The organism is Luteitalea sp. TBR-22 (assembly GCF_016865485.1).
GTDB lineage: Bacteria > Acidobacteriota > Vicinamibacteria > Vicinamibacterales > Vicinamibacteraceae > Luteitalea.
Genome location: NZ_AP024452.1, coordinates 2197215 through 2311610, shown reverse-complemented (window position 1 = coordinate 2311610; position 114396 = coordinate 2197215). Strand labels below are relative to the sequence as shown.

Below are 114396 nucleotides of genomic sequence, written 5' to 3'. Positions count from 1 at the left end.
GGCAAGAACGGGGGGCAGTTCTACACGCCGTCCTACGTGGTGCGCCTGCTCGTGGAGATGCTCGCGCCGTACAGGGGCCGCGTGTACGACCCCTGCTGCGGCTCGGGCGGGATGTTCGTGCAGAGCGAGAAGTTCGTCGAAGCGCACAGCGGGCGCATCGGCGACATCTCCATCTACGGCCAGGAGTCGAACTACACCACCTGGCGGTTGGCGAAGATGAACCTCGCCATCCGAGGTATCGACGCGCAGATCAAGCATGGCGACACGTTCCACGCCGACCAGCACCCGGACCTGAAGGCCGACTTCGTCCTGGCCAACCCGCCCTTCAACGACAGCGACTGGCGCGGGGACCTGCTGAAGGACGACAAGCGGTGGGTGTACGGGGTGCCGCCGGCTGGGAATGCGAACTACGCCTGGATTCAGCACTTCCTCCACCACCTCTCGCCGACTGGCACCGCCGGCTTCGTCCTCGCGAACGGGTCCATGTCCTCGAACCAGTCAGGCGAGGCCGAGATCCGGAAGGCGCTCGTCGAGGCCGACCTGGTGGATTGCATGGTGGCCCTGCCTGGCCAGTTGTTCTACTCGACTCAGATTCCCGTGTGCCTCTGGTTCCTGACGCGGGACAAGAAGGGCGGAGGCAAGCGGGACCGGCGCGGCGAGACGCTGTTCATCGACGCGAGGAACATGGGGACGCTCGTTGATCGCACCCGGAAAGAACTGACCGCCGAGGACATCGCGAAGGTGGCGGGGGCGTACCACGCCTGGCGGGGGGAGAAGGCCGCGGATGCTTACGGGGATGTGGCGGGGTTCTGCAAGGCAGCGAGGCGCGAGACCATCGCGGCGCAGGGGCACGTCCTCACACCTGGCCGTTTCGTGGGCACTGTGGCCGACGACGAAGTCGAAGGTGCCTTTGGCGAGCGGATGTCGGAACTGACTTCGACGCTCATTGAACAGCGGCGAGATGCCGCACGGCTCGACCATGCCATCGACCTGGCACTAGCGGAGTGTGGGCATGGTCGGTGAAGAGTGGCTCTCTTGTCCGTTCGCGGACGTGATTGATTTCCAAGAAGGGCCCGGCATCCTCGCCAAGGACTTCCATGACTCGGGAGTGCCGCTCATTCGGCTTTCCGGCCTCGACAGAGGCGCCTCACTATTGTCGGGGTGCAACTTCCTCGACCCCGCCATGGTTCGAAAACGGTGGGCGCATTTCGCCCTGCAACAAGGAGACATCCTCCTGAGCACGTCTGCTTCCCTCGGGCGACTTGCCGTTGTTGGCGAGGAGGGAGTTGGTGCGATCGCCTATACGGGGCTGATTCGAATGCGCCCTAAGGACGGAAGGCTCGTCGCCTCCTTCATCAGGTACCTACTGGAAGGACCTGAGTTCCAGAAGCAAGTGGAGGCCATGGGTGCGGGAAGTGTCATCAGGCACTTCGGTCCGATGCACTTGAGACAGATGCACGTGACATTGCCTCCGGTTGTTGAGCAACAGGCGATCGTCTCGCTCCTTGCGGCACTCGACGGCAAGATCGACCTGAACCGCCGCATGAGCGAGACGCTGGAGGCGATGGCACTGACGATTTTCGCGGAGCGAGTTCAGGGTAGAGGGCAGACCCAAAAGGCGCGTGAACTCATCGCACGCGGGTTGTTGGAGATCGGCGACGGGTATCGCGCAAAGAACTCCGAGCTCGGATCGCCGGGCCTACCGTTCATCCGGGCTGGAAACCTGAACGGCGAGATCGACACCGTCAAGGCTGAGCGTCTGTGCGATGCCAGCGCTGCCCTCGCCGGTTCCAAGACCAGTAAGCCGGGCGATGTCGTATTCACGTCGAAAGGCACGGTTGGACGATTCGCGCGAGTAACCGACTACACGCCAGAGTGTGTGTACTCGCCTCAGGTGTGCTACTGGCGGTCGCTTGAGCCTCGGCTGATTCCTCCCTCTTTACTGTTCTTATGGATGAAGAGCGCCGACATGATGCGGCAGATCATGGCCGTTGCAGGGCAGACCGACATGGCTCCATACGTGTCTCTGCGGGATCAGCGCCAGATGGATGTACCGCTCTACTCAGGAGAGGCCTTGCGGACGGCAGAATTACTCGAACCGATGCTGCATCGCCAGGCGGTTCTGTTCGCTGAGAATCGAACGTTGGCGTCTCTTCGCGATCTTCTCCTCCCCAAGCTCATCTCCGGCGAACTGCGTATCAAGGTAGCCGAGAAGTTGGTGGAGGCTGCGCCGGCATGAGCTGGACGGAGGACATCCAGAAGTCGATGGCGGCGTTCGAGCAGGTGGCGGCGCTCGCGGGCCACCCGCTGGCTGCCGACCACATTGTCGTCGAGTACCTGGACGCGCCATACACGGCCATCACGCCTGCCGACCGGGACGATGGCCGTGTATGGCTTCTGGGGGCATGGACGCTGGCTCAAAGTCGGCATCGCCGGGCCGAAGAGTGGAGCGAGGTTCTGCAGCCAGCACTATCGGGCGGGCAGCGCGCCCAGTACGTTGGCGGCCTCGCTCGCAGCAGACCCCGAGATGGCAGCCATCGCGGGCTTCGACCCTGCGGATGCGGGAGCGTGGATCAAGTCGGCTACGCACCGGGTCAACATCCTGATGCCGACCTCCGAGCCGAGGGAATTGCTGGCGCTGCTCGAAGCGTTCCTGCACCTGCGCCTTCGGCCGCGCTACGAGCGGTGTTAGGTGACGGCAGTGACAGCAGTGACGGGAGAGTACGGAGTCTCTGAGGCGATGCGGGGTACGGAGAAGGTGATCTCCCTCTCCTGGCCGCCCGACCCCAACGTGTCCATCGAGTACTAGCCAGGGGTAGACTCCCGTCCAGCATCCAATGAGCCCATCGAACTTCGCGGAGTCGCAGGTCGAGGACGCCACTCTGGAGTGGCTGGAGGCGCTTGGCTATGCGCGCCTCTACGGCCCCGACATCCTCCCGAGTGGGGCATGTCCAGAGCGCACCTCGGACGACTGCCGCGACGTGCTGCTCCTGGGTAGGGTGCGTGCGGCACTGGCCAGGCTGAATCCCTCCCTTCCCAGCGAGGCCCTCGACGAGGCCCTCCGCAAGTTGCAGAGGGTCGCAGCCGCCACCCTCCTTGAGCGGAATCGCATCGTCCACCGATTCCTGGTGGATGGCATCCCCGTCGAGTACCGCAGGCAGGACGGGTCGATCGCCGGGGCGCAGGCCGCCCTCATCGACTTTACGAATCCAGCGAGGAACGACTTCCTCGCGGTAAACCAGTTCACCGTGGTGGAGGGGCACCACAACCGCCGCCCGGATGTCGTGGTGTTCGTGAACGGCCTCCCGCTGGCCGTCCTCGAGCTGAAGAACGCCGCCGACACCAAGGCCGACGTGTGGCAGGCCTTCAAGCAACTCCAGACGTACCAGCTCCAGATCCCGACCCTGTTCTCGACGAACGCGGTGATGGTGGCGTCGGACGGACACGAGGCCCGCATCGGGACGGTTGGCGCTGGCAAGGAGTGGTTCAAGCCCTGGAAGACCGTCGACGGCGTGGTGGATGGCCCAGCGGGCATCTCCCAGCTTCAAGTCCTACTCCAGGGCGTGTTCGAGCCCGCCCGCTTCCTCACCCTCGTCCGCCACTTCCTCGTGTTCGAGGATTCCGGCGCCGGGAAGCTGGTGAAGAAGATGGCAGGCTACCACCAGTTCCATGCGGTGAACACCGCGCTGGCGGAGACCCTCCGTGCAGTTGCCCCACCTGCCGTCACGCCCGTCACTGCTGTCACTGGCGTGGCCGAGGCGCGGGGCCGCTACGGGACGGCGCAGAGCGGGGGCGATGTCGGCGACCGCCGCGTCGGTGTCGTGTGGCACACGCAGGGCTCGGGCAAGTCCCTGACGATGGCGTTCTACGCGGGCCGGGTGATCGTCGAGAAGGCTATGGAGAACCCAACCCTCGTCGTCCTCACCGACCGCAACGACCTCGACGACCAGTTGTTCGGGACGTTCGCGGCGTGCCAGGAGTTGCTCCGGCAGCCGCCCGTGCAGGCCGCTGATCGCCGCGACCTACGCGAGAAGCTGAAGGTCGCGGGCGGTGGGGTCGTCTTCACCACCATCCAGAAGTTCCTCCCCGACGAGCGTGGCGACAAGCACCCCCTCCTCTCCGACCGCCGCAACATCGTCGTTATCGCCGACGAGGCCCACCGCTCCCAGTACGACTTCATCGACGGGTTCGCGGCGCACATGCGCCACGCGCTCCCGAACGCCTCCTTCATCGGCTTCACCGGCACGCCGATCGAGCAGACGGACGCCAACACGCGGGCCGTGTTCGGCGACTACATCTCCGTCTACGACATCCAGAAGGCCGTCGCCGATGGCGCGACCGTCCCCATCTATTACGAGAGCCGCCTGGCGAAGCTCGCCCTGCGCGAGGAAGAGAAGCCGCACCTCGACGCCAACTTCGAGGAGGTGGCCGAGGGCGAGGAGGTCGAGCGGAAGGAGAAGCTGAAGTCCCGGTGGGCGCAACTGGAGGCCCTGGCGGGCTCGGAGAGGCGGCTGAAGCTCATCGCCGCCGACCTCGTCGAGCACTTCGAGAAGCGCACCGAGGCGATGCAGGGCAAGGGCATGGTCGTGTGCATGAGCCGTCGGATCTGCGTGGCCCTGTACAACGAGATCGTCGCGCTCCGCCCCGAGTGGCACTCCGACGACGATGAGAAGGGGCAGCTCAAGGTGGTGATGACGGGTTCGGCCACCGACAGCCTGGAGTTCCAGCCGCATATCCGCAGCAAGGCCCGGCGCGAGGCGCTTGCCCTGCGCTTCCGCAACGCCGCCGACCCGTTCCGCCTGGTCATCGTGCGCGACATGTGGCTCACCGGCTTCGACTGCCCGAGCCTGCATACGCTCTACGCCGATAAGCCGATGCGCGGGCACGGCCTCATGCAGGCCATTGCCCGCGTGAACCGGGTTTTCAAGGACAAGCCGGGTGGGCTGGTGGTGGACTATCTGGGGCTCGCGGACGAGCTGAAGAAGGCACTGGCCACTTACACGCAGGGGGGAGGCGGGGGCGAGCCCACGATCGACAAGGCCCGCGCCGTCGCTCTCCTGCTGGAGAAGCACGAGGTGTGCGTCGCCATGTTCCACGGCTTCGACTGGAGCGTGTGGAAGACGGGCAAGCCGGCCGAGCGCCTCAACCTCCTGACCGCCGCGCAGGACCACATCCTCGGCCTGGAGAAGGGCAAGGAGCGCTACTTGCAGGCCGTGAAGGAGCTCTCGGTCGCATTCGCGCTGGCCGTGCCGGACGAGGCTGCCATCGCCATCCGCGAAGACGTGGACTTCTTCCAGTCCGTCCGCGCCGTCATCCTCAAGAAGGTCAAGGGCGAGCAGAAGTCCGACGAGGAACTCGACTCCGCCGTGCGCCAGATCGTCTCCCAGGCGCTGGTGGCCGACCAGGTCGTGGACATCTTCCAGGCCGCGGGATTGAAGAAGCCGGACATCTCCATCCTCTCCGATGAGTTCCTCGCGGATGTGCGCAAGATGCCGCACAAGAACGTTGCCGTGGAGCTACTGCGGAAGCTCCTGGCCGGGGAAATCAAGACGCGAGGCAAGCGCAACGTGGTGATGGGCCGCTCCTTCGCCGACATGCTGGAGGCGGCGATTCGTAAGTACCAGAACCGGGCCATCCACACCGCCGAAGTGATCGAGGAACTGATCCGCCTGGCCAAGGAGATGCGCGAGGCGACCGCGCGGGGAGAGCAGCTCGGGCTGAACGACGACGAGGTGGCGTTCTACGACGCCCTGGGCACGAGCGACAGCGCGGTGCAGGTGATGGGCGACGACGCGCTGAAGACCATCGCGCGGGAGCTGACCGACATCCTGCGGAAGAACGTCACCATCGACTGGACGCTGCGCGAGAACGTCCGCGCGAACCTCCGCGTGCTGGTGAAGCGGGTGCTCCGCAAGTACGGGTATCCCCCGGACAAGCAGGACGCGGCGGTGAAGACGGTGCTAGAGCAAGCCGAGACCCTCTCGGCGGAGTGGGTGACGGCATGACGGATGACAGGTGGACGCCGCCCTCGTGGCGCGATGAGGGGCCTGGTAGCGGACAGCACGACATCCCGCTGGTCGCGCATCCTTACTCAGAGTTGCAGACTCGGGAATTCTGGATCGCGTGCTGCACAGAGTGGCACGAGCGCGGGAGGACCGACGCCGAGATCCTGGGCGCCTGGAAGAGACTCGCAGACCCCGAAGAGCGGAAGTTCATCGTGCTTTGGGGAGACCAGCCCGAATACGGCTGGCCTGAAGCGACGGTCGCTATGGCCATGATCGACGAGGGCTTTACGTGCTGGACCGGCGTACAGTTCTTCCCCAGGAACGGAGGCATCGTCGGCTCCGAGCGTCAGGCACGCGTCACCGCCCAGGCGCTCGCCCTGTTCCATGACTCCGGCCATCGATTGCCGCCCGATTACTACCGACGCCTGAACGCGAAGCAGGAGATGCGCAACCCGGACCTCGTGTGCTTCAACCCAAAAACCCGCGAGTGGCGGTTCATCGAGTGCAAGCACAAGGACCGGATTGACCCGAAGCAGTTGAACGCACTCGCCTTCCTGCATGACCTCACCGGGGCGCGCGTGGAAGTGCGCCGTGTCGTTCGGCCGGGCGGCAAGGTGAAGAAGTCCGTTGCTGGGACGGGGCGCTATCGCCTGGCGCCATAGCCCTCTTCCGTTATGACAGCCTTACCCCTTGCGACCTTCCTGAGGGGCGCGTAGTCTCCCAATAGCATTCCGAGTGGAGTCGCGTCACCCGCGATTCCCGGCAACCTGGGACGGACAGCCCAAGGTGCCTGCTTCGCCAGCAACACGGCGAAGCGATGTGGCGGCGCTCCTAGCGCCTGCAACGAAACGGTCCGTGCGCGATGGACTCGCGTACTCCGGGATGCCTCAGGCACTGCGGTGCCAGAAGGGCGAGTCCCAGCAGTTCTAGGTTCCCATCAGTCACAGTTCAACACTCTTGCCGCCCCGCGGATGTCGTCGTGCGCCCACTCGGCAGCAGACGCGGATTCGCGAGGTCAAACACCGGCATTCGATGGAGTGCCGCTCGAAAGAGGGGGTAAGGACCATGGCAACCAACCGTCTAGGGGGTGAGTTCGAGAGCGCGATTCGAGCGATGCGCGTGCTGCGGAAACAGAAGCTCCAGGAGGTCTCGCAGATCGAGCAGAACATTGCCAACTTCGAGGGAATGCTCCAGGGGATGCCTGAGGTGCAGGCCAAGCTCGCGGCCCTAGGGAATACCGATAACCGCTATGAGGGCATGAGCATCCCCAAGGCGGCGGCCCAGTTTCTGCTCGAAGCCAAAGGAGAACCGGCCACGACCAAGGAGATCGCAGCGGCACTGCTCAGCGGCGGGATTCAGACTGGGAGCAAGAACTTCGACGCGACCTTCTATACGCTTTTGCGGGAGAGCACGCGGCCGAGGTTCCGGCGCACACCCGATGGCCGCGGCTGGTGGCTGAAGGACTCGGACCTGCCAAACGGGAACTGGGGGGCTTGAGGGAACGCCACCTCCGCCCCCCAAGACCCGCAGCAAGCCTCACTAAGCCAAGGGTGCGTAGGGGAGGCCGAGCGCAGCCACTCGGCCTCCTCAACTCGCCTCACCGCAGCCGGGTCGCGATTGCGTTGGTGCCGGCAGCTAGCGGCACTCCTTCTGCATCCGAGTACATGGCCCGCTCGACCACGATCTGGGGCACCGTCGCACCTTCCGTTGCGCCGAGCGCCTCTACTATGACTCCGAACCGCTTCCCTTCGACCTGTGTACCAAAGTCCGGGCCTATCGCGGCGTTCATGCGTGACTGCGGCAGCAGGGGATAAATCTTCTCCAGTTTTTGGCCGTTCTCAAAGCAGAGCGTCACCTTCGCCCTGCCGGCGTACGATGACGTGTTGGCCACAAGCACGTAGGTCTGAGTATTCCTCAGTCCTCCTACTTCCCCTTCAGCCAACGCCCAGGCGATGCCGGTTTCAATCGCGCCGCTCGAGTTGTGAGCCTCGTGCCATGTATTGCCGTCGCCGGGCCACCACATCGCCCTTTCGACAACCAGTCCGACGCCGTTGGTGGACTCCACGGTCGTCGAGAGCGCGACATTCTCCAACGGGTAGCCTGGTACTCCGGGGATCGTGTCGTAGTCGACCCAAATCCCTGAACGCGAATTGGCGGGCGCCGTCATCGTCTTCGCGTACGTCGTGCCGTTCGCAAGCAGGTATGTGACTCGCACGTCCGCCGCCGTGTCAGACGGATTCGCGATCAACACGAACTGATCGAAGAAGGGCCCGGTGTTGCCCTCTGCCAGGAACCACCGGATTGCTGGCGTAGTCACGCCCATGCTCTCGTGCCCGGCGTTGAACGTCCGCCCCTGGTTGGAACGGTACATGGCTCGCTCGACGATGATCGGAGTGCCGTCCTGAGTCTCGATGACGGCACTCACCTCTTCTGCCGCGAGGGCCCGGCCCAGTCCGGGGAACTCCTCCACATTCACCCAGATGTTCGTCCTGGAGAGCGCCGGCAACAGGTACACCTTTTCCAACGGCGGCCCGGAACCCCGCAGGTAGCGCACCCTGGCCGTTGTTGCGGTATTTCCTGGGTTCTGCAGCAGGTAGAACAGCGAAAAACCGCTATGGGTGGCGCCCTCGGCCAGGTACCAGGTACGAGACGGGTTTGCCGTGGCCGTCTCCGCGTGGGATCCGTATCCACCGCCCCATGACATCGTTCGATCCACCACGAGCGGTACCGTCGAACGCACCTGTGTCGAGAACTCCGCCGATTCGAGCCCGGGCACTTGCCTTGGCCAGAGCGTGGCTCGCGTCCCGGCAGCCAGGGTCATCGTCTGGGTGATGGGTGCCGCGCCACTGCGGAAGTACCCAATCGCGATCGTGGCTGTCGTCGTCCCCGGATTGAGGAGCGCCAACTGCGTATCGAAGAACGTACCCGTCGCCCCTTCGGCCAGGTAGCTGTCGTACGTGGGGGCAGCATCCTGGTTGACTACGATTGTACTTCCCGCCACGGTCAAGGTGCCGGACCTGGAAAGAACACCCTGATTGGGGTCTGCGGTGATCGTGAGCAGTTGCGAACCCGACCCTGCTGCTGGAGACACCGTCAACCATGACCGATTGCTGACGGCAGTCCACGAGGCGTCCGCATGTGATGCAGTCAGGAGAACTCGGGACACGGCGCCGTCTCCTCCGACTGACATCGAAGTGGAAGACAGCGAGTACGTTGCCGCCGCGCCCGGCTGTGTGACCAGAATCGATCGCCCGCCGACGGTGACGACGGCTGCCCTCTGAAGGGTACTGGCAGCATTCGAGCTGGCCGTGAGGCTCACCGAACCACTCCCAACGCCGTTCAATGGGGCGACGGATACCCATGGTGCACTGCTTACGGCACTCCATGCGGCATCAGTCCGGTTCGCTGCCACTGTGATCGACTGGGTGCCACCGTCCACGGGCGCCATCCAAGTGGACGGAGACACGGTGATCGACGGCGCTGGAAGCGGACAACTGTACAGGTCGACGTCATCGACCGTGAAATTGGAGAACCCGTTGGTGGTGCCCGTATACCTGAAGGCGACGTTGTGGACAGCGCCATCCGCGTACGGGGTGACGTCAACTTCCCAGGAGATGTACGTTGACGACGGCGTCGAGAGCTCCGTGATCGTCTGGACTACGGCACCGTCCACGAGCACCGTCAAGGTGTCGGTGTACGGGTCCGAGACAGAGCCATTGCGAAGGTAGAAGCGGAGGGACAGGCTGCTCGATCTCGGGAGCACCATGTTCTGTGAGACCGTTGACACCTCAGGCTGCGAGGCGCCGCCGAACCACGCCCATCCCCCGCCAGTCCTTGGCGGTGCGGTCCCCCCGCCGGTGCCGCACCCGCTTGTGGGGCCACACAACGGGGTCGTGAACACCTGAGACGATTGGGTCCATGCCGGCCAGGGCGCGCCCGCCTCGAACCCACCATCCGTGACACCGCCTGCGACTGTCGAGCAGGTCGCACTGGCAGCGCCATCTTGATTGATCGAAACCGCGGTGCCAGCCACCAGAAGCACACCTGCTCGAGCGGAGGTAGAGGCATTCGCAGGCGTTGAGAACGACACAGTGGCGCTTCCTGAACCGACGGACGCACTGGTCAAGGAAATCCAGTTGGCCTCCGAGGCGGCAGTCCATGCACAACCAGCCTGCGTGGTAACGAACACGCTGCCGGCACCTCCCGCTGCCGTTCCGTACAGACTCGTGGGCGACACCGAGTAGGTGCAAGTCGGCGGAGGTGGTGTGACCCCGCAACTCCATGCGCTAGCTTGGCTGTTCAGCGGAACCGGCTGGCCGGAGTAGAAGTCGAAGTAGTTGTCGTCAGTGTCTACGCACCCTCCGCCACGCCGAAAGGCGGCGCTGTAGCCCATGGATCGGGTGTAAGGGTCTCCCTCAGCGAACTCAGTCGAGAAGCCATACCCGAAGAGGTCGCTGACTTTATCGAGAGACGTCATCAAATAGAGCGAGCCCCCTGACGTTGAGAGGTCGATCGAGCCGGTAGCATCCGGTGTGGGAAGCGGCCGAGGCTGAGAGATCGAACCGTTCAACTTGATCAGGTAGTACTTGCCAGGACCGATAGAACCGGAAAGGCGAAGGGTGCTCGGAAAACTTGAGGAGAACCGAAAGTACCTAAGCTCCCAACCGGAAAGGCTGACAGACGAATACCCGTTGTTGTGCAGCTCGACGTAGTCGTTGCTCCATCCAGACCCTGTCAGCCATCCGCCATCGGCGTATACCTGGCTGATGACTACCTGAGCCCTCGAGTGAGACGCGAACGATACGAAAGAGGCGAGCAAGAAGGCAAGCCGGAGGACCTTGACAAGAACATCCTGAACTGTGCGGCTCACGTTGGTTCCTGTCAGATGTCGCCCTGAAGCAAACATCTGAATCGACATTGGCAGGTCGAAGAAGGATGCAGTGACGGCAGGGCCCACATGCACGGCTCCTCGACTGACTGGCGGTGACCTCGCGTAGAGCGCGAGTGCTCGATCGTGGAGAAAAACATGCTCACCGCGCGGATCTGTGTCCGCGCTCAGGAGGGAGCCTGAGCCTATCGAAATGTGTCTCGCCGTGCAACCGCTGCTCGTGGCATCGGGAAGGAGCATGTGACGGTGTCAGATCCAAACGCGCAGCCGCCGCGCTGTGCTATTGAGTTTGGAATAGCGGTACGCCCGTAAAGGCACTAAGGTTAGAAGCGATAGGAGATCGAGTGGCGGCGGCGCCCAACCGCCGCCCCTCTGTGCGACATCGTGTGACGGTAGCTACGACCAGCTCTAGTCGACGCCCTCGGTCGCCAACTGGCGGTAGCCGATCAGGACGAACCTGGTATTGCGGTTGCGGTCAAAGGTGACGTCGATGCCCTCCTCGGCGAGCGCCGGAACAAGCCTGCGCATCAGGTCACCAAGCCCACTCGGCGCGTTCGGCAGGCCACCAACCTCGGTCTTGACCAGGTAGGTGAGCAGGTCCGACATCGTGCCCTTCCACTCCTTACCACCCGCGCTGTGAGCGCTGTCCACGAGGCAGATGAGCGCCGCAAGCAAGCCGTCGTACTCGTGGAGGGCGCGGCGCGCTGCGTTCCGGCGCACCTCGGTCATGAGGTTGATGAAGGTTCCCGGCGGCCAGCCAAGCGAGGGCTCGGCGTTGTGAACCCACACCGCGGAGTCCGCGAGCCTCGGCAGCCCCGTCGGCTCGGGGAGGTGACGACGAGAGAGGGAGCAAGCCACAGCATCGTAGAGCGCACCGAGGATGAGAGGCCGCACGGCGCCGAAGTCGCGCCACAGTTCATCCTCGGACCTCCTGACCTTGATCGGCTGCAACTCGATCGGGATCGTGCGCTCCAGCAGGTCCGGCCGCCTGGCGAGGCTGATGATGCCGTTGAGAACCATGGGGCGGCTGTATTCCAGCACCATCTCCTTGGCGTCGTGATACAGGGCACGCCCGCTCCAGCCGCCGCCCGTCGAGATGCGGCAGAGGGCATCGGACATTTGAGGGCTGATCTGGCTCATGTTGTCGAACGACAACAGGTATGCGTTGTGCGCGGCAATTGCCAAGTCGCGGTCGTTGGACGGAGCCGAACGCGCCGTGGCGAGGCTGGGGTCGATCAGGGCACGAATCACGCGGGCGAGCGTCGTCTTGGAAGCGCCCTGGGGCCCGGTGATCTCCAGGATCGGATATGGGCCACTCGGCCGGCAGCACGCCACGAGGAAGCCCACCAGCCGCTGAAAGTGGTCGTGGCTGGCGTTGACGAAGGGACGAAGCAGTTCCAGCGACCCGCCCGGCGCAGGCGTCGGCAACGCGGCCATCGCCGAAGGCCGGCGGAACATCAGCGTCGCACTAGGCACCACCGTCCAGCCGGAGGCGGTGATCTGCACGGCGCGACCGACTTCGTCACCCAGATCCACCTCCACTACATGGCTGTTCTCCCGGGAGCCGAGGCGGAGGAACAGGTCCCTTTCCTCGCCACCGAACCTCGCCTTCCCGGAGAGCGCACGCACGGCCACGTCGAGCGCGTGCGCACTCGGCGGAACGCCGTACGTGGCGTAGAACCGCTGCCCCAGCCAGTCGCCCACCTCGTCCGAGGTGACGGCAAGCACCCTGCTGCCCTCGCCCACCGGGACCATGGCGTACGACTGCTTCCTGGTGCTGTGGAACAGCATCATCCCGCTCGTGTCCGCCAGTTCCATGAGACGCGCAAGCTGGTCCGGCCCGTCCCGGCCGTCACTGCCGTCACTTGCCCGCTGCAGCCCCACCATCTGGTGCGGCGTGCCCTGATTGGCTTCCGTCATTGTTCCCTTCGATGCGTTCGCGCGTGCCCGCTTTTGCACGCCGACGGCAAGGTTTACCTTGTCGCAATACCTAGTCTACAGCTAGTTCGCGAGACGAACACGATCAGAATCGATTAAGTTCAATTTTTTCTGACGCTTGGCTCCCTATTGACAGGCTGAGAACGCCGCATTTCAGCCCCTTCGACTAGGTTGACGCGGGGCTCAGCTTTCAGCTTGCCGGGGCAAGGGGAGAGCGGTCCGTGGGCATGGGGTTGGCGGCGGGTACGATCGATCGCCCGCAGCCTGGCAGCAGGACGACGCGGCGAGTCACCTCACCAACGCCTAGCCATAGCTAGTTTCTGGTGGCTGCCCGCTAGACACGATCGCCGGGCCGATGAAGACCCGCCCTCGCCTCACTCCGTGGACGGGGCGCAGCGATGGGTCCGCTGGAGAGATGCTGGTGGAGGGGCGGCTGCAAAGCGCCGTGGCGCGGGAGATGGGCCGGTCGCGGGTGACGGTCAAGAAGTGCCCCCCGCAAGTGGCTTGGCGTGCCGCCCAGCGGGCGCCGACGCCGCGCTTCGCGCCGCTCGTGTCGCGCTACCTTATTGGGCCGGGTTTCTGGCGGCCTGCCGTGCACGAGGACTAGGGCGGCGTGGCCCCGGGCAAGGCCGTGCGCCTGCAGCCGCTGACGTCGAACCCGCGGCCGACTCGTTTGAAGGCGATCAACACGGCGCCGCTGGCGAAGCTCGATGGCCGTGTCGACGCGCATCGTCTGCACCATCGCCATCGCGGAGCGCCTCGCCGAGGAAGCCGGCCAGCTATGGGCCATCGACGTGCCCGTTTGTCGCAGAGGCGCCGACGACGCTCAGCATCTCGCCGCGGTGGCGCTCGCGGACATGATTCTGCCGGCCACGTCCCGCGCCATTGGTGGCGCACACGCGCGCTGAAGCAGACGGGGATGGCGCGCCACTCTGAAGCCCTCGCGCGGCAGTCGCACGCGTCACCCATGTTTTCTGGCGTAAGGCCCACGCAGCTCTGCCCTCCAGGCGCGGACTGGAGCGACCTTGTCCCCGGCCACGGCGACCGTCACCAGGCGAAGGAGCATTCTTCGCGGCGAGTATCCCTACTGCCACGCTTGATTGGTTCGCATGCTAGATTCATTGCGTCTAGGGCCAGAGCTACAAGGCACCCACAGACTTGCTCTGTGTCGGTGTCCCTACTCACGAGGAGTGTTTAGCGATGCGGTTCATTTGGTCTCGTCTTGGGAGTTCCTTTGCCAGATGCCTGCCGTCGTCAGTTGGCTCTATCGCTCTGGGCCTTACGTTGGCCTCCCTGCCATCCATGGCGTCAGCATCTCCCCTGTCGCCGTGCGTTTACGACAAGTACAGACGCCCGACTTTTTGCACATTCCCAGTAACGCTCACGCTCTCGGCGGATGATGCACTCGCGGGCGTCGGGCTTTCGATCGAGCTAGCTCCCACGTTGGTCTTTCCCGCGCCCACACAGGTGTTTGCGCTCGGTCCGGTGACGGCGTACGGGTGGCTTAGAGGGCAGCCAACGCTGGGGACATTGGCACCTGGGCTCAATAGCCCCATCATGGTCTCGATCTTTCGGCCAAGCGACCCGACCGTCCGTGCCGAGTACCAGATTCCGCTGGATCCGGCGAACGCCCTGAAGTTTGCTCAGCTACGCGGTGCGGCCCATTTCCTGCTGACCAAGCCCGACGACTTCGGCTATCCGTACTTTGGCGGCCCCTTCTTGGCGCTTGACGCGAACGGCGACTACCAGCTGAGGGGAAACTTCCACATCACTGCATACGTAGCGGAGCCGGCGACAATCGCGTTACTTCTGCCAGCAGCGGCCGTTCTCTGGAGACGGCGACGCCGGATTGACCGATAGCGGACTGGTGCTTGAGTAGCTGGGCTGGTGGGCCGGCTCATGCCGCTGTGGAGCGTCCGTCGAGATGGCCGCAAACAAGGGCGTGGGTGGTGGACCAGGCACATAGGTCGGGCACGCTCGCGTCACTGCAGGGGTCACGCCCCTTCGCACCCCTGCGATTTTCCTGGCGGCAATTAACACCAGCCCGGGGTGGGGGTGCTGGCGGGGGGCGGGGGGGAGGAGTTGCGCATTCTGCGCCAACGGAGGATCTGTGGGCGAGCGTCCTGAAGCCAAGTCGGCATTGCTACATCAAGACTACTCGGCGCGGATACCTTTCAGGTTGCTGCAGGGCACAGAGATCGCGCTCGACACCGAGCACGTCTTCAGTTTCGATGGAAAGCCCGCAAGACTTGGCCGCCGTGGCGACTGGTACATCCTTCGCGTCGATGGGTGCCTTGGTCAGCCCGAGGGCGAGCGGCTACGCGAGAAGCTCACCGCCGTGTTGCAGGTTGCAGCAGCGAGTCTCCATTGGCCACTGCAGCTCGAACGCAGTGTAGGGCATATCGCCTGGTCACCTGATCCGGAACGGAGCGCAGAACATCTGGGCTTCACTGAACCCGTTCATGGACTCGGTGATGGATACCTACCATCGGTCTTTCCCACTGACCGGGAGCCGCGGTGGATCTACATGGGGGACGTGACCGCCACCGTTCGTCGCAACCCCGCCAGCCTCTCCGCGGAGATGGCGGCTCGATGCTCTCTAGCTAGTGTCGACCTGGAGCTACAGCTAGCACTCGACTTCTACTTCTCGCACTTCACCCTCGGCACAAGAACCGCTCGCCTGATTGCGCTGGTGATCTGCTTGGAGACGCTGCGAGACGAGTCGCCCAACCCGCCAGTGGTCGGCGAACTGGTCGAGCGTTGGCAGAGAGAGGCCAAGGCGAGCGCCGATTCGGCAGGCGAGCCGGAGGTAGTGCACGCACTGAACCAGCTTGCGCAGAGTGTTGGCTACCTGAAGCAGACCTCCCTGACCCGCCAGATCAAGTCCCTCGTAGGCAAGGCTTACGCGTCTGGGCCCAGCAGTGAACAGGAGGAGGCGGTCAGGGCGGCGGGAGACTGCTACCGAATCCGAAGCCTGATTGCGCATGGCAGCGCGGTCAGCGATGAGAGTGTGCGCCAGGCTGTGTCGGCACTAGAGGAGCTAGTCCCGCGCGTCCTTCTGCATCGCGCCACTGCCCCGTCTCAGTAATGGACTGTTTTCTGAGACGCTCCATTGACCGGGCCGACCGCGGGGATCGCCGTGCGTTTCCAGGCGAAAGTGAGCGGGTCGGCGGCAGGGTTTGTTGAGACACCTCGGTCCACGCGGTCTGCTAGGGTGGTAGGCGAGCACGGGCATCAATGCAGGGCGCCGCGCTAGCCCTCGCCGCTGCGGGCCTCGTGCCGGATTCGGAGGTCAGGTTGTTGCTCTTGCGGTTCCGCAGCATGGTGGCCGTTGCAGTCCCGCTTGTCTTGCTGGCCGTAGGTTGCCTAGCCGGGTCTGGCTGGATCGCGTGGGCCGCATCCGGGCCTGAGCGTTGGTCGGCCGTTGCTGGTCTTTTAGCCGTGACCACCGCTTCCATCGCCGCGCTGGTCACCATGGAGACCGTCGCCATACACCGTGACCAGATGCAGCCAGCGGTTCACGTCGTCCTGGACACCTACTCTAGGTATGGCCTTTCTGTTCTTCGGTTGGTGAACACGGGCGGCGGGGTGGCTCGCAACGTGAGAGTCGAGTGGCGGGTACCACTCGTGGTGGCAGGCAAACCAGCCGACCGACTGTTCTGCCAGCCTGTCCCGGCAATCCTTCCTGGCCGCGACACGCACGTTCTAGTCGGTGCAAGCCACAGCGTGGTTACTGGGAACAGCGACCGCGCGGTCAGCGGCACCACGTTCTGGGAGGACAGCTCGGGCCAGCAGCACGTCCAAACGTTCCAGATCGACACGGAGGTACTGCTAAGGGCGCTTTCGTACGACAACGAGGAGGTCAGGACAGGCTACGAACTCCAGAAGATCCCCGGCGTGCTGAAGAGCCTCAAGGTGGAACTCGTCAGGATTCGGCAAGTGCTGGAGGAACGCGAGGCAGCGGCCCCCAGCCGAGAACCCGATTCGCCCTAGGCAGCGACTAGCAGCCGATGAGCCGTCGCCGCCGACACCCCCAGTCGCTTGGCAGCATCGCGTACGCTCAGCCCCGCTAGCTCCGCCCGCTGGCTCTCAGTCAGCCGCTGCCTCTTCGGCCTCCCCAACCGCCTCCCCTGCGCCTTCGCCCTAGCTAGCCCCGCCTTCACCCTCTCCGCGATCCGCGCCCGCTCGAACTCGGCCATCGCCGAGAGGATGTGGAGTTGGAGACGTCCTGCTGGCGTCGAGGTGTCGATGCCCTCCCCCAGGGTGACGAAGGCGATGCCGAGGGCCTGCAGTTCATCGAGGAACAGGACGAGATGGCGGAGGTTGCGCCCGAGGCGATCGAGCCTCCACACCACCAGGACATCGAACCTCCGCCGCTTGGCGTCCTTCAGGAGCGCATCGAGGGAGGGGCGGGACTCCTTCGCCCCGCTGACCCCGTGATCGACGTACTCCCTCGCCTGCCACTGGCGGTGGGAGACGTAGGAGCGAAGCTCGCGCAGTTGGTTCTCGGGTTCCTGATCGAGGGTGGAGACACGGGCGTACAGGGCAGCGCGCATGGGGGATGGAGGTGGGAGGTGTGACCCGGAGGTCACGAGTGGGTGGTGACAGGGTGTGGTGACAGGGTGACGGCAGTGACGGCGCGGCCCTGGCTAGCAACCGCCCTCGCGAGAATCTTGGGAGTCCAGGACGTTCCTATCGAGGGCGGGAGGAAGGACGTGACTACCGCACTAGGGAGATGGAGAGAGGGAGGATGTCGCGGGAGCCGTGCGCATCACCCCCTTCCCTGCCGTCATCGCCGTCACGCCGTCACGTCCAAGGCGTCCATCCGGTCCACCTCGCCTGCCCTGCTCTCCCCTGCATCACTTCTTCCACAACAAGGTAAAAGGGCTGGACGAGACGGACGGCAAGGACTCCTGCACTTCACTGCAGCGAGGGCGCCCCCTCGTCCTCCTCGCGCTCGGCCAGCCTGGTCCGCGCAAGGCACGAGCGGCACGGGTCGTCCGGCTTGCACTCCGGCTGTCCCTCACAGGCGAACGAGGCGAACGTCTGCATCATGTCGTCCCACGTCGCGTCTTCGAGTTCCTCCCGTCGATCCTCCAGCCGACGACGAGCAAGGCGCAGGCGATGCTGGAGTCGTGCGATGACACGAGATGACGGCTTCTCCTTCTCCCGTTCATGGCGCAGGCTGGCGCGAAGTTCTCCAACGCGAAGTTCCGCCTCCATCACATCCGTCCGTGCCAGGTCGAATGCATACCCACCGGGGAGCGACTGGCCCGTGTGGGCTACGGCGGCCTGAGTTGCCGCGAGTCGAGCCCGAGCGACCTCGACCTTCTTCCACAGGCGCAGCAGGCGAACGTGTTCGCGGGTCAGACGGTACAACGCCGGGAAGGGCCGTACCCCGTTGGGCGCAGCCGCCTTCATCACGCCCGTGTTGGAGCGGATCCAGTGGTTCAGGTCGAAGAGGCGATCAGCGTAGGAGACGTGCGGGTCGAAGGCGTAGTGGGGCTTGCGAGGCTTCATGATCACTCCGGTGGAGAAGCCGAAATCCTTCTCCAAGATTTCTCCACGGACCCGCCGTTTCTGGGCCCGTGGAGCTGGTTGCCGTAGTGATGCAGGCAGCGAAAGAAGCCCGATTCTATTGGCCTCAACTCGCCACAAGTCGTTTGCCATCAACACTTTGACGCGGGTTCGACTCCCGCCGCCTCCACCATTCGACTCGCCCACCGTCTCGCCTCCGGCGAGCCGGCAGGCTCGCTCATGGCGAGCCACCGCGGGTCGAATGCCCTGAGCGAACGCACGGTGAGCCGCAGGCGAACCGGGCGTGAGTCGAAGGGCCCTTAGCACCCGAATCCAGTTCCATTCGACTCGCCCACCGTCTCGCCTCCGGCGAGCCGGCGACGCCCTGAGCGAGGACGCCCTGCGTCCGAGTCGAAGGGCAGGCTCGCTCATGGCGAGCCACCGCGGGTCGAATGCCCTGAGCGAGTGGACAGTGAGCCGCAGGCGAACTGGCCACGAGTCGAAGGGCTTCCCCTCTGCCCGACGACGATGCCATCGTCGTCCAACCGTGCACTACGTCTACATCCTGCGGTGTGCTGACGACTCGCTCTACGTCGGCGAGACGAGCGATGTGGTCGCGCGGGTCCTTACCCACCGGGCCGGCGAGGCCTCAGGCTTCACGAGTCAGCGCCTTCCGGTCACGCTCGTGTATGCCGAACAGCACACCGACAGGCTTCGAGCGCGGGCACGTGAACGGCAACTGAAGCGCTGGACGCGGGTCAAGAAGGAAGCGCTCATCGCCGGCGACCTGGCGCTGCTGAAGCGCCTGTGACCCTGTGATGCGCAGGTCAGCAAGGCACGTTCAAGGCGCGACATAGCCCGGACGCGCGACCACGGTTCCAGCGCGCTGGCGCAGGCGCACGTCCAGCCGGTGCCAGCCTCGCGGATTGTCCGCCCGCGGCGTGAACGACAGCAGGTAGCGCTGACGATACCGGTCGAGGATGCGGCCGAACGCGTCGGCGAGTGCCGCGTTGCGCTCGAGGCGCACGACTTCGCCGCCAGTCGCTTCGGCCAGCCTGTCCATCAACCGCACCAGGTCTCCAGGCGAGGCAGCCAACCAGGACCGCGTGCGGAAGTACGTCGCATCGCGTGGGCTCGGTGCCGCTGACGGCAGGCCCGCGGCGACGGGCACGACCGTGACCGACGCCTGGCGCAGCGCCTCGAGCACCCGCCCGGCCGTCGTCCAACTCGCCGTGTCGGCGCCATCGGTGAAGACCAGGAGGAGGGCGGGGCGCGTATCCGCTCGCGCCAATTGGCTGCCCACGAGCAGGGCGTCGAGCAGCGTCGTCGCTCCCAAGGCCGGGACGCGCGCGAGATCATCGAGGCGCACCATGGTCGGGACGTCGGAGACGTGATGGACGCGCACCCGGTCCGCGAACGTGAGGAGCGACACGCGGTCGCCCGCCGTGAGCCGGTCCAGCAGGCCGCGGACGGCCCCCTCGAGGCGCGACCGGACGTCACCGGCCACGCTGCCGCTCAGGTCGAGCGCCACGATGACGTGCGCGCTGTCGGTCGTCCCGAGCGCCCGCACCTCCTGCTCCACCCCGTTGTCGCGCACGAGGAAGTCGGCAGCGGTCAGCCCCATGATCGGGCGCCCCTCGTGGTGCACGAACGCGTCGATGGTGACGACGTCTACCCGCGCGCGCAGCGTCACCTCCTGCCCTCGTGTGACGACGCTTCCTACATTCACGAGCAAAGCGATCACCGTAGCCACCACGGTACGCGTCACGGGCGCAGCCCTCGCCGCAACGGCCCGAGCACGGCCTCCACATCATCGCGGCGGCCGCCGACGTACACGCTCCACGCGTCGGGGAGATCGTCTGTCGGTGCCGACGAGCCTGCCAGGGTACGGGCCAGCACGAGCCCCTGCTCCGCGTCATCAGGCAGCGACAGGCCCAGCAGGGCCAGCACCGCCGATTGCCGGGTGCGGGCATCGGCGCTGGCAGCCCGGTACGACTCGGCCGCGCGGCCAACCTTGCCGCGACGCTCGTACGCCTCGCCCGTGAAGAGCACGGCGAGGGCACAGACCGACGAGGCACAGGGCGGTGTCACGAGCGGTGCGAGCATCGTCAGCGCCCGGTCCGCCTCACCGCGATCCAGCCACGTGCGCGCCAGACGCAGACGTGCTTCGGGATGGGAAGGCCTGGCGTCGAGGACCCGCTCGTACCATCGGGCCGCTGACGCCCAGTACCGGCGGGCGAGCACGGCGCGATCCACACGCCCGGTGACGCCCCCCGCCGCGCTGCCGCTCCCGATCGCGCCTTGTGCGCCGACCGCCTCGGGCACCACGAACGTCTGCCCGCCGCTCGCCCCGCCGGTGACGATGCGCGCGGTGCGCTCGCGCACCACCCCGCGCAGCAGGTCATGCTCGGCCTGCAGATCCGGAAGCTGCCGCGGCAGGCGCATCCCCTGCCCCACCTGCTCCGCCTCCGCGACCCGGCCGGTGTTCAGGAGGAACTGCATGAGGCCAACCTGCGCCCATGCCCGGAACGCGCCCAGGGCGGGCTCGGTGGATCGTTCCACGGCGGCGACAGCGTCGATGCCCTGACGCAGCGCCTGTTCGAGGGGTATAAACCGCGGGTCATCCGCGACGCGTGCCGAAAGCGGCAGCAGCGATTCAAGCGGCACAAGCACCGCGCCCTGCAGTCGACGCACGGACTGCCGCCGCTCGTCGCTGCCGGCCCGCGACGCACCAAGGTCCTGGCGAATCCGCGCGAGCGCCGCCGAGACTTCGGGCTCTCGCCCCTGCTGCAAGGAACCATCAAGCGCCCGGGTCGCCGCGACGTAGTCACCGGCGAGGTAGAGATCGATCACCGCGAGCCACGCGTCAGGGACCGCGGCGCGGAGCCCGCCTCCCGCCAGCAGCCAGCAGCCTGCCAGAAGAGCCAGGCCAAGCCCTACACGTGAGGGAGGCGACGACCGCGACTGCACACGGACACGCATGCACAAGGGTGGCCGCGGCTACTGCTGGAGGTCGGCCTGCAGCATCTCGAGCACCTGGGGCAGGTCTCGGACGACGGTTTCCCAGATGATGGGGATACTCACGCCGAAGTACTCATGCGCGAGCAGGTTCCGGAGATCGCGCATGTCGCGCCACGGCACCGCTGCCAACCGGCGCACGGTGTCCTCGTCCACATGGCGCGCGGCTTCACCGATCACCTCGAGATTTCGCACCACGGCATCGACGGTCATGTCGTCTGCCGCAAACGACTCCCGGGTGTGCGTGGCCGTGTACCGGCGGATCCGTGTGATGGCCTCGATGATGTCCTGCAGGCGCAGTGACGAGTCCCTAGGCGGCACGCACGGCCTCATTGAGGATGCGTTCCCGCATCTGCGGCTTGAGCGCGTCGCGAGTGACGAGGTCGACGCGCCGTCCCAACAGGTGCTCCAGGCGCCGACGCAGGCGCGAGAACTCGAAGAGGGAGACGGGGCGGTCGAACTCCACCAAGACGTCGACATCGCTGTCGGGGCGAAGCTCCCCCCGCGCCGCCGAGCCGAACACCCAGAGTCCACTCACGGCATGCGTGTGCAGTTCTGGAAGATGACCAGCCAGGACGGCAAGGACCTCGGCGGGATTGGACATGGCGTCGCCGTGCTGATTGTACCGCTCGCCTCGGAGCCGAGCGTGCCGGCGCTCCATCTCCGGTCCGGCGGCGGGAACGGGCTCCCGCGGCCTCCCCTATTCCTCCACGACTGGGGGTGACTCGGGAGGACTGCGGTGAACTGGGGTGCACTCACGGAGAATGGGCTAACTGTGGCACTTGCAGGGGTTAACGCCAGAAGTCGCGCGCCTGCAATGACTTGCACGGCTGAGAGTCAACCGGTTCGACTCCCGCCGCCTCCACCAACCTAAGTGACTGACCATCAGTCACTTAGGAGCAACAGTTCAGTTCCGTTCCCGCCTCCCCTCCCGTATTTCTCCCCGGAGTGGGTCGATTCGCGCGTAGGCGCGGAAGCCAGTTCATCGAAATCCGGCGTGTTCTGTGCTCCGGCTAAGGCGGACACGGGCGCGGTTCCCGCCGCCTCCCCTCATCCGTGAGCGTCCCCGATCATCGCGCACCAGACGATGGTGGCGTCGTGCCTTCGCAGGTCTCCGTGGAGGTAGGGGCGCGATTCCGACCGGTACCGTTCTCGGAGTGCCGCTCCGTCAGCGTTCCACCAGTGGCAGTTCCACCGTGACGAGACGTCCCTCGACCACATCGACGACGCGTCCCTGCGCGGCCATCAACGCTCGCCGCTCCTCGTGACCGAGCCGGTCGTAAGCGCTGCGTGCCTTGGGCGAAAGCGCCACGAGCCGGTACCGCCCTGGCCGGAGAGCCCCTGCGGTGAAGCTGCCATCCGCCGTGACGGTCGCAATGCGGCCAGCGGACTGATGTCTGCGTGGGGCCTCGACACTGTTACCAGGCAGTACCAGCACGGACGATCCCCTCAGGGCGTCCGCGCTTCCCGCGACGCGCCCCGCACACCGGACGGACGCGACGAGACGAGCAGCACGACGCCGTCCACGGTGCCAGTGACCGGAAACTCGCGGCCCTCGAACACGTCCTCGCCATCGATCAGCACGGACTTGAGCCACCAGTCGGGCGGCAGTCCCTGCACGTGCAGTTGCTGGTGACCAAGCACGTCACGCAGGGTGAACGTCAGGTCGCTGATTGTCGACGAGGCCATCGATCCCGATTGCAGGAAGTGTCTCGCCGCCACCGACGACGTGACGACCTCGAGCGGTCGATCGTGCAGGGTCGTGACGTCGCCCCCCTCGACCTCGACGCGGCCACGCACGACCGCACCGAAGCCAATCGGCACCGCGACCTCGACGACCGGCTCGCCAGCCACGGCCATCTCCGCCCAGCCGGCGCGACGCCGGTTCATGCCCTGCGGAGTGACACCCATCAACTCTTCCGCGACCACGCGGTAGCGTCCGGGCGCGACATCGAGGAGCTCGAACAACCCGTCCGGCTGGGGCCTGGCCGACGCCATCGCAAACTGCACCCCAGGATCGATGAGGTGCAGGGAGACGCTCAGCTGCGTGCTCGTCGCCGCCTCACCCGGCACGACCACCCGCCCGACCACTCGCGACAGGCGTCCTGCGCCGAGTCGGACATCGAGGATCGCCGCCTCCCCGGCCCGCACATCGACGAACTCGGCGGCCGACAGCTCGGAGGTGCTGGTGGCGAATGCTGGCAGGGACTCGGGCTCGTTCCCCTGCAACCTGACGGCACCTCGACCCGAGGGGCCCGGCGGCACCACGCGCACGGTGTACGTCGCGGGCATCAGCCCATGCGCACGGTAGACACCACGGTCGTCGGTGACGGCGGTGCCGCCCAGAGGCATCAGGACCTCCTGCCCGGGAAGTCGCCCCAGTGCCGTGACCCTGCCGCCGACGACAGGTTCGCCGTGATGGTCGAGGACACGCCCCGTCAGGACACCCCCCGTCAGGAGGCGCACGTCGCCCAGGTCGATGGTGCCGCCTCCACGCAACGTCACCTGTCGCGGTGACTGGTTCGTGCCCGGCCCGTCGTAGAACCCCTGGCGCTGCACGTGCACGAAGTACACGCCGTCCGGCAGGCGCTCGATCGTGAACCCACCAAGGCCGTCGGTGCGGGTGGAGAACTGGGCCTGCCCCTCCCCTTCCGCGGCGCGCCAACTGGCCCAGATCGTGGCGCCGCGCAGCGGCTGCCCGTTCCCGCCCTCGACGACGCGACCGCGGAGGGTGCCGGTGCCGTCAGGCCGTGCCGCGGGCGGCGACGACACGCCCATCACGACCCCAGATCGCATCTGAGCGAAGAGGTGCGCGATGCCCGGCGAACCGAACGCCACGCCGGTCAATAGCACGGCCGCGGCCCACAGGCGACGCGACCTCACGGCACCTCCATCACGATCACGGCCTCCGGCGTTTCCCCTTCCGGGACGGAGACCACGCGGGCACGCGGAAGAAGCTCCCTGAGGTAGTCGGGATCCCCGAGGTCGTCGCCGCGAGCCGTCGCCGCCGGGACCGCCACGAGGCGATACGAGCCCGGGCGCAGCATGTCGATCGACCACGTGCCGTCCTCCACCGGTCTCACCATGAAGGTGTTGGCGACGACCGGCCGTCCCCACCTGCGCGCGTCGTCGTCGAAGCCGATGACGACGGCATCGGTCGCCGGTCCGCCAGCAGACGTGACGACGCGGCCGCGCAGTCCACTGGGCCTGGTGCTCACGACGAGCTCGACGTCAACGACGGTGCGGGCGACGCCGAAGTCGTGGCCGTCGGTGGCATCGACTCCCCCGACGCGCACAGCGCGGGTCCACCAACCGGCGGGTCCGTTGCCGATGCGCAGCACCGAAGGGCCGCGCACGCCGACGAGCTCGAACGTCAAGTCCGGCCTCACCTGCGCCCGCGCCTGTGGATTCCACGTGCGCGAGGCGCTGATCGACGTCGCCTGGACGCGCACGTCGCGGCCGCGCAGCTGAGAGGCGTCTCCCTCCACCACGAGTCGCCCTTGTACCGTGGTCCCCGGCTGCGTCCGCAGGATGAGGCCGCGCACGTCGCCGCTGACGTCGACGTCGAGCATCCCGACTTCGCTGCGTGCCAGTTGCGTCGCGCGTTCCTCCCGCGTCCCGGAGTCGATGCGTGGCGACACCGTGAGCGTGTAGGCGCCTGGCGCGACACCAAGGATCGTGAACGTGCCATTGCCGTTCACAGGCGTCGAGGTGCCCTGCGTCACCCGCCATCCTTCGCGAGGCTGAAGGCCGACGAACCCCTCGGTGACGAGCTTGCCGGCGCTGTCGATGACGCTCCCCGCCACCGTGGCGACCGTAGCTTCGACGAGGTGGATGTGCGCTTCGGCCTCGTCGCCCGGGCCAACGCGAATCGGCTGCGCCTCGTGCAGGGCGGTGGCCGACGGGGCAAAGGTGGGCACGAGCTCGCGTTCGGGTGTCTCGGCGAATGTGGCACGTGGTGCCGATGCCTGCGGCGGAATGGCCGACACGACATAGCGGCCTGGTGCGAGCCCGAAGACGCGGAACTCGCCGAGGTCGTTGGTAGTGGCCTGCGAGCCTGCCTGAAGGCGCGACACTCCGTCCACCGAGCGTAACTGCTCAGCCCGGACGGTGACGCGATCGGCCGGGTAGCCGTTCGCATCCAGTACGCGGCCGCTGATCACCGCACTCCGCACCAAGCCGAACTCGAGCGGGCCGGCGACGGCCCCCGGCCCGACGACGAGTTGCCGTGCAGGGGTGCTGGGCGAGGCCTGGCCGAGTTGCTGCTGCACGTAACCGGAGCGCCGCACGATGACCGCGTACTCGCCGGGGTCGAGCTCACCGAGCGAGAAGCGGCCATCGGCGTCCGTGCGCGTGGCTGCTGGTGGGCGCGAGTCCTGGCGTTCGGCGATCCGGGTCCCGTCCGGCAGGCGCTGCCGCACGGCGAGGACGAACGCGCCTCGCAGCGGACGCGAGGTCTCGGCGTCGATCACACGGCCGAACATTCGCGCATCACTCGCAGGCGACGCAGGCAGTGGCGCGGGGCGGCTATCGCGCGGTGGCGCCGTGGCGGAGGCAGGCGATGGCGGCTGCGCCGCGAGCAAGGCGGCGCCGCATGCGCACGGCAGGACGAGCACCGCACAACGCATCACCTGCGACCTCCTGCGCGCGGACCATCCAGTCACGCGCGGCTCCCGAGCTCTCGAGATGCGCGAGGTCGATGACGGCAACTGCAGCGACCACCGCGACGTGTTCACCTGCCAGGGAGGGCTGACGCGCCGCAGGGTACCACGAGGGCTGCTGCGTCAGGAGGGGCCCAGCGCAGGCCTTGGCTCAGCATCAAGCCTGTCGTCTCGCCGCGCTGGACAGGTGCCGGAGGCGGTGGTCGTAGCGTTGCTGCGCGCGAACCGATGGCATCTCCATGACGGCTGTGCGGACCCTGGGATGCGAGAGACCGCAGCAAGCGCGAGCCGGCGGCAACATTCCCTTGAACAACTATTCCTCTCAAGGCATACTGCAGCATGGCCTGGGAGGTCGAGGGCACCGACACGTTCGCGGATTGGTTCGTGCGGTTGTCCGAGGACGAACAGGTCGATGTGGGTCGTGTGGTCGAGTTGCTGGTCGAACACGGTCCGTCGCTGCCCTTCCCCTACTCGTCGGGCATCCACGGCTCACGCCATCGGCACATGCGCGAGTTGCGCATCCAGCACGCGGGGCGGCCGTACCGGGTGCTCTACGCCTTCGACCCGCGCCGCGCGGCGATCCTGTTGCTCGGCGGCGACAAGACCGGGCAGGACCGCTGGTACGAGCAGCACGTGCCGGTGGCCGACGACCTGTACGACGAATACCTCGCGGCCCTGGCGAAGGAAGGCCTGCTATGAAGCGACAGTCCTGGACGGACATCAAGACCCGCGTCACCCCGGCCACTCGGGCGCGCATCGAGTCGGAGGCGCGGAGCCTCAGCGACCAGCTCCACCTGTCGCAGCTGCGCAAGGCCAAGGGGCTGACGCAGGAAGCTATGGCCGAGCTCCTGGGCGTGACTCAGGCGGAAGTATCGAAGATGGAACGCCGCAGTGAGCTGTACATCGGCACGCTCAAGAAGTTCATCGAAGCGATGGACGGCGAACTCGTACTCGCCGCGCGCTTCCCGGACGGGACCGAGGTGCCGATCCGATTGGCCGAGCCTGAGCAGGTGACCTAGGACTGCCCCGCACGGCCCGGACGGTGTCGCTGGCGGCGGGAACCGGCTCCCGCGGCCTCCCCTATTCCTCCACGACCGGGGAGGATTCAGGAGTACTGGGGAGAATGGGAGTGTACTGGGGAGAACTGACCCAAATGCTGCCTACGCAGGGGTTAGCACCAGAAGCTGCGCGCCTGCAATGACTTGCACGGCTGAGAGTCAACCGGTTCGACTCCCGCCGCCTCCACCATTCGACTCGCCCACCGTCTCGCCTCCGGCGAGCCGGCAGGCTCGCTCATGGCGAGCCACCGCGGGTCGAATGCCCTGAGCGAACGCACGGTGAGCCGCAGGCGAACCGGGCGTGAGTCGAAGGGCCCTTAGCACCCGAATCCAGTTCCATTCGACTCGCCCACCGTCTCGCCTCCGGCGAGCCGGCGACGCCCTGAGCGAGGACGCCCTGCGTCCGAGTCGAAGGGCAGGCTCGCTCATGGCGAGCCACCGCGGGTCGAATGCCCTGAGCGAGTGGACAGTGAGCCGCAGGCGAACTGGCCACGAGTCGAAGGGCTTCCCCTCTGCCCGACGACGGTGCCATCGTCGTCCAACCGTGCACTACGTCTACATCCTGCGGTGTGCTGACGACTCGCTCTACGTCGGCGAGACGAGCGATGTGGTCGCGCGGGTCCTTACCCACCGGGCCGGCGAGGCCTCAGGCTTCACGAGTCAGCGCCTTCCGGTCACGCTCGTGTATGCCGAACAGCACACCGACAGGCTTCGAGCGCGGGCACGTGAACGGCAACTGAAGCGCTGGACGCGGGTCAAGAAGGAAGCGCTCATCGCCGGCGACCTGGCGCTGCTGAAGCGCCTGTGACCCTGTGATGCGCAGGTCAGCAAGGCACGTTCAAGGCGCGACATAGCCCGGACGCGCGACCACGGTTCCAGCGCGCTGGCGCAGGCGCACGTCCAGCCGGTGCCAGCCTCGCGGATTGTCCGCCCGCGGCGTGAACGACAGCAGGTAGCGCTGACGATACCGGTCGAGGATGCGGCCGAACGCGTCGGCGAGTGCCGCGTTGCGCTCGAGGCGCACGACTTCGCCGCCAGTCGCTTCGGCCAGCCTGTCCATCAACCGCACCAGGTCTCCAGGCGAGGCAGCCAACCAGGACCGCGTGCGGAAGTACGTCGCATCGCGTGGGCTCGGTGCCGCTGACGGCAGGCCCGCGGCGACGGGCACGACCGTGACCGACGCCTGGCGCAGCGCCTCGAGCACCCGCCCGGCCGTCGTCCAACTCGCCGTGTCGGCGCCATCGGTGAAGACCAGGAGGAGGGCGGGGCGCGTATCCGCTCGCGCCAATTGGCTGCCCACGAGCAGGGCGTCGAGCAGCGTCGTCGCTCCCAAGGCCGGGACGCGCGCGAGATCATCGAGGCGCACCATGGTCGGGACGTCGGAGACGTGATGGACGCGCACCCGGTCCGCGAACGTGAGGAGCGACACGCGGTCGCCCGCCGTGAGCCGGTCCAGCAGGCCGCGGACTGCCCCCTCGAGGCGCGACCGGACGTCACCGGCCACGCTGCCGCTCAGGTCGAGCGCCACGATGACGTGCGCGCTGTCGGTCGTCCCGAGCGCCCGCACCTCCTGCTCCACCCCGTTGTCGCGCACGAGGAAGTCGGCAGCGGTCAGCCCCATGATCGGGCGCCCCTCGTGGTGCACGAACGCGTCGATGGTGACGACGTCTACCCGCGCGCGCAGCGTCACCTCCTGCCCTCGTGTGACGACGCTTCCTACATTCACGAGCAAAGCGATCACCGTAGCCACCACGGTACGCGTCACGGGCGCAGCCCTCGCCGCAACGGCCCGAGCACGGCCTCCACATCATCGCGGCGGCCGCCGACGTACACGCTCCACGCGTCGGGGAGATCGTCTGTCGGTGCCGACGAGCCTGCCAGGGTACGGGCCAGCACGAGCCCCTGCTCCGCGTCATCAGGCAGCGACAGGCCCAGCAGGGCCAGCACCGCCGATTGCCGGGTGCGGGCATCGGCGCTGGCAGCCCGGTACGACTCGGCCGCGCGGCCAACCTCGCCGCGACGCTCGTACGCCTCGCCCGTGAAGAGCACGGCGAGGGCACAGACCGACGAGGCACAGGGCGGTGTCACGAGCGGTGCGAGCATCGTCAGCGCCCGGTCCGCCTCACCGCGATCCAGCCACGTGCGCGCCAGACGCAGACGTGCTTCGGGATGGGAAGGCCTGGCGTCGAGGACCCGCTCGTACCATCGGGCCGCTGACGCCCAGTACCGGCGGGCGAGCACGGCGCGATCCACACGCCCGGTGACGCCCCCCGCCGCGCTGCCGCTCCCGATCGCGCCTTGTGCGCCGACCGCCTCGGGCACCACGAACGTCTGCCCGCCGCTCGCCCCGCCGGTGACGATGCGCGCGGTGCGCTCGCGCACCACCCCGCGCAGCAGGTCATGCTCGGCCTGCAGATCCGGAAGCTGCCGCGGCAGGCGCATCCCCTGCCCCACCTGCTCCGCCTCCGCGACCCGGCCGGTGTTCAGGAGGAACTGCATGAGGCCAACCTGGGCCCATGCCCGGAACGCGCCCAGGGCGGGCTCGGTGGATCGTTCCACGGCGGCCACAGCGTCGATGCCCTGACGCAGCGCCTGTTCGAGGGGTGGAAACCGCGGGTCATCCGCGACGCGCACCGAAACCGGCAGCAGCGATTCAAGCGGCACGAGTACCGCGCCCTGCAGTCGACGCACGGACTGCCGTCGCTCGTCGCTGTCGGCCCGCGACGCGCCAAGGTCCTGGCGAATCCGCGCGAGCGCCGCCGAGACGTCGGGCTCGCGCTCCTGCTGGAGGGAGGCATCGATTGCGCGTGTCGCCACGGCGTAGTCGCCGGCGAGATAGAGATCGATCACCGCGAGCCACGCGTCAGGGACGGCGGCGCGGAGCCCTCCTCCCGCCAGCAGCCAGCAGCCTGCGAGAAGAGCCAGTCCAAGCCCTACACGTGAGGGATGCGACTGCCGCGACTGCACAGGGACACGCATGCACAAGGGTGGCCGCGGCTACTGCTGGTGGTCGGCCTGCAGCATCTCGAGCACCTGAGGCAGGTCTCGGACGACGGTCTCCCAGATGATGGGGATACTCACGCCGAAGTACTCATGCGCGAGCAGGTTCCGGAGATCGCGCATGTCGCGCCACGGCACCGCTGCCAACCGGCGCACGGTGTCCTCGTCCACATGGCGCGCGGCTTCACCGATCACCTCGAGATTTCGCACCACGGCATCGACGGTCATGTCGTCTGCCGCAAACGACTCCAGGGTGTGCGTGGCCGTGTACCGGCGGATCCGTGTGATGGCCTCGATGATGTCCTGCAGGCGCAGTGACGAGTCCCTAGGCGGCACGCACGGCCTCATTGAGGATGCGTTCCCGCATCTGCGGCTTGAGCGCGTCGCGAGTGACGAGGTCGACGCGCCGTCCCAACAGGTGCTCCAGGCGCCGACGCAGGCGCGAGAACTCGAAGAGGGAGACGGGCCGGTCGAACTCCACCAAAACGTCGACGTCGCTATCGGGGCGAAGCTCCCCGCGCGCCGCCGAGCCGAACACCCAGAGTCCACTCACGGCATGCGTGTGCAGTTCTGGAAGATGACCAGCCAGGACGGCAAGGACCTCGGCGGGATTGGACATGGCGTCGCCGTGCTGATTGTACCGCTCGCCTCGTGACCCGAGCGTGCCGCGCTCCACTCCGGTCCGGCGGCGGGAACGGGCTCCCGCGGCCTCCCCTATCCCTCCCCGACTGGGGGGGACTCGGGAGGACTGCGGTGAACTGGGGTGCACTCACGGAGAATGGGCTAACTGTGGCACTTGCAGGGGTTAGCACCAGAAGCTGCGCGCCTGCAATGACTTGCACGGCTGAGAGTCAACCGGTTCGACTCCCGCCGCCTCCACCAGTCGTCCAGAGCTGTCCGCAGGCGTCCATGGTGTTCCATGGACGTCCGGCTCTGCTTCACGAAAACCCCAACAATTCACGGGTTACTGGTCGGTCGGCTGCGCGTGTCGCTGCCATCGTCCGCGGCGCACCCGTGCGCCGCGGAGGTACTTCTGGGGGTATCCGACGATTTGGGGGTATCGATACCCTGGGGTATCGACCAGCCGACCTGCCCACGAGTCCAGTCGCTCACGCCCTGCCGATCCTCTAGGACCCGCCTCAGCGCCGATGTCTTACACGGCGTCAGCGTCCAGCGAAGCGAGCTCAAGAACGTACGCGACCTGCCACGTCAGTCAGCGTCACCAGCAGCGTCATCGGACTCACCGGGGCCTCCGTGAAACCCGCCTGCAGGTAGAACTGCTTGGCCGACGGCGAGAGGGCGTGGACAAGCACGGCGCGGATGCCCACAATCTCGGCCGCCTGCAGGGTGCGCAGCAGCGCGTCGCGCAACAACGCCCGCCCCAGCCCGCGGCCCTGGTAGGCCCGGTCCACCGCCAGCCGCGCGAGCACCATCACGGGGATCGGATCCGGCATGTTCCGCCGCACGCGCCCGGTCACGGCCTCGTGGGCCACGGCGCCGGTGGCCAGGGCATAGAAGCCGACCACGCGACCGGATGCGCAGACGACGTAGGTACGGGACGCGCCGAGCGCTTCGTTGGTCAACGCGCGCCGTTTCAACCAGAGGTCCAGATCGGGCGTGCCGGAATCGAACGCCGCGATGTCGTGATGTGCGTCCAGGTGCTCTGGAGCGCCCACGTCGGCGTCCCGATTCATCGCTCCCAAGGGGCTTTGGTAGCCAGCAGTTTCTTGAGCCGCGGGTTCGGCGTCGGCCGCGCATCCAGCAGGGCCGTGAACGTGGCCCACGCATCCGCGTCCAGCCGGAAATAGCGTTGATCGAGCAGCACGGTCGTCGCCTCGCGGGTCGCGGCGTCGAGCATGAACGCGGTGCGGTCCTTGCCGGACGCCTCAGCGGCGCGGTCGATCAGAGCGCGCTGGTCGTCGGGAATGCGGAGGCTGATGCTCGTGCGCGGGCAGGATGCGGCGTTCGCCATGGGATCTCCCGGGTGCAGTGACCACCCACCCTGACTCTAGCGGAGATGTATATACGTCGTCAATACAGCACGGACAGCACGGTCTGCGCAGGCGCGTTCACCGGCCCACGAACGCCACTGCCGAGGCGACGCCGGTGGCATACGAGGGTTGCGTGGTCGCCGTCCGCCAGTTGACGACCAAGGACTCCGCATCTCGTCGCACCCGTGGGCACGCGCTCCGCGGCCATGGCGAAGCGTGCGACGCCGACCTCCAACCACAGGGGCAGTGGATGCACCGCTCGGGGAAGCACGATGCGCGTCGTAGCGCTCCGCAGTGCCTCCCTTGTCGTCCGTGACGGGTTCACTTGACCAACGACGTAGACCCGCCACGGCCGCTCGTGAGTGACAGCCGCGCGGTCAGGGATTCCTGGCGATGTACCCCTCGCGCGCGACGACGGTCCCCGCTCGATTGCGCAGGCGGACATCGAGGCGATGCCACCCGCGCTTGCCGACACCGGTCGGGGTGAACGACAGCAGGTAACGCTGACGGTACCGAGCCAGGATGGAGGCGAACGTCTCCGCAAGACGAGCGTCCCGGCGAACACGGAGGAACTCGCCGCCCGTGATGTCGGCCAGCACCTGCAGCATCCGTAAGGAGTCGCCAGGCGTCGGGGCGACCCATGAAGGATGCTGGAAGTACACGGTGGTCGATGGGGTGATCATCGTCGTCGGCAACCCCGCCCCTACCGGATAGACCACGACATCGGTGCGCTGCAGGACCGCGGTCGCCCTGGTGACGGTGTTCCAGCTCGAGGTATCTGCGCCGTCGGTGAACAACAGGAAGGCCGCCGGCCGCTGGTCGATCCTGGCCAGCATGCTGCCCAGGACCACGGCGTCGTGCAATGTCGTCGAGCCCGTCGCGGCCATCCCCTCGAGCACGTGGTCGAGCTTGACATCGGGCACCTCGGCCCGGGCCAGCACGCGCAGCCGATCGTCAAAGGTGAACAGCGACAGTCGGTCCCGAGCCGTGAGCTGGCCCGTCACGGCCCGCACGGCATTGCGCAGTTGCCGTAGCACGTCTCCATCCACGCTGCCACTCAGGTCGAGGCCGATGATGACGTGCGCGCTGTCGGTCGTACCAATCGCGTTGATGCGTTGCTCGACGCCGTTGTCGCGCACGATGAAGTCTGCCGGAACGAGTCCGGCGAGCGGCTGGCCGTCCAGGTGCACGAAGGCGTCGATTGTCACCACTTCCACCACGGCACGAAATAGCGGGGCCGGTTCCTGCGCGGTCAGGCGCATCGCAGGCCCGCTCGTGGCCGCAATCAGGCTCGCGACGACGATGGTGGCAGTCGATGCCCGCTTCGGTCTCACGGCACCATCGCCTCGCGCAGCGGCCGCAGCACTGCGTTGACGTTCTGCCGACGCCCGCGCAGGTACACACTCCACGCGTCAGGCCCATCGAGCGCGGCGAGGGGTGTCCGCTCGGCGAAGTGTCCGATGAGTCGAGCGCCCGTGGCGACATCGCCCGCCCTTACCGCCAGTTGCATGAGGGCGACGAGAGCCGACTGCCGTACGTCGCTCAGGCTCGCGGCATGCGCATAGGCCATCGCGGCGTCGTCATTCGCGCGGAGCATCTCGTGCGCCTCACCCGCGAACAGCGATGCAAGCGCGCAATGGGTCGTGCCGTACGGGCTCGTGAGCAGCGGCTGCAACGTGCGGAGCGCCTCCTGTGGCTGCTTGAGGTCGACCAATACCCGGCCGAGGTGCAACGTCGCCTCTAGGTGGGCCGGCGCGTTCGCGAGGACACGTCGATACCAGCCCGCGGCGTCCTCGAGGGTTCGGGTCATGCGGCGCAGCCGCGACTCCGGCTCGATCTCCTCGTTGTCGCGACGCACGGCCTCCGCCGCCGGCAGGCGCGCGATCGACTCCTCGACCATCCCCCTCAGGAGAAAGACCTCGACGCGCGGGGCTACATCGCCCTCGGCCAGCCGGACCTGCTGCGCATGTGCCTTGAAGTCTCCGTAGCGAGCGTTGTTCATCAGGAACTGCAGGTACGCAATCTGCCACCACGTCCTGAATCGTCGCTGCCGCGCGCGTTCCTCGGCGCCTGATCGCAGCGGGTCGGTCAGGTCGTCATCACCGAGTTGCTTCCATGCCTCCATCGCAGCGGTCTCGTACGCCTTCATGGGTGGAAGCAGGCGCATGCGCGTCGACAGCAATGACAGGATTTCCAGTGGGAGCAGTGCCGCCGCCTGCACCCGGCGAATGGCAAGGCGCCGCTCGTCGTGCGCGTTCACGCCGACTTCGGCAGCTCGGGCCGACGCCATCCACGCGTCGAGCGCTTCGCGCGACTGGATCGTGACCTCCTCAGTCGACAGGCGCAAGACGGAGGGCACACTGTCCTCTGCACCCGCGAGGTAGGCGTCTACGGCGCGAGCCCACGCGGAATTCTTGCCAGAGACATCCTGTGCGCCAGCCCGCACGGCCGCTATCGCCAGCAGGATCCCCGCCAGATACACGCGCCGCCAGCCATCTTCCAGGGCATCGGCAAACATCATGGTCACCAGGGGCTACATCGCATTATAGGTCGTCCGTCGCGCTGCCCGCCGACGACTGTCGTGAAAGTGGGGCCTGACCACTTCGAGGGATCGATGAGGGTGTGGCATGCTGTGGCTACGAACCAGTAACGTCTGGGGCTGCCTTGCGTGTGTCCGTCGCCACCACGCTCACGGGTGTGCTCGCCCTTCCAGTCGGAGGCCACTCATAGGCGCTGTAGCGGCGTTCCGACCGTCGAGTTCACGCGCGCGGCTCATTTGGCCCGTCAGCCGACTGTCCGAAGGAGGTTTGCGATGGCACGACGACGTCACACGCTGTGGGCGTGCCTGGCCGTCACGGTCGGGCTTGGATGGCTTGCTCAAGCGCAGGGTGGAGACGGCGAGTCGATACTGAGGGCTCGTGAAGCGGCTCTTGCAGCGCGTGACGCGGGTGCGGTGATGGCGCTGTTTGCCGACGATGCCGTGGTGGGCACGTCGAGCGGTCGGGTGCTTGTCGGCAAGGAGCAGATTCGCGGGTGGGTCACCGATCAAATCGACCGGCAGCAGCGTGAGGAGGCAGCCACGCGGCAGGCACAGGGCAATAAGCTGGTTTGGTCTGGCACGGTCTATCGAGATGACTGGCAGAAGCTTGGCGTCTCACCGCTCGAAGTCAAGCAGGACGCCGTCATTCAAGATGGCAAGATCAAGTTCTTCAACACCACCTTCTCGCCGGAGTCGTGGACAAAGCTCCAGGCAGCGCGCAAGAAGAACTGAATCGCCGCGGACACGAGTGGCTCAATAAGGAGCTGAAGCTGGTCTGTTCCGCCTAATCGAAGCTCACGCGCAGCGTGAGCGAAGTCTGGATCGGTGTCAGGGCTTCGAGTTTTGCTCGATGTGTCATCGAAGCGTGAATGCAGTCGGCAACAACGAATGTCGTGGAAGTCTTTGGGACAAAGGCGTTGTGGGCGTCCCACCTACTGGCGGGACACATCAAGCCGAGTGTGGGGGTATTTCTGGGGGTACGTATCTCAGCAGCAATAACATGGAAGTCGTTGTGCGTCAGTGGCTTAACATCGCGTCATTCGACTCCCGCCGCCTCCACCATTCGACTCGCCCACCGTCTCGCCTCCGGCGAGCCGGCGACGCCCTGAGCGAGGACGCCCTGCGTCAGAGTCTAAGGGCTTCCCCTATCCCCGACGACGATGCCATTGTCGTCCCACCGTGCACTACGTCTACATCCTGCGCTGTGCTGACGACTCGCTCTACGTCGGCGAGACGAGCGATGTGGTCGCGCGTGTCCTTACCCACCAGGCCGGCGAGGCCTCAGGGCTTCACGAGTCAGCGCCTTCCGGTCACGCTCGTGTACGCCGAACGACACCCTGACACCCTTCGAGCGCGGGCACGTGAACGCCAACTGAAGCGCTGGACGCGGGCGAAGGAGGCGCTCATCGCCGGTGACCTGGCGCTGCTGAAGTGGCCCTGATGCAGTGCAGGTCGAAGGCCTCTTGCGCGGCAGCATCGATCGCCCGCAGGAACTCGCCGAACGGCGGTGACGGGCATTCGGGCGGCTGCGGTCGCACATCTCAGCCACTGGGGCGCAGGGTTCCCGAGGCTGCGCTCCGGTTATCCTGAGCCAACAATCCGCTCAGAGAGGGAGCCATGGGGCGAATCACACTCGTCGTCGTGTGCGTGTGGGCTTCGACGGTCGTCATGCCGTCAGCGCAGCAGCCGGCGCTGCGTAGCGCGACGACGACGATTCTTTTCGACGTGGTGGTCCGCGACGGCAAGGGTATACCCGTACGCGACCTCACCCCGACGGACTTCGAACTCAGTGAAGATGGGGCGCGCCAGACGATCACGGCGATCTTCGGCCCCGGCGGTCGTGCCCTCGATGCATCAACGGCGGGGACCAGTCCACGTGAGCCGGCAATCCCGAGCGCGGTGGCCGGAACTCCACTTGTCGCCAGCCCCGGAGCAGACGCCGGGGAGCCGCCGTCGGTCGTCGCCTTCGTCTTCGACCAGTTGTCTCCCGAGGCGCGCGCCATGGCCGCACGCGTCGCCGACGCCATGCTGGCCGGCATGCCGACGCGCGACTGGGTGGGGCTGTTCGCGCTCGAGCACCGCTTGCACATCGCGCAGGACTTCACGCAGGACCGGACCGCGGCCAGGACGGCGCTGTCGGCGCTGGCGCAGCGGCCCATGGTGGTCAAGGACGCGAGCGCGACGCAGTCGACGAGGACCGGCATCGATCTCGACCCGAGCGTCTCCCCTACTGTCGGCGCCGAGTCACGCGGAGGCGCACAGGACTTCGCGACCCGCCAGCGGCTGCTGAATGGCGCCGGGCCGGAGCGCCTGCTGTACGCGATGGAAATGCGCATGGCGGAGACCTACGAGCGGTACACGCGCGACGTGCAGGGGCAGATGGCGGCGGTGGGACTCCGTGCCATCGCCACCGGCATGTCAGGCCTGACGGGCCGCAAGGCGGTGGTCCTGTTCTCGGAAGGACTCCCGCTCTCGGACCAGGCGCGCACGCTGTTCGACACGATGGTCGCGGCCGCCAATCGCGCCGGCGTGACCTTCTATCCGGTGGACGCCGCAGGTCTCCGTGCTCACAGCGCCGTGGCGGCGACCGCGCGTGAGCAGGACTATGCCGGCCGGGTGGCGCTCGGCGACGAGGGGCGGTCACAGGGCGCGTGGACGCGTGACCTGGAGAAGCAGGCCGACCTCGTCCGCTCGGATGGCACCGCCTCGCTCGCGCGCCTCGCGAAGGAGACCGGCGGTCTGCTCCTCGAGAACACCAACAACGTCGAGCGGATCGCGAAGCGGATTGCCGGGGATCAGGCGTCGCACTACCTGCTCGCGTACACACCGGCGCGGGGTGAGATGGACGGCACGTACCGCCGCGTGACAGTCAAGGTGAAACGCAAGGGCGCCACCGCCACGCATCGGTCAGGCTACTGGGCCGTGGCAACCATGCCGTGACGCTGTGGACCGGTCTTGACATCACGGCGGCCGGACACCGGATCCCGCTGCCTCCCCTGTTCCTCCATGACTGGGGAGAAACCCGGTTCCGAAACCTGCAGAGGTCCCTCCGCCAGAGCGGGGTGCGTATGACCCGAACTCATGCCCGCAGGAATCACGGTGCCGCAAGCTGACCGACCGGCGACTGCGTCCTATTCGTGCAAGCACGGGGAGAGCTTCCATGTTCATGACTCGCAACCACCAGCGCCGTGTTGTCGGCGCCTTCGCCGCCTGCCTGGCAGGCCTCACGTTGACGATGGCTCAGCCCGAGGCCATCCAGGGGGTGCGCTTCACTGCCACGGCCTCGGGTCCGACCGGTGAGCTCGGCCCGGTCGAAATCGTCATCAACCGCTTCTCGACAACGGTGGAGAAGAACCGCTTCATGGACACCTTCGCCGAGCGCGGCCCGGCCGGCCTCCAGGAAGCGCTCCAGCAGGCGCCGTCGATAGGCCGCCTCGCCGCGCCAGGCGACCAGGGGTTCGAGCTTCGGTACGCGGCCGAGTTGCGCGGCGAGAACGGAGAGCGCCACGTCATCGTCGCCAGCGATCAGGGCATGTCCTTCCTCGAAGCCGCCGATCGTCCGCGCTCTGCCGACTATCCGTTCACGGTGATCCAGTTGCAGATCGACAGGAACGGCCAGGGCCGTGGCCTGGCCTCGGCGTACTCGACCATCACCCTGGACACGGTGCAGGGCTCGATCGTGCTCGAGAATCTCGGCGACCAGCCGGTGATGCTGACGAACCTGCAGTTGCAGCGGAAGGGCGGCCGCGAGTAGCGGCGGCCAGATCCATACGCCGGCGGTGCCGCGCCGCCGCGCTAAACCATGATGTCGACAACGAGCTTGCCGGTCGCAGAACCGTCTTCGATGGCCGCCAGTCCGACGTCCACCGTGTCCCATGTGAGCCGCCTCGGGTCGAGCACAGGCCTGAGGCGCCCGTCGTCGACCAAACGGGCGGCCATCCGCAGGATCTCACCGTGGTGCGCGCGCCCCTTTCCCGTGAGCAGGGGCAATAGCGTGAACACGCCAGAGTAGGTCGCGCCGCGGAACGACAAGGGCGCCAGCGAGTGGATGCCCCAGCCGAGCGCGCTGACCACGTGTCCGGTGTACGCCCGCACCGCTCCGAACGAGGCGTCGAGCGTCGCCCCGCCCACCGTGTCGAAGATGACGTCGAATCCTTCTCCGCCCGTGTACCGCTCGACGTACTGCTCCACCGACGTGGTCGTGTAGTCGATGGCGGTCGCACCGAGGCCTTCGATGAAGGCCTGCTGCGCCGCCTTGCCCGTGGCAAAGACTTCGGCGCCGTGTGCCCGGGCGATCTGGATGGCCACGGAACCGATGCCGCCAGCACCGCCGTGGACGAGCACGCGCTGCCCTGCACCGACGTGGGCTCGATCCACCAGCCCTTCCCAGGCCGTGATGACGACCAGCGGCAGGGCGGCTGCTTCTCGACTGGTGAGTGTCGTCGGCTTGCGCGCGAGCAGTTCGGCGTCGACCGATGCGAACTCCGCCAGGGAGCCCTGGTGACCGCCGACCCCGCCGGTCATGCCGTACACCTCATCGCCCGGGCCGAACTCGGCGACACCCGGTCCCACCGCCTCGACGACGCCGGCCATGTCGAGCCCGAGCACGGCGGGGAGCGGATGCCGCGCGTGGTCGGCGCGCCCGGCGCGGATCTTCGTGTCCAGCGGATTGAGGCCACTCGCGTGAATGCGTACGAGTGCTTCCCCGGGGCCCGGATCGGGCCGCTCGATGAGCGTCTGCCGGAGCGGCGCGCCGTAGGCGTCCAGTACCAACGCCCTCATCGAGGGTGGACTCTGTGGTGCGAACGTGAGTGCTTCGCGCATGAGAGGGTCCTGGCCTGAGGAGTGTAACCGCACGCGTGACAGGACGGGCCGCGCTGTGACGTCTCAAGGGACACGATGCCTGACCGGCACGAGCCGGAACTCCACCGTGCTCTGGTCGATGGTCGCGTGCACGGGAGACTCAGCCATCTCGGTCATGATCCCCGTCGCGCTTCGCCGTCCGTCCGCGACTGACGCCCACGCGACGATGTCGACGATCGTGCCGTCCTTGTCCTGGGCGATGCGTCGCCAGCGGAAGCCGGGCTGTCGTCGCAGGTAGTCATCGATGTCGGCATTCGCGGCGATGAAGTCGGCGCCAGTGAGACCGTCACGGAGCCGAAAGGTCGTGATCTCGAGTGCTTCGGGCATGCACGGATCCTCCGAGGTTGACGGCTCAGCCCTGCCCCGCCGCGCGCACGACGTCGGCGGCGTCGCCCATCGTGTCGCGGCCGATCAGGACGCCATCATGCGGGTCGTGCACGTCGACCACCTCGGTGCCGTGCGACGCGACCAGCGCGCCGTCGATGAGATGTGCCGCGGCAATGCGGACGGCGCGAGGGGAAGCGACGGGGGCGAGAGATGCGACGCTCGACATGACACACTCCGTGATCGAAGGGCCGTGATGTGACGAGGTTCAGCGACGGTCAGGCGGTCGGCAGCGGAAGAATAGACTGGCCAGCGTCGATGTCGATCGAGGCGCTGATCGCGCTCCATCGGTCGGCGTCGGCCGAGCGGGCGCGCTCCGCCTCACGGGCGAGCCGGAGCGCATCACTCCCCAGCAGGATGTGCGGCGGGAGGCGGTCGGCCGCGGCGAGGCGCAGGATGAGTCGTGCGACCCTGGCCGGGTCGCCCGGCTCGTTCCCCCAGTAGCCCGCGAGTTGGCGCACGGTTGCGCCAACCGAGGCTTCGTAGTCCGGGAGGACCGGCTCGTGCCGCGCGTTGGCCCGCGCGCCCCACCTCGTGCGCATCGCGCCCGGCTCCAGTGCGGTCACCACCACGCCGAACGCCGCGACCTCGAGTGCCACGCTCTCCGTGAAGCCGCCGACGGCCCACTTCGCCGCGTGGTAGGCCGCGTTTCCGGGCCAGGCGGTGCGTCCGCCGAGTGAAGAGATCTGGATGATGTGTCCGCGGCGCTGGCGGCGCATCACGGGGAGCGCCGCGCGCGTCATGTGCACGACCCCGAACAGCGACGTCTCGACAAGCCGGCGGAACTCGTCGGAAGGGACCTGCTCGAATGGCCGGAGGTCGCCGTAGCCGGCATTGTTGATCAGCACGTCGAGTCGGCCGAACGTGTCGACGGCGGACTCGACCGCCGCTCGCCCCTGCGCTTCGTCGGTCACGTCGAGCGGTGGCGTCAGCACCCGTTCGCCGTAGCGAGTACGGAGGTCGTCGACCTGCCTGGGGTCGCGCGCTGTCGCCACCACCTGGTGCCCGGCCTCGAGCGCCGCCTCGGCGATCGCGCGTCCCAATCCTCCTCCGCTCCCCGTGACGAGCCAGACGTGTGGCATGGTCCTTCTCCTGGATGATGGTCAGTTGGTCATCGCAACGGCGGCCCCTTGCACGTGGTCAGTGCAACGCGTGCCAGACCGTTTCCAGCCCGGTCCGGCAGAGGACCCTGGCGCGCTTCGGATCCCGGAGCATGAACTCGATCGTGGTGGCGGCACATGAGGAGACGAGGGCCCCGGCGTAACGAATCGGCGCGTCCTTCAGTGGCCCGGTGGCGCCGGCCCGACGGATGAGCGCGAAGACGGGTGCCGCATACGCGTACGCCGCGTCCCGGATTTCGGTGGTGACAAGGTCCGAGATATTGAGCTGCGCCTGCGCACGTCGCTTGTCAGGGTTCGAGGTGCCCCACCGGGTCCACGCGCTCCAGAGCTGTTCGAACTGCGTCCGCGTGTCGGCCTCCGGCGAGATCGCTGCGACCACGGCGTCGGTGAGTTCTGTGGTCAACTCCTGGTACAGCGCGTTGAACAGCCCGGCCTTGGTCTCGAAGTAGGTAAAGACCGAACCGTGCGGTATGCCCGCGCGAGCGGCGATCTCTGCTGTCGGTGCACCGAGGCCCTGCTCCGCAATGAGGGCGGTCGTCGCGCTGAGAATGGCCTTGCGTCGGTCCTCACTCTTCGGCCGTGCCATGCGGACTCTCCAGGAGGGTCGCGAACCTCACCGTCATGACTCGAATAATGAGTGCCTACTCACTCTTTGTCAAGGGCAATGGTGACTCCGACTTGCCGTGCCGAGAGCCCGATAAGCGCAGCACACCTCGCAGTGGCATCTGCGTGCGCGCCTGCTCGATGGCGAGAAGGACGCTGGCTCTGTCGGCAGGATGCGCTGGTGACCGATGGCATGGCTGCGTTGGCCGCCAGCGGCTGTGCCGCTACTCGCCTCGTGCCGGGACGGCACGTCCTGAAGAAGCACGCTGGCAGGCACTCGCCCCGGGCCGGGATGCGACGTCGGCCAGCGATCAGCGCTCGCCCGCCGTGGTGAAGGCGCGGCGCAGAAGGTGCACTGGATTGCGACCGCCCTGGCTCTGCCCGGGGATCACGTGACGGATACGCGGGCGCCCCGCCGGGTCGTCTGGTGCCGCCACGACCAGGTAGGCCGACTGCGCGGTCTGCGCGCCGCAGCGCCGGTCACCGCCTCGCAGCGCGCCGGCCTCGAGGGCCACCAGCAGACGCTCGGCGAGCGGACGTCCAGCACTCCGCGTGAACGCTTCCATGGTTGCAGTCAACACGTCCTGGCCGGCGAGAGTATTGCCCTGCACGCTCACCCCGGGCGCGAGCAGGTGTCCGGCTCCCGCGTGCGTGCGAGCGCCGGTAAATGCCGCCGGCCGATCGAAGAAGCCCAGCGCCACGACCCCGTACTGCTGCTCCTCGAACGTGTCGTCGAACGTCGGGTGGCTGATCGCGGCGACGATGGCGCTCGGGCTGCCACCATCGGCCAGCAATCGTACGCCACGCCGCCGGGCGGCCCCGTTGGACATCGCTTGCGCCACCATGGCCCCGCGTCCGGGCGCGAGTGCGACGATGCCGGCGACAAACGGTGTGCACGACGCCCCGGCGCTGCCGACCTCACGCGTCCGTGCATCGACCGCGACGAGCGACCAGGTGGCAGCCGCGGGCGTCACGCCCAGGTGGATCGACAGGGCCACGCCGATGCTGACGTACGCGAAACGCACCGAGCGGCGAATGATCATGCGGAGTGAATACGGAGTGGAACCCCACCGGTTCCTTCAGCACGCGCTCGACGCGACCGGCGCAAGGCCCTCACGTCACCTGAGCTCGGTCCGATCGGTCGGCGATGGCAATGAGGCCAACATCATGCGCGAAGTAGTGCCGGAGCTGCTCTACTCAGGCCTGCGAGGCGTCAGGCTTCACGAGTCTGCGCCTTCCGTTCACGCCCGTGGACGTCGAGCAGCACCCCGACAGGCTTTCGAGCGCGGGCACGTGAGCGTCAACTGAAGCGATGGACGCGTCAAGAAGGAAGCGCTCATCGCCGCCGACCTGGCGCTGCTCACGCGCGTGTGAAGCGAGCGCAAGCGCTGACCGCCACGGCTGTCGCTGCCACCGCGACGACGGTCATGCACGCCAGGCGATGGCGGATGGTCACGGCGTCACCGGCGGCGGCTGCGCCAGGACAGCGAGGCCGCGTTCCGCCGCGGCAGTGGCGAGCGCCTCGTACAGCGCCGCCGCGCGCGCCTGGGCATGACTGGAGCCGGCACGCCACGCGATGGTGACGGCCTTCGGGTACAGCACCAGGCGCTCGAGCAGGTCGTGCAGTGTATGGAAGGCCTGTCCATCGGCGCGATAGACGGTCTGCCCCGTCCACTCCTCGGACTCGACGACGACGAGGCGCACCGGCGGGCCGCCGACAAACGGCGAGAACTCCTGCCGGCAGGCCTGCGTGACGCAGGAGTCCCGCACACGCAGCCGGTCCTCGGCCGTGGTCAGCCAGCCGCGCCCACGCAGCAGCGCTTCGCGCAAGGCGCGCGCCAGTCCGAGTTCCTGTGACGCAGGATCGTCGACGCTGGGCATCGTGACGTGCAATTCGTCGGCACGGCCCTCCCACCGCTGGTGCCAGGCCTCCAGCCGACGCCAGAGGGCGACACGAGCGGAGGCCGTCCCGATGCGCGCCAGGGCACGCGCCGCACTGGCGGCCACACGGGAGCGCTCGTGCCACAAGGCCTCGACCAGCGCGCTTTCCGGCACGTGCTGCGGCCACACGCGCGCCAGCGTGTCTGGAAGCTCGTCTCGACAATAGGAGCGACTGTCGCTCAAGTGCTCGCGCAGCAAGCGCGGTCCCCCCTCGCCGTCGACGGCGAGGGCGCAAGCGACGACGCTCGCGCGGGCAGCGCAGGAGGCCGGTTCGCCATTTGGCCACTCCACGAGCGCGGCACACGTCCGCGGCGTTGCCAACCGGACGATCGTGGGCAGCAGTCCGCGCGCCATCGCGCCTTGCCCGTCCTGCAGATCCGAGAGTGGTGTCGACTGCGCGCGCGCATCGGCGAGGTGACGCTCCAGTGCCTGCGTCAGGGCCGGGGTGTCCGCCGACGCGAGACGCAGCGCCCTGGTGCTGAAGCGGAATCGACCCGCGACCACGTCCTCGCGCGACAGGCGCGCGGCCTCGTCTGGTGCCAGCTCCCCGAGGCGAACCAGCGCCGCGTCCCGCGCCTCGCGTTCGACGTCCGGCGCGGAGACCAGTTGCCGCAGGACGGGCAGCATGGATGGACCGGCGACGTGTCCCCACCGGTACGACAGCATGAGCCCCTGCTGCGCCGAATCGAGTCGATCGAACACGGCCGGGAGCACACCCGCGACGTTCACGGGCGGAGCAGGCGGACAGTGCGCCGGCGGCTCATCGGTGAACGAGACGCTGGCGCGGGCCACGTCCGCGGGGCCGCCGCGGAGCCCGGCGGCCAGAGCCTGTCCCTGCCAGTACGACACCTGACAGGCATACCGGCGCATGCGCTCGCGAGCGCGCAAGGCAGCACCCGTGCCCTGGTCCGGCTGGTCCTCTTGGGTGTCGCGCGGCATGGCGATCATGACGTCCAGAAATGCGGCGATGGCCGGAATGGCGTCATTGACCGCGCGCGAGGCAGTGGCCAGCCCCTCGCGCAGGACTTTCAGCGCCTCTGTCCGATGCTGCGTCCCATAGAGCCCGAAACGGAGCTCGTGCCCCTCGGTGCCCACTCGGTTCACCTCGCCCTCGAGCCTCAGGATGCGACGCGCGAGTTCCTCCGCCGCTCGAGGGCCTTCTGCGAACCGCAGTGCCCGCGAAGGCAGCATCGTGATGGCGCCCGCATCGAGCACGGGCGCCGTGATCTGCAGTGTCAGCAGATTCGACACGACCACCACCGGGTCACGGGGCGGCGTCACGTTCGCGTCGCGAAAGCGGTGCGACTCGACGTACAGCACGTACGTTCCCGGCCGCACGAAGCGGACGTGTTCGTTGACGTCCAGCGAGAGTGTCGTCAGCCCGTCGAGCGGCGCGGGAGGGGTCGCCATGCCTCCGCCAACGAAGCCGAACCCCATGGCACGGTAGTAGTCGCGCAGCGGGTCTTCCACGCCCGAGGCCGGGACGACAACGACCCGGTCGATGCCAAGGCGGCCGCTGCGGTCGTACGCGATGGCGTCGAAGAGGGGGCGCGCCCCCGAGTCGTCCCGAAACTCGAGGTCGAGGGTCAGGCGTTCACCTTGCGCAAACCGCAGTTTCCCGAGGGCCGTGCGGACCACGAGCGACAACCCAGGCGGGTTGGCGGCCAGCCGAGCCGCGTGCGCTGGGCGCGCCGGCGCCACGTCTGCCTGCTCGACGTCCTGAGCCCGGGCGCTGCACTCGCACAGAAGAGCCGCAATAGCGCTGAGCGCCAGCCGCACGAACACGCGCATGCCACCCGCTCCATCTACCCGCATGCGATCTTGGACACCGTTCTCGGGCAAACGGTCAGCGTGCGCCGTTCCAGCGAACACGGCGACTGAAGGAGCGTGACGCGTCGTGTCGGCGCGACGCGAGGGGAGCCCGTCGATGCGGTAGTGTAGGCGGATGCTCCAGAGACTCCTGTGCGTGATGGCCGCAATCCTCACGTTGGCTGGCGAGGCGACCGCCCAGACGGGTCCCCTCGGCGTCGGCCTGGCCGAGATCGAGATCACGCCGCCCCTCGGCTATCGGATGGACGGCTACTTCACAGAGCGCCTGAGCACCGGCACGAAGGATCCACTGAAGGCCAGGGCGATCGTCTTCACCCAGGGCACGACGAAGACGGCGCTGGTCGTCGCCGACCTGATTGGTGTCCCGCAGGGACTGACCACGGAGGTCCGCGCACTGGCGGCGCAGAAGACCGGGATCCCGGTCGCCAACATCGCGATCACGGCGACACACACCCATACCGGCCCGATGTTCTCGGGTCCGCGGGCCCGCCTGTTCAGTGAGCAGGCTGCCGCCAGGCTCGGGGCCGATCCACTGGCCTCGGTGAAGTATCCCGAGATGCTGCGCGATCGGCTCGTGGAGGTGATCGTGACCGCCAACGCCGGTGTGTCACCGGCGTCACTCGAGTTCGCGCTGGCCAACGAGGACCGAGTCTCCTTCAATCGCCGGTTCCACATGAAGGACGGCACCGTGCGCTTCAATCCCGGGACCCTGAATCCGGACATCGTGCGCGTCGCTGGTCCCACCGATCCTGACGTGCCCTTCGTGCTGATCACCAAGGGTGGCAGTCCGGTCGGTGCCCTGACGGTGTTCGCGCTGCACCTCGACACGATGGGCGGCGGCACGGCGTACTCCGCCGATTACCCCGGACACCTCGAACAGGAGCTGCGTCGCGAGTTCGGCGACGGGTTCATCTCGGTCTTCGGTCTCGGCACCTGCGGCGACATCAACCACCTCGACGTCAGTGGCCGGCGGCGGCTGAACTCGCACTCGATCGGACTCCAACTGGCCGCGGACGTGCTGTCGGCGCGCCCGCGTACGCCGATCACGACGCCGTCGCTCGGCGCGGCGTCCGCCGTGGTCACGCTGCCCCTGCGTCCGGTGTCGGACGCCAAGGTCGCCGCGGCGCGCGCCGACATGACCAAGGTGGGGACGGACGCGTTGCCGTTCCTGACGCAGGTGGACATCGTCTCCACGCTGGACCTCGCGAGCCGCGAGCCGAACCTGCAGGCCGAGGTGCAGGTCTTCCGCCTGGCGTCGGACCTGGCCATCGTGCTGCTCCCCGGCGAGGTGTTCGTCGACCTCGGTCTGGCCATCAAGCGCGCCTCGCCGTTCACGCACACGCTGGTCATCGAGTTGAGCAACGACAACCCCGCGTATATCCCGACCGAGAAGGCCTTCGCGGAGGGCAGCTACGAGACGGTGAACTCGCGCATCGCGCCCGGTGGTGGCGAACGGTTGGTGGCCGAAGCCATCCGGTTGCTGAAGAGCGCCGCGGCACGGTAGCCCTGCCCGCTGGTCGGGGCAAGAGGAATCCGCCGGCGCCTCACCGACTGGCGGGCGAGGTGGTGGCCCGCGAGGCCGGTCTCACATCCAGCGACCTGTTGTACCCGCCGAACAGCCGCACTGGCGACCAGGCCGGAAGGATGGGCTCCAGATCCGGGACCAGATGCGTGTACGCGCCCGCGGCATGCACGGCAATCCCGCCAGTGATGGTCAGCACGGACTCGATGTGCGGAATCTCGTCTTCGGGCACGGCGAAGTAGTCGCGGCTGAGCAGGGCCATGTCGGCGTACTGGCCGGGCGCGATGCGCCCCTTGAGGTGCCCTTCGCCACTGAACCAGGCGCTGCCAACCGTGAACAGCTCGAGGGCTCTGGCACGATCGAGCCGATTGGCCTTGGACAGCAGCGGTGTGCCGCCGACACTCCTGCCCGACACCAGCCAGTACAGCACCAGCCACGGGTTGTAACTGGCGACGCGCGTCCCATCAGTGCCCAGGCCAACCGGGATCCCTGCCGCCAGCAACTGCCTGACGGGCGGGGCGTGCGCGGCCGCCGCCGCACCATAGCGGGCGATGAAATCCTCTCCGGCAAACGCCATCCGTCCCTGGACCATCACGCCGCCGCCGAGCGCCTTGATCCGCGCGATGTTGGCTGGTCGGATCGTCTCGACGTGGTCGAGCGCCCAACGCAGGTCCGTCAGCCCCGGCCGGCCTTCGGCCTTCTCCTCGCGGTGGACCGTCTCGAGCACCGACAGGATCCGGTCGATGGTCTCGTCATACGTCGCATGGAGGCGAAGCGGCCAGCGATGCCGCACCAGCGTGCGGACGGCGGCGGTCAACTCCTCGCGCCAGGCCGGGTTCGCGTCGAGGTCGGGGCGGGCGGCGCGAAAGTTCTCGAAGTCTCCTGCCGACCAGACCAGCGTTTCACCGGCCCCTTCGAGCACCAGACCATTCTCGTGGTGGACGTCGAGGTTGGCGCCGAGTCGCTCGCTGCCCACCCAGCGCTGGATGTCTGCCAGTTCCTGCCCCGGAGTCTGGGCGAACAGGTAGTGCGAGATGCGCAGCGGCAGCCCGGTCGTGCGCGCGAGGTCGACGGTCGCCGCATACTGCGCCGGATAGGCATGCCCGCCGCCACCGGCGTCGATGGCCGACGTCACACCGAACCGGTTGATCTCGCGATAGAAGTGGCGCGCCGACGATGCCTGCGCTTCGGGGGACAGTTCTCCGAGGCGGGCCACGGCCTGATAGAGAATCGTCGGGCGGGGCGTCGCGAGGATGCGGCCGGTCGGCTGCCCATCGGCCCCCTTCTCGATCGTGCCGCCCTCGGGCGCGGACGTGTCGCGCAGTCGCGCCACCTCGATGCCCTTCCTGTTGTAGATGCCCCCACTGTACAGATGGAGCACGAAGACCGGCGTGTCGGGCGCTGCGCGTGTCAGGTCCTCGGGCGTTGGCATGCGCTTCTCGGCAAACTGGTAGGGCGACCATCCCCCGATGACGCGGACCCACTGCCCCTCTGGCGTGCGTTCTGCGGCACGACGCACCATGTCGAGCGCCTGCGCGAGCGTCGGCACACCGTCCCACCGCAACTCGGCCGCGTAGTAGCGGGCGGCTCGCGTCGGGTGCAGGTGCGAGTCGTTGAGACCCGGGATCAGGCGTCGACGCTGCGCATCGATGACCGTGGTGGACGGCGCACGCAGGGCCAGCATCGCCGCATCCGACCCGATGGCGATGATCTTTTCGCCCTTCACGGCCACCGCGGACGGCCCGACCGCGACGGGGGCCTGGGTCGCAATCCGTGCGTTGTGGATGATCAGGCTGGGCACGTCCTGTGCCCTGACAACGGCGGTCGTGGACAGCAGCACCGCCGCCAACGATGCTCGGGTCAGCCTCTTCATGCCTGCCTCCAATCAGAATCGGTACGTGGCCCACGCCGCGACGAAGCGGGTGGTGCGACCCGGGCCGGACTCGCGGATGAACGGGCCGGCGGTGAACAGCGATGCGTCACCGGTCAGTGACAGCCGCCTGGTGACCTGCCATTCCGCTTCGATGCCCGGCGAATGCCCGACGAACCGCGAACGGGTGCCTTCACCGGAGCGCAACACGTTGCCCGCCAGGTCATAGATCCCGTCGTCGACCTGCCGTCGCCAGAACATCAGCCAGCTCGCCGTGACGATGACGGTGCGGCGGAGCGTGATCGACACCTGTGGATGCAGGTCACTGTGATTGGACGGACCGGCGGAGGCGATCAGCCCGAAGTACGCGCCCTTCGGAAACAGCGGGTTGAATGTCCCGAGGCGGTCGTCGTCGCGATCGCGATCGCCGCTGGTCACGTCGGTTCGCATCCCGACCCTCACCCATCCGGGCGACGTGTCGAGGCGGTACCCGACATCCGACGCCAGGGTCCAGGCCCGGATGTCGGCACGCGCGAATCTCCCCGCCTGGACCACCCCCTCCACGTTGTAGTCGAGCGCCCCCCGACTGCCCCACGCGCGGGCGCCCACCGAGTGCCGCAGTTCGCGGCCGCTCCCTTGATCGAAAGTCGCGGCGGCCCGCCGGTACCCGAGGTAGTACAGGTCCACGCCTCGCTGCCTCCGGTCGTCGTATCTGACCGCGTAGAGCCCCCACAACGACCGTCCTGTGTCGGATGCGTCGTCGAACACGCCCGGCGCGGTGCCGACATAGCGGCCACCGAACGCGTCGAGGCGCCATCCGTGTCGCGTCACGATGATGCTGGCCGCGTCGAACGTCTGCCGCACGTTGGGTCCTTCACGTGCGCTGACGAGGCGCTGCGAACCGAAGGCCAGCTCCTGGCGACCGATGCGCCACGCGACCGAACCACGCGAGACCTCCACGAACGCCTGATGAAGGTCGAGCTGATCTTCGTCCGGGGGGCGCGGGCCTCCCGCACGCCCGATCTCGATCCCGCTCTTCAGCTCGCCGTACAGTCGCACCCGGCGCCAGATGCGCGCGTCGAGGCGCCACATGTAGCGCTGCAGCCAGTAACCGTCGTGATCTGGGGGCTCGGCGCCCCACTCCTCGTTGGCGAATCGCTCGAACTGCTGCCGCATCTGGCCACCCAGCCTGACCGACGGCCCTGGAGCCGTCTCGCCGGCGGCGATGGGCACCTGGGCGGCCGCACCGGTGGCCAGCACCAGCAGGCCGGCCACAGCACCGGTGACGCGAACCCCCTGTGCATGGGTCACGCAGCGCCGCCTACTTGCTCGAGTCCCTCGCGGACTCCTGCGCCCGCCTGTAGCTCTCGGCGACGGCGCGGTAGTTGGGCACGAGTTCCGCGTAGAGCGCGCCCCACTGTGCGGCATCCGGACGATTCCAGGTGCGGTGCGTCTCGCTGAGCATCGTGTTGGTCGTGAGGGGGACGATCCCGGCCTGCGTCATCCGGGCCAGCGTGGCGTCGACGGCCATGTCGCTGACATCGCCCGAGGCGTCCATCACGGCGTAGACCTTGTAGCCGTCAGCCTTGGCCTGCAGGGCAGGAAAGGCGACGCACACGCTGGTCCACACGCCAGCCATGACCAGCGTCTTGCGCCCGGTCGCCTCGACCGCCTTGACGAAGTCGGCGTTGTCCCAGGCGCTCACTTCGCCCTTGCGCGCGACATAGCGGGCACTCGGCGCCACGGCCGTCAGTTCCTCCATGATCGGGCCGTTGGTGCCGCCCGGCTCCGACGCCGTGTAGATGATCGGCATCCGGCCCAGCTCGGCGATCCTGGCCAGGGCGACGGTGTTGGCGCGCAGGTCCCGCACGGGCACGTCCTTGACGGTCTGGAACAGGCCGGTCTGGTGGTCGAGCAGCAGGACCACGGTGTCGTCCGGATCAAGGAGCGCGGCGCGGGCGGCAGCGGTGGGCTGCCTCGACAGGCCGGCGATCGGCGCGGCAGGCCTCGCCTCCCGCACCTGCGCTCGCGCCGGCGGCTCCATGGACTGGGCGATGAATGCGGCGAGGGCTGCCAGCACCAGGCAGCCGGCTGGCATCAGTATGTTGCGGTGCAGTGACGTCACGGCTCTCTCCTTGCGGGATGTCGGGAATTGACGAACCCGATGTTGTGTCGCCGTCGCCGATTGCACATCCCTCGATCCGGTAGCGGTGACCTACCACTCGCAGAGCTCCGAGCGGCGTAGGCACATTACCGCCAGGTCGCCTGGCGTATCGCGCCGCCGAGACGCCCGCATCCGCCGCGTCCCTGTGGACATTCACAGGTCCACTCTCCCTCCTTCGGGTGATGTGGCCCGCCTCACAGGTCCCTAAGCTGTCTTCAACTGCACACGCAGCGGCAGGTCTCAGGCCGAAGGTGCTGGTGACGAGGCGACTCGTCGTGGAGTGACCACCCTGGTGTGCTGATTCAGCGTGTGACGCGCACCGCGCGTCGTGAGGGACTCCAGATGACGAAGACGAATCGATTCGAACCATTCCTGGCGTCGGTTGGTGGGTCGCGGCGGCGGTTCCTGGTGACCCTGGGGGCGGTCGGCGCGCTCGCGCTGCGACCGCGGCAGCTCGAGGCCGAGGACGAGGGCGTCGTCGGCCTGGCACGGAGGTCGGCCATCGACGCGGACATCGTCACGCACCCGGTCTCCGAGCGAGTGGTGATGCTCGAGGGCTCGGGCGGCAACATCACGGTGGTTGCGGGACGAGACGCGACGATCCTCGTGGATGCCGGCTTCCCGGTGTCGCGCGCCCGCATCCTCGCCGCGGTGCAGCGCCATAGCACGGCGCCGATCACGCACGTCGTCAACACGCACTGGCACTTCGACCATACCGACGGCAACGCCTGGCTGCACGACTCCGGTGCGGTCATCGTGGGGCATGCCCGGACACACCAGCACATGTCCACCAGCACGCATGTCCAGGGCTGGCGCCACACCTTCCCGCCGGCACCGGAGGCCGCGCGCCCGGGCCTCGTGGTCGGCGACCTGCACAAGCTCGATGCCAACGGCGTCGCCGTGCTACTGCGCCACTACCCGCCCGGTCACACCGACTCCGATCTCTCCGTTCACCTGATCGACAGCAACGTCCTGGTGACGGGTGATACGTGGTGGAACGGTCACTACCCATTCATCGACTACTCGACGGGCGGCAGCATCGACGGTGCCATTACCGCAGCCGAGACCAACCTTGCGGCAGCCGACGAGCGGACGCGCGTGGTGCCGGGGCACGGACCGGTTGGCAGCCGGGGCGACCTGCGGGAGTTCCGGGACATGCTCCTGCACGCCCGCGATGCCGTCGGGGCGCTCAAGAAGCAGGGACGCTCGCTCGAAGAGGTGGTCGCCGCCAGGCCGCTCGCCCGCTACGACGCCACATGGGGCGGCTTCCTCGTGCCATCGCCCATGTTCGTCGGGCTCGTGTACCAGGGCTGCTGACCGACTCGAGGGAGAACATGATGAACGACCTGGCACGACTGGCCATCGCCGCCCACGGCGGACTCGACACCTGGCGACAGTTCTCGCGCGTCACCGCACGCCTCGTCAATGGCGGAGCGCTGTGGCACCTCAAGGGCGTGCCGGGCGTGCTCGATGACGTGCACGTGACGGCCGACCTCCGTCGCCCGTGGGCCTCGCACGCTCCGTTCCGCCAGCCCGACCTGCGCACGGCCTTCACGCCCGACCGCGTGGCCATCGAGCGCATCGATGGCACCGTGATCGAGGAACGACGCGACCCGCGCGCCGCGTTCGCGGGGCACACGCTCGAGACGCCCTGGGACGACCTACACCTGGCCTACTTCGCCGGCTATGCGATGTGGACGTACCTGACCACGCCGTTCGTCCTCGCGTGGCCCGGAGTCACCTCGGACGAGGTCGCCCCGTGGCAGGAAGATGCACGGACGGAATGGCGGCGGCTGCGTGTGACGTTTCCCGAGACGATCGCCACGCACAGCCGGGAGCAGACCTTCTACTTCGATCGAGAGGGGCTGCTGCAACGGCAGGACTACGCGGTGGACGTCATGGGCGGCACCACCGCCGCGCACTACGTCTCCCGTCACGAGACGATCGCCGGGATCGTCGTTCCCACCCGGCGACTGGTGTATCCGCCGCTTGCCGACAATCGTCCGGACCAGGCGCTGCTCGTCGTCTCGATCGACCTGAGCGACATCGCGTTCACCTAGGCGAGGCAGGCGGCACCTGGCGCTGACTCGCGGCGATCGCCGGACGCACCGGCGCTGGCGTGAGCAGTCGCCTGGCGCCGCCCCCGGACGGTTGCCGGCGCACCCACGGCCGCCCCCGACAGCAGACGAACACAGCTGATCATGCTCCGCGCACCGAGACCGTGTTCTGCCCACCCCAGTCAGCGCCACGAGCGAGGGCGTCACGTGGTCGGCCGCGGCTCAGCGGTCATTCGTGAACTGAACTCAAGCGAGATCGATGCTGACGATGAGCGGATTGGCGACCGCAGTCCCGTCGGGCTGCCGAGGGGAGACGCGACTCGTGCCTCTACGCGATGACGCTCGGCTGGCGTGGTTCACCGAGGCACGGGATGGTGACGGCAAACGTCGTCCCCGGCCCTTCGTTGGGAGTGGCTCGGAGGTGACCGCCGTGCTTCTCGATGATCGATCGGCTCAAGGCCAGGCCGATCCCCATGCCGTCGGCCTTGGTGCTGTAGAACGGCTCGTACATCCGGAGGTCCACACCTGGCTGCAGGCCACAGCCGGCATCCGTGACGCTGAGGCGCACCCAGCCGGCGGCGTCGAGGGCGGTGCCGAGCCGCACCTCTCGCCGGAGATCCGGGACGTCGCTGACCGCCTCGATGGCGTTGCGCAACAGGTTCATGATCACCTGCTGGATCTGGACGCGGTCGGCACTCACCGGTGGCAGGCCCGCCGCCAGCGCGGTGTTCATCCTCACGCGAGCCTTGTCGCAGTCGGATCTGAGGAGCGCGACGACCTCGAGGGCCGCGTCGTTCAGGTCGATCCCGTCCGTGGCGGGTTCGTGCCGGTCCCGGAACAGGGCGCGCACCCGGGCGACGATATCGGCAGCACGGGTCGCGTCGCGCATGGTCCGCGTCATGGCGTCGAGTGCGCCATCGAGCTGCGGCGTGTCGCGCGTCAGCATCCGGACGGCGGTGCCACAGTTGGTGACGATGCCGGTCAGGGGCTGGTTCAGTTCGTGCGCGATCGAGGCCGACAACAGCCCCAATGTGGCGACCCGCTGCGCCTGGACCAGCTCCAGCTGCACCTGGTGGTGCCGTCGCTGCTCCTCCTGCAAACGCCGTGACTCGGTGAGATCCCGGTAGATGATGTAGCCCGCGCCGCCAGTCCCGTTCGTGGAGATGGGCACGCAGACGACCGAGACGGAGACCCGCGTCCCGTCCTTGTGGGTCCGGACCGTCTCCACCTCGAATGCCTCGTCGGCCAGGGCCAGCCGGTGAAACAACCCTTCGGCTTCTTCCTGACGGTCGTCGGGAACGATCAGGTCCCTCGTCCGCCGGCCGAGCGCTTCGGCCGCGGAGTAACCGAAGATCCGAGTGAACGAGGGATTGACGCGCACGATCCGCGAGTCGCCGTCCACCATGGCAATGGCGGCCGGCACCCGTGCGAAGAGCTCGTCGAGGCGATTCTTCTGCTCGTCGATCTCTTCACCGAAGCGGGCGAGCATCCGCAGGTCGTCCTCGAGCACCTCGCGACAATGCCGCAGCAGGTCCTGATGGACGTCGCCGTAGGCATTGGCCTTGCTATCCAGCACACACACGGTGCCGAAGACGCGGCCGTCGGGCCAGATCACCGGGAAGCCCAGGTACGACACCATGCCGACACCGAGCTCTGGCGCGGACAGCCACGCAACGTCCTCCAGGGCGTTCTCGACCAGAAGTGGCGCCCGCGTCTTGATGACTTCTTCGCAGTAGGTGCCGATATCGAGGGCAAACAGCTGGTCGATCGGGAACGGGTTGCCAGGCGAGGCGCTGGACACGACCGTCCGATAGCACGTGCAGAGTGGCGCCTCGATCATGGTGATGACCGCCGAGGGCACGCCAACCAGCTTGGCCACGACGTCCAGGAGTCGCTGCCACTTGTCCAACACTTCCGGTGTGAGGTCCATGCCATTACTCGCCGCCGCCGCGACCCGGCGTCCGGGCGTTCCTGTGCCTGCCGGCCGTCGTGCCCGTGATCCTCGCCCGGCCAGCGCCATGCCGTTCGCCGGGCCTCGGCAACGAGCTGGCGATGCCCGCTGATCAGCAGTTCCCGGAGACCGCCGAGTGCGGACCGCGTCCTGCATCGGCGCTGCGCTATGGCGCAGTTGTCGATGTCGGCCGGCAATATCTGACAAAGCGCGGCGCGGGCAGCCTCAACGTCGCAGCCATGGTGACCAGCTCGGCCAGCGAGTCCGCCTCCATCTTCCGCATGACCTGGCCCCTGTGGGCCTTCACGGTGATCTCGCTGATGCCGAGCTCCCACGCCACCTGCTTGTTCAGCAAGCCAGCCACCACGAGTCCCATGACGTCACGCTCCCGAGGCGTCAGGCTTGCGTAGCGGTGACCCAGCGCCCGCAGCACCGATTGCCGCATCAGCGCGGTCTCGCTCGTGGCCAGGGCGTGGCGGACGGCATCGAGCAGCACGTCGTTGTCGAACGGCTTGGTCAGGAACTCGATGGCGCCCGCCTTCATCGCCCGCACGGTCATCGGCACGTCGGCCTGCCCGGTGATGAAGATGATGGGCATCCCGGCGCGGTCGCCGAGCTGCCGCTGCAGCTCGAGCCCGTCCAGGTCCGGAAGGCTGACGTCCAGGACGAGGCACATCGGGGCGTCCAAGGGAGGCGTGGCCAGGAACGCGTGCGCCGAGTCGAACATGCAAGGGCGCCACCCCGCCCCCGCAATCAGGGGCTCGAGCGACTCGCGCACGGACACATCGTCGTCGACGACGAACACGACACCCGCAGTCTCGACCATGGAGGGCACTCCCGACGGGTTGTCACGATGGAGGCGCATGCCACCTGCCTGCGCCGCTCGGACGACAGCGTGCGCCCTTGCGCCACGCGCACGCCATTGCACTTAGGTATCGATCGATGCGTCCCCGCGCACGCCCTGAACTCTTCACGACCACTCGACGACACGACGCTCGCGACCGAACCGCTCGACCGTTGGGCAGTGCGCCACGGACGAGACGACCTGGGCCGCGGCCACGGTCGCCCGAGCAGCTGGGGTGGATACGACGCCAGCACGGCACACGCTGGCGGCTGCAACGTCGAGGTCACGTTACGCCGGTAGGCAGTCGAGGGTCTGTGATTGCAAGGCAGGTTACCGCACACCTCACTCGCGGGCAACGTCCTTCCACGCCAGGCCAGGCCTGCGGCGATCTGCAGCCGTCGACGACGTGCGCTGGGCCGTTGTCCCGCCGCCGCGTCACGACATACGTCAGTACACACGAACGCATGTGCCGCCACTGATGAGGTTCACGCAGGGATCGCGCGACCGGCGTGGGCCTGCTCAGGCTCCGACGGCCACTCAGCGAGTTCTCAGCGCCGCCGCGACAGCGTCGACCAGCGCAGCGACACTGAATGGCTTGGCCAGCACCGCGACGGCGCCGGCGGCCATCAGCCGTGGCCCGATTCGGTCGTCGAGCCTGGCGGAGATGAACACCGTCGGAACCACGCTCCCCCGCCGCAGCAACTCTTCGTGTAACTCGGGACCGCTCAGGCCCGGCAGGCCGATGTCGAGGATCAGGCAATGCGTGCGGGCCTGTGCACGCGCATCCAGGAACGCCTCGGCCGACGCGAACGCTTCCACACGCCACCCCGCGTCTGCGAGGAGATCGGGCAACGACTCACGCACGGACACATCGTCGTCCACCACTGCCACCAACGCCGGCTGGGTCATCACGGTCACTCGTCGGCCCACACCATGTGTGACGCTGACGACTCAAGGTCGAGGCCTCGCCCACGGCACGGCGACGGCCCGGTTCTGGCTACCACCGTGCCGGACGTGGTCCACGATGTCGCGGGTTGTGACAGGTCGACCACCGGCGCCCAGCCTAAGGAGCGAGCGGCCCTCGCACCATTGCACCTTGGTATCGATCGGCGGCCTTGCGGAGGCTCGCTGGCGTCAGCCGAATGTGAACGAGAAGACCTGGGCGCCCGGCAGCGCGAACTCGATCGCGAACTGGCGCGCCCTGATGGGCTGTGGCTGTCGAATCAGCTGGTGCAGTCGGGGTTCACTGACGACACCGTCGCCCGCGGCATCCACGTCGTGGCCGTGTGCGGCGCCCGGCGGCGCACCGTCGAGCAGCACCCTGAAGGGGATCGGCGTGCCGTCGCTGGCCGGGGCCATCACCAGATGGAGGTCACGGGCCTGGAAGCCGCAGGCGACACGTGCCGACCGTTCCTGCGCGACCGCCGCCTCGGGCCCGGCGGTCCACGCGCCGCCCAGGGCCCAGGCGTTCAAGGCCAGGGGCGTTGGCGCCGTGTACGTGCGGCGGCCACGCTGCAGGCCTCCCGGCGAGGCGAACCGCTGCTGCCGTGCGCGTCCCAGGTACATCTCGGGAGACTGCAGGCTGGCCCAGTCCGCCTGGAGTTCGAACCTCTCGGCCACCACCTGCCCGGGATGCGACGGTGACGCCAGGCGCCCTGCCTCGGCCAGTGCGTCGCGGATGGCCCGCTCCGACGCGTCGTACTCACCCTCGCCGAAGTGCCGGCGCCGGAGCTGGCCGTCCTTGCCGAACACGTAGAGGGCGGGCCAGGAGTGATTGTCGAAGGCGCGCCAGATGGCGTAGTCGTTGTCCACCACCATCGGGTACCCGAGCGCGAGCCTGGCGATCGATCGCCGGACGTGCGCCAGATCGCGCTCGAACGTGAACTCCGGCGTGTGCACGCCGACCATCGTGAGCTGCGGGTACGCCTGCGTCCACGCGCGCACGTGCGGCAGCGTGCGCAGCCAGTTGATACAGGTGAAGGTGCCGAACTGTACGGCGACGACCGCGCCACCGAGCGCCGCGGGATCGGGACGCGGCGCGTTCAGCCAGGGCGACCCGCCCCAGAGCGCCCGGAGCGCTTCCGGTCCGGCGGCACCAGCCCGGGGGAACAGATCCAGCCCTGCCGCCGCGACGGTCATCGCAGCCGCACCGATGAAGTGGCGCCGGTCCGGTGGCATCAGCATGTGTCTCCCCTGGCGTGCCGGCGAGTGAGCGCGGTCACGCCCGCGTCGCTTCGGCAACTGGCTCCTCGATCACGCCACAGGCGGAGGCCGCCGGTCCATTGCACCAACGTGTCGGCCGGCACGGGCCGTCGCACCGGCGCCACACGCTCGATGCCTCGATACCTTCGTGCAATGGCGCCGCGACTGCCCCCGGCGTCCAATGGCCTCGTGTGCTCGTGCGCTGCCGATGCGGGTGCCTCTCCGGGCCTGACGGCGACGCCGCAACGCACCGGCCGGCGGCGGCGCGGAACCCGGCCTGTAGCCACGGACGCCTGCCACGCGCCGACGCGACACTCGTCACGACGAAGGAGTCGAATCATGAACACCACACAGGAACAGCGTGCGGAGCCGACCACCGACGGGCTCACCCCGCCCCTTCTCGACCTCAAACTCGAGGTGGTCGTCGTTCCCGTCTCGGACGTCGACCGGGCGCGACAGTTCTACGAGGGCCTCGGCTGGCGGCTGGACGCCGACTTCTCGCATGGCGACAGCTGGCGACTGGTGCAGATGACCCCGCCGGGCTCGCCGTGCTCCATCATGTTCGGCCGGGGCTTCACCGACGCGGCGCCGGGGACGGTCAAGGGGACGTTCCTGGTGGTGGACGACATCGACGCGGCCCGCCGGCAACTGGCGCGCCACGGCGTCGCGGTCAGCGAGGCCTTCCATTTCGATCACGGCTTGCTGAACACGCGCGGTACCTCGCGGGTGCCCGGCCGCGATCCGCAGGGGCGGTCGTACTTTTCCTTTGCGGCCTTCAGTGATCCCGACGGCAACGAATGGCTGCTGCAGGAGGTCACCTCACGCCTCCCGGGGCGCGGCTTCGCCTCCGACGCCGCCACGCTCACCGCCCTCTTCCGTGAGGCCGAGGGCCGTCACGGCCAGCACGAGGGCAGCGCCCCGCCACACCACTGGTCGGACTGGTATGCAGGCTACGTCGTGGCGCGGCAGCGTGGCGACTCGCCCGAGCAGGCCATCGAGGCGGCCGCGCGCGTGTTGTCGGAACGGCACGGCCAGTCAGCGCCCATCGCCTGACCTGCCGCTCGGCCGACCGCAGGGCGTCGCCCGGGAGCTCACATGCGAAGGCGGACCTCACGTCTCGTGAGGTCCGTCCGTTGCGCGTCGGCCTCGACCGACGTGTGGCGCACGTCCGGGTCGGGACTGCCGCGGTCAGCGCCGTCTGGCGTCCCTGGAGGGCGGATAGTCCTGCAACATCTTCTCGACCGAGCCGACGATGGTCGCGCTCCGCTTCTTCGGGTCTTCCGACAGCACCTTCATCCCGGTGCCGCGCCAGATGGCCTTCCGGCTCGACGCGTCGAAGATGTCGAGTACGAGCGTGCCGACGGTGTAGCTCGTCGACGACGTGGTGGCCGAGCCGAACGACGAGCCCCGCCATTCCCAGTCCCCACCGATGTCAGTGTAGAAGGTGTGCAGGGTCTGCGCCTGCTCGGTCGCCGTGTGCACGGCAATCGCGAGGTCGGCGTCGGCCGCAACCAGTCGTAGCCCTCGAGCGGTCAGGCCAGTGACGACCGCGTCGGTGATCCGTTGATTGATCAGCGGGCTGGACGTGGACGGTTCCTTCAGCCACATGAAGGTGGCATACCGCCGGAAGTCGGCGTCCGGATCGTGGTCGGTCCTGACCGACTGAGCGAGTGCCGTGCCGGCTCCCAGCAGCAGGACCGCAAGGACGAGGGACGAGGGACCGCGCGACATCAGAACCTCCTTGACGTGTGGTGAGCGAATGGCCCCGCCGTGAATGGATGGGCATCGCCAGGGCGACGCACTCGTGGCCACGCACCGAGCTTGCCCGGCCTGCCCGACGCGATCCATCAGACTTACGTATCGGCGACGCCGCGTACAGCGCGGGCCGGCCCCGCCACGTAGCCGCAGCACAGCGACACGATCGTGCAATGGCGCGGTCGGCGGCGCCGTGCTGTAGTGGGATCCGGTCCGGGGAGCACACTCCCGCGCGGCGACGCTTCGCCCGGACGACGAGACGCTCGTGGCCATGCGCCAGACACATCAGCCTCGTGCCGGCGAGATCGCGGAGCCTCTTTCCGCGAGCGCACCCGTCCGTCTCGCCCATGGCGAGACCTGGGCACGCGCCGGCCGCGCGTCCGGGCTCGTCCAACTACCCGGCCTCGAGGCATGGGTCCATTCGCAGCCCGCCGCGCAGGGCGAGTGCGGCGGCGACGTCCAGGTACTCTCCGTATGCCCGGTCGGCCAGGTGGCGCGGATTGCACTGGCCGACGTGAGCGGTCACGGCAACGCCGTCGCGGCCTTCGGCGCGATCCTCCGCGACATGGTGCAGGACTCCCTGAGCGCGCTCGAGCAGCGGTCGCTACTGCGCGAACTCAATCGCGCGGTCGGCGCGCGCCTCGCCTCGCTGCACTATGTGACGATGGTCGCCGCCGGCTGGCACAGCCATCGCGCCGTGCTCGTCCTCTCGAGCGCCGGGCATCCACCGTCTTTGTGGTATCGAGCCGACGCTGGCCAGTGGCGATGGTTGGAAAGCCGCAGGACCACCTCGCGCCGGGCCACGGGCCTTCCCCTGGGGTTGCTGCCGGACGTGTCGTACGGCAGCCGCGCGCTGCACCTCGGGCCTGGCGACATCGTGCTCCTCTACAGCGACGGCGTGTCCGAGGCGCTCGACAGCCGCGGAGAGGAACTGGGCCGCCCTGGCCTGCTGACGCTCGCACGCGCGCTCGACGTGCGGTCCGCTGAGGCATTCGGTCTGGCGTTGGCCGCATCGCTCGAACGGTATCGCGGCGACGCCGCTGCTGTTGACGACGTGTCGTTCGTCGTGCTCAAGCGACCGGACGGCCCGATACCTTCGTCCGATGGCACGCGCGGCGCCGGCCTGCTGTGATGAGGCGCAGGAGGAGAACATGCGCAGACTGGATCCAGCAGGTCGCCCGCTGGCGCGAGCGGCAGGAGTGTTCATGGGAGCATCGATGGCGATGGCGCTCGTCGCCATGCCGACCGTGTCGTCGGAGCCGGCATCGGCCGCGGCGAGCGCCGCGATCTCGGCGGGCAGGCTCCCGGACGGCTATCGAGACTGGCGCCTGGTCTCGGTCGCACGGGAGGAGGGTGACCTCGACGACATCCGTGCCGTCCTCGGCAACGACGTGGCAATCGAGGCGTACCGTGGTGGACGCACGTCCTTCCCGGATGGGACGGTGATCGCGCGGCTCGCGTGGAGTTACGAATCGTCGGAGGAGAACGACCGCAGCTTCGGCCGCAAGCAGTCGTTCGTGGCTGGCCATCCGAAGAACGGCGTCCAGTTCATGGTCAAGGATGCCAGCAAGTACGCCGAGACGGGCGGCTGGCTGTACGCGCACTTCGAGGACGGCCAGGCGTCGCGCGACGCGGCGCAGTTGAACGCGTGCTTCCAGTGCCACAAGGCGGTGAGCGGGCGCGACTACGTGTTCACGCGGTACGCCAGGTAAGGCGGCCCGCGCCGTCGGGGTCGTCGCCGCGCCCATCGCGCGGCGACCCCTTGTCGCGGGCCCAGCCGTCACGCGCCCGGTCGCCTCAGCGCTCCGCGCGCGGCGCGCGCCGCATCGACGCGAGATCGGCGAAGCTGCGATTGAGCATCCGGCTGAACGCCGGGAACGGATGGATCAGGTCGGCCAGGGTGTCGATCGGCGTGCCGACGCGGATGGCGAGCATCAGCTCACCGATGATCTCGCCAGCTCGCGGCGCCAGGATGCTGGCGCCCAGCAGCGTGCCGAGGCGCCTGTCCGCCACCAGCTTGAGCACGCCGCCGTGGAAATCATGGATGTACCCTCGCGCCGTCTCGCCGGGATCACTGGTCGACACGATCACGTCGGCGCCGTCGGCGCGCGCGGCGGCCTCGGACAGGCCGACCGACGCCACCTCGGGATCGGTGAACGTCACACGGGCAACGGCCGAGTGACTGGCACGCGCGTCCTCGCCGCGCAGGCGGCGGGCGATGACGCGCCCGTGATAATCGGCCAGGTGCGTGAAACCGCCGAGGCCGGCAGCATCGCCTGCCACGAACACGCCCGGCGTGACCTCGAGCGTCGACGGATCCACCCGCAACCATCCCTTGTCCCCCTGCGGCAGGCCGGCGGCCTGCCAGGCCTCGACCCGCGGGCGGCGACCGGTCGCCACGAGGAGGCGCTCGGCGCGCACCTCGGCGCCAGAGCGCAGGCGCAGGCACACCAGGTCGCCCTCCGCGTCGCGATCGATCCCGATGCACGGGTCGGCCACGTGCACCGTGACGCCCTCTGCTTCGAGGTGCGTGCGGATCGCCGCGCCGACCTCGGGCTCCTCGAGGGCCAGCAGGTGGTCCGCCGCCTCGATGACGGTGACCTGGCATCCGAATCGGGCATAGGCCTGCCCGAGCTCCAGTCCGATCGGGCCGCCGCCGAGCACCGCGAGCGAACGCGGCAGGGCTGCGGGCAGTGTCGCCTGCCGATTGGTCCAGTACTCGACCAGGTGGAGGCCGTCTATCGGCGGAACCGCTGCCACGCTCCCGTTCGCGATCACGAGGCCACGCGTGGCCGTCAACTGGCGCGAACCGACCCTGACGGTGCGCGCGTCGAGAAGCGCACCATCACCTCGTATCAGGGTGGCGCCCTTGGCCTGCAGGGCGGCGGCCGGGCGGCTGTCGTCGAGGTCGCGCGCCATCCACAACGCGCGCCTGGCGATCCGGCCGAAGTCGACGTCCCATTCGACGCGCGAGGCCGACAGCGTCCGGGCCCGCCCGCATTCCGCGAGGACCTCGCCGGATCGCACCAGCGTCTTCGATGGGATGCAGCCCCAGTACGGGCACTCGCCTCCCACCAGTTCACGCTCGACGATCGCCAGCGTCAGGCCGCTGTCGGCAAGTCCCTCGGCAAGCGCTTCTGCCGCGACGCCACCACCGAGACACACCACGTCGAACTGTTCCGTCATCGTCCGCCCTCCTTCCGTCCCTGCGTCCGCAGCTCAGCGGATGTGGTCGTTCCAGTACCGTGTGAATCGCGACCTCGAGCGTGGCGGTCGTAGTCGTTGCCTCGGGCTGCCATGGCCAGGGGAGATCAGGCGGTCGGCGCGACCGACAGTGGCGCGGCCGCCATCGTCGCGAGCTCGGCATGGCTACCGGGGCCATCCACGTGCCTGGCTGGGCGGCGGTCGACCATCAGGCGCAGCAGTTCGGGGCGGCTGTAGTGCCCGCGGGCATCCATCACCTGCTTGCGACGATCGATCGCCGCGAAGTCCAGGTCGGCGATGACCACCCCCTCGCCGGTCCGAACCGGCTCGCCGATCACCCGGCCGTCTGGAGCGACGATCGCGGTGAAGCAACCACCCGAGATGGCACCGATCGGGCCGGCAGTGTCGCTGGCGATCTGCGCCTGCTGCCCCGCATCGAGCCACGCGGTCGCGCAGACCACGAAGCAAGCGGACTCCAGCGCGTGCTGCCGGACGTTGACTTCGGTCTGTTCGGCGAACAGGCTGCCGAAGATCGAGCCCGGGTACATCGCCGAGTGAATCTCCTCCCCGTCGGCCATCAGCGCGTATCGCGCCAGCGGATTGTAGTGCTCCCAGCAGGCCAGTTGCCCGATCCGGCCGGCCTGGCTGTCGATGGCGACCAGCCCGGAGCCGTCACCCTGGCCCCACACCATGCGCTCGTGGTATGTCGGTGAAATCTTGCGCCGGCGCTGGAGCAGCCGACCGTCGGCGTCGAACAGGAGCTGCGTGTTGTACAACGTCCCGTGATCCCGCTCGTTGACGCCGATCGACACGACCACGCCGGCCTCCCGGCACGCGTCACCGATGGCGTCGGTGGCCGGCGACGGCACGGTGACCGCCTCGTGCAACAGGCGCTGGTGCTCGCGTCCGGCGATGATCTGATGGGCCGGCTGGATGAACGAGAAGTACGGGTAGTACGGCACCACCGTCTCGGGGAACGTGGCGAACCGTACGCCCAGCCGCCCGAGGTCCCGTATCGATCGGATCACCTTGTCGACCGTGCCCTCCCGGCTGTACAGCACCGGACTGAGCTGGACCGCCGCCGCCTTCACCACACGCATGGCCGCCTCCTGGGAGTCTGCCGCCGAGCCCGCCCCCACGGGCTCCGGTGGGTTGCGAAACCGCGGACGCCATTCACAACTGATCTACCGCCAGCACCGCGTCCGCGAAGTGGCGCGGCGCCTCTTGCGGGAGGTTGTGGCCGATCCCGCCGGCGATGTCGCGGTGCTGGTACGGGCCCGTGAACCGAAGGGCATACGCCCGGCTGGCAGGGTGCGGGGCTCCGTCGGCGTCGCCCTGCAGCGTGATCGAGGGCACGGCGATGGCCGGCGCACGCGCCAGCGTCGCCTCCAGCGCGTCGTATTGCGGCTCGCCCGGCGCCAGGCCCAGCCGCCAGCGATAGTTGTGGATGACGATGGCGGCGTGATCGGGGTTGTCGAACGCGGCGGCTGTCCGGGCGAAGGTCGCCTCGTCGAACGACCACCGCGGCGATGCCAGCCTCCACATCAATGCGGTGAACTCGCGACGGAACTCCTGGTAGCCCTGCGCCCCCCGCTCGGTGGCGAAGTAGTACTGGTACCACCACGCGTGCTCGTCGTGCGGGGGGAGCGGCCGGCGGTTCAGGTCGCGATTGCCGATCAGGTATCCACTCACGGCCACCATGCCGCGACACCGCTCCGGCCAGAGTGCGGCAACGATGTTGGCGGTGCGGGCTCCCCAGTCGAACCCGCCGATCACGGCGGCCCGAATGCCGAGCGCGTCCATGAGGGCGATGACGTCGAGCGCGACGGCCGCCTGCTGCGCGTTCCTCGGCTGGCTGGCGGAAAGGAACGTCGTTGCGCCGAAACCGCGGAGGTACGGCACCACGACCCGGCGGCCGGCCGACACCAGTCGCGGCACCACGTCGGCGAAGCTGTGGATGTCGTAGGGCCACCCGTGGAGGAGGATGACCGGCGGCGCTTCCGGGGGGCCGACGTCGACGTAGCCGACGTCGAGCACGCCGGCGACGACGTGCTTGATCGGCCCGAACGCGCTCAGGCCGCGCCGCTCCGACGCGGGCTTCGGATGGCCCGGCTCGGCCGCGACGCGTGGAGTCAGGCATGGCGCGCCAGGCAGTGCCAGCGCCATACCGAGGAAGCGACGGCGATCGCAGCCGGTCGCCGTGCATCTCGATGACGTAAAGGGCTCGCCGGTCACGTTTCCATTCGACTACACGGCACAGCGGGCTTCCATTGGACGATGGTGTCGGTGCGCCTAGGTCCGCAGGTACTGGTGGACGAAAGCGATGGCGTTCGATCCCTCGCCGACTGCCGACGCGACGCGCTTGCTGTTGCCGCTCCGCACGTCGCCGACCGCGAAGACGCCCGGGCGGCTGGTCTCGAGCAGGTAGGGCGGCCGTGCGAGCGGCCAGGATGCGGCCGCCAGATCCTCGGGGGTGAGGTCGGGACCGGTCCTGATGAAGCCGCGCGGGTCGAGCGCCACGCGGCCCTCCAGCCAGGCGGTGTTGGGCAGCGCGCCGGCCATCACGAAGACGTGACCCACCGCGTGGACCTCGATCTCGCCACCGGGCCCTCGCCACCCGACGGCCTCGAGGTGATTGCTGCCCCGCACCCAGGCCAGTTCCGAGCGCGTGTGCAGCGTGATGCGCTCGTGGTCCTCGATGCGCCGGATCAGGTACCGCGACATCGTCTCCGTCAGCCCGTCACCACGCACCAGCATGTGGACGTGCCTGGCGGTCTGCGCCAGGAACACGGCCGCCTGGCCGGCGGAGTTGCCACCACCGATCACCACGACATCCTCGCCGGTGCAGACCTGCGCTTCCATGGGTGTGGCCGCGTAGTAGACCCCGGCCCCCTCGAACCGCGGCAGATCGTCGACCGGCGGCTTGCGGTACTCCGCGCCGGTGGCAATCACCACCGCGCGAGCCGGTACCGGAGGGCCGCCGTCGATGCGCACCGCGTAGGCGTCCGGCCCACCCGCGAGCTCGGTGGCGCCCTTGGCGACGACCACCTGCGCGCCGAACTTCAGTGCCTGCGTGTGCGCGCGATCGGTCAGCTCCTGTCCAGCGATCCCGTTGGGGAAGCCGAGGTAGTTCTCGATACGGGAGCTCGTGCCCGCCTGTCCTCCCGGCGCGTTCGCCTCGGCGACCAGGACATCGAGTCCCTCGGACGCGGCGTAGACGGCCGCCGCGAGGCCGGCTGGCCCAGCGCCGATGACCACCACGTCCCGCACACGCGCCTGATCGATCGCCTCGTTGAAGCCGAGACACTCGGCCACCTGCTGGTTGGTCGGATTGCGCAGCACGGTCTCGCCGCGGCAGATCAGCACCGGGACGTCGTCGAGCGACACCTGGAAGCGCTCGAGCATCTCCTGGGCGTCGGCATCGTGATCGAGGTCGATGTACCCGAAGGGATGACCGTTGCGAATCAGGAACGCCTTGAGGCGCAGGGTGCTGGCGCAGTGGTTCGACCCGATCACGACGGCATCGCCGAGGCCATGGGCGATCAGCTCGACCCGCCTCAGGATGAAGGCGCGCATCACGATGTCGCCGAGCTCGGCATCGGTCTGCACGAGCCGCAGCAGTTGCTCTCGCTCCACCTCGAGGACCTCGCCCGGCTCGCTGACCAGCGCGCGCACCAGCGAGCGGCGCCCCGCGATCATGCTGGCCTCGCCCAGGAACGCACCCGGCCGGTGCGTGACGATGAGGGTCTCGGCGCTACCGGACGAGCGGAGGATCTGCACGGCGCCGGTCAGCACCACGTAGAACGGCACATGCGCCTGGCCCACCTCCACGAGGCGCTGGCCGGCCGCAATCGGCCTGCGGTGCCCATGCGCCGCGATACGCGCGACCTGGGCAGGGGTGAGGGTCGGGAAGATCCGGTCGGGCGTCCCGACGCTGCGCAAGGCGATCTGGGTCTCAGGCACGGTCATCCCCGGTGTGGCCGTCGGTACAATCGGCGGCGTTGCTCGCGAAGGCGCCGACCGGCCGACGATTGGCGCGACCCGATCATGATGCACCCCGATCACACCGCGGGCAGCGTTGGCGAATCCATAGGACCATAGTGTGAGTTCCACCTCGGCCGCGGCCCTCTCCACCACACAGCCTGGTGGCTGCGGGCCGACGCTCAGCGGCCATGCGGGCACGTGTCAGGAGTGTGCGGCTCGACCGGCCCGGCGCGCCTCACTCGTTCGGGTGAGGAAAGCATTCACGCCTGAGTGGGCAGTGCCGTAGCGACATGTCGGGATGTGCCGGGACGTGTCAGCCGCTACCTTCGTGGCATCACACGAAGGAGTCCCGCATGTACATGAGCTCGACTCGCACCGCTGCCGCCACTGTCGCGCTCGATTCATCGTCGCCGTTCGCCCTTCAGCCGACCGTGTTCCTCGTCGAGGAGGACGATGGGCTTCGAGAGGAACTGGAGCTGCTGGTCGAGGTGCATGGGTGGCGCGCCGAGACGTTCCCCTCCCTCGACGCCTTCCTCGCCAACGCTCGCGACGCTGCGCCGGCCTGTCTGGTGATCGACGTGCCGCTCGCCGGTTCCCTCGGGGGCACGCTTCAGGAGCGACTGGCGACCGAACGGCAGGACCTGCCGGTCGTGTGGATCACCAGGCACGCCGACGTGCCCGGCACCGTGGGGGCGATGCGCGCGGGCGCGGTCAGCGTGCTGCTGAAGCCAGTCGACGACGACCAGCTGCTGGCGGCCATCCGTGACGGACTCGAGCGCAGTCGTGACCGGTTCGTGCGGCAGGCCCGCACCCGGGTGCTTGGTCGGCGCTACCAGTCCCTGACGCGGCGCGAGCGCGAGGTAATGGTCCTCGTGGTCGCCGGCCTGCTGAACAAGCAGGTGGGCGCCGAGCTCGGGATCAGTGAAATCACCGTGAAGGCCCACCGTGGCAAGGTCATGCGCAAGATGCGCGCCGACTCGCTGCCGGCCCTCGTCACGATGGCCGATGCCTTGGGGCTCCCGGTGCCATCGGTCGACCTCCGGTCGGTCACCGACGCGCGCGTGCGGTGGGAATGACGATCTGCTTGCCGCATCGCGGGACCCGGCCGCTATGAGTGGTCGCCATTGGCGGTGAGACCAGGCCGTGAACGACGCACCGATCGCGCGCGCGCATCGGACGCACCCCGGCGGCGGAGCCAGGGCCCCAGCCGTCTCGTCAGGCGGGGCATGACCACCCACGTCAGCAGTGCGATGCTGACCGCTGACGACATCGCGACGTTTGCCAGCAGGGGCAAGTGCGCCGGTTGCAGCGCATACGCGGTGGCCGAGGTGATCGGCATCAGCGTCAGCCAGGTGAGGAGCGCCATCTTCCAACGTACCGGCCTGGCTGACGTCCGGGTCGAGGTCTGGTCCATGAGTCGCATCTCGTGCCACATGCGACCACGGTCGCCATTGCACCTAGGTATCGCCCGGGACGCCGCGCTTCACTCAGGGAGTCGATCGGCACCAGGGTCGGGTCCCCCACGCCGAATCGTCCGCATGCGACACCATCGTGCAATGGCGCGCCAGCGCCCCGCCTTGGTGTGATGCGGGTGGTCCGACGCAGACGTGGCGATCACGACGCGTCGCGCAATGAAGGAGCGCCGACATGCTGACTCGGTACGACACTCTCGCGGCGTACATCGCCGCGTCGTTCGGATTGTGTGCGCTGGGTGCCTTCGGCCTGAACGCAGCCGTCGGAAGCGCAGGCGCGCCGACGGCCGGCGCCAGCGCGCGTCCAGGAACCGCGGGCGTCGCCTACCCCAACATGCCTGCGTTGGCGCCGATCGGGGTCCGCATGGACAGGTACCAGGAGGTACCGCGGGAGGCGCGAGGCGCACCCATCGATCCTGCCAAGGGCTATCGCCTGCAGCAGCTCGGCGAGGGCCTGTTCATGGTGACCGATGGCGCCTACCAGTCGATGTTCCTGGTCTACGAGGCGGGCGTCGTGGTCGTGGATGCCCCGCCCTCCTACGCTGCGCGCATCCGGTCGGCCATCGCCGAGGTCACCGACCAGCCGATCACCCACGTGGTGTACAGCCACCATCACGTCGACCACATCGCCGGCGTGAGGCAGCTCGGTGGTACTCCGATCATCATCGCCCACGAGGAGACGAACCGACTGTTGGCCAGGGACAAGGATCCTGACCGGCCGCTGGCATCGGTGACGTTCCGCGACCGGTACACCGTGCGCGCGGGCACACAGCGCCTCGAGCTCACCTACCACGGAGTGGCCCACGCGCCGGGCAACATCTTCATCCACGCCCCCAGGCAGCGAACGTTGATGGTCGTCGACGTCGTGTTCCCGGGCTGGATGCCGTGGCGCCGGTTTGCCGTCGCCCACGACGTCCCGAACGTCTTCCAGCAGGTGGAGGAGATCAGCCGGTGGGACTTCGACACCCTGGTCGGCGGCCACGTGGCGCGGACGGGCACCAGGGACGACGTGCTCACGCAACTGGCGTTCATGAAGGACCTGAAGGCGGCGGCCGGGGCCGCCCTCGAGGCCACCGTGCCAGGGGAGGGACTGCACGAAGCGGATCGCGCCGAAAACCCGTGGGCGCGGTTCGACCACTACATCGACCGCGTCGCGCTCGCCTGCGTGAACGAGCTGACCCCGAAGTGGGCGAGCCGCCTGGCCGCCTTCGACGTCTACGTCTGGGATCAGTGCTTCACCATGGAACAGAGCCTGCGCATCGACTAGCCCGAGCGGCCTGTCGCCGGCCGGCACGCTCAGGCCAGGCGACGCACCGTCTCCTGCAACCCGGCGGCTTGTGGTCCGTAGCCAGGACGCACCGGTTCGGCGCCGTAGTTGCCAGGCGTGATGTTCGGCGGTCGTCTGAGGCACTCGCGCAGAGCGGCGCGTCCGAATCCGGTTGTCATCGCTCGACGCCGACCAGCTGCCAACCGGTTCGATTGCGGCGGAAGGTGAAGGACGCGGGTGACGCCCACCGCGGGTGCTGCGGATGCAGGCCGGTGATCCGCACGCCCACGAAGTCGCCCCGTGCCAGCAGGCCCTCCGGAGCAGGCGCCTGCAGCTCGGTGACCCGAACCTCCGCACCTTCAGCGGTCCGGATACCGGTCGCGTTGTCGAGCGTGAACCAGCGAAGCGTGTAGGCGTGCGCCGGCGTCGCCGCGCCGGCATCGACGGCGGCGTTGGCGAAACGGAGCACGCCGTCGGGGCCGAGCGTCGGGTCGACGACAGGACACACACCGTTGAGGAAGGCCCGCACGACCTTGTCGCGGCGTGCAATCAGTGTCCGCGTCACGTAGTCCGTGGCCGCCGGGTCGCTGTAGCGGGCCTTCTCCACCACACCGCGCACCATGGCGTCGGTGAAACGCCCAACGATGCGGGCGGCCCAGAAGGCGTCATCGGGTCGCATGTTGTCGAAGGCCGGATTCGGGTACTCGGGCCGCCAGGCGCGCGGGTCGAACGCCGCCGATTCGAAGCGGCCGACCGATGCTGGCACCTCGGGATAGTCGATGCGCATCCACGGCCGAACGTAGAGGCCGAGGGTGACCAGCGTCAGCCAGCCGGGGCGCGCCTCGAAGATGTACTCGTTGCCGGCACGCGGCGTCTGCGCGAATACCGTGCCGCTCCCCAGGATCGATCCGAAGTCGAACATGTAGTGACGAATCCACGAGTGCCCGTTGCCGGTCTCGAGCATGTCGAGGCTGTTCACGCCGCGCGAATCGTCGTGGTTCAGCCACGCACCGAACACCCGCGCGGCCCGCAGCGACCGACGGTGCTCGTGCGGAACGATGTCGTTGGGGTCATCCGGCCTGGTGCCCGAGTAGCGGAAGTTCCCGAGTGGACGCCCGGCGGCGAACCGGCTGACCAGCACCCGATAGCGCCCGTCCGACTGACGGGCTGCACGCGCGAACACGACGTCGAGGTCGTGCTGATCCATCGGCCGGCGGCGACCGTTCAGTGGATCGCGAATCGTGGCAGTGTCCGACATGCGCAGCGCCGCCCGGTCGATCTCCGCGAGATGCACCTCCACCACCGAGTAGCCGATGGCATGGTAGAAGGCCGTCCCGATCACCTCGGCGGCGCTCGCCATCTCGGGATGGGCCGGGGGATCGATCTCGATCTGGTAGACCTGGCCATCGGTCCCCGTCATGCGAAACCCGGGCTGGACGCCGCTGCTCTTGCCGCCGCTCACCAGCCAGCCCGCAACGTCCACATCGTGCTGCCGGTCAGGTCCGCGCACCACGTCCGCGACACTGAGAGGCGCGCGTCCGATGCGATTGGTGAACCAGCTGGAGTCGGGTACTTCGTCGACGGTGTTGACGTCGAGCGCTCGCACGTCGCGGCGCTCGCCCGGGTGGCCGAACGAGTGCGCGAGGAAATCGTAGCCATTGGTGTCCTCGAGCGGCACTGCATTCGAGGCGTCCAACGCCCGGTCGTCGTCGACCTGGATCGGATCATCAGGGAAGAAGCGTGGTCCGGCGCCGGTGGCCGGTACTGCCAGGGTCGCGGCTGCCAACGTCGCAGCAAGCCATGGGCGTCGGAACGGCCGGGGCATCAGAACACTCCTCCCCACACGAGATACAGGTGGCGACCATCACGGCTGCCGAAGGCGGCGTCGACCCTGAAGATCACGCCGTTGTTGGTGTTGACGCGGAATCCGAATCCGTAGTCGCTCTGCAGGCCGTGCAGGTCGAGGTCGCGGCGTTCGAGTGGCGTCTTCCCGGCGTCGTAGAACAAGGCACCGTCGAGCCCACTCCAGATCTCCCATCGGTACTCGGCCTGCAGCAGCAGGGCATGTGGTCCGCGGAACCGCTGGTTGCGGAAGCCGCGCAACGAGTCGTTGCCGCCCAGGGCGGGCATGAGGAAGAAGGGAATGGTGCCGCCCCCACGAGGATCGGAGGTCGAGACGAAGCCCCTCAGGCCGATCACCCGACGCCCGCCGAGGAAGCCGACGAAGTGCCGCAGGTCCACCTCGGTGCGGTCGAAACCGTAGGACCCGCCGGTGCGGTCGTCGAAGCGCGAGAACTCCAGGCGGTAGAGGCCACCGCTGCGGGCATACCGCGGGCGGCGCGTGTCCAGTTCGGCGAAGGCGCTCGTCCGGAGGAAGTCGGCGCGGGCGTCCAGGCCCGGCGCCGTCTCGGGTGTGAAGATCTGGTCCACGCCCGGCCGCCCGTCGTCGTTGCCCTCGCCGAGCCGCGGAGTCAGGTACTCCAGCCCTCCGCCCGCCACCAGGCCTGGGACCAGCGTCACGCCGGCGCGCCCGCCGGCCATGGTGTTGCGGACGGCGTAGTCGGCCTGGTCACCGCGAGCGGAACCAGGACCAAGGCCGAAGTAGTACTCACGGACGTACTCGCGCCGCCCCGCCCAGCCCTCGACGTCGAGCCGTCCCTCGAGCAGCGAGGGGAAACGGACGCGCCCCTCGGCCGCGACGTAGCCAACGGTCGACATCGCGCCGAAGACGTCAGCCGCGCCGGTGTGGCGGAGCAGATCGCGGTCGCGGAAGCCCACGCCGAACGAGAAGCCGCTGCCGACCGCCAGCGAACCCAGCTTCGGGTAGAAGCCCTCCCGGGCGACCGCGAAGATGCCTCGGGTCTCAGCCACGCGCATGCCGCGCTCGAGCGCGTTCGGCTCGTAGGCGTGGGTCGCCTGGCGCTTCGCCTCGCGCTCGTCCCGGAACTGTGCGGCTCGGGTGGCGGGTTGGCCGCCGCTGCCGCCCTGCGCGCGCGCTGGCGCGGACGGCCCCAGGGCGAGGCAGGCAGCTACGAGGCACCGCGCCGCGTGCCGCGGGACGCCGAATCGCCGGCGGAACGAGATGGGCAAAGCGGTGGTCGTCGACGATGTCCCGATCACGGATCCTCCGGGGGAATCAGCGAGTGTTGTCAGGTGTGTCGGTGGGCGTCCTCGGATCGAGCCGGCGAGCTCCCCGTCGGATGCCGCAGCAGCGCAGCCGGCGAGACTCACCGGGTGATCCGCAGTTCCCCGTGGGGGTGCTGCCTCGCAGCCTCGCGTCGGAACACGACGATTGCGCCGGTCCCGCCGATGCCCGCCAGCAGCACCGCAGTCGTGACGACGCCGTTCACGTGACCCAGCCTCAAGGCGACGGTCGACAGACCAATCGATGTCCACATGCTCGCGATCGCCGCCGCCTTCGCGCGACGTGGCATCGGCACGCGCGGGTCCAGGTACTTCGTGTGGCGCGCCCACCGCGGATCCGAGCGCAGTCGCCGCTCGAGAGCGGGCGAACTACGGGCCAGCAACCACGACCCGGCCAACACGAACACCGTGCTGGGCATTCCCGGGACCACCGCACCGATCGCCCCCAGCCCCACACAGACCAGCCCTGCGGCCGTCAGCCACCACCTCGGACGAGCCGGCGGCGACTGCGTTGCCGCCGACGGGGGTGTCGAGACTGCGGGCGCCTCCTCTGATGGAGATCTCCTCATGGCGCCACCTCGGACTCCGCGTGCGACGCATCCGGCCCTTGCGCCCAGCCTCCCCCGAACGGACACCCGGCGCGCTCCAGCGATGCCTGCCGGCCCTTCCACCCACCGGTGCGGTGCGCCACCGACACCTCGTAGATGCCGCGACGGGCGGCCAGGATGGGGTCGTCCGATAGCTCGATGCCGTCGGTCACCCGGGTGGGGTCGTGCATCATCACCGGGTCGCCGATCTCCTCGATCGTCGTGGGACGTGTCATCGCAAGTCGCCCGATGGTCACGCGTGGACGATCGTCGGGCCACGGTGCGTTCGGGTCGTCAGTCGGATCCCCTTCTCCCGCCAGTTGCAGGACCAGGTCGAACCCGACCGGGCCTTCCCGCAGGCGGTCCTCGAGTTCCTCGAACAGGTGGGAGGGCGAGTGTCGACGCAAGTCTTCGATTGGTTGACTTGCGATGCCGGCTCGAGGCTCCCAGTGGTAGCGTGCGTACACGACTTCGCCAGCCGCGTTCACGAAGCGGAAGGCATGGAGGGCGTGGTAGGACGTGCAGGCAAAACTGACGGCAGCCGGCAGTTGCTGCCGCAGCCCCACGGCATGCGCCACCCATGGCCGGGTCGAGAGGAACTGCCCGACCCTGGCCATGTCGGGCTGCCCGGTTGCCGGGTCCGGTCGGGCGGCCTGGCCGAGCATGAGCAGCTCCTCCGGCGTCCGGGTGAAGAACAGCGTGATCGGCAGCGCCACCAGATCCGTCGTCGTACCGTCGGGTAGATAGAACCGCGTGGCCATGGAGACCGAGCCGGCCGGCCCCCACGGATTTCCCGACGGACTGTTGGAATGGCGCACCGTGACCGGCACCGGCTGCCCCTGCAGGTGCACCGCACGGCTGATCTGCCGAGCCTGCGGCGTTGCCGTGAATGTCCCGATGTAGTAGCGGCCTTGCGCGTGGATGCCACGGTACCCGGGGTGAAATCCCTGAGACTTGTGGATCAGGTCCACGAGCTGTGTCGCGAGCCGGTACTGGTGGCTGTTCATGTCGATACTCCCGGTGAACGTGGGTCAGTTGGCGGCGTCCAGCAGCGCGTCCAGGGCCTTCCTGACCTTGAGCGCCTTCCACACGTCGCGCACCGACGCATCGGTGTAGGCACCGTAGAACGCCATGGCCGACACCTGGTGCTTGGCGATGAAGTCCTTGATCCCGGGATTTCGCACGCCGGGATAGTCGACGACTTCCTGGAACAGCAGATCGATCTCGTCGGGGATGATGGTGGCGAAGTCGTCGATGTAGGATTCCCAGTCGCCATCGAAGGTCGATGCGAAGATGCATCGGGTGTCGTTGTCGAAGATGACGAAGCGCAGGTCGTGCACCGTGCCGATGCGGTCGGTGTTCCTGGCCCGTTCGTCGGTGAAGCCTCCGAAGGCGGCGCGCATGCGCTCCGCACCACCCGGCTTGAGCGGCATGATCACCGTGAACTCGTTCCACTGTCCCTTCCGCGTTCCCGGCCGTGCGATGGCTTCCTGCTGCGTGGTCATGTCGTGTCCCTTGCTGACGGGGTTGATTGGTTCAGCCCGCCCATTCGTGCTGCCCACTTCCGTCACTTTTTCCTTAAGCATTGGGCGTGCCATCGGCCTGTGCTCCGGCGTTGTCGCGAAAATGCGAGCACACGCCACTCCTTCCGGTTCCCATCCCTGTCTCGAGTGGCGCTGCGCCGTGCTCGCATGTTCTCCACTGTCAACCCGTTGCCACCCGAGGGCCGGACCCGCTTCCACCCATCCCGGCCACCGCGCCCGTCATGGATGCGTGGCCTCGGCCAGCCATCGCAGACCGGCCAGGCCGGGCAGGAACACGTGCTCCCCACCACGCGTCGCGGTGAACTCGGGCAGTCCCGTCAGCCGGCGACGGACCGGCCTGGCCGGATAGACGAAGTCATCGGCGCGATCCCGGCGCCCGCCGATCGGGTCCGAGCGCAGGCCCTGCGACACGAAACCGCCGTCGTTGACCCACTCCGCCTGCACGAACTCGAACTGTCGCCCCGGATTGGCATTGATGAGGGCGAGGACAATGCCGCGGTCCTGCCCGTCGTCCTCGATCACCCCCTCAGGCAGCATCGGTCCATAGGCGGCGCCACGCCTGAGCAGCCGGTGGAGTCGCGCGTTGGCCATGGTGTCCTGCAGTCCGTCACGTGGATTGACACGACGGATGTGACAACCGACGGGCGTCTTCTGCCCGTTCCGGTCGTCATCGAAGTAGGCGAAGTCGTTGTTGCGACGCGGGTCGTCGACGATCGCCGGATTGTCGGCGTCCGGCGACAGTGCCAGGGGACAGCCACTACGCCACCGGCCCATCATCTTCGCCGCGACCTTCTCCTGGCCGGCGGCGTCGGCTGCGCACTCCTGCAGGTACCGGCGGAATGCCGCAACATCCTGGTGAATCTTGCGGATCGCGATGTAGGTGCCGTTGCGCCAGAGCGCCTCCGGACCAGGGCCGGTCGCCAGTTGGCCGAGCTCGTTCTCGTAGCCGAGGATGAACTCACCCGCCTTGGTCGGCGTGCCCTGGCCGGGAAGCGGCTCACCACCCTGCCCTTCGATGAACGGACGGCTGATGCCGTCGGCGAAGCCGAAGTGCTCGCGCAGCGTCGGAGGCACGCCGACGTCGAGGCGTGCCGCCACCTCGATGCCGCTGAGGCCCTTCAACGCCCGTTGGCCAATCGCCACCTTGGCGTCCCTGCCCTCCGGTGTACGGGCCATGATCAGGAGGCCGGCGTGGAAGCCGTTGCTGCCGTGGGGAAAGTTCCACTGGGCTGGTGCACTCCGGCCGACGTCGCCCAGACGCTCGCTCCGCGCCGCCATGCCCTGGCGGAACTCTATCGGGAACCCGCCGAGGATCTCGTCGGCGAGACCGAGCCGCCGCAGGCCCTCCCACGTGAACGCCACGTTGAGCCAGGCGTCGTCCTTTGGAGCGGCCCAATCGGCAGCAGACGTGACGCGTGGAATGAGTCGTCGCAGCATCGTCCGCGCCGCGCCGGCGTCGTTGATGCGAAACACGATGTAGGCGCCGTAGTAGGGCATCGGACGGTTGTTCAGTACGGTGCCCTGTATGTCATCGAGCTCGAGTTGCATGGTCGTCATCTCCAAGGTTTCATTGCGACACGCCGGCATGTCGCGCCTCCTGTAGCGCTCGCGCTATAGCCCCGACATCGCCCACGGCTGCACGTGAGGCCCCCCGCGGCGGCGGATCCTCCGTGCGACACCGTGGCCGGCCTGCGCTGCGCGCGTCACACCCGCACTACCGCCAGCGGCTGGCTGCCGCGTCGGCATGCGTGTCTGGCGGGAGCACGGCTGATGCCGTTGGTCGCGTGCGGCGACGTCCGCCCCAACGTGTTGCCTCGAGAGGACTTGAGTGATTGGCGGGGCCTCGCTCGACGACGCGCGGTGTGAACCGGCCATCACGCGCCAGTCCGCTGACACTGACGACCCCGGCCGCGCCCGTGCAGGCGACCGGCGGCCGTCACTCCGCGTCAGGGGTGCGCCATCGGCGCTGGGCGCCGGCGTCTGAAGGCGTGACGGCGACGTGTGACGCTGGCCGCGTCACTGGCCGAGCTGCCACGACGAGGGGGGCCGCGTGATCCCGAGGCGCCTCATACGAAACAGCAAGGTCGATCGGTTCATCCCGAGCACCGACGCCGCCCCTCGGGGGCCGGCCACGACGCCGTTGGTCGCCGCCAGCGTCGTCAGGATGTGCGCGCGCTCCATGTCCTCCATGGTCCGGGGCTGGGGCGCGTGTGCCCCATGACCGACGGGCCGGAACGTCTGCGGCGGCAACTGCAACACGGCACCGGTGGTGAGGATGACGGCCCGCTCGATCACGTTCTGCAGTTCGCGGATGTTGCCCGGCCACTCATGTCCGACCAGCGCGTCCATCGTTCCGTCCGGGATGACGCTGATGCTCCGGCCGAGGCGGCCAGCGAACCGTTCGACGAAGTGGCGCACCAGGAGGGGGATGTCGGCACGCCGCTCGCGCAGGGCCGGCACGCGAATGGGAAAGACATTGAAGCGGTAGAAGAGATCAGCGCGGAACTGTCCGGCAGCAACGAGGCTGGCGAGGTCCCGATTGGTCGCGGCGACGATCCTGGCATCACTCCGAACGGTTCGTGTACTTCCGAGGCGCTCGAACTCGTGTTCCTGCAGGACCCGCAACAGTTTGGGCTGCAGCTCCATCGGCATCTCACCGATCTCGTCCAGGAAGACGCTGCCGCGGGTGGCGATCTCGAACCGGCCCGCCCTGGCGTTCACGGCGCCCGTGAAGGCACCGCGTTCGTGACCGAACAACTCGCTCTCGAGCAGCCCCGACGGTATGGCCGCGCAGTTCATCTTCACGAAAGCGTGCGCCCCCCGCGCGCTGAGCTCGTGAATCGCCCGGGCGACCAGTTCCTTGCCGGTTCCGGTTTCGCCCTCGATCAGCACCGTCGCGTCGGTCGGCGCGACCGTCCGCACTAGCGTCAGGACTTCAGTCAATGCTCGGCTCGAGCCGACGATGCCAAGGTGCCGGCGAGCCGAGTCGCCATGCGAGTCGCTTCCCCTCGAGCCGCCGTGACCGCCTTCTGCCGCTGCCAGATTCATGATCGCCCTTTCGCTGCCAGTGAGCCCCGACGGATGCCCACTGTGCAAAGCGCTCGCCATCACAAACTGCGTGACATCGGCCTACAGCCTTCCAGAGGGCCGCACCGTTTTTCGTTTGTTGTCACGAGATCTCGTGACGCGATCAGTACGCGGCCCTGAACGCCCGCTTGTCGATGCCGAGCGCCTTGATCCTCGAATCGAGCGTTGTCGCGGCCATCTTCAGCTTGGCCGCCGCACCCGCGGGACCGGACACACGCCCTCTGGTTTCCTTCAGCGCCGCCTCGATGAGGCTCCGCTCCTGCTGAGCCAGTTGATCGGGCAGCGCGAGTGGCCGACCGTCTTCCATCGTCGGTTCACGATGGAGCCAGGTGGCGTCGATGGACAGGGTGTCGGTCTCGGCGATGATCACCGCGCGCTCGAGGACGTTCTGCAGTTCCCGCACGTTCCCCGGCCAATCGTATGCCTTCAGCAGTTCGAGGCTCTTGGTGCTGATGCTCGCGACCCGCTTGCCGACGTTCCTGGCGAGCCGGCTGACGAAGTACTGCACGAGGAGGGGAATGTCCTCAGCGCGATCCCGTAACGGCGGTATCGCGATCGGAAAGACGTTCAACCGGTAGAACAGGTCGGCGCGGAACGCACCGTTGCCGACCTCCCTGCTGAGGTCACGATTGGTGGCGGCGACGATCCGCACGTTCGCGCGTAGCGGCCGGCTTCCGCCGAGGCGCTCGAACTCGCGTTCCTGGATGACGCGGAGCAGCGACACCTGCGTCTCCAGCGGCAACTCGCCGACCTCGTCGAGAAAGAGCGTCCCGCCCTCGGCAAGCTCGAACCGCCCGGCCCGCCGTTGCACCGCGCCGGTGAATGCCCCCTTCTCGTGACCGAACAGCTCTGATGCGATGAGCGCCGGAGGGATCGCAGCGCAATTGACGCTGACGAAGGGGTGCACCGCTCGCCGCGATCGCTTGTGGATCGCCCGGGCGACGAGTTCCTTGCCCGTGCCCGTCTCTCCCAGGATGAGGACCGTCGAGTCGGTTGGCGCCACCTTGGCGAGATTGGCCAGGACGGTGCGCAGGCGAGGCGAAGTTCCGACGATCTCCTCGAACATCGTCGCCTGGTCGATCGCCTCGCGCAGGGCCACGTTCTCCGTCCTTACGCGGTCCTCGGCACGCTTGCGCTCGTCGATGTCGACGCCGCTGACATACCAGCGGACGACCCGTCCGTGCTCGTCGATCAGGGGTTCGTGCCGGATGAGGTGCCAGCGATACTCGCCGTCGTGCCGTCGAAGGCGGGCCTCGATCTCACACGGCGTCCCCGTGGCGAGCGCCGAGCCGACACGCGCCCGCACCGAGGCCAGATCCTCGGGCGCGTAGACGAGCGCTCGGTGATCATCGGCCGTCGACACCGTCCGATCCGCCAGGTCCGTGCCAAGGTAGCGCCGTCCCGCACTGTTGATGTACGAGACGCGACCATCGGTGTCGAGCGCGCAGACCGACACTGGCAGCGAGTCGATGAGCAACCTGAGCTCACGCTCGTCCTGGCGGATGCGATGCTCGGCCTGCGCCAGTTCCGTGAATGCCCGCGCGTTGGCGACGGCCGCAGCGGCGTGATCGGCGAACATGCGCAGCCACTTGAACTCCTCGACATCGATCGACTGGCGTCGGAAGACACCGAGCACCCCCAGCGTCTGATCCCGATAGATCAGTGGTTGCCCGGCAAAGCTGACGATCCCTTCGTCGCGAACCCAGTCCTGGTGCTTCAGGTGCTCGGACAGCGGGTCGGTGAGCAGCAGTCCTTCGCGGGTGGCGGCGATCGAGCCAACCTTCAGCCGCCCCATAGGAATACGCCGGAAATTGCCATCGGTTCGCGTCCACGACTCGCCGTGCACCGATGCACCGGCGCTGGCCGCCAGGTGCAGGCAGACCGATTGGTCGGGGCACATCGACCGCAGCCGGCACGACGCACATTGGTCACCCGCGGCGGCTATCCAGACGCGCGACAGCGCCACTCCCGGGCGCTCTCGCAGGCCATCGACAATGTGCTGCAGCACGCGATCGACGGTTCGTTCACCGGCGATCCTCAAGGCCAGTTCCTGCAGGGCTTCGAAGTTCACGGACGCCCTGGCCGAGCGACGAATGACGCGCACTCCATGCCGGAGGGACCTTTCTGAAATGGATGCCGGCGATTCTACCCCCTCGTGTCGCGGATCCGCTCAGCCATACCGACGTCCGGTGCCGCGACGCGCCCCGTCAGGTCGTCAGGGATGCCTTACCGATCCGACGTGGCTATCGTCGCTGGCCGTCGCACACCCACGACGACGCAACAGACGAGCTTCGACCAGGCGACGCGGCGGCCTCCGCTGCTCGCGACGTGTTCGCGGCGTGACAGATGGCAACCGGTTGGCACGAGCCGGTCAGGCCTCGGCCCGCGTGCGGCGGCGCCACACGATGGCAAGCACCGCGCTTGCCCGCTGTTATTGGCCTTGTTTCTCCGAAACCGAGTTCTTCACCGGACGTGCGTTGGCCCTACCGAGCGCTCGTGGCACGGCGGGTGCACACGGCCGTGGCATGTTCAACGAAACCGAGCTGATCGCCAACGACCGCCAGGTGCTGTACGCGTGGACCCGCGAGCCCTCCGGCCCCACGCGGGGCGTGGTGGCCCACGTGCACGGCATGGGGGAACACAGCCGCCGGTACGACCACCTTTCGGCCTACTGGGCGGCTCGCGGTTACGCGTCGGCAGGCTTCGATCAACGCGGGCATGGCCGCTCGCCGGGACCTCGTGGCCACACCCCCTCGTACGAGCAGCTGCTCGACGACGTCGCCGCGTTCTTGGAGTCCGTGACGGAGAAGTGGGGCGACCTGCCAGTCACGCTCTATGGGCACAGCATGGGTGGGAATGTCGTCCTGAGCTATGGACTTCAACGCCAGCCCGCACTCGCCGTCGTCGCCTCTGCCCCGTACCTGCGCTTCGCGCGCGAGCCGACACCCGGCCGTCTGGTGCTGGCCCGCGCACTGACACACCTGGCGCCGGCCGTGAGCTTCGCCAACGGTCTCGAGCTGGCGGCGCTGTCTCGCGACCCGCTTGTCGTCGAGGCATTCCGGGCCGACCCGCTCGTCCATGACCGGGTCACCGCCACCTTCTTTGCCGAGATTCGAGCCGCGGCGGCCAGTGTGCTGGCGCGGGCTGCAGACACGGCGCGCCCCACCCTGGTCATGCACGGCGACGCCGATCGGATCACCGCAGCGTCGGCCTCACGGGAGTATGTCGAACGGACGCACGGACGCGCGACGCTGAAAGTGTGGCCAGGCTACTACCACGAGTTGCACAACGAGCCCGGTTGGGAGGCTGTCGCAGCATACGTCCTGTCCTGGATGGAAGGTGTCCCTCACCCCGCCCGTCCGATGAACGACTCCCGGTCCTCGTGACTGCCCGATGATGCCTCAGGCACTCGCCGCAGGCCGTCCCCGTGACGCGGAGACCCTGGACGCGCGACAGACGCGACTGTTCGCCCGGAGCGTGATCGGGATAGGCGCCGGCATCCTGACCGGACTCCTGCTCGGGGACGCGGTGCGGGCCCTCGAATTCGTCTCCGACGGCTTCGTCCGATTACTGCAGGTCAACGTCCTGCCGTACCTGCTCGGATCGCTGATCGCAAGCCTTGGCATGCGCGGCAGCGGCGAGATCAGGCTGGTGGCCAGGTACGGGGTGACCTTCCTGCTTTTCGTCTGGGGACTGACGCTCGTTCTCGTCATGCTGTGTTCGCGCGCCCTACCGGCGTCCGGCGGCACACCCTTCTTCGGCCCGTCGGCGACTCCGCCAGCGATGGACTGGCTGGACCTCTACATCCCCTCGAATCTCTTCCACGCGTTGGCCAACAATCTCATTCCTGCCGTGGTCCTCTTCGGGGTGCTTGCAGGTCTTGCGCTGGGCCAGTTGCACTCCGAGCGCAAGGTGATCCTCCTTCAGGTGCTCGGCGCCTTCAATGAGACGATGGCCGGCGTCAGCCGCATGATCCTCACGCTGACCCCATACGGTCTCTTTGCGTCGGTGGCAGTCACCGCCGGGGAGTTCAGGCCCGATCAACTCCTGCGCCTCCATGTGTGGCTGCACTATTACGCCGTCGGGTCGCTCCTGTTGGCCCTGTGGATCCTGCCGGCGCTCGCCTCCAGCTTCACGGCCGTGCCCTACGGACGCCTCCTTCGGTCCATGCGAAGTGCCATCCTGGCGGCGGCTGCCGCCGGCGACGTGCTCGTCGTGCTGCCACTCATCTCCGAGTCGGCAAAGGCACTCCTGGCCGAGCGGGGGGTGGATGCCGAGTCAGCCGATGGTGCCGTCAGTGTCGCGGTGCCGCTGCTCTACAACTTTCCGCACGCCGGAAAGGTGCTGAGCCTCGCCTTCCTGCCCTATGCTGCCTGGTTTGCAGGTTCGACCCTCACGTCGCACCAAGTCCTGCTGTTGGTATCCGCAGGCCCCCTGAGCCTGTTCGGCAGCATCAACGCGGCGATGCCGTTCCTGCTCGACCTCCTGCATCTTCCCGCCGACCTCATCGGACTCTTCACGGTGTCCGGTGTGATCAACAGCCGATTCGGCTCCATGGCGGCCGCCGCGCACACCGCGTGCCTCTCACTGCTCGTCTCGGCGGCGGTCCTCGGGCGCATCACGGTGGCGCCAAGGACGTGGGCGCGCTACGTCGTGATCACGACCGCCCTCATCACGGCCTTCATCGGCGGGACGAGAGCGGGGCTGACATGGGTGCTGCCGGCCACTCCAGGAGGGCTGCAAGCCCTGGCCCCACTGGCGGTCCGCCCGCCGCTCGCGCGCATCGTCGAGCCGGTCGACGATGGCGAGCCTCCGCAGGCCGGCCAGCGACTGCTGGAGATCCGGACGCGCGGCGTCCTGCGTGTCGGGTACTTTCGCGACGCGCTCCCCTGGGCATTCACGAACGGCACGGGGGAGGCGGTCGGGCTGGACATCGAAGCCGCACACCGCCTTGCACGGGAGCTGCAGCTGTCGCTGGCCCTGGTGGCGGTGGAACGTACGACTGCCGCGCGCGACTTGACGGCCGGGCGTGTCGACATCCTGATGAGCGGAGTGACGGCGACCGTACCGCGAGTGCTCTCGATGGAACTGTCGCGTCCATACGGCGCCGAGCACCTGGGCTTCCTGGTACGCGACTTCGACCGGGGACGATTCGAGACGATGGACGCACTGGATCGCGGAAAGGGGATGGTGATTGCACTACCACCGGTCGATGGTGCCGCGGCTGTCGCGAAGCGGGTCGCGCCCCTGGCGACGGTCAGGACCTATCGCCTGGTCGACCAGGCCTTGACGGAGCCTTCCGTGACGGCGGTGCTGATGCCCCTCGAACGGGCCCATTACTGGAGCAGGGTGCACCCCGAACTGTCGGCCGTTCGGCCCCCGGACCTCACCACGTCGACCGTGACCGTCTATGCGATGCCCCGAGGCGAGGACGACCTGCGAGAGGTGGTCGACGTCTGGCTGGACACTCGGCGCGCCAGCGGTGACGCCGACGAGGCTGTCGACTATTGGATTCGCGGCGTCGCGTTCTCGTCCCGCACCCCGCGATGGAGCATCCTGAAGGACGTGCTCGGCTGGAAAGGGTTCTAGTGTCCACGCCGCCGATCAGCCACCTGCTCAGCGCTTCGCGTTGAAGTCCTTCGTGCACGTCTCGCAGATGCCGTGCGTGACCTGGGTGCCGGCGGCGTGGAGATACGCCTCGAGATCGCTCCACTCGCCGCCCGGCGACTGGATGCGCCGACACCAGGAACACACCGGGAGCAGACGCTCGAGTTGACGGATGCGGGCGAGCGCCGCCTCGGCCTCGCGCTTGGCCGCGAGCAGCTCCTGTTCGTACCGCCGCCGCTCGCTGGCATCCAGCAGCGTGAAGCGCACCAGCGGCACGGGCCCGCCGGGGCCGGCCACCGGGCGCGCGACGGCGTTGTACAGCACGGGCAGTCGGCTCCCGTCGGCACGCTGGATGTCTGCGGCGATTTCCCGCACCACGCCGGAGACGCGCAGGATCGCCGCCATGTGCGTCTCGTGGAAGATGCGGCTGCCGGGCGTGAGGAGATCCTGGAACTTCCGGCCGTCGACCAATGCCGATCCGGTATAGCCGGTCCACTCGGCGAAGGTGGCATTGGCCCTGATGATGCGACCGTTCAGGAGCGTCGAGACGTACCCGCAGGGCGCGCGCTCGTACAGATCCTCGATGGACTCCTCGGGGATGTGCGGAAGCGCAACGTCCTCGGGACGGCCGGTCATCTGAGGAAGTCCCGCATGGCGCGAATCACGGCGTCGGGTTCGGACATGTGCGGACAGTGCCCCGAGGTTTCGACGGCCACCAGCTGACTTCCGGGGATCTGCCGATGGACGTAGTCGCCCACCGCGACGGGCGCAATCGGATCGTCGGTGCACTGCAGCACCAGCGTCCTGGCCTGGATGTGCGGCAGGTCCTCACGGTTGTCGGCGAGAAAGGTGGCGCGTGCGAAACCCTCGGCAGCCCTGGGATCGGTGCGGCAGAAGCTCTCGGTGAGTTCCGCTTCGAGATCCGGGCGGTCGGGTCGGCCCATGATGACCGGCGCCATCTGCCTCGACCATCCCAGGTGGTTGCTGGCCAGCGTGTCGAGCAGATCGTCGATGTCCCGCTGTTCGAACCCGCCGACGTAGTCCGCCGTGTTGACGTAGCGCGGCGAGGGGCCGACGAGCACGAGGTGATCGAACAGGCCCGGTCGCAACCGCGCGGCCAGGATCCCGATGGTCGCCCCGACCGAGTGACCGACCATGACGCCGCCCTGCACGCCGAGGCTCTCCGCGATCTCGACGAGATCCTCGGCGTAGGCGCCGAGGCTGGCATACCGCTGCGCGGAGTAGGCCGACGGGTCGGCGTTTCCGGAGCCGACATGATCGTAGAGGACGACCCGATGGTCGGCCTCGAACGCGGGCGACACGGCCCGCCAGACGCCCTGCGCGCAGCCGAAGCCGTGGACGAACACCATGGCCCGGCCGTCAGCGCGGCCGGAGATCCGGACGTTGTTCCGGATGACGAGAGGGGACACCATCACTCTAAGAGTCGGCACTGTCGTCTCTTCACATTACTCGAAGACGACGTACCCTGCGGTAGCGGCCGCCCCGCTGCCAACCGGCGTGCACCGTTCCGCAGATCCGGAGACTTCCCGGACTGACGGCGGGGCGTCGCCTGTGCATCCCGCTCAGTGTGCGGGAAGCTCCAACGGGGTCCCCCTGGTGGACGCCGGCAGGTGACACGGAAGGAATCCGGGGACGCTCGCGCCGTTGCACGCCGTCGGTGTCACGACGACTGCGGCGCGCCGATGGTCGCCGACGTCGCCGTGGCACTGCGGAATGACCGCGCGAACAGGTGCTCGAGCGACAACGTGCCGCCGCCTCGCGTCAGCAGCGTCAGCAGGATCGACGTCCACACCAGGTGCTCGATCCAGGCGTCGGGATACACGAACAGCTGGATGGTGACGATCATGCCGAAGAAGGGCAACGTCGCCAGGCGGGTGCCCAGCCCGGCGATCAGCAGCGACGAGAAGACCAGCTCGTTGAACGTCGCCATGCGCGCCATCAGCACCGGGTCGGCGAGGGGCACCTTGTACTCGTCCCGGAACAACAGCAGCGTCAGCTCCCACGAGCGATACTTGAGCAGCCCGGCGTTGAGGAACACCGCGCCGATGCCCACACGCATCAACAGGAGCATCAGCGACAGCGGTACCCGCTCCAGTGCATCGACGCCACTTCGTACGAGGCCTGCGGCGGCCATGAACGTGCTGCGGACGTCGGTCGTCATCGCGCGCCTCCAGGCGTCATGCCGAGCGTGGTGAAGAGCTGTTCGTCGAGGGCGCCCAGCAGGGCCGCCCCGGGGTCGAACCGTGGGTCGGTCGTCAGCGCGCGTGCCGCAGCGTCACCGAGCGTCAGACCGCTGGCCAGTGCCGTCCGGAAGACGAAGCTCCCCCGATCGAGCCTCTGGAACTGCAGCGCTCCCCTGCTCCCGCGCACCTGCACGCAGACCGGCTCGGGGGTCAGTGTCCAGATGTCGGGACTGGCGTCGCGCAGGTACAACGACATCAACGCGTCCACGGGCCAGTCCGCCTCGAGGTAGTGACATCCGTCCTGCAGGGAGACGCACTGCTCCAGGAGCTCGTCTGCGGCGAACGAGGCGAGGTCCGCGCGCATGACCGGCGCCGCGTCCACGCAGACCGACACGCGGCCCAGGTGCCAATCGAGCGCGGAGAAGTCCGGCACGTAGTCCAGCGCTGCCAGTTCCGGCCACGACGCGAGGAACGCCGGAAAGGCGTCGCCGTACTCCGCCATGCACGGCATGGTGGGGGGGCACTGCTCGACGAACTCCACCGCGGCGTGTTCCAGCCGTGATGCGCCGACGAGCCAGGCCGTCGCAGGGAACCTGCCGGTGACCACGGCGGTCAGGCTCATCAGGTAGTGACGACGATGAATCCTCAGGCGCCGCAGAGGATCGCGCCCGCCGACCATCGTCCCCCGCAGCGACGCGTCGTCACCCCGCACGACCGCCCGCCGAATCCGGTGCTGGAGGTCAGCGAGCGCCATGCGCCACCTCACCTGCCAGGGTCGCGTCCACGAGCGCATCGGCGTGCTGCGCTTCCCCGACCAGCGTCGCGACGCTCGGGATGTCGTTGTCCCACTCGATCAGCGTCGGCCTCGGCCCGAAGCGCTGCACGGCGTAGGCGTACAACTCCCACGCGGCGCCATCGACGTGCGCTCCGTGAGTGTCGATGAGGATCGTCGCGCCCGGCGTCGCCTCGTCGTCCTCGACGGTGAATCCACCGAGGTGCAGTTCGCCGATGGCACCTGTCGGGAGACCGTCCAGGTAGGCGCGCGGGTCGCTGCCCAGGTTGTGGCCGCTCACGTGGACGTTGCTGACGTCGCACAGGAGCCGGCAACCGGTGCGGTCCACCAGCTCGTTGAGGAAGGTCACCTCGGTCATCGTGGATCCGGCGAACCCCAGATAATTGGAGGGATTCTCGATGAGGAACGGCCGTCCGAACGCATCCTGCACCTCGAGCACATGAGCCGCGACCAGGGCCAACGTCTCGTCGTCATAGGGCAGCGGCAGGAGGTCGTTGAGATACTCGGTGCCGTGTGTGGACCACGCGAGGTGACCTGAAAGCAGCACCGGCTCGACCCGTTCGACGAAGGCACGAACACGTCGCAGGTGCTGCCGGTCGACCCCGGTCGCGCTGCCGACCGACACGCCGACGGTGTGCACGGAAATCGGATAGGTGCGTGCCAGGTCCAGCAGCAGCTCGGTGGCGTGCGGGTTGGCCAGGAAGTTCTCCGGGTGAACCTCCAGCCAACCCACCGCCGGACGGGTGGCCACCGCCTCTTCGAGGTGCGGCAATCTCAGGCCGACGCCGGCGCGCGTCGGGGTGCGATGGGTCGATGGCATGACGTGGCCTCGTCGTCCTGCGTCTTGCCTACTTCGGCGTCTTGCTGCCGCCGACGATGCGTTCGCAGTAGCCTTCGGGCACGAAAATCCATGCCTTCGGGTCGGCGTCGCGCTTCGAGCTGCCGCCGCAGGAGTTGTTGCCCATCGAGGCGCAGTCGTTCTTGCCGGCCTTGGCCACGCCGTAGCACTTCTCGGCCTTGAAGCTCGGGGCGTCGACGTGCTTCTGGGCCGACAGGAGAGCGGGGGCGGCAATCGCAGTGGCGAAGGCGGTGGCGACGATGTAGCGGGTGTTCATGTGCACTCCTCGGAGATGATCCGGCGCCGTCAGGGCGCCGCGATGACGATCAGAGCCGTCAGAAGAGGAGTTCGGGGCAGGACGCTGAAAGGTTACGATCCCGCTGGGGATGGGCGACACCGACCTGTTCGACCAGCAGTTGCGGTTGCTGATGCGCGACGTCCAGGCGGGCGACAAGGCGGCGTACGTCGCCGTGCTGTCGGCCGTCACGCCGCGGCTGCGGCGCTTCATCCGGGCGCAGCGGCGCTTCCTCGACGAGGCAGACGTAGAGGATCTGGTGCAGGACGTCCTCCTGTCGCTGCACGGGTCGCTGGCGACCTACGACGTGTCGCGGCCGTTCATGCCCTGGGTGCTGGTGATTGCGCGATACCGGCTTGCCGATGCCGCCCGCCGCCACTCGGGCCATGCGCGCGAGGTGCGCGCCGGCGACGTCGGCGTAACCTTGGACGACGTCTCGGCGAACCCCGTAGATGACGGAGTCGGTGATCTCGAGGCCCTGCAGGCCGCGATTGGTCACCTGCCGGCCGGCCAGCGGCAGGCCATCGAGCTGCTGAAGCTGCAGGAGCTGTCGCTGAAGGAGGCGGCGGCGGCAACAGGCGCCAGCGTCGGCGCACTGAAGGTGGCGACCCACCGCGCCATGCACTCGCTCCGACGCCTGCTCGGCGCGGCACAGGCAGACGATGAACACCGATGAACTGATCCAGCGGCTGGGCGACGACCTGGCCCCCGTCACGCCGCTCGCGCCCCCGGCACGACGCGCCGCGGGGTGGCTGCTCGGCGCTGCCGCCTACGTCGGCGGCATGGCCGCGCTCGCCGTCTCGCGGCATGGCCACGCCGCCGTCACGGCCGAGCCGCTCTACGTCGCGCAGCAGGCCACGGTCGTCGTCATGGCCGCCAGTGCCGCCGTCGCCGCGTTCGCGTCGGTCGTACCGGGCAGGAACCGCAAGTGGCTCGCCGTCCCACTCGTGCCGGCGGCGGTGGCGATCCTGCTGCTCGCCCTCGGCTGCATCGGCGATCTCCATCGCCTCGGCAGCCTGGGCGTGGGCGCCGAGACCGACTGGCCGTGCGTCATCTCGATCGCCGTCGGTGGCGTGGCGTTGTGGGGCGTCGCCATGACGATGCTGCGACGTGGCGCGGCGCTCTCGGCACGCACCACCGGCGCGCTGGCGGCGTTGGCGGCCCTGGGCGCCGCCAACCTGGAAGCGTGCGTCACGCGCCCGCACGCATTCACCATCACCATCGTCGTCTGGCACGGCCTGACGGCCATCGTCCTGCTGGCGGTCCTGAGCAGCGTGGCGCCCCGGGTGCTGCCCTGGCCGATCGTCGGCCGTCCGGCCCGCCGTTGAACCCCAGGCCTGAGGAACCCTGCCGCCTTCGCGTCTGGGCGTCCCGCGTGCTGATTGCCATGGACCCACGTCGATGCGCCGGCCTCGCACGGGAGACCGGCGCGGCATGAGCTATCGGACGATGTCGCGTCCGCCGTGCGTGGTGAACTCGCGCTCGAGCTCCGCGGCATGGGCCTCGTCGCGGGCCCGCGTGCCCAGCACGATGCCGCCCTCACGAATGCCGCGGTCGTAGACCTGCGCGCGCTCCTCGGGAATGCCCGCGCCGATCAGCGCGCCGAGCAGCGAGCCTGCCGCGCCGCCGGCGCCAGCGCCCGCGAGTGCGCCCGCGATGGGTCCGGCAACGACCAGCCCGAGGCCGGGAATGGCGACGGCCGAGGCCGCCGCGAGCAGCGCGCCCAGCGCCGCGCCGATGCCCATGCCGGTGGCACCGCCGATGCCGGCGCCTTCAGCGGCCTTGCTGCCCTGCTCGAGTTCCTTGCCGGGCTCGGCGCCACTGAAGTTGCGCTTGCGGGTCTCGTCCGACATCAGCACGTCGATGTCGTCGGCCTTGTAGCCGTGCGTGGTGGTCAGGTGGTCGTACGCGCGGCTTGCCTGCTCGGGCGTGTTGTAGAGGCCGGTGACGAGCGGGCGCGTCACGGCTGACGTGCGTGCCGTCGACGGGCTGCCGACCGCGTCGTTGCTCTGCTGGCGGGCCCGTCCCATCGCGTTCTCGGCCTCGCCTTCCCGTTCCATGCGGTCCAGACCGAGCAGCGACCCGGTGGCGTCCTTGGCCGCGCCCTTCACCCGCTGGGCGGTCGCCGACACTTCCTCGCCGACGGTGCCGGTACCGCTGGTCCCTGTGGTCGTGTAGCCAGTGCCGCTGGTGACGGTCCGGTTGGGCACGCCGTCGGTCTCATCGAAGACGTCGTTGCGGGCTTGTCGGGCCCGACCCTCGGCATTCTCCAACTCACCTTGACGCTCGAGGCTGGGGTTGCCCGTCACCGACCCCACCGCATCCTTGGCAGCACCCTTCACGCGTTCGCCGAATGCAGACAGTTCTTCGGTCGCGCTATCGTCTCGACGGTTGATGTCGTTGGCCATGTCGTCTCTCCAAGCTGAGCAAAGCGATCCGGCCCATCCGGCCCGCCGCAATCCCAGTGGAGGTCGCAAGGACACTGCCATCGACATTTGGGCGACGAATGGCGAGAAACGCCACGACGCCCCTCCCCCATGTGTATCGTTGACGGGCGGGTTGCAGCATGACGCACGACGCTGCCGCTGTGCTTTCCAACTCGTGCGGGCGACGGGATACGATGACTCAGGGTGGCGCGTTCAGGACATGGGTGCGGCGGATGGAAAGGACCACGTGCCGTCGAGGATCGCCTGCCGGGGCCGGTAGAGACGAACCATGTAGTTCCACCCCTGGCGCACCGGGAGGCAGTTCGGCGTCGACTTCGAGCAGTTGCCGAACTGGATCGTGATGGCGCCGTCCTCGCTTTTCTTGCCGGTGATGCTGTTGATGGCGTAGGCGTTCAGGTCGTTGCGGTTGAAGTAGCCCTCGGCGGTGTAGGCGGTCACCGACCAGAAGGCGTCCACGGGCACGTCCTTGACCGTCAGCCGGTAGGGCGTCCTGCCGTCGTTCTTCTCCGGGAACACGTTCAGGTACACCGCGTCCTTGTCCGGGTTGAGTCCCCAGCCCGACGCCGCGGCCGCGATGCGACGCACCGGGTCGACAGCCTCCTTGTTCGGACCGGCGGCGTAGCGCAGGTCCGGGATGGTGCTGGACAACGCGATCAGCGCCTCGCGGACCTTCTTCTGGCTGACCGGATCCCACTGCGGCACCTCGAACGTGCCCGGGCCACCAGGCTGGCTGACGGTGATGGCGTCCTGCAGCGCGTTGGCCGCCTTCATGTCCGCCGGGTCGGCAGGGTCGGCCAGGATGCGGATGCCGACCATCGCATAGCGGGTGCCCACGGTTTCCTTCGTCAGGGTGAGCGCACCGCCGCCGTAGGCGACCTGCGGGTTGTAATGGTCCTGGTTGATGACCAGTGCCGACTGGAAGCGCGTCCCCGGATCAGGCAAGGTGATGGTGACCGGACCGGCCTCGAGGTCGAACACCGCCGACGAGTAGATCGTGTCGCGGTTGAGCCGCACGATCAGTTGCCGGTCGACGGGCGCAGGCTCGCGCGTGTGCTTGAAGTGCCCGAACGCGCCGTCCTTGACCTGCGCGGCCATGTAGACGTCGGACTCGGCGCGCACGAAGTTGTCCGGCGTCACGATCACCTTGCCATCGGCGGTCTTGCGCCAGAACCGCGGATCGTCAAGGTCCGGCACCGTCCGCGCCGTTGCAGCGGGAGCGGCAGGCGCGGGGGACGCGGCGGGCGGCGTGGACGTCGAGGTGACGGGCGCCGGCGATGCGGTGTCGGCGCGCCCGCAGGCGGCAACGGCCACCAGCGCCACACACGCGCAGGCAAGGGCAGGCGCGGGACTGCTCACCGAACGGCGTCGGGCGGAATCGATACGCATGACACTCCTTACTGGTCTACCTGCTGGGAGACGGCAGCCAGTTCGGCTGCCGCTCCCGGGTGGTGACTCCCGGTGATCGGAGCGTACGGCGCGCGGCCCACGGGCACATCCGCGCAAGCACCCGCCCGGTCACGGGAGAACCACGCGGTCGAGGGACCGGGATTCCACGGGGGGCGCACACTCGCGCGACGGGCGGACAGGTCGCTGGTCGTTCGCCGTGTCAGGTCGGCCACGCGCCAAGCGCGCGCCGCACGGCCACCAGCTGGCCGACGTGGTACGCGGCATGGTCGGCCGCCAGCAGGAAGGCGCGGAGGTACGTGTGGTCCGGGGCGCCGGTGGGCACCGGGCGGCCGAGATCCTCGACGGTCGTGGCCAGGGCCTGCAACGCCCTGCGGTCAGCCCGACAGCGCTCGAGCGTGTCGGCCCACGCCGCATCGGACGGCGGCGCCGCGGCCGCCGGCCAGTAGTCCTCGGGCCAGCGCCGCGTGTGCACGTAGGTCGGGCTGGTGCAGTACTCGAGGATGTCGGCTTGCGCGATACGGATGTGCTCCAGCAACTCCCATGGCGAGTGCGGGAAGCCGGCAACGCGGGCACCGCGTCGATCGGCAGGCAGCCCGGCGACGGCCTGCTCGAGCGAGACGTGCGCGTCCTCCCACTCGAGCAGGCGGACCAGGTGGGCGCGGACGGCATCGGGCGATGTGGTCATGGTGCCTCCGACTGTACTGCCTTCTCCCGCAAGAGGGCGCTCACGGCTGGGCCAGCGCCACCCTGAAGCCGTAGTCGGTGTAGCGGTAGGACGGATCGAGCCGGCTACGCGCGGCGCAGCGGCTGATGGTGACCGCGTGCCGCCACGACCCGCCACGCGACGCGCGGCGGACGCCGGCGTCCGGCCCGAGTGGCTGGCGTGACGGGGAGGCGCGATAGTAATCGGACGCGTACCAGTCCGCGCACCACTCGTGCACGTTGGCCGCGATGCCGTACAGCCCGAACGGGTTCGGCTCCCCCAGCGTCACCGGCCATGGACCGTCGAGTGGACCACGACCTCCCTGCGGCATCCACCCAGGAATGGCCTCGCCCCATGGATACCGCTGCCCGTCGATGCCGCCTCGCGCGGCACGTTCCCACTCCGCCTCGGTCGGCAGCCGCACCGGCGTGCCTGCCGCGGCACGCCAACGGCAGTACGCCTGGCAGTCGAGCCAACTCACGCCGACGACGGGACGATCGGGGATCGTGGAGAACAGCGACCACTCGCGAGGGCGCTCGTGGCCGGTCGCGTCGAGGAACTGCGCGTAGGCCCGGCACGTCACCGGATACACCGCGAGGGCGAAGGCGGCCACCCACACACGGTGTACCGGCGCCTCCTCGGCCGGGCCATCGTCGCTGCCCATCTCGAACCAGCCTTCGGGGATGCGCGCGAAGACCTCGTCGAGGCCAGGGGCGGTCATCAGCGGATCGCGTCGAGTCCCTCGGTCAGCTCGATCAGCGTGCCCCAGGGATCGGTGATGAACGCGATGTCGATGCCGAGCTCGGGCACCTTGCGGACGTTCTCGGCCACGATGCCGAGTCCCTGCAGCCTGCGCAGGAACGCCGGCAGGTCGTGCACCTCGAACCCGACGTGGTCCACCACCCGGCCCTTCGTGGCGACCACCGGTCGCGGCGACGCGGTGAAGTTCAATCCCACACCCGGCAGCGTCGCCCGCAGGAACCGGTTGCCGGCCGCCGGGGCAGCGGCGCTCGCGCCCAGGACCTTCACATACCAGGCCTGCATCGCCTCGCGATCCGGCCCGAAGAAGTGGACGTGATTCAGCGCGACGGGCGCAACCTGCCCGCTGACCTGGACGAGTTCCACCTTGAGATCGTCGGGGCCGAGCACGAAGGCGATCGGGGCGCCGCCCGCCGGGTTGGTCGCCATGTCGTCGGTCACGGTCCACTCGGCGGGCACCGCCTCGCGGGTGATCATCCGGTGACCGGCGGCCTTGAGCCGCGCGATCACCGGGCGCAGGTCTGGAACCGACAAGCCGAGGTGATCGGCCGTGGTCCCGACCGAGCCACCGGTCGGCACCTGCTCACGCAGGAAGACGAGCACGTTGGGGAACGTGACCACCTGCCGGCCGGCGATGGTGACGGGCACGCCGCCGAGGCCGTCGACCAGGAACGCCGTGTGCGCCGCCACGCTCGTCGCATTGACGTGGTGATGCCCGTAGACGACGGCCGCGTCACTGGCGGCAGTCAACTGCGCCGACGCCGGAGAGGCCTGCAGCAGGACGAGGGCGCAGAGGCACAGGACGGACACGGCCGCACGCATGGGGACGCAGTGTACTGCAGCGCGCAGGACGCGTCAGTCGGGCAAGCGGACGCGATGACGGTCGTCCTGGGTGGACAGCCGCGTGACCAGCAACATCCCAGGCGCGCCCGACGGCGGCGCGAACCTCTGGTCGACGATGGGCGCGCCGGGAGCGCCAGGCAATCTTCCGCTTTGCCGCTGCAAAGGCAGGGCTTAAGATGCGGCTCTTGGTACGGTCGGAGATCAGCCACTATCGCATCGTCCGGAAGTTGGGGTCGGGCGGGATGGGTGAGGTCTTTCTTGCGGAAGACACCACGCTCGGCCGCAAGGTCGCCATCAAGATGCTGCCCGACACCAACGTCGGCAGCGAGGTGGCACGTCGACGGCTGATCAACGAGGCCAGGGCCGCCGCGGCGCTCGATCACCCCAACATCTGCGCCATCCACGAGATCGGCGAAGAGGACGGCTGCGTCTTCGTCGTCATGCAGTACGTCGAAGGCGAGACGCTGGCCGAGCGCATCGCCCGCCAGCCACTCTCGCCCGCCGACGTGCTGGACATCGGCATCCAGGCGACCCAGGCCCTGGAAGCGGCGCACGCCGCCGGCGTGATTCACCGCGACATCAAGCCCCAGAACATCATCGTCACGCCACGCGGCCAGCTGAAGATCCTGGACTTCGGGTTGGCGAAACTGGCGCCGGCCGACCTGGCCGACACGCAGACCAGCGAGCGCCTCACGCTGGCCGGCACCGTGCTCGGCACGCCGGCCTTCATGTCGCCGGAGCAGTTGCGCGGCCTGGACATCGACGCGCGCGCCGACATCTACGCGCTCGGCGCCACGCTCTACGAGTGCGCCACCGGCCGGGCGGCCTTCGGCGGCGGCACGCTGGTGGACGTGGCGATGCGGGTGATGAGCGTCACGCCGCCGCCACCCTCCGAGGTCAACACGGCGATGCCGCCGGCGCTGGACGCGATCATCGCGAAGGCGATGGCCAGGGATGCGTCGGCGCGCTACCAGTCGGCGCGGCTGCTCCACGACGATCTGCGCGGACTCGAGCACTCGCTCGCCGGGGCGACGCTGCCGCCGACCGTGACCGGCCCGGCGCCCGTGCCCGTGGGCGGCAGGTCCGTCCGATTCTGGACGCTGGTGGCGACGTCGACCGTCGCCCTGCTCGGCGCGGCGTGGTTCGGATCCGGGCTGCTGCGGTCGACCCGTCACCAGCCTCCTCCCGAGGCCGTCGTGTGGTACGACCGCGGCACCACGGCGATGCGCGAGGGCGCGTACTTCCAGGCGAGCAAGGCACTCGAGCGCGCCCTGGCCCTCGACGGGGCCTTCGCCATGGCGCGGGTGCGGCGGGCCGAGGCGTACACGGAGATGGGCCTCACCGACCGGGCCCGCGACGACCTGCTGCAGGCCATGGCGCTGGTGCCCGATCGCTCGGCGCTCTCGGTCACCGAGTCGACGTACGTGGACGCGGTCGCGGCCACGCTGAGCCGGGACCTCAGGACGGCGGTCGACAAGTACGCGCTGATCGCCGACACGGCCGCCGACGCGGACAAGTCGGCCGCCTACGTCGACCTCGGCCGCGCCCATGAGCGCAACGAGGATCTCGATCGCGCGATCGACGCGTACGCCACGGCGAGCCGGCTCGATCCGCAGGCTGGCACCGCGTTCCTGCGATCGGGCATCCTCTACGGCCGTCGCCAGCAGGTGAAGGAAGCCGAGACGGCCTTCTCGAAGGCGGAGGACATCTACCGGGCGATGTCGAGTCAGGAAGGCCTGGCCGAGGTGTACTACCAGAAGGGCACGCTGCTGGCCCGGCTCCGGCGCGTGCCCGAGGCCAGGGCCGCCCTCGAGCAGTCGCTGGCGATCTCGCGCGCGTCGTCCAGTGAGTACCAGGCCATCCGGACGTCGCTGCAACTGAGCAACGTGTACTACGCGGCCGGTGACAGCACCCGAGCCAAGACGATCGCCGCCGACGCCGTCCAGGCGGCGCAGCGCCTCAACAGCCGCTCGCTGGCCACCAACGGCCTGATCGACCTCGGATACACGCTGCTGGCGCGTGGCGAGTTCGTCGAGACGCGCGGCTACCTGCAGCAGGCGCTGGATCTGGCCCGTGAGGACAAGGCGCCGCGCCTCGAAGCGCGCGCCCGCCTCGCGCTCGGCAGCCTGAGCACGCAGGACGGTGCCCTCGACGAGGCGATCGCCCACCTCACGGCGGCGCTGAAGTTCTTCCAGCCGGCGGGCTACCGCACCGAGACGTCCAACGCCCTGATCCTGCTGGGGCGGGCCTACGTGGACAAGGGTGACTACGCGGTCGCGATGAAGGCCTTCAGCGAGCAGTTGGCGCTGGCCAGGCAGTCAGGCGACCCGGCACGACTGGCGGCCGCGCATTCCAGCATCGGGGTGCTGCTCGGCGACAACCAGGAGCAGTACGCCGAGGCCCTGCCCCACTTCGCCGAGAGCTACCGCATCAACAGGTCGACCGGCGCGCGCATCGCCATGGGGTGGGACCAGATCAATCGTGCTTCTTCGCTGTCGGCGCTGGGCCGGTATGACGAGGCGCGCGCCTCGCTCGACGAAGCGCACGACATCGCCGCCGAGCCCGAGGCCGGATTCAAGTCGCAGCTGGCCTGGGTAGAGGTGATCCGCGCGCAGATGGCCCTGAGCTTGGGCGACCGCGGCGTCGCCAGGACGCGTGCCGCGGCGGCGCTCGCCCTGTCGGAACCCGACTACAAGGAAGCCGCGCTCCAGGCCAGGCAGACGCTCGCGACCGTCGAGGTGATGTCGGGCGCCCGGGAGAAGGCGATCGCGCTCGTCGGGGAGGCCGTCGCCACCGCCCGGACCCTGAAGGTGCCGCGCCTCGTGTCGACGGCGCTGCTCGCGTCGGCCGAGGTGCGCATGGCCGCCGGTGATGCCGCGGGCGCGCTCGCCGACGCGCAGGCCGCGCAGCCTGTCTTCGCGGCGGGCGGACAGCAGGAATCGGCATGGCGTGCGTGGCTGGTGATGGCACGCGCGAGGCAATCGGCAGGCAACAGCTCGCAGGCCCAGGATGACGCGGCCCACGCGGAGGCCAGTCGCGCCGCGCTGCAGGCACGTTGGGGCGACGATGCGTACCGCGGGTACGAACGGCGTCCCGACATCCAGGCCCGCTTGACGGCACTCGCGCAGCTGCGTGGGTCGCCACGGTCGGTCAACCCACGAAAGGAGACAACGCATGGCAAGCAAGCAAGGTGATCCGGGCGGCGGTCAGGGTGGCGGCGGCACGAAGAAGGTCGCGAAGACGACCGCCAAGAAGGCGGTGAAGAAGACGGCCGCGAAGAAGAAGTAGCGGTTCACGATGGTCGGCCGCAGGGGACTCCCCGGCGGCCGACCCGTCCCGCCCCGGCGCGGTGACGCGCGCCCGGCGCCGACGGAGGAACATGGCTGAAGTCGAGATCGGCAAGCGGCGGGCCCTGATGGACATCGCCCGCGCACGCAACGGGCGACGCACCGAGCAGGACCTCGACACCTTCCTCGAGCGAGCCGAGAAGCGGGCCGGCCTCTCCAGGGAGGAGCGCCTGCGCATCGTCGAGCAGGCGCTGCTGGTGATGGAGATGAACTACGTCCACCTGCCGATGAAGCGGGCCATCCACGCCATCGACCCCATCCAGCAGCTCAAGCTCCTCAGGTTCCAACTCGCCGAGTGGAACGCTTCGCTCGAGCCCACGATCGACTTCCATCGGCGGATGCTGTCGATCTTCGGGTCGACGCGCGACCTGCACACGCTCTACCTGCTGCCGCAGCCGTTCCGTGACTGCACCGCGTTCCTGCCCTTCCTCATCGAGCAATGCTTCGACCGCAGCGGTGAGCACTTCATCGTGACGCGCACGGCGCTGCGCGACGAGGACGCGCGGTGCCAGTCGGAGGACGGTCGCGAGGCACGGTTCGAGCGCGGCGTGGAGGTGCTGGCGTGGAACGGCGTGCCGATCGCGCGAGCCATCGAGATCAACGGCGAGTCGCAGGCCGGGAGCAACCCCGATGCACGGTTCGCGCGCGGCCTCGACAACCTGACGATCCGTCCGCTCAACAGCACCCTGCCTCCCGACGAGATGTGGGTGGACATCGTCTTCCGCGCCAACAACGGTGTCGTCGCGACCCATCGGTCGTCCTGGCTGGTGCACACGACCCGCGACACCGGCGACGACGCGGCCTGGTCGAGCAGCAAGCGGACCGCACTCGACGTCAAGCGGACGCGCATCCTCGAGGTCAAGAAGGACCTCTACCCGCGCGCCGACGCCGAGACGCTCGGCTCGATCGAGGACGTCCTGTACGCGGTGAAGAAGACGGTGCGCGGCCAGGCCCTGGGCTACATCCGCATCTTCAGCTTCGACGTCGAGGACGCGCGGCGCTTCCGCACGGCGTTCGCCCGGCTGATCACCAGGGACGGCTTTCCGCAGGATGGCCTGGTCATCGACGTACGCGGCAACCCGGGCGGCAACATCCGCGCGGCCGAATCGCTGCTGCAGTTGCTCACGCCCAACACCATCGAACCGGAGTCGTTCGAGTTTCTCAACACGCCGCTGAACTTCCAGATCTGCAAGTTCGCGCCTGACGACTGGAACCTCGAGCGATGGCTGCCCTCGATCGGCGACTCGGTGATGACCGGCGCGACCTACTCGGCGGGCTTCCCGCTCACGCTCGAGCCGCTGTGCAACGGCGTCGGCCAGGTGTACTACGGCCCGGTCGTGCTGATCACCGACGCCCTGTCCTACAGCGCCACGGACATTTTCGCCGCCGGCTTCCAGGACAACGAGGTGGGCCCCGTGCTCGGGACCAGCGGCAACACCGGCGCCGGCGGCGCCAACTTCTGGTCGCTCGACGACCTGCTGCGAGCGCAGGAACAGGCTCCGACCTCGCCGTTCAGGAAGCTGCCCAGGGGCGCCGAGCTCATCGTCGCGATGCGGCGAAGCGTGCGGGTCGGCCTGCGCGCCGGCTCGCCGCTCGAGGAGTTCGGCGTCCTGCCCGACGTGCTGCACTACATGACCAGGCGCGACATCCTGAGCGACAACGTCGACCTGCTGTCGCGGGCAGCACGGCTGATTCGGCAACGGCCGTCGTACCGACTGTCGGTGACGCCCGTCGGCGGCAACGGCGCCCGCCGCGTCCTGGTCACCGCGGCGTCCACGGTGCCAACCTCGAGGGACAGCCGCAGGATCGCCCGGGTGGACCTGTACGTGGACGGTCGACCGGTCCCCTCGATCGACGCCGTGGACGGCGCCGTTGCGCCCACCGAGGTGGAGATTGCCGGCCCTGGCCGGTCACGCCACGCCTTCGAGGCACAGGCCTGGGACGGCGCGGGGAAGCTCGTCGCCGTCTGCCGCGCGAGCATCCGATAGACGCCGCGGCGCCCGCTCGAGCGACCGGCGTGCCCTTGCTCGGGCGACGTTCATCAGGGTTCGCCAGGGACGCGGCCCGCATCCCCGCTCGCCGTCATCCAGGCATCCAGCTCGGCACGCAGGGTTCGCAGCCGACTGGCGTGGCGCGGGTCGCCCGCCAGGTTGCGCCGTTCCTCCGGATCGGCGCGCAGGTCGTAGAGTTCCTCGGCCGGGCGCTGGTGGTACCGCGCGACCACTGCGGCGGCGGCCGGGTCGGTCGCCGCCTTCTTGCGCCAGCTCGCGAAGTAGCCCGCGCCGTCCACCGGCTTGCCGCGATCGATGTGCGTCGTGAAGGTGCGCTCCGGCTGCAGGTTGCGGATGTACTTCCAGTCGGCGGTCCGGACGCTCCGGATCGGGTACACGTTCATCGGCGGGTCGCTGGTGTGTGTCGTGAAGATGCGCCCCCGATGCGTCGTCGTCCGGCCGAGCAGCACGCCGGCAAACGATCGACCGTCGAGGCCCGGCGGCGCCTGGCCGCCGGCGACCTCGATCAGCGTCGGCAACAGGTCCACCCAACTCACCATCGCGTCCGTGCGCCCCCCGGCGGCAATCCTGCCCGGCCACACGGCAATCATCGGCGTGCGGATGCCGGCGTCGTACAGCGTCCACTTGGCGAACGGCCACTGCGCGCCGTTGTCGGCCGAGAACAGGAAGAACGTGTTCGGTCCGAGCACCTCTCGCGCGGCGTCGTAGGCCTGGCCCAGTTCGCTGTCCATGCGGCCGACCGCGGCGTAGTACTGCGCGCGCATCTCGCGCGTCTCCGGCGTATCGACGTGCGTCGCCGGCACGCGTGGCGACGGCCGGGCGTCGGCCCCGGCCTCGGGCCACGGGACGTGCGGCCAGTTGGTGCCGAAGAGGATGCACAACGGCTTGCCCGGCTTGCGCTGGCGCAGCCACGCTATCCCGTTGGCGATCGCCACGTCGTCATGGAAGGTGTCGTGCGCGAAATGGTCGAAGCCGTAGTCGGCCGTGTACTTGTAGTGGGCGACCTTGCCGAAGGCGACCACCTCGTAGCCGAGGGCCTGCAGGTACGCCGGCAGGGTGCGGATGTCCGGCCGCGGCTTCGAGTGGTTGGCCTCGGCGCCATTGCGGGCCGGCATCAGGCCGGTGAGGAAGGCGGCGCGACTGGGCGCACAACTGGGTGAGGCGACGAACGCCCGGTCGAAGGTCAGGCCGGCGCGTGACAGGCGGTCCATCGACGGCGTCCTGATGTCCGTCGACCCGTAGACGCTCGAGTCGAGGACGCTGTGGTCGTCGGCGATGAAGACGACGATGTCGGGAGGACGCGACTGCGCCGTCGCCGCCCCGGCGAGGGGCAGGCTCAGCATCCACGCCGCCGCGACCGCGGTCCACAGATCTCTCACGCTCATCTGTCTCTCAACCGGCAGGCCTGCATCGATCGCCGCTGATTGTGACGCGAGGACGCGCCGGGCGCCACGGGAGACATCCGGCGGTGCGCCAGCGCGTCGGGCGAGGGCGGGCGCGCCGTGCCCCTCGTCATCGCTCGCCGCGTTACCGCCCGACCCGTCCTGAGTCAGCGTGATGCTGTCGTAGCCGCGGGACTTGTCCCGCGGTCAGTGATCTACCCGGGAGATCTACCTGTCGATCAGAGCGGGGTCCACGCATCGGCGCCCTGCAGATCGGCCTTCGTCATCAGTCGATGCAGGCCGGGCTTCCGGCGGCCGTCGGCCAGCGCCGCGCAGAACGCGCCGACCTCGTCGGCCGTGATCCACTCGGGCCGCCCGCGGCTGCGCGATCGCGAGTACACGGGGCCCAGCACCAACTGGCTCACCCCGACACCCGTGCGCTCGAGCTCCGTCATCAGCATGCGCGACAGCATCTGCTGCGCGGCGGCGCCGACCGACACGGGACCGGCGCCAGGGTATGGCTCCTCGGCCGAGAACCCGTTGATCAGCACATACGTCCCGCGGCGCCGCTGCACCAGGGCCGGCAGCAGGGCGCGGGCCGCGAGGAAGTGCGTGTGCAGGATGTCGTGCAGCACGCGCTGCCACGTCGCCCAGTCGGTCTCGATCACCGGCGGACCCTGGTACCAGCCGCCGAGCGCCGCCACGACGACCTCCACGGGCGCGTACGACTCGGCCTGCGCCGCGATGGCGGCGGCCCCGTCGGGCGTCCCGATGTCGGCGGCCACACCGACCAGCCGATCGACGACGGCCGTAGCCATCCTCTGCCTCAGCGCCGCAAGCCGCGCCTCGCTGCGCGATGGCACGACGACGGTCGCCCCCTCGTCGAGGAAGGTCCGCACGATGCCCTCGCCGACGTTGCCGGCGCCCCCGGCAACCACCACGACACGCTCCTGCCCCTCCGTCATGCCTCGATCCTTCCTGATGTGCCGGTTCTTCCATACAGCCATGGCGCCAGCACACGAGTGAGCCATGGCATCGCGACCCACGTGAGCAGCGCCACGGGGATGGCGGTGTTCAGCGCGACGTTGACGACGAACGGCATCGGCACCGGCATGAGCAGGCGGGCGAGCACCAGGGCCATCGGATACAACGCGACCCAGGTCGTCACCGCCATCTTCCAGGCAGGCGGCGGCGTGGTCGGGACCCGGCCGTCGGGCAGCGTGAACCAGGTCTCGAGGCCGGTGCGCACCTGCGGTGCATCCGCGGCGCGACTGAACGTGTCCGCCTCCGCAAGCAGCGACCGCTCCGCGGCCGAGGCGCGCCACGCCTGCAGCGACGCCTCCGAGTCGAAGCGCACGAGCACGAAGTACTCTCCCGACGCGGCGCCGATGACCGAGGTGCCCTCGTGGCCCGGGGCGCGCGACGCCGCCGCTACGTAGCGCGAGGCCCACGCCTCGAAGCGGGCGCGGTCGGACGGCCCGACGACGCGCTCGTGCACCAGCTTGCTCGGCACCACGACGTTGGTGATGGTCATCTCACTCCCCTCCCAGCCAATGCGAGACGCGCGGCGGCGCGCCGCGGTGGAACGCGCGCACGGCGCCCTCGAGCTCGCGATCGGCGTGGGTGACGCGATCGTGCTGGCGCAGGTGCTCGGCCCACGAGTCGACGAAGAAGACCTCGACGTGGCGCGCCGGATCGGCCGCGTCCACCATCACGTGCCACGTCGTCGCCCCGTCGCGCAGCCGGACCGCGCGCAGGCGCTGCATGGCGCGCCGGAACGCCGGCACGTCGTCGGGCGCGACTTGGTATTCCACGGTCACCAGCACCGGCCCGCGGTCGTCGTGGACCGGCACGGCCGTTTGCGGCTCGGGCCAGTGCCGCGCCGGATCGAGGTCGGCGGCCGCGGTGGCCAGCGGCCAGCGCCACATCGTCAGCGCGCTCGCTGCCGACACCACCGCAGCCAGCAGCAACGCGCCACGCACGCCGAGCCGCTCGGCGGCAACGCCCCAGCCAGCGCTGGCGAACGCCGACCCGCCCTGGAACACGAGCAGGTACACGGCCAGCGCCCGGGCCTTGACCCACGCTGGCGCCGACGCCTGCACCGCGACGTTGAACGTCGACATGAGCCCGAGCCACGCGACGCCTCCCACCCCCATCAGTGCGAGCAGCGCGGCCGGCTGGGCGATCAGGCCGAGGCCGGCCGTCACGGCGCCGAACACCACGGCGCCGAGGGCGGCGAGGCGGTTGGCGCCGATCCGTGCCCGCAGCCGCGGCAACCACACGGCGCCGGCCAGGGCGCCCGCACCGATGGCGCCGAGCAGCACGCCGTATCCGAGCGCGTCGAAGCCGAGTTCGCGCTGGGCGCGCACCGGTAACAACGCCCACAGGGCGCTGCCGCCGGCGATGAACGTCGCCGTGCGGACGTTGACCGCGCGCATCGCCGGAGCGTGACGAACGTAGTGCAGCCCGGAGCGCATCGCCGTGACGAGGTGTTCCGGCATGCGCCGCGCGCGCGGCGGGCCGCCGTCCCACCGCCACACGACGACGAGCGTGGCCAGGAACGAAGCGGCGTTCACGAGGAACGCCAGGCCCGGAGAGTACGCGGCGACGAGCACGCCCCCGAGGGCCGGTCCCAGGGCGCGAGCGATGTTCAGCGAGACACTCGACAGCGCAACCGCCGCCGGCAGGTCGGCGCGCGGCACCACGTCGGGCACGACCGACTGGAACGCCGGGGTCGACGCCGCGGCACCGACCCCGATGGCGAACGTGAGCGCCAGCAGGCCCCAGGGTGTCACCAGGTTCGACAGCGTCAGCACGCCAAGCAGTGTCGCGGCAGCCAGCGACCACGCTTGCGCCCAGAGCATCAGTCGGCGGCGATCGACGATGTCGGCGAGCGCACCGGCCGGCAGGGCCAGGAAGAACACCGGCAGGCTGGTGGCGGTCTGGACGAGGGCGACGAGCGCCGGCGTCGAGATCTCGCTCATCAACCACGCGGCGCCGACGTTCTGCACCCACGTGCCGACGTTGCTCACGACGCTCGCGATCCACAGGCCGCGGAAGACCGGATGCCGCAGCGGCGCCCACGCCGAGGCCTGCGCGGGGAGGGCCGAGGGTGGAGCGGGACTGGAGGACACCATGGGTCAGAACCGGTAGGTGACCCAACTGGCGAAGTAGCCGATGTGGCGGGCGTGACCCGTGTCGCGCAGGAACGGGCCCGGGACGAAGGTCGCGACGTTGAACGTCGCCGTGGTGCGCGGCGCGAGATCGACGGTGACCTCGAGTCCCGGCTGGTGCCCGACGAAGCGCGTGTCGCTGGTCGCGCCGGCGCGCAGCAGGGCGCCCGGTATGTCGTAGAGCCCGTCGCGCAGGCTGTGCCGCCAGAGTACGAGCCAGTCCAGCGTGGCCTCGATCCGCGGGCCGATGCGGGCGGTGACCTGCGGGTGCACGTCCCGGTGGTTCGACGGCCCGGTCGGCGCGATGAGCCCGAAGTAGGCGCCCTTCGGGTACATCGCGTTGAACGTCTGCAGGTCCGGATCGCGAGGGTCCGCGTCGCCGCTGGTCACGTCGGCCCGCAGCCCGGCCCGCACGAGGCCGTCGGCCCCGAAGGTGTATCCGGTGTCGGAGGCGACGGTCCACGCACGGATGCGGCCGGCGCCGAAGCTCCCGCCCTGCCACACGCCCTCGAAGTTGTAGTCGAGCGCGCCGGGGCCGGGTCGCCGCCACCACCGCGTGCCGACGCTGTGGCGTCGCTCGCGACCGCGCCCCTGCTCGTAGCCGGCGATGCGTCGCCGCGCACCGAGGTAGTACGCGTCCACACCCGACCGCCCGCGGTTCCGGTGCCGGACCGCGTACACGCCCCACAGGCCGCGCGCGTCGTTGGTGCCGTCGTCGAACACGCCGGGATCGGTCTCGACAGGGCGCGTCCAGAAGGCGTCCACCTGCCAGCCCGCCGAGGCCCAGGCGAGGCGGACGCCGTCGAACGACTGGCGCACGTTGGGGCCCTCCCGGACCGCCACGAGGCGCGACGATCCGTACGCCAGTTCCTGTCGGCCGACGATCACTGCCCAGCCGCGGCCGAGACGCACGTCGGCGAATGCCTGGTGCAGATCGAGCTGGTCCTCGTCGGGGACGCGCGCCGGCCCTTCGCGGCCGCCGATCAGTCCACTCTTCAGCTCGACCTTGACGCGAAGGCGATCGCTGACGTGAGCGTCGGCGCGCACCATCAGCCTCAGCAGGCCGTAGCGGTCGTCGCGCACGCCGGTGTCGCCCCACTCCTCGTTGCGGAAGGCCTCGAAGAAGGGCCGCACCTCCCCGCCGACGTCGAGGCGCGGCGGGGTCGGTGCTGGCGCCTGCGCCGGCGCGTGCGAAGCGCCGACGAGGAGCAGCGCCATCGCCAAGAGGGCATCAGAAAGCAAAGCAGTCGCACCCGGTCGACCACCACGCTGGCTGCGGGGCATGGTGGGCACACACGTGGACGCGCTGCTGGGCCACCGGGCCGGCGGCACTCCTGGCATACCCGCCATAGGCCGCCACGGGCGACCACGACGGGCTCACCGGCAGCGGTGGCGGCGCGAGCGACGAGAACTCTCCGGCCGCGTACACCACGTTCCCGCCGACCATCGTCAGCACCGACTCGAGACGACTCACCTCCTCGTCGGGCACGGAGAAGTAGTCGGCCGACAGCACCGTGACGTCGCCCAGGTAGCCCTCCGACAGCAGGCCTTTCACGTCCTGCTCCCCCGAGAACCACGCACTGCCGTGGGTCCAGAGCCGCAGGGCTTCGGTGCGGTCGAGGCGCCGCGACGGCGGATACAGCATCAGGCCGCCGACGGTGCGCCCACTGGTCAGCCAACTCAGGGCGACGAACGGGTTGTAGCTCGCGACGCGCGTCGCGTCCGTGCCGGCGCCTACCGGGACGCCGGCCCTGCGCATCTCCGGAATCGGCGGCGCCAGCGCCGCCGCCGCCGCGCCATACCGATCGACGAAGTACTCGCCCTGGAACGCCATGCGGTGCTGGATGGCGATGCCGCCGCCCAGCGCCGCGACCCGATCGATGTTGCGGGGCGAGATGGTCTCGGCGTGGTCGAGCATCCAGCGCAGGCCGGCAAACGGCACGTCGCGATGCACGCGCTCGAACACGTCGAGGAACCGCGTGATCGACTCGTCGTAGGTGGCGTGCAGGCGGAAGGGCCAGCGGTGCTCGACGAGGAGGCGGACGACACGCTCGAGGTCGCCTTCCATGCGGGCGGCGAGTTCAGGACGCGGCTCGAGGAAGTCCTCGAAGTCGGCCGCCGAGAACACCAGCATCTCGCCGGCGCCGTTCATGCGGTAGAACTCGTCGCCGGCGCCGGGCCGGGTGAGGCCGATCCAGCGCTGGAAGTCCTCGTACTCGCCCTGCGGCTTCTGGGTGAACAGGTTGTACGCGACCCGCACCGTCATCTGCCTGTCTCGGTGCAGGCGCTCGATCACCGCGTAGTCGTCGGGGTAGTTCTGGTACCCGCCGCCGGCATCGATGACGCTGGTCACGCCCAGCCGGTTGAGCTCGCGCATGAACTGCCGCGTCGAGTTCACCTGATCCTCGAGCGGCAGCGTCGGCCCCTTGGCGAGCGTGGAGTACAGGATCAGCGCGTTCGGCTGCGCGATGAGCAGCCCGGTCGGCTCGCCATGCCGGTCTCGCTGGATCCGTCCGCCCGGCGGGTCCCGCGTCGCCCGGGTGTAACCCACCGCGCGCAGTGCTGCGGCGTTGAGCAGCGCCCGGTCGTAGAGGTGCAGCACGAACACCGGCGTCTCCGGAGCGGCGGCGTTGATCTCGTCGAGCGTCGGCATGCGGCGCTCGGCGAACTGGAACTCGGAGAAGCCGCCGACCACCCGCACCCACTGCGGCGCCGGCGTCCGCTGCGCCTGCTCGCGCAGGCGCTTCAGGGCCTCGGCCAGCGACGGCAGCCCGTCCCAACGCAACTCGAGGTTGTAGTGCAGTCCTCCGCGAATGAGATGCGTGTGCGAGTCGATGAGCCCGGGGATGGCGGTCCGCCCCCGCAGGTCGACGACGCGGGTGTCGGTGCCCCGGTGGGCCATGACCTCGGCGTCGGCGCCGACGGCGACGATGCGGCCGCTCCGTACGGCCAGGGCCTGGGCCGTCGGCCGGCGGCGATCGAGGGTCGTGATCGCGCCATTGTGGAGGACGACGTCGGCGGCGGGCGGCTGCACGTCGTTCACCTTACGCGTTGGTCAGGGCCGGCCCGGCTTCGGAGGCATGCTCGCCGAGGGCCCATTTCGAGAAGCGCACCTGGATGCCGTACGGCGTGTGCGCCTTGAGGATGTCCATCACGCCGTCGTAGGTCTCGCCGCGGGCCCAGTCCTGCTGCAGTTCGAAGGTCATCTGCAGCGACGTCATCGGCACGGCGCCGGCCTGCACCAGGCGCTGGACGGCGCGCTCGTGGGCCTCGCGCGACACGTCGCCGCACGCGTCGGTGGGCACGTACACCTCGTAGCCCTCGCGCAGCAGGTCGAGCGACGGGAACATCACGCAGGCCTCGGTCCACAGGCCCGCCAGCACGATCTTCTTGCGGCCGAGCGCCGCGACACCGGCGCGGAAGCCCGGGTCCAGCCACGCGTTGATGCTCGTGCGGTCGACGACCGACAGGCCCGGGAACAGCTCCGTGACCTCGGGCATGAAAGGCCCGGCAAAGGTGTCCTGGGCGACCGTCGACAGCAGCACGGGCAGTCCGAACAGCCTGGCGGACTTGGCGAGCACCTGCACGTTGTGGACGACACTCAGGCGGTCATGGGACTCGACGCCCTGGTACATGGCCGGCTGGAAGTCGATCAGCACGAGCGCGGCGTTGGCCGGCGACAGCATTTCCTGGAAGGACATCCATCTCTCCTCGAAGGGACGACTACGGAGCCGCGGACCGGGCACTGCGCCGGGCACGCGAGGCAGAGCGACCTGAGCCTCCATCAGTGTGGCGACGGGCGCGACGCCGCGGAAGCGTCGAAGGAGGCAAGTCGATCTACGCCCTTGGATGTAGGACGACGTGCGGATGAAGAAGCGGCCAGCCCGGCCGTTCCATGGCCGTGGTACGCAGCGGTCGCTACGTGATCGCGACAAGGCCGCGACGGAGCGCGATCGTCACCGCCTCGGTACGGCTCGACGCCTGCAGCTTGCCGAGGATGCTGTTGACGTGGACCTTGACGGTGCTCTCGGCGAGCGCGAGCGCGCCGCCGATCTCGCGGTTGGTGCGTCCGTGCGTCATGAGCTGCAACACGTCGAGCTCGCGCGGCGTGAGCACCCCGCCCTGCAGGCGTTCGGCGAGCTTGCCGGCGATATGCGACGGCAGGTAGGGGCGACCGCGGTGCACGTCGCGCATGCACTGCAGCAGGTCGTCCGGCGAGGCGTCCTTCAGCAGATACGACTTGGCGCCGGCCCGCAACCCGCTGTAGATGTCCTCGTCGCCGTCGAAGGTGGTGAGGACGATGATGCGCGCCGTCAGGTGGCGCTCCCGGATGCGGGTGATCGCTTCCACGCCACCCATGCCGGGCATCCGCAGATCCATCAGCGTGACGTCCGGCCGGTGGGTGTCGAACGCGGCAACCGCGCCGGCGCCATCGGCGGCCTGGGCGACCACGGCGAGACCGGCGCGCGTCATGATCGCGACCAGGCCCTCGCGGAAGACCGGGTGGTCGTCGACGACGAGCACGCGGATCGGCGCCTCGGTCGTCTCGGCCGTTGTCACGCCTGCGCGCCTCCCGGCGGCAGGGGCAGCCATGCGTCGATGGCCGTGCCCTGCGGGGACGACTCGACGGCGAACGCACCGCCGAGGCGCTCGACGCGCTCCCGCATGCTGGTCATCCCGTAGCCCTGGTACGCCGCCCCCGTGTCGAACCCGGCGCCGTCGTCGCTCACGCAGACGCGGACGTCGGCGTCGCCGTACCGCACGTCGACCACGACCTGCCGCGCGGCGGCGTGCCGCTGGACGTTGGTGAGGGCCTCCTGGATGACGCGCAGCACGGCCTGCCCGACGTCCGGGGGCAACTGTGCAGGCACACCCCGCTCCTCGATCACGACGTCGAGGCCACTCTCATCGCGGACGCGGGCCGCGGCCGCGTGTATCCGTCGCGACAAATCCTCGGGAGCCATGTGCGGTTGCAGGGCCCACACGGCGCGGCGCGCCTCGGCCAGTCCCTCACGAGCCATGTCCGCAGCGCGGCCGAGCCGCTCGGCGACGTCCGCCCGATCGTCGAGGTTGCGACGCGCCGCCTCGACCTGCGCCAGCAGGCCGGTGAAGGCCTGGGCCAGGGTGTCGTGCATGTCGCGGGCGAGGCGCGACCGCTCCTGCACGACCGCCGTGGCACGCGTGTCCTCGGCCAGGCGAGTGAGCTCGATCGCGAGGGCGGCGTGCGCCGCGAGCGCCTGTCCCACCCGGACGTGTTCCTCCGTGAAGGGCAGCGTGGACGTGCGACGCGCGGTGAGGAAGCCGACCAGCCGGTCGTGCATGAACAGCGGCAGGTTGAGGACCGTGGTCACGCCCTGCGCCACGAGGTAGTCCCGGTCGTCGGGCCGGATCAGCGGATCGGTCGCGACGTCGTGCACCAGCGGGCGCCGGCAACGGAACACCGCCTGGACGATCGGCGATTCGTCCTCCAGGTCGATCGGGCCACGCATCGCCGGGTGCAGCGACTCGACGGCGGACAGCACACGGCCGCCCTCGTACGAGAACGCCGGCTGGACGTGCCGGCCGTCGTGCTGGGTCACCCAGATCCCCGCGCCTTCGGCCTGCAACTGCTGGGCGATGGCCCGCAGCAGGTAGGCGAGGAACGCGTCGAGCCGCGGCTCGGAGGCGAGCGCTTCGGCGACGGCGCTCATCGTGTCGACCTGCGACCGCACCACCTCCTCGGCCTCGCGCCGTTGCGCCACTTCACGCTGCAGGGCGCGGGCGACCTCGCGCAGCGCGGCGGCGCTGCGCTCCCGCTCGATCACGCGGCCGAGCTGCGTGCCGGCTTGCGCGATGACGTCGGCCACATCGTCGTCGCGCGGCCGCGGCTCGAGCGCGAAGCATTCGAGGACCGCGGCGACTTCCGGGCCGACCTCGATCGGGAAGGCGGCGGCGGCCGAGAGCCCGCAGGCCCGCGCCAGGCGGATGCGCTCGCCGTCGCCCGGTTCGTCGGCGCCCGTGCACCAGGCCACCTCACCGGTCTCGACGACGCGGCGGCTGAAACCGAGTGCGTCCACCCGCGTGATCTGCCCGGCATGATCGATGAAGGGGGCGATCCTCGACTCGCAGTCCGCCCGGACGTGCCACGCGCCGACCGACGCCACGCGGGTGGGGTTGGCGACGTCGACCAGGAAGACGTGCGCGAGGTCCCAGCCCGTCACCGTGCAGAGCCCCGGCAGCACGCAGGCCAGCACGTCCTGCAGCGACGATGCGGCGTTGGCGGCCGCGGCGACATGGTGCAGCAGGTGCACGAGCGCCATGGCGCGGTCGGAGCCGAGCGGCAAGCGGTCGAGGTCGTTCATGACGGGCGCGCCATCCAGCATAGCGTGGGTTCGCGCCGTCATCATCCTCCCGACACGGCGACGGCGCTGGCGCGCGCGTCGCTCCCGTTCCGGGGCGCGCCGCCTCCCACCGGCCGCATGGGGTTGTCGTCTTTCGGCCCCATCCTGCGATCCATGGAGCAGGAGGGCGAGTGCCTTTCGCACTCGCGACGCGCTCATGTTCCGTCACATCATCCCGTTCGCCGCGGCCACATTGCTCGCCACGGCCGTCGTCCACGCGCAGCCGCCGGCCGGCGTGCCTGCAGGCCTCGAGCCGCCAGCCGGCGTGCATCCCTACCTGACGCTCCACGCCGAGGGCACGCAGAACTACATGTGCGTCCTGTCACCCACCGGCTTCGGCTGGCTGTTCTACGGCCCACAGGCGACGCTGACCGGCGCCGATGAGGCGCAGGTGGCGACGCACTTCCTGAGCCCGAATCCCGATCAACAGGGCGCTGCCCGCCCGACCTGGCAGCACTCCGGCGACACCAGCGCGATCTGGGCGGCGGCCATCGCGTCGTCGACCGACCCGGCCTTCGTGGCGCCCGGGGCGATCCCGTGGCTGCTCCTTGCGGTGGTGGGCGACGAAGCGGGACCGGGCGGTGGCACGTTCTTCCCGGGCACGACCCACATCCAGCGCGTCAACACCGCGGGAGGGCAGGCGCCTGCGACGGGCTGCAAGACCGCCCGGGACGTCGGCAAGAAGGCACTCGTGCCCTACAGCACCGACTACGTGTTCTATCGGTGACCACGGCAGCGCAGGGTGGGATCGCTCACCGACCGCCCTGCGACACCACAGCGGCGCGCAGGCGTGCATTCTCGATCTCGAGCGCCTGCAGTCGCTCTTCCATCGGCCGCACGACCGCCTGAATCTCCTCGGCGGTGTAGCGCGGCGTGATGTGCTGCGGGCAGTTCCAGTCGAACGCCTCGATGTGGACCACGAACACGCGTTCGATGACCGCCTTGTAGCCGGGCGTGCGGACCCGCTCGATCCAGTCGCGCGCCGAATCGCCGTCGAGCACGTCGACGCGTCCGAGGATCTTCAGGCGGGCCTGCTGCGGGTAGTCCACCATGATGATCGCCACGCGGTTGTCGGTGAGCAGGTTCCCCGTGCTGATGAACTGCTTGTTGCCTCGGAAGTCGCCGAGCGCCAGCGTCCGGTCGTCGATCACCTTGACGAAGCCCTTCGGGCCGCCGCGATGCTGCACGTAGGGCCACCCCGTCGAACCGACGGTCGCCCAGTACAAGCTGTCGCGAGATGCGAGGAAGTCCGTCTCGGCGGGTCCGAGCGCCTGCGTCGACGGCGACGCCCGCTCCATCCGCGCGTACTGCTGCCGACTGCCGTACCGGGCCTGCAGTTGCTGGACCGCCGGGGTGAAGGCCAGTGAACCGAAACTCATGTGGAGCCTCCGCGAGGGTGAGCGAACGAACGGCGTGCAGCGGACCGACTTCATGCGATGCTGGCGCCGCGCAATCAAGCGCACAGCGTGAGGACGCGTGGCCAGGCCCCTCCATCCCATCGTGCTCGGCGGGTTGCTCGTCGGCATCCTGGACATCGCCGCGGCGTTCGCCGTGCACGGGTTGTATGCCGGTGTTCCGCCGCGCTCCATTCTGCAGGCAATCGCCAGCGGCCTGCTCGGCCGCGAGGCCTTTCGGGGTGGCGCCGCCACCGCCGCCCTCGGGCTGGCGCTGCACTTCGTGATTGCCTTCGCGGTGGTCGCCACCTACTACCTGCTGAGCCGGCGATGGCACGTGCTGGTCCGCCGGGCGGTCCCCTGCGGACTCGCGTATGGGGTCGCGGTCTACCTGGTGATGAACCGCGTCGTGCTGCCGCTGTCGCGCGTCACGACCAGGCCATCCCCCTGGGTGATCATCGCCGTGATGATCGTCGTGCACATGGTCTGCGTCGGGCTGCCGACCGCCCTCGTCGTGCGGCGCGGAGAACGTCGCCACGCGTCCGCGGCGCTGGGCTGACGCGCGACGAGTGATTACGGAGGCTGGCACAAATGCCACCGGCGTCGTCAAGACCTGCAGGCGCCGAGCGCCAACGACGCCGCCTCCTCACTGAGCGCGGGTGCCGAACGACACGGGCCCGGTCAGGTCCGGGAGATGGGCGTGCCACCAGGCCATCGCATCGGTGGGCGACCACTGGCGCGGCAGGCGGCAGGCGTCGCAGCGGATCAGCACCTCGCCAGCGTCCTGGGGTCGCCTCGCGGGATCCTTCTCCAGGCACGCCATCACGAGGGCCTCGAGGTCGGCCGGGACGGGTCGTGGCGCCACCTGCGAGGGCGGGGTCGGCAGGGTGTGGACGTGGTGGACGTAGGCCCGCGTCGGTGGGCCGCCCTCGAAGACCTGCAGCCCCGTGAGCATGTAGTAGGCGACGCATCCGAGCGCCTACACGTCGACACGGCGGTCCACTTCGCTGCCCAGGATGACCTCGGGGGCCATGTAGGCCGGTGTCCCGAGCGCCGTCCCCGGGTCGGTCAGCAAGGTGGGGGCAGAGCCGTGCGCGGGGTCGGTGCGGAACGTGACCAGGCCGAAGTCCAGGACCTTCGCGAAGTCGTACTCGAGCCCCATCCGGCAGACGTAGATGTTCGCCGGCTTGACGTCGCGGTGAATCAGCCCGCCGGCGTGCGCCTCCGCCAGCGAGTGACACACCTGACGCAGGAGGAACACCGCCCGTTCCGGGAGGACCGGTCCGAACTCCTGCACCAGCGACTCGAGGTCGCGGCCCGAGAGCAACTCCATCGCGTAGTAGAAGCGGTCGTCCTCGGTGGCCCCGAAGTCGAAGATGCGGATGCTGTGCGCCGACTGCAACTGGGCGGTCGCCTGTGCCTCGCGCTCGAATCGCCTGAGCAGGTTGCGCGCCTGATCCGCGCTGGCAGCCCCGAGCACCTGAAGTCGGATCAGCTTGATCGCCGCGTCGCGCGCCAGCAGGCGGTGCCGCGCCCGCCACACCTCACCCATGCCGCCGGCGCCGAGCCGTTCGATGAGTGCATAGCTGCCGAGTTCCCGCGCGGCGCGCAAACGGCCGCCGATCCGATCGACGATCACCGACGGGATCACGGCGGCGGCGGCCCACAGGTAGTTCGGCAGGTACACCAGCGCTGCGGTCGCGAGCGACGGCACGGGACGCCCCGTCGCCGCGGCCAGGCCGATGGCCAACGGCCCCATCGAGGCGGCGCCGATGGTGGCGGCGGCGACCCGACGCGGCGTCGACGGCGCGATGACCGCCGTCAGGAGGATCACCATCATGATCCACGAGGGCTGCCCCGGATTGAGGGTGCCCGGTCCGCGCGCCCACACCTCGAGCATCGCGACATGTGCCGCGTTCGAGACCGCCAGCCACGGGCCGACGTCCACTCGAGTGCCGCTCGACTGCCGCGCCCGCGACAGGTACCCCCACAGGCCCGTCGCCGTCGTCGCGGCACTGAAGGAGATCACGAGCGCGGCCAGCGAGGGGGCAACGCCGGCCACCTTCGGGGTCACCCACGCTTCCATGCCCGTCGCAAGCCCCCACAGCACGCCGCTGACGAGACAGAACCACCGGACGCGGCCGACCTGATCCGCGATCATGTCGGTCGGGAGCGGCGCGACAAGCCCGACCTGGGTCGGCGCCAGTTCGCTGCGTTCGCGCATGCCGAGGCGGATCACGACCGCCGCTCCATGCGGCACCGACGGCCCCCCACGCGCGCCGACGGACGCCGACCGCTACCGCTCACGCCTCGGCCTCGAACATCGCGACTTCCCGCGACAGGTTCCGGAGCGCGACCTGCGTCTCGATCAGCATCGCGCCGCAGCCGCAGGCGAGCCCGACGACCCCGGCTGCGCCGGCCGCGAGCGCCAGGCGCGTCGCCCACGCCGTCACCGGCCCCGCCGAGGCGGACGTCGCCGCCGCGACGACACACAGCAGCGCCACCGCGGCAAACGACCCGAGCGCGACGAAGAAGCATCGCTGCGCGGCGAGCAGGAGTCGTGTCCGGCGCTTGAGGTCCTGCAACTGATCGCGCAGCGCCTCGCGCTGCGTGTCCGAGGCCCGGGGGTCGGCCAGGTCCGCAAGGACGACGCGCGTGCGGTCCACCACACGCACCAGGCGGTTGCCCATGCCGAGCGTCAGCACCGACGAGGCATTGGTCAGCACGGCTGGCGCGACGATTGCCGCAAGCACGCTCAACTGCGGTTCCACGGCCTTCCCTCTACAGCAACTGCTCGATGG

General features: G+C 68.8%; 107 protein-coding genes, 1 pseudogene and 1 riboswitch (2 of these 109 running past the window's edge). Of the genes and pseudogenes, 34 read left to right on the top strand and 74 right to left on the bottom strand.

The window, feature by feature from the left end; all coding sequences use genetic code 11:
• From TBR22_RS09465 to TBR22_RS09440, 6 genes are all read left to right on the top strand, one after another.
• A protein-coding gene (locus TBR22_RS09465) for a class I SAM-dependent DNA methyltransferase (protein ID WP_239492729.1) crosses the window boundary here: on the top strand, nt 1–1023 show its 3' portion. The gene continues 531 nt to the left of window position 1, outside the view; only the last 1023 of its 1554 coding nucleotides appear in the window; the start codon falls outside the window, past its left edge; its stop codon occupies nt 1021–1023.
• Entirely contained in the window at nt 1013–2239 is a 1227-nt protein-coding gene (locus tag TBR22_RS09460; protein WP_239492728.1) for a restriction endonuclease subunit S, read from the top strand. The genes TBR22_RS09465 and TBR22_RS09460 overlap by 11 nt, the downstream gene beginning before the upstream one ends.
• 288 nt (nt 2240–2527) lie before the next feature.
• Entirely contained in the window at nt 2528–2692 is a 165-nt protein-coding gene (locus TBR22_RS09455) for a hypothetical protein (protein WP_239492727.1), read from the top strand.
• A gap of 145 nt (nt 2693–2837) precedes the next feature.
• Nucleotides 2838–6005 carry a type I restriction endonuclease subunit R gene (locus tag TBR22_RS09450; protein WP_239492726.1) on the top strand — a complete coding sequence of 1056 codons (3168 nt, stop codon included), beginning with the start codon at nt 2838–2840 and terminating at the stop codon, nt 6003–6005.
• Nucleotides 6002–6667, top strand: a complete 666-nt coding sequence (locus tag TBR22_RS09445) for a VRR-NUC domain-containing protein (RefSeq protein WP_239492725.1) — start codon at nt 6002–6004, stop codon at nt 6665–6667. Before TBR22_RS09450 ends, TBR22_RS09445 begins: the two co-directional genes overlap by 4 nt.
• A 59-nt stretch (nt 6668–6726) precedes the next feature.
• Nucleotides 6727–6863, top strand: a riboswitch (SAM-I-IV-variant riboswitch).
• 207 nt (nt 6864–7070) lie between these two features.
• Nucleotides 7071–7502, top strand: a complete 432-nt coding sequence (locus tag TBR22_RS09440; RefSeq protein ID WP_239492724.1) for a hypothetical protein — start codon at nt 7071–7073, stop codon at nt 7500–7502.
• 100 nt (nt 7503–7602) lie between these two features.
• Here the strand turns inward: TBR22_RS09440 and TBR22_RS09435 are convergent, their stop codons facing one another.
• From TBR22_RS09435 to TBR22_RS09430, 3 genes and pseudogenes are all read right to left on the bottom strand, one after another.
• Nucleotides 7603–9684, bottom strand: a complete 2082-nt coding sequence (locus tag TBR22_RS09435) for a BACON domain-containing protein (RefSeq protein ID WP_239493485.1) — start codon at nt 9682–9684, stop codon at nt 7603–7605.
• A 384-nt stretch (nt 9685–10068) separates the two neighbouring features.
• A pseudogene (locus TBR22_RS26930) lies at nt 10069–10911 on the bottom strand (lamin tail domain-containing protein); the annotation flags it as partial.
• A 390-nt stretch (nt 10912–11301) separates the two neighbouring features.
• Nucleotides 11302–12813, bottom strand: coding sequence for a hypothetical protein (locus tag TBR22_RS09430; RefSeq protein WP_239492723.1), 1512 nt, complete (start codon nt 12811–12813; stop codon nt 11302–11304).
• 734 nt (nt 12814–13547) lie between these two features.
• Here TBR22_RS09430 and TBR22_RS09425 point away from each other — a divergent pair.
• The 4 genes from TBR22_RS09425 to TBR22_RS09410 all read left to right on the top strand — a co-directional run bounded on the left by TBR22_RS09425 (nt 13548) and on the right by TBR22_RS09410 (nt 16824).
• Nucleotides 13548–13739 (top strand): hypothetical protein, encoded by a 192-nt coding sequence (locus TBR22_RS09425; protein WP_239492722.1) that lies wholly within the window; start codon nt 13548–13550, stop codon nt 13737–13739.
• Between the two features lie 649 nt (nt 13740–14388).
• Nucleotides 14389–14691: a hypothetical protein gene (locus TBR22_RS09420; RefSeq protein WP_239492721.1), complete on the top strand. Its 303-nt coding sequence runs from the start codon at nt 14389–14391 to the stop codon at nt 14689–14691.
• Nucleotides 14692–14941: 250 nt separating this feature from the next.
• Nucleotides 14942–15919, top strand: a complete 978-nt coding sequence (locus TBR22_RS09415; RefSeq protein ID WP_239492720.1) for a hypothetical protein — start codon at nt 14942–14944, stop codon at nt 15917–15919.
• A gap of 353 nt (nt 15920–16272) precedes the next feature.
• Nucleotides 16273–16824, top strand: coding sequence for a hypothetical protein (locus TBR22_RS09410; protein ID WP_239492719.1), 552 nt, complete (start codon nt 16273–16275; stop codon nt 16822–16824).
• Here the strand turns inward: TBR22_RS09410 and TBR22_RS09405 are convergent.
• Together TBR22_RS09405 and TBR22_RS09400 are read right to left on the bottom strand one after the other, a co-directional pair.
• Complete coding sequence (locus TBR22_RS09405; protein WP_239492718.1) at nt 16821–17387, bottom strand: recombinase family protein; 567 nt, start codon at nt 17385–17387, stop codon at nt 16821–16823. The genes TBR22_RS09410 and TBR22_RS09405 overlap by 4 nt on opposite strands.
• 364 nt (nt 17388–17751) lie before the next feature.
• Complete coding sequence (locus tag TBR22_RS09400) at nt 17752–18501, bottom strand: hypothetical protein (protein ID WP_239492717.1); 750 nt, start codon at nt 18499–18501, stop codon at nt 17752–17754.
• A 394-nt stretch (nt 18502–18895) separates the two neighbouring features.
• Between TBR22_RS09400 and TBR22_RS09395 the strand changes: the two genes are divergently transcribed.
• Nucleotides 18896–19159, top strand: coding sequence for a GIY-YIG nuclease family protein (locus TBR22_RS09395; protein WP_239492708.1), 264 nt, complete (start codon nt 18896–18898; stop codon nt 19157–19159).
• A 30-nt stretch (nt 19160–19189) separates the two neighbouring features.
• On the opposite strand, the gene TBR22_RS09390 is transcribed toward TBR22_RS09395, so the two are convergent.
• The 7 genes from TBR22_RS09390 to TBR22_RS09360 all read right to left on the bottom strand — a co-directional run bounded on the left by TBR22_RS09390 (nt 19190) and on the right by TBR22_RS09360 (nt 25850).
• On the bottom strand, nt 19190–20116 hold the full coding sequence (locus TBR22_RS09390) for a VWA domain-containing protein (protein WP_239492707.1): 927 nt from the start codon (nt 20114–20116) through the stop codon (nt 19190–19192).
• A complete protein-coding gene (locus TBR22_RS09385) occupies nt 20113–21201 on the bottom strand; it encodes a lipopolysaccharide assembly protein LapB (protein ID WP_239492716.1) in 1089 nt (362 codons plus the stop codon). The genes TBR22_RS09390 and TBR22_RS09385 overlap by 4 nt, the downstream gene beginning before the upstream one ends.
• Before the next feature lie 147 nt (nt 21202–21348).
• Nucleotides 21349–21687, bottom strand: a complete 339-nt coding sequence (locus TBR22_RS09380; RefSeq protein WP_239492715.1) for a DUF86 domain-containing protein — start codon at nt 21685–21687, stop codon at nt 21349–21351.
• The gene (locus tag TBR22_RS09375) at nt 21677–21970 is read right to left on the bottom strand and encodes a nucleotidyltransferase family protein (RefSeq protein ID WP_239492714.1); all 294 of its coding nucleotides are present in this window, start codon (nt 21968–21970) and stop codon (nt 21677–21679) included. Before TBR22_RS09375 ends, TBR22_RS09380 begins: the two co-directional genes overlap by 11 nt.
• Before the next feature lie 564 nt (nt 21971–22534).
• Nucleotides 22535–22678, bottom strand: a complete 144-nt coding sequence (locus tag TBR22_RS09370) for a hypothetical protein (protein WP_239492713.1) — start codon at nt 22676–22678, stop codon at nt 22535–22537.
• A 137-nt stretch (nt 22679–22815) separates the two neighbouring features.
• Nucleotides 22816–24249: a carboxypeptidase-like regulatory domain-containing protein gene (locus TBR22_RS09365; protein WP_239492712.1), complete on the bottom strand. Its 1434-nt coding sequence runs from the start codon at nt 24247–24249 to the stop codon at nt 22816–22818.
• Complete coding sequence (locus TBR22_RS09360) at nt 24246–25850, bottom strand: collagen binding domain-containing protein (RefSeq protein WP_239492711.1); 1605 nt, start codon at nt 25848–25850, stop codon at nt 24246–24248. The genes TBR22_RS09365 and TBR22_RS09360 overlap by 4 nt, the downstream gene beginning before the upstream one ends.
• Before the next feature lie 516 nt (nt 25851–26366).
• On the opposite strand from TBR22_RS09360, the gene TBR22_RS09355 reads away from it, so the two are divergent.
• From TBR22_RS09355 to TBR22_RS09345, 3 genes are all read left to right on the top strand, one after another.
• Nucleotides 26367–26726 carry a type II toxin-antitoxin system RelE/ParE family toxin gene (locus TBR22_RS09355; RefSeq protein WP_239492710.1) on the top strand — a complete coding sequence of 120 codons (360 nt, stop codon included), beginning with the start codon at nt 26367–26369 and terminating at the stop codon, nt 26724–26726.
• A complete protein-coding gene (locus TBR22_RS09350) occupies nt 26723–27046 on the top strand; it encodes a helix-turn-helix domain-containing protein (RefSeq protein WP_239492709.1) in 324 nt (107 codons plus the stop codon). The genes TBR22_RS09355 and TBR22_RS09350 overlap by 4 nt, the downstream gene beginning before the upstream one ends.
• Nucleotides 27047–27629: 583 nt before the next feature.
• Nucleotides 27630–27893, top strand: coding sequence for a GIY-YIG nuclease family protein (locus TBR22_RS09345; protein WP_239492708.1), 264 nt, complete (start codon nt 27630–27632; stop codon nt 27891–27893).
• A gap of 30 nt (nt 27894–27923) precedes the next feature.
• On the opposite strand, the gene TBR22_RS09340 is transcribed toward TBR22_RS09345, so the two are convergent.
• The 8 genes from TBR22_RS09340 to TBR22_RS09305 form a co-directional block, all read right to left on the bottom strand.
• Nucleotides 27924–28850: a VWA domain-containing protein gene (locus TBR22_RS09340; RefSeq protein ID WP_239492707.1), complete on the bottom strand. Its 927-nt coding sequence runs from the start codon at nt 28848–28850 to the stop codon at nt 27924–27926.
• Entirely contained in the window at nt 28847–29935 is a 1089-nt protein-coding gene (locus TBR22_RS09335) for a lipopolysaccharide assembly protein LapB (RefSeq protein WP_239492706.1), read from the bottom strand. The genes TBR22_RS09340 and TBR22_RS09335 overlap by 4 nt, the downstream gene beginning before the upstream one ends.
• Nucleotides 29936–30082: 147 nt before the next feature.
• Nucleotides 30083–30421 (bottom strand): DUF86 domain-containing protein, encoded by a 339-nt coding sequence (locus TBR22_RS09330; protein WP_239492705.1) that lies wholly within the window; start codon nt 30419–30421, stop codon nt 30083–30085.
• Nucleotides 30411–30761, bottom strand: a complete 351-nt coding sequence (locus TBR22_RS09325; protein WP_239492704.1) for a nucleotidyltransferase family protein — start codon at nt 30759–30761, stop codon at nt 30411–30413. The genes TBR22_RS09330 and TBR22_RS09325 overlap by 11 nt, the downstream gene beginning before the upstream one ends.
• A gap of 508 nt (nt 30762–31269) precedes the next feature.
• Nucleotides 31270–31779 carry a GNAT family N-acetyltransferase gene (locus TBR22_RS09320; protein ID WP_239492703.1) on the bottom strand — a complete coding sequence of 170 codons (510 nt, stop codon included), beginning with the start codon at nt 31777–31779 and terminating at the stop codon, nt 31270–31272.
• Complete coding sequence (locus tag TBR22_RS09315) at nt 31776–32057, bottom strand: DUF1778 domain-containing protein (protein ID WP_239492702.1); 282 nt, start codon at nt 32055–32057, stop codon at nt 31776–31778. The genes TBR22_RS09320 and TBR22_RS09315 overlap by 4 nt, the downstream gene beginning before the upstream one ends.
• 396 nt (nt 32058–32453) lie before the next feature.
• On the bottom strand, nt 32454–33410 hold the full coding sequence (locus TBR22_RS09310; protein WP_239492701.1) for a VWA domain-containing protein: 957 nt from the start codon (nt 33408–33410) through the stop codon (nt 32454–32456).
• Entirely contained in the window at nt 33407–34603 is a 1197-nt protein-coding gene (locus TBR22_RS09305) for a hypothetical protein (protein ID WP_239492700.1), read from the bottom strand. The genes TBR22_RS09310 and TBR22_RS09305 overlap by 4 nt, the downstream gene beginning before the upstream one ends.
• Nucleotides 34604–34888: 285 nt before the next feature.
• On the opposite strand from TBR22_RS09305, the gene TBR22_RS09300 reads away from it, so the two are divergent.
• From TBR22_RS09300 to TBR22_RS09290, 4 genes are all read left to right on the top strand, one after another.
• A complete protein-coding gene (locus tag TBR22_RS09300; protein WP_239492699.1) occupies nt 34889–35347 on the top strand; it encodes a DUF4440 domain-containing protein in 459 nt (152 codons plus the stop codon).
• Nucleotides 35348–35794: 447 nt separating this feature from the next.
• Nucleotides 35795–35956: a GIY-YIG nuclease family protein gene (locus TBR22_RS26925; RefSeq protein WP_370651437.1), complete on the top strand. Its 162-nt coding sequence runs from the start codon at nt 35795–35797 to the stop codon at nt 35954–35956.
• 276 nt (nt 35957–36232) lie between these two features.
• Nucleotides 36233–37555, top strand: coding sequence for a VWA domain-containing protein (locus tag TBR22_RS09295; protein WP_239492698.1), 1323 nt, complete (start codon nt 36233–36235; stop codon nt 37553–37555).
• A 220-nt stretch (nt 37556–37775) separates the two neighbouring features.
• On the top strand, nt 37776–38369 hold the full coding sequence (locus TBR22_RS09290; protein ID WP_239492697.1) for a hypothetical protein: 594 nt from the start codon (nt 37776–37778) through the stop codon (nt 38367–38369).
• A 41-nt stretch (nt 38370–38410) separates the two neighbouring features.
• On the opposite strand, the gene TBR22_RS09285 is transcribed toward TBR22_RS09290, so the two are convergent.
• The 7 genes from TBR22_RS09285 to TBR22_RS09255 all read right to left on the bottom strand — a co-directional run bounded on the left by TBR22_RS09285 (nt 38411) and on the right by TBR22_RS09255 (nt 45318).
• Nucleotides 38411–39397, bottom strand: coding sequence for a zinc-dependent alcohol dehydrogenase family protein (locus TBR22_RS09285; RefSeq protein WP_239492696.1), 987 nt, complete (start codon nt 39395–39397; stop codon nt 38411–38413).
• Between the two features lie 105 nt (nt 39398–39502).
• Entirely contained in the window at nt 39503–39805 is a 303-nt protein-coding gene (locus TBR22_RS09280) for a hypothetical protein (protein WP_239492695.1), read from the bottom strand.
• Nucleotides 39806–39830: 25 nt separating this feature from the next.
• On the bottom strand, nt 39831–40031 hold the full coding sequence (locus TBR22_RS09275; RefSeq protein ID WP_239492694.1) for a hypothetical protein: 201 nt from the start codon (nt 40029–40031) through the stop codon (nt 39831–39833).
• Nucleotides 40032–40080: 49 nt separating this feature from the next.
• On the bottom strand, nt 40081–40944 hold the full coding sequence (locus TBR22_RS09270) for an SDR family NAD(P)-dependent oxidoreductase (protein WP_239492693.1): 864 nt from the start codon (nt 40942–40944) through the stop codon (nt 40081–40083).
• Nucleotides 40945–41002: 58 nt separating this feature from the next.
• Nucleotides 41003–41569, bottom strand: coding sequence for a TetR/AcrR family transcriptional regulator (locus tag TBR22_RS09265; protein ID WP_239492692.1), 567 nt, complete (start codon nt 41567–41569; stop codon nt 41003–41005).
• A gap of 328 nt (nt 41570–41897) precedes the next feature.
• The gene (locus TBR22_RS09260) at nt 41898–42629 is read right to left on the bottom strand and encodes a DUF1028 domain-containing protein (protein WP_239492691.1); all 732 of its coding nucleotides are present in this window, start codon (nt 42627–42629) and stop codon (nt 41898–41900) included.
• 409 nt (nt 42630–43038) lie between these two features.
• Nucleotides 43039–45318, bottom strand: a complete 2280-nt coding sequence (locus TBR22_RS09255; RefSeq protein WP_239492690.1) for a hypothetical protein — start codon at nt 45316–45318, stop codon at nt 43039–43041.
• A gap of 154 nt (nt 45319–45472) precedes the next feature.
• Between TBR22_RS09255 and TBR22_RS09250 the strand changes: the two genes are divergently transcribed.
• Nucleotides 45473–46861, top strand: coding sequence for a hypothetical protein (locus TBR22_RS09250; RefSeq protein ID WP_239492689.1), 1389 nt, complete (start codon nt 45473–45475; stop codon nt 46859–46861).
• Between the two features lie 40 nt (nt 46862–46901).
• Here TBR22_RS09250 and TBR22_RS09245 read toward each other — a convergent pair whose 3' ends face one another.
• From TBR22_RS09245 to TBR22_RS09235, 3 genes are read right to left on the bottom strand one after another with little or no spacing between them, the layout of a single operon-like run.
• Nucleotides 46902–48752: an amidohydrolase gene (locus tag TBR22_RS09245; RefSeq protein ID WP_239492688.1), complete on the bottom strand. Its 1851-nt coding sequence runs from the start codon at nt 48750–48752 to the stop codon at nt 46902–46904.
• Nucleotides 48753–48764: 12 nt separating this feature from the next.
• Entirely contained in the window at nt 48765–50060 is a 1296-nt protein-coding gene (locus tag TBR22_RS09240; RefSeq protein WP_239492687.1) for an alginate export family protein, read from the bottom strand.
• A gap of 10 nt (nt 50061–50070) precedes the next feature.
• Nucleotides 50071–50847, bottom strand: a complete 777-nt coding sequence (locus tag TBR22_RS09235) for an isochorismatase family protein (protein WP_239492686.1) — start codon at nt 50845–50847, stop codon at nt 50071–50073.
• A gap of 408 nt (nt 50848–51255) precedes the next feature.
• On the opposite strand from TBR22_RS09235, the gene TBR22_RS09230 reads away from it, so the two are divergent.
• Complete coding sequence (locus TBR22_RS09230) at nt 51256–52230, top strand: MBL fold metallo-hydrolase (protein WP_239492685.1); 975 nt, start codon at nt 51256–51258, stop codon at nt 52228–52230.
• Nucleotides 52231–52250: 20 nt separating this feature from the next.
• Complete coding sequence (locus tag TBR22_RS09225; RefSeq protein ID WP_239492684.1) at nt 52251–52973, top strand: hypothetical protein; 723 nt, start codon at nt 52251–52253, stop codon at nt 52971–52973.
• 325 nt (nt 52974–53298) lie between these two features.
• Here TBR22_RS09225 and TBR22_RS09220 read toward each other — a convergent pair whose 3' ends face one another.
• The 4 genes from TBR22_RS09220 to TBR22_RS09205 form a co-directional block, all read right to left on the bottom strand.
• Nucleotides 53299–54900 (bottom strand): PAS domain S-box protein, encoded by a 1602-nt coding sequence (locus tag TBR22_RS09220; RefSeq protein WP_239492683.1) that lies wholly within the window; start codon nt 54898–54900, stop codon nt 53299–53301.
• 187 nt (nt 54901–55087) lie between these two features.
• A complete protein-coding gene (locus tag TBR22_RS09215; RefSeq protein ID WP_239492682.1) occupies nt 55088–55786 on the bottom strand; it encodes a response regulator transcription factor in 699 nt (232 codons plus the stop codon).
• Nucleotides 55787–56302: 516 nt separating this feature from the next.
• On the bottom strand, nt 56303–56674 hold the full coding sequence (locus tag TBR22_RS09210) for a response regulator transcription factor (RefSeq protein ID WP_239492681.1): 372 nt from the start codon (nt 56672–56674) through the stop codon (nt 56303–56305).
• 225 nt (nt 56675–56899) lie between these two features.
• Nucleotides 56900–57949, bottom strand: a complete 1050-nt coding sequence (locus tag TBR22_RS09205) for a hypothetical protein (protein WP_239492680.1) — start codon at nt 57947–57949, stop codon at nt 56900–56902.
• A gap of 357 nt (nt 57950–58306) precedes the next feature.
• Here TBR22_RS09205 and TBR22_RS09200 point away from each other — a divergent pair, with 357 nt between their 5' ends.
• Nucleotides 58307–59020: a VOC family protein gene (locus TBR22_RS09200; protein WP_239492679.1), complete on the top strand. Its 714-nt coding sequence runs from the start codon at nt 58307–58309 to the stop codon at nt 59018–59020.
• A 135-nt stretch (nt 59021–59155) separates the two neighbouring features.
• On the opposite strand, the gene TBR22_RS09195 is transcribed toward TBR22_RS09200, so the two are convergent.
• On the bottom strand, nt 59156–59698 hold the full coding sequence (locus tag TBR22_RS09195; protein WP_239492678.1) for a DUF4136 domain-containing protein: 543 nt from the start codon (nt 59696–59698) through the stop codon (nt 59156–59158).
• Between the two features lie 295 nt (nt 59699–59993).
• On the opposite strand from TBR22_RS09195, the gene TBR22_RS09190 reads away from it, so the two are divergent.
• Both TBR22_RS09190 and TBR22_RS09185 read left to right on the top strand, forming a co-directional pair.
• Complete coding sequence (locus TBR22_RS09190) at nt 59994–60854, top strand: PP2C family protein-serine/threonine phosphatase (RefSeq protein ID WP_239493484.1); 861 nt, start codon at nt 59994–59996, stop codon at nt 60852–60854.
• Between the two features lie 19 nt (nt 60855–60873).
• A complete protein-coding gene (locus TBR22_RS09185; RefSeq protein ID WP_239492677.1) occupies nt 60874–61434 on the top strand; it encodes a cytochrome P460 family protein in 561 nt (186 codons plus the stop codon).
• Between the two features lie 85 nt (nt 61435–61519).
• Here the strand turns inward: TBR22_RS09185 and TBR22_RS09180 are convergent, their stop codons facing one another.
• The 4 genes from TBR22_RS09180 to TBR22_RS09165 all read right to left on the bottom strand — a co-directional run bounded on the left by TBR22_RS09180 (nt 61520) and on the right by TBR22_RS09165 (nt 66889).
• The gene (locus TBR22_RS09180; RefSeq protein WP_239492676.1) at nt 61520–62908 is read right to left on the bottom strand and encodes an NAD(P)/FAD-dependent oxidoreductase; all 1389 of its coding nucleotides are present in this window, start codon (nt 62906–62908) and stop codon (nt 61520–61522) included.
• A gap of 125 nt (nt 62909–63033) precedes the next feature.
• On the bottom strand, nt 63034–64026 hold the full coding sequence (locus TBR22_RS09175; RefSeq protein WP_239492675.1) for a nitrilase-related carbon-nitrogen hydrolase: 993 nt from the start codon (nt 64024–64026) through the stop codon (nt 63034–63036).
• 73 nt (nt 64027–64099) lie between these two features.
• Nucleotides 64100–65092 (bottom strand): alpha/beta fold hydrolase, encoded by a 993-nt coding sequence (locus TBR22_RS09170; protein WP_239492674.1) that lies wholly within the window; start codon nt 65090–65092, stop codon nt 64100–64102.
• 126 nt (nt 65093–65218) lie between these two features.
• Nucleotides 65219–66889 (bottom strand): FAD-dependent oxidoreductase, encoded by a 1671-nt coding sequence (locus tag TBR22_RS09165; RefSeq protein ID WP_239492673.1) that lies wholly within the window; start codon nt 66887–66889, stop codon nt 65219–65221.
• 380 nt (nt 66890–67269) lie between these two features.
• On the opposite strand from TBR22_RS09165, the gene TBR22_RS09160 reads away from it, so the two are divergent.
• The gene (locus tag TBR22_RS09160; protein ID WP_239492672.1) at nt 67270–67986 is read left to right on the top strand and encodes a response regulator transcription factor; all 717 of its coding nucleotides are present in this window, start codon (nt 67270–67272) and stop codon (nt 67984–67986) included.
• A 32-nt stretch (nt 67987–68018) separates the two neighbouring features.
• On the opposite strand, the gene TBR22_RS09155 is transcribed toward TBR22_RS09160, so the two are convergent.
• Entirely contained in the window at nt 68019–68324 is a 306-nt protein-coding gene (locus TBR22_RS09155; protein ID WP_239492671.1) for a hypothetical protein, read from the bottom strand.
• A gap of 233 nt (nt 68325–68557) precedes the next feature.
• Between TBR22_RS09155 and TBR22_RS09150 the strand changes: the two genes are divergently transcribed.
• Complete coding sequence (locus tag TBR22_RS09150; RefSeq protein ID WP_239492670.1) at nt 68558–69649, top strand: MBL fold metallo-hydrolase; 1092 nt, start codon at nt 68558–68560, stop codon at nt 69647–69649.
• Nucleotides 69650–69678: 29 nt separating this feature from the next.
• Here the strand turns inward: TBR22_RS09150 and TBR22_RS09145 are convergent, their stop codons facing one another.
• From TBR22_RS09145 to TBR22_RS09105, 9 genes are all read right to left on the bottom strand, one after another.
• Nucleotides 69679–69828: a hypothetical protein gene (locus tag TBR22_RS09145; protein WP_239492669.1), complete on the bottom strand. Its 150-nt coding sequence runs from the start codon at nt 69826–69828 to the stop codon at nt 69679–69681.
• Nucleotides 69825–71474 (bottom strand): hypothetical protein, encoded by a 1650-nt coding sequence (locus tag TBR22_RS09140; protein WP_239492668.1) that lies wholly within the window; start codon nt 71472–71474, stop codon nt 69825–69827. The genes TBR22_RS09145 and TBR22_RS09140 overlap by 4 nt, the downstream gene beginning before the upstream one ends.
• On the bottom strand, nt 71474–72769 hold the full coding sequence (locus tag TBR22_RS09135) for a BamA/TamA family outer membrane protein (RefSeq protein WP_239492667.1): 1296 nt from the start codon (nt 72767–72769) through the stop codon (nt 71474–71476). Before TBR22_RS09135 ends, TBR22_RS09140 begins: the two co-directional genes overlap by 1 nt.
• A gap of 107 nt (nt 72770–72876) precedes the next feature.
• Complete coding sequence (locus TBR22_RS09130) at nt 72877–73362, bottom strand: YbaN family protein (protein ID WP_239492666.1); 486 nt, start codon at nt 73360–73362, stop codon at nt 72877–72879.
• A complete protein-coding gene (locus TBR22_RS09125; RefSeq protein WP_239492665.1) occupies nt 73359–74387 on the bottom strand; it encodes a catalase family peroxidase in 1029 nt (342 codons plus the stop codon). The genes TBR22_RS09130 and TBR22_RS09125 overlap by 4 nt, the downstream gene beginning before the upstream one ends.
• 24 nt (nt 74388–74411) lie before the next feature.
• Nucleotides 74412–74885 carry a hypothetical protein gene (locus tag TBR22_RS09120; RefSeq protein ID WP_239492664.1) on the bottom strand — a complete coding sequence of 158 codons (474 nt, stop codon included), beginning with the start codon at nt 74883–74885 and terminating at the stop codon, nt 74412–74414.
• Between the two features lie 258 nt (nt 74886–75143).
• On the bottom strand, nt 75144–76481 hold the full coding sequence (locus TBR22_RS09115; RefSeq protein ID WP_239492663.1) for a hypothetical protein: 1338 nt from the start codon (nt 76479–76481) through the stop codon (nt 75144–75146).
• A gap of 459 nt (nt 76482–76940) precedes the next feature.
• Nucleotides 76941–78032, bottom strand: coding sequence for a sigma-54-dependent Fis family transcriptional regulator (locus tag TBR22_RS09110; protein ID WP_239492662.1), 1092 nt, complete (start codon nt 78030–78032; stop codon nt 76941–76943).
• An 82-nt stretch (nt 78033–78114) separates the two neighbouring features.
• On the bottom strand, nt 78115–80082 hold the full coding sequence (locus TBR22_RS09105; RefSeq protein ID WP_239492661.1) for a sigma 54-interacting transcriptional regulator: 1968 nt from the start codon (nt 80080–80082) through the stop codon (nt 78115–78117).
• 454 nt (nt 80083–80536) lie between these two features.
• Here TBR22_RS09105 and TBR22_RS09100 point away from each other — a divergent pair, with 454 nt between their 5' ends.
• Nucleotides 80537–81397, top strand: coding sequence for an alpha/beta hydrolase (locus TBR22_RS09100; protein ID WP_239492660.1), 861 nt, complete (start codon nt 80537–80539; stop codon nt 81395–81397).
• Nucleotides 81398–81404: 7 nt separating this feature from the next.
• Nucleotides 81405–83600 (top strand): cation:dicarboxylate symporter family transporter, encoded by a 2196-nt coding sequence (locus TBR22_RS09095; RefSeq protein ID WP_370651435.1) that lies wholly within the window; start codon nt 81405–81407, stop codon nt 83598–83600.
• Between the two features lie 27 nt (nt 83601–83627).
• Here TBR22_RS09095 and TBR22_RS09090 read toward each other — a convergent pair whose 3' ends face one another.
• From TBR22_RS09090 to TBR22_RS09065, 6 genes are all read right to left on the bottom strand, one after another.
• The gene (locus tag TBR22_RS09090) at nt 83628–84254 is read right to left on the bottom strand and encodes a PAS domain-containing protein (protein WP_239492658.1); all 627 of its coding nucleotides are present in this window, start codon (nt 84252–84254) and stop codon (nt 83628–83630) included.
• Nucleotides 84251–85051: an alpha/beta fold hydrolase gene (locus tag TBR22_RS09085; RefSeq protein WP_239492657.1), complete on the bottom strand. Its 801-nt coding sequence runs from the start codon at nt 85049–85051 to the stop codon at nt 84251–84253. Before TBR22_RS09085 ends, TBR22_RS09090 begins: the two co-directional genes overlap by 4 nt.
• A 248-nt stretch (nt 85052–85299) precedes the next feature.
• Nucleotides 85300–85800, bottom strand: a complete 501-nt coding sequence (locus TBR22_RS09080) for a DoxX family protein (RefSeq protein WP_239492656.1) — start codon at nt 85798–85800, stop codon at nt 85300–85302.
• Nucleotides 85797–86576 (bottom strand): putative DNA-binding domain-containing protein, encoded by a 780-nt coding sequence (locus TBR22_RS09075; RefSeq protein WP_239492655.1) that lies wholly within the window; start codon nt 86574–86576, stop codon nt 85797–85799. Before TBR22_RS09075 ends, TBR22_RS09080 begins: the two co-directional genes overlap by 4 nt.
• A complete protein-coding gene (locus tag TBR22_RS09070; RefSeq protein WP_239492654.1) occupies nt 86563–87435 on the bottom strand; it encodes a DUF692 domain-containing protein in 873 nt (290 codons plus the stop codon). Before TBR22_RS09070 ends, TBR22_RS09075 begins: the two co-directional genes overlap by 14 nt.
• A gap of 28 nt (nt 87436–87463) precedes the next feature.
• A complete protein-coding gene (locus TBR22_RS09065) occupies nt 87464–87730 on the bottom strand; it encodes a DUF2282 domain-containing protein (RefSeq protein WP_239492653.1) in 267 nt (88 codons plus the stop codon).
• Nucleotides 87731–87839: 109 nt separating this feature from the next.
• Between TBR22_RS09065 and TBR22_RS09060 the strand changes: the two genes are divergently transcribed.
• Nucleotides 87840–88424 (top strand): RNA polymerase sigma factor, encoded by a 585-nt coding sequence (locus TBR22_RS09060; protein ID WP_239492652.1) that lies wholly within the window; start codon nt 87840–87842, stop codon nt 88422–88424.
• Complete coding sequence (locus tag TBR22_RS09055) at nt 88411–89076, top strand: NrsF family protein (RefSeq protein WP_239492651.1); 666 nt, start codon at nt 88411–88413, stop codon at nt 89074–89076. The genes TBR22_RS09060 and TBR22_RS09055 overlap by 14 nt, the downstream gene beginning before the upstream one ends.
• Before the next feature lie 111 nt (nt 89077–89187).
• Here the strand turns inward: TBR22_RS09055 and TBR22_RS09050 are convergent, their stop codons facing one another.
• The 5 genes from TBR22_RS09050 to TBR22_RS09030 all read right to left on the bottom strand — a co-directional run bounded on the left by TBR22_RS09050 (nt 89188) and on the right by TBR22_RS09030 (nt 93886).
• A complete protein-coding gene (locus tag TBR22_RS09050) occupies nt 89188–90156 on the bottom strand; it encodes a CsbD family protein (RefSeq protein WP_239492650.1) in 969 nt (322 codons plus the stop codon).
• A 231-nt stretch (nt 90157–90387) separates the two neighbouring features.
• The gene (locus TBR22_RS09045; RefSeq protein WP_239492649.1) at nt 90388–91581 is read right to left on the bottom strand and encodes a DUF1214 domain-containing protein; all 1194 of its coding nucleotides are present in this window, start codon (nt 91579–91581) and stop codon (nt 90388–90390) included.
• A 220-nt stretch (nt 91582–91801) separates the two neighbouring features.
• Nucleotides 91802–92287: a DinB family protein gene (locus TBR22_RS09040; protein WP_239492648.1), complete on the bottom strand. Its 486-nt coding sequence runs from the start codon at nt 92285–92287 to the stop codon at nt 91802–91804.
• 40 nt (nt 92288–92327) lie between these two features.
• Nucleotides 92328–93026 carry an SUMF1/EgtB/PvdO family nonheme iron enzyme gene (locus TBR22_RS09035; protein WP_239492647.1) on the bottom strand — a complete coding sequence of 233 codons (699 nt, stop codon included), beginning with the start codon at nt 93024–93026 and terminating at the stop codon, nt 92328–92330.
• Complete coding sequence (locus tag TBR22_RS09030) at nt 93026–93886, bottom strand: VOC family protein (RefSeq protein WP_239492646.1); 861 nt, start codon at nt 93884–93886, stop codon at nt 93026–93028. Before TBR22_RS09030 ends, TBR22_RS09035 begins: the two co-directional genes overlap by 1 nt.
• A 197-nt stretch (nt 93887–94083) precedes the next feature.
• Here TBR22_RS09030 and TBR22_RS09025 point away from each other — a divergent pair, with 197 nt between their 5' ends.
• Together TBR22_RS09025 and TBR22_RS09020 are read left to right on the top strand one after the other, a co-directional pair.
• Complete coding sequence (locus tag TBR22_RS09025; protein WP_239492645.1) at nt 94084–97101, top strand: serine/threonine-protein kinase; 3018 nt, start codon at nt 94084–94086, stop codon at nt 97099–97101.
• Nucleotides 97102–97286: 185 nt separating this feature from the next.
• Nucleotides 97287–99242, top strand: a complete 1956-nt coding sequence (locus tag TBR22_RS09020) for a S41 family peptidase (protein ID WP_239492644.1) — start codon at nt 97287–97289, stop codon at nt 99240–99242.
• A gap of 53 nt (nt 99243–99295) precedes the next feature.
• Here the strand turns inward: TBR22_RS09020 and TBR22_RS09015 are convergent, their stop codons facing one another.
• The 9 genes from TBR22_RS09015 to TBR22_RS08975 form a co-directional block, all read right to left on the bottom strand.
• Complete coding sequence (locus TBR22_RS09015) at nt 99296–100651, bottom strand: sulfatase (protein WP_239492643.1); 1356 nt, start codon at nt 100649–100651, stop codon at nt 99296–99298.
• 236 nt (nt 100652–100887) lie between these two features.
• Nucleotides 100888–101613, bottom strand: coding sequence for an SDR family oxidoreductase (locus tag TBR22_RS09010; protein ID WP_239492642.1), 726 nt, complete (start codon nt 101611–101613; stop codon nt 100888–100890).
• Nucleotides 101610–102182, bottom strand: coding sequence for an antibiotic biosynthesis monooxygenase (locus TBR22_RS09005; RefSeq protein ID WP_239492641.1), 573 nt, complete (start codon nt 102180–102182; stop codon nt 101610–101612). Before TBR22_RS09005 ends, TBR22_RS09010 begins: the two co-directional genes overlap by 4 nt.
• A gap of 1 nt (nt 102183) precedes the next feature.
• Nucleotides 102184–103785 carry an MFS transporter gene (locus tag TBR22_RS09000; RefSeq protein ID WP_239492640.1) on the bottom strand — a complete coding sequence of 534 codons (1602 nt, stop codon included), beginning with the start codon at nt 103783–103785 and terminating at the stop codon, nt 102184–102186.
• Between the two features lie 3 nt (nt 103786–103788).
• Nucleotides 103789–105039, bottom strand: coding sequence for an alginate export family protein (locus TBR22_RS08995; RefSeq protein ID WP_239492639.1), 1251 nt, complete (start codon nt 105037–105039; stop codon nt 103789–103791).
• A gap of 13 nt (nt 105040–105052) precedes the next feature.
• Entirely contained in the window at nt 105053–106855 is a 1803-nt protein-coding gene (locus tag TBR22_RS08990) for an amidohydrolase (RefSeq protein ID WP_239492638.1), read from the bottom strand.
• A gap of 10 nt (nt 106856–106865) precedes the next feature.
• The gene (locus TBR22_RS08985; RefSeq protein WP_239492637.1) at nt 106866–107522 is read right to left on the bottom strand and encodes a hydrolase; all 657 of its coding nucleotides are present in this window, start codon (nt 107520–107522) and stop codon (nt 106866–106868) included.
• 217 nt (nt 107523–107739) lie between these two features.
• Entirely contained in the window at nt 107740–108381 is a 642-nt protein-coding gene (locus TBR22_RS08980; RefSeq protein WP_239492636.1) for a response regulator transcription factor, read from the bottom strand.
• Nucleotides 108378–110162 (bottom strand): GAF domain-containing sensor histidine kinase, encoded by a 1785-nt coding sequence (locus TBR22_RS08975; RefSeq protein WP_239492635.1) that lies wholly within the window; start codon nt 110160–110162, stop codon nt 108378–108380. Before TBR22_RS08975 ends, TBR22_RS08980 begins: the two co-directional genes overlap by 4 nt.
• Nucleotides 110163–110358: 196 nt before the next feature.
• Here TBR22_RS08975 and TBR22_RS08970 point away from each other — a divergent pair, with 196 nt between their 5' ends.
• Nucleotides 110359–110928, top strand: coding sequence for a DUF3455 domain-containing protein (locus TBR22_RS08970; protein ID WP_239492634.1), 570 nt, complete (start codon nt 110359–110361; stop codon nt 110926–110928).
• Between the two features lie 25 nt (nt 110929–110953).
• Here TBR22_RS08970 and TBR22_RS08965 read toward each other — a convergent pair whose 3' ends face one another.
• On the bottom strand, nt 110954–111580 hold the full coding sequence (locus TBR22_RS08965) for a pyridoxamine 5'-phosphate oxidase family protein (protein ID WP_239492633.1): 627 nt from the start codon (nt 111578–111580) through the stop codon (nt 110954–110956).
• A gap of 97 nt (nt 111581–111677) precedes the next feature.
• Between TBR22_RS08965 and TBR22_RS08960 the strand changes: the two genes are divergently transcribed.
• On the top strand, nt 111678–112154 hold the full coding sequence (locus tag TBR22_RS08960) for a hypothetical protein (protein WP_239492632.1): 477 nt from the start codon (nt 111678–111680) through the stop codon (nt 112152–112154).
• A gap of 87 nt (nt 112155–112241) precedes the next feature.
• Here the strand turns inward: TBR22_RS08960 and TBR22_RS08955 are convergent, their stop codons facing one another.
• From TBR22_RS08955 to TBR22_RS08940, 4 genes are all read right to left on the bottom strand, one after another.
• Nucleotides 112242–112550 carry a hypothetical protein gene (locus TBR22_RS08955; protein ID WP_239492631.1) on the bottom strand — a complete coding sequence of 103 codons (309 nt, stop codon included), beginning with the start codon at nt 112548–112550 and terminating at the stop codon, nt 112242–112244.
• A 24-nt stretch (nt 112551–112574) separates the two neighbouring features.
• Nucleotides 112575–113834 (bottom strand): serine/threonine-protein kinase, encoded by a 1260-nt coding sequence (locus TBR22_RS08950; protein WP_239492630.1) that lies wholly within the window; start codon nt 113832–113834, stop codon nt 112575–112577.
• A 64-nt stretch (nt 113835–113898) separates the two neighbouring features.
• Complete coding sequence (locus tag TBR22_RS08945; protein ID WP_239492629.1) at nt 113899–114366, bottom strand: DUF2721 domain-containing protein; 468 nt, start codon at nt 114364–114366, stop codon at nt 113899–113901.
• Nucleotides 114367–114376: 10 nt separating this feature from the next.
• Nucleotides 114377–114396: the 3' end of a xanthine dehydrogenase family protein molybdopterin-binding subunit gene (locus TBR22_RS08940; protein ID WP_239492628.1), read on the bottom strand. It continues 2203 nt past the right edge of the window; only the last 20 of its 2223 coding nucleotides appear in the window; the start codon falls outside the window, past its right edge; its stop codon occupies nt 114377–114379.

Coding starts and splice junctions, on each gene's coding strand:
- TBR22_RS09375 (WP_239492714.1), bottom strand. CDS start 21,970: ATGTCCAATCCCGCCGAGGTCCTTGCCGTCCTGGCTGGTCATCTTCCA.
- TBR22_RS09315 (WP_239492702.1), bottom strand. CDS start 32,057: ATGGCGAACGCCGCATCCTGCCCGCGCACGAGCATCAGCCTCCGCATT.
- TBR22_RS09090 (WP_239492658.1), bottom strand. CDS start 84,254: ATGACCGGCCGTCCCGAGGACGTTGCGCTTCCGCACATCCCCGAGGAG.
- TBR22_RS09215 (WP_239492682.1), bottom strand. CDS start 55,786: ATGCGCCTCCATCGTGACAACCCGTCGGGAGTGCCCTCCATGGTCGAG.
- TBR22_RS09140 (WP_239492668.1), bottom strand. CDS start 71,474: ATGCCCCGGCCGTTCCGACGCCCATGGCTTGCTGCGACGTTGGCAGCC.
- TBR22_RS09025 (WP_239492645.1), top strand. CDS start 94,084: ATGCGGCTCTTGGTACGGTCGGAGATCAGCCACTATCGCATCGTCCGG.
- TBR22_RS09430 (WP_239492723.1), bottom strand. CDS start 12,813: ATGACGGAAGCCAATCAGGGCACGCCGCACCAGATGGTGGGGCTGCAG.
- TBR22_RS09270 (WP_239492693.1), bottom strand. CDS start 40,944: ATGCCACACGTCTGGCTCGTCACGGGGAGCGGAGGAGGATTGGGACGC.
- TBR22_RS09130 (WP_239492666.1), bottom strand. CDS start 73,362: ATGAGGAGATCTCCATCAGAGGAGGCGCCCGCAGTCTCGACACCCCCG.
- TBR22_RS09175 (WP_239492675.1), bottom strand. CDS start 64,026: ATGCGTGTGGTGAAGGCGGCGGCGGTCCAGCTCAGTCCGGTGCTGTAC.
- TBR22_RS09400 (WP_239492717.1), bottom strand. CDS start 18,501: ATGGCAAACGACTTGTGGCGAGTTGAGGCCAATAGAATCGGGCTTCTT.
- TBR22_RS09250 (WP_239492689.1), top strand. CDS start 45,473: ATGCTCCAGAGACTCCTGTGCGTGATGGCCGCAATCCTCACGTTGGCT.
- TBR22_RS09255 (WP_239492690.1), bottom strand. CDS start 45,318: ATGCGCGTGTTCGTGCGGCTGGCGCTCAGCGCTATTGCGGCTCTTCTG.
- TBR22_RS09450 (WP_239492726.1), top strand. CDS start 2,838: ATGAGCCCATCGAACTTCGCGGAGTCGCAGGTCGAGGACGCCACTCTG.
- TBR22_RS09420 (WP_239492721.1), top strand. CDS start 14,389: ATGGTCTCGATCTTTCGGCCAAGCGACCCGACCGTCCGTGCCGAGTAC.
- TBR22_RS09170 (WP_239492674.1), bottom strand. CDS start 65,092: ATGGCGCTGGCACTGCCTGGCGCGCCATGCCTGACTCCACGCGTCGCG.
- TBR22_RS08985 (WP_239492637.1), bottom strand. CDS start 107,522: ATGTCCTTCCAGGAAATGCTGTCGCCGGCCAACGCCGCGCTCGTGCTG.
- TBR22_RS09275 (WP_239492694.1), bottom strand. CDS start 40,031: ATGTCGAGCGTCGCATCTCTCGCCCCCGTCGCTTCCCCTCGCGCCGTC.
- TBR22_RS09160 (WP_239492672.1), top strand. CDS start 67,270: ATGAGCTCGACTCGCACCGCTGCCGCCACTGTCGCGCTCGATTCATCG.
- TBR22_RS09075 (WP_239492655.1), bottom strand. CDS start 86,576: ATGGCGCTCGCTGACCTCCAGCACCGGATTCGGCGGGCGGTCGTGCGG.
- TBR22_RS09355 (WP_239492710.1), top strand. CDS start 26,367: ATGGCCTGGGAGGTCGAGGGCACCGACACGTTCGCGGATTGGTTCGTG.
- TBR22_RS09225 (WP_239492684.1), top strand. CDS start 52,251: ATGAACGACCTGGCACGACTGGCCATCGCCGCCCACGGCGGACTCGAC.
- TBR22_RS08970 (WP_239492634.1), top strand. CDS start 110,359: ATGTTCCGTCACATCATCCCGTTCGCCGCGGCCACATTGCTCGCCACG.
- TBR22_RS09350 (WP_239492709.1), top strand. CDS start 26,723: ATGAAGCGACAGTCCTGGACGGACATCAAGACCCGCGTCACCCCGGCC.
- TBR22_RS09005 (WP_239492641.1), bottom strand. CDS start 102,182: ATGACCATCACCAACGTCGTGGTGCCGAGCAAGCTGGTGCACGAGCGC.
- TBR22_RS09200 (WP_239492679.1), top strand. CDS start 58,307: ATGAACACCACACAGGAACAGCGTGCGGAGCCGACCACCGACGGGCTC.
- TBR22_RS09245 (WP_239492688.1), bottom strand. CDS start 48,752: ATGAAGAGGCTGACCCGAGCATCGTTGGCGGCGGTGCTGCTGTCCACG.
- TBR22_RS09000 (WP_239492640.1), bottom strand. CDS start 103,785: ATGGTGTCCTCCAGTCCCGCTCCACCCTCGGCCCTCCCCGCGCAGGCC.
- TBR22_RS09150 (WP_239492670.1), top strand. CDS start 68,558: ATGCTGACTCGGTACGACACTCTCGCGGCGTACATCGCCGCGTCGTTC.
- TBR22_RS09070 (WP_239492654.1), bottom strand. CDS start 87,435: ATGCCATCGACCCATCGCACCCCGACGCGCGCCGGCGTCGGCCTGAGA.
- TBR22_RS09210 (WP_239492681.1), bottom strand. CDS start 56,674: ATGACCCAGCCGGCGTTGGTGGCAGTGGTGGACGACGATGTGTCCGTG.
- TBR22_RS09080 (WP_239492656.1), bottom strand. CDS start 85,800: ATGACGACCGACGTCCGCAGCACGTTCATGGCCGCCGCAGGCCTCGTA.
- TBR22_RS09460 (WP_239492728.1), top strand. CDS start 1,013: ATGGTCGGTGAAGAGTGGCTCTCTTGTCCGTTCGCGGACGTGATTGAT.
- TBR22_RS09280 (WP_239492695.1), bottom strand. CDS start 39,805: ATGCCCGAAGCACTCGAGATCACGACCTTTCGGCTCCGTGACGGTCTC.
- TBR22_RS09295 (WP_239492698.1), top strand. CDS start 36,233: ATGGGGCGAATCACACTCGTCGTCGTGTGCGTGTGGGCTTCGACGGTC.
- TBR22_RS09300 (WP_239492699.1), top strand. CDS start 34,889: ATGGCACGACGACGTCACACGCTGTGGGCGTGCCTGGCCGTCACGGTC.
- TBR22_RS09290 (WP_239492697.1), top strand. CDS start 37,776: ATGTTCATGACTCGCAACCACCAGCGCCGTGTTGTCGGCGCCTTCGCC.
- TBR22_RS09155 (WP_239492671.1), bottom strand. CDS start 68,324: ATGGACCAGACCTCGACCCGGACGTCAGCCAGGCCGGTACGTTGGAAG.
- TBR22_RS09230 (WP_239492685.1), top strand. CDS start 51,256: ATGACGAAGACGAATCGATTCGAACCATTCCTGGCGTCGGTTGGTGGG.
- TBR22_RS08955 (WP_239492631.1), bottom strand. CDS start 112,550: ATGCTCACGGGGCTGCAGGTCTTCGAGGGCGGCCCACCGACGCGGGCC.
- TBR22_RS09065 (WP_239492653.1), bottom strand. CDS start 87,730: ATGAACACCCGCTACATCGTCGCCACCGCCTTCGCCACTGCGATTGCC.
- TBR22_RS08965 (WP_239492633.1), bottom strand. CDS start 111,580: ATGAGTTTCGGTTCACTGGCCTTCACCCCGGCGGTCCAGCAACTGCAG.
- TBR22_RS09185 (WP_239492677.1), top strand. CDS start 60,874: ATGCGCAGACTGGATCCAGCAGGTCGCCCGCTGGCGCGAGCGGCAGGA.
- TBR22_RS09195 (WP_239492678.1), bottom strand. CDS start 59,698: ATGTCGCGCGGTCCCTCGTCCCTCGTCCTTGCGGTCCTGCTGCTGGGA.
- TBR22_RS09030 (WP_239492646.1), bottom strand. CDS start 93,886: ATGCGTGCGGCCGTGTCCGTCCTGTGCCTCTGCGCCCTCGTCCTGCTG.
- TBR22_RS09260 (WP_239492691.1), bottom strand. CDS start 42,629: ATGATCATTCGCCGCTCGGTGCGTTTCGCGTACGTCAGCATCGGCGTG.
- TBR22_RS09445 (WP_239492725.1), top strand. CDS start 6,002: ATGACGGATGACAGGTGGACGCCGCCCTCGTGGCGCGATGAGGGGCCT.
- TBR22_RS09440 (WP_239492724.1), top strand. CDS start 7,071: ATGGCAACCAACCGTCTAGGGGGTGAGTTCGAGAGCGCGATTCGAGCG.
- TBR22_RS09360 (WP_239492711.1), bottom strand. CDS start 25,850: ATGTTCGGCCGTGTGATCGACGCCGAGACCTCGCGTCCGCTGCGAGGC.
- TBR22_RS09125 (WP_239492665.1), bottom strand. CDS start 74,387: ATGAACAGCCACCAGTACCGGCTCGCGACACAGCTCGTGGACCTGATC.
- TBR22_RS09015 (WP_239492643.1), bottom strand. CDS start 100,651: ATGAGCGTGAGAGATCTGTGGACCGCGGTCGCGGCGGCGTGGATGCTG.
- TBR22_RS09085 (WP_239492657.1), bottom strand. CDS start 85,051: ATGGTGTCCCCTCTCGTCATCCGGAACAACGTCCGGATCTCCGGCCGC.
- TBR22_RS09010 (WP_239492642.1), bottom strand. CDS start 101,613: ATGACGGAGGGGCAGGAGCGTGTCGTGGTGGTTGCCGGGGGCGCCGGC.
- TBR22_RS09100 (WP_239492660.1), top strand. CDS start 80,537: ATGTTCAACGAAACCGAGCTGATCGCCAACGACCGCCAGGTGCTGTAC.
- TBR22_RS09220 (WP_239492683.1), bottom strand. CDS start 54,900: ATGGACCTCACACCGGAAGTGTTGGACAAGTGGCAGCGACTCCTGGAC.
- TBR22_RS08975 (WP_239492635.1), bottom strand. CDS start 110,162: ATGAACGACCTCGACCGCTTGCCGCTCGGCTCCGACCGCGCCATGGCG.
- TBR22_RS09205 (WP_239492680.1), bottom strand. CDS start 57,949: ATGCTGATGCCACCGGACCGGCGCCACTTCATCGGTGCGGCTGCGATG.
- TBR22_RS09060 (WP_239492652.1), top strand. CDS start 87,840: ATGGGCGACACCGACCTGTTCGACCAGCAGTTGCGGTTGCTGATGCGC.
- TBR22_RS09145 (WP_239492669.1), bottom strand. CDS start 69,828: ATGACAACCGGATTCGGACGCGCCGCTCTGCGCGAGTGCCTCAGACGA.
- TBR22_RS09095 (WP_370651435.1), top strand. CDS start 81,405: ATGATGCCTCAGGCACTCGCCGCAGGCCGTCCCCGTGACGCGGAGACC.
- TBR22_RS09020 (WP_239492644.1), top strand. CDS start 97,287: ATGGCTGAAGTCGAGATCGGCAAGCGGCGGGCCCTGATGGACATCGCC.
- TBR22_RS09035 (WP_239492647.1), bottom strand. CDS start 93,026: ATGACCGCCCCTGGCCTCGACGAGGTCTTCGCGCGCATCCCCGAAGGC.
- TBR22_RS09405 (WP_239492718.1), bottom strand. CDS start 17,387: ATGCGCGCTGCCCTGTACGCCCGTGTCTCCACCCTCGATCAGGAACCC.
- TBR22_RS09120 (WP_239492664.1), bottom strand. CDS start 74,885: ATGACCACGCAGCAGGAAGCCATCGCACGGCCGGGAACGCGGAAGGGA.
- TBR22_RS09050 (WP_239492650.1), bottom strand. CDS start 90,156: ATGGCCAACGACATCAACCGTCGAGACGATAGCGCGACCGAAGAACTG.
- TBR22_RS09055 (WP_239492651.1), top strand. CDS start 88,411: ATGAACACCGATGAACTGATCCAGCGGCTGGGCGACGACCTGGCCCCC.
- TBR22_RS09045 (WP_239492649.1), bottom strand. CDS start 91,581: ATGCGTATCGATTCCGCCCGACGCCGTTCGGTGAGCAGTCCCGCGCCT.
- TBR22_RS09320 (WP_239492703.1), bottom strand. CDS start 31,779: ATGAATCGGGACGCCGACGTGGGCGCTCCAGAGCACCTGGACGCACAT.
- TBR22_RS09040 (WP_239492648.1), bottom strand. CDS start 92,287: ATGACCACATCGCCCGATGCCGTCCGCGCCCACCTGGTCCGCCTGCTC.
- TBR22_RS08995 (WP_239492639.1), bottom strand. CDS start 105,039: ATGGCGCTGCTCCTCGTCGGCGCTTCGCACGCGCCGGCGCAGGCGCCA.
- TBR22_RS09235 (WP_239492686.1), bottom strand. CDS start 50,847: ATGCCAGCCGGCTGCCTGGTGCTGGCAGCCCTCGCCGCATTCATCGCC.
- TBR22_RS09265 (WP_239492692.1), bottom strand. CDS start 41,569: ATGGCACGGCCGAAGAGTGAGGACCGACGCAAGGCCATTCTCAGCGCG.
- TBR22_RS09115 (WP_239492663.1), bottom strand. CDS start 76,481: ATGACGACCATGCAACTCGAGCTCGATGACATACAGGGCACCGTACTG.
- TBR22_RS09455 (WP_239492727.1), top strand. CDS start 2,528: ATGGCAGCCATCGCGGGCTTCGACCCTGCGGATGCGGGAGCGTGGATC.
- TBR22_RS09285 (WP_239492696.1), bottom strand. CDS start 39,397: ATGAGGGCGTTGGTACTGGACGCCTACGGCGCGCCGCTCCGGCAGACG.
- TBR22_RS09180 (WP_239492676.1), bottom strand. CDS start 62,908: ATGACGGAACAGTTCGACGTGGTGTGTCTCGGTGGTGGCGTCGCGGCA.
- TBR22_RS09190 (WP_239493484.1), top strand. CDS start 59,994: ATGCGCCAGACACATCAGCCTCGTGCCGGCGAGATCGCGGAGCCTCTT.
- TBR22_RS09110 (WP_239492662.1), bottom strand. CDS start 78,032: ATGGCGAGCGCTTTGCACAGTGGGCATCCGTCGGGGCTCACTGGCAGC.